General features: G+C 52.8%; 108 protein-coding genes and 1 pseudogene (2 of these 109 cut by a window edge). 53 read left to right on the plus strand and 56 right to left on the minus strand.

The features are described from left to right. A protein-coding gene (locus tag R6H26_RS21245; protein WP_404785330.1) for a hypothetical protein crosses the window boundary here: on the minus strand, positions 1-126 show its 5' portion. Its footprint begins 357 nt before the window's first position; the window shows 126 of its 483 coding nt (coding positions 1-126); its start codon is at positions 124-126; its stop codon lies beyond the left edge, outside the window. Between the two features lie 218 nt (positions 127-344). Here R6H26_RS21245 and R6H26_RS21250 point away from each other — a divergent pair, with 218 nt between their 5' ends. Beyond that, entirely contained in the window at positions 345-1838 is a 1494-nt protein-coding gene (locus R6H26_RS21250) for a Rieske 2Fe-2S domain-containing protein (RefSeq protein ID WP_404785331.1), read from the plus strand. Between the two features lie 72 nt (positions 1839-1910). Here the strand turns inward: R6H26_RS21250 and R6H26_RS21255 are convergent, their stop codons facing one another. The 4 genes from R6H26_RS21255 to R6H26_RS21270 all read right to left on the minus strand — a co-directional run bounded on the left by R6H26_RS21255 (position 1911) and on the right by R6H26_RS21270 (position 4940). Beyond that, positions 1911-2420, minus strand: coding sequence for a DUF3574 domain-containing protein (locus R6H26_RS21255; RefSeq protein ID WP_404785333.1), 510 nt, complete (start codon positions 2418-2420; stop codon positions 1911-1913). 26 nt (positions 2421-2446) lie between these two features. Then, positions 2447-3037, minus strand: a complete 591-nt coding sequence (locus R6H26_RS21260) for a hypothetical protein (protein WP_404785335.1) — start codon at positions 3035-3037, stop codon at positions 2447-2449. Positions 3038-3210: 173 nt separating this feature from the next. Then, on the minus strand, positions 3211-3693 hold the full coding sequence (locus tag R6H26_RS21265) for a hypothetical protein (protein WP_404785337.1): 483 nt from the start codon (positions 3691-3693) through the stop codon (positions 3211-3213). Between the two features lie 536 nt (positions 3694-4229). After that, positions 4230-4940 (minus strand): Crp/Fnr family transcriptional regulator, encoded by a 711-nt coding sequence (locus R6H26_RS21270; protein WP_404785338.1) that lies wholly within the window; start codon positions 4938-4940, stop codon positions 4230-4232. A 679-nt stretch (positions 4941-5619) separates the two neighbouring features. On the opposite strand from R6H26_RS21270, the gene R6H26_RS21275 reads away from it, so the two are divergent. Both R6H26_RS21275 and R6H26_RS21280 read left to right on the plus strand, forming a co-directional pair. Continuing rightward, positions 5620-9231 (plus strand): NB-ARC domain-containing protein, encoded by a 3612-nt coding sequence (locus R6H26_RS21275; RefSeq protein ID WP_404785339.1) that lies wholly within the window; start codon positions 5620-5622, stop codon positions 9229-9231. A gap of 145 nt (positions 9232-9376) precedes the next feature. After that, positions 9377-10501, plus strand: a complete 1125-nt coding sequence (locus R6H26_RS21280) for a site-2 protease family protein (RefSeq protein ID WP_404785340.1) — start codon at positions 9377-9379, stop codon at positions 10499-10501. A gap of 141 nt (positions 10502-10642) precedes the next feature. Here R6H26_RS21280 and R6H26_RS21285 read toward each other — a convergent pair whose 3' ends face one another. Together R6H26_RS21285 and R6H26_RS21290 are read right to left on the minus strand one after the other, a co-directional pair. Then, positions 10643-11062, minus strand: a complete 420-nt coding sequence (locus R6H26_RS21285) for a type II toxin-antitoxin system VapC family toxin (protein ID WP_404785342.1) — start codon at positions 11060-11062, stop codon at positions 10643-10645. Then, positions 11059-11292, minus strand: coding sequence for a type II toxin-antitoxin system Phd/YefM family antitoxin (locus R6H26_RS21290; protein ID WP_404785343.1), 234 nt, complete (start codon positions 11290-11292; stop codon positions 11059-11061). Before R6H26_RS21290 ends, R6H26_RS21285 begins: the two co-directional genes overlap by 4 nt. Before the next feature lie 321 nt (positions 11293-11613). Between R6H26_RS21290 and recQ the strand changes: the two genes are divergently transcribed. After that, positions 11614-13845: a DNA helicase RecQ gene (recQ, locus tag R6H26_RS21295; protein ID WP_404785344.1), complete on the plus strand. Its 2232-nt coding sequence runs from the start codon at positions 11614-11616 to the stop codon at positions 13843-13845. A gap of 30 nt (positions 13846-13875) precedes the next feature. Here recQ and R6H26_RS21300 read toward each other — a convergent pair whose 3' ends face one another. Beyond that, positions 13876-14496 (minus strand): Uma2 family endonuclease, encoded by a 621-nt coding sequence (locus R6H26_RS21300; protein ID WP_404785346.1) that lies wholly within the window; start codon positions 14494-14496, stop codon positions 13876-13878. A 294-nt stretch (positions 14497-14790) separates the two neighbouring features. On the opposite strand from R6H26_RS21300, the gene R6H26_RS21305 reads away from it, so the two are divergent. Beyond that, a complete protein-coding gene (locus R6H26_RS21305) occupies positions 14791-16146 on the plus strand; it encodes an NAD(P)/FAD-dependent oxidoreductase (RefSeq protein WP_404785348.1) in 1356 nt (451 codons plus the stop codon). 11 nt (positions 16147-16157) lie between these two features. Here R6H26_RS21305 and R6H26_RS21310 read toward each other — a convergent pair whose 3' ends face one another. From R6H26_RS21310 to R6H26_RS21325, 4 genes are all read right to left on the minus strand, one after another. After that, entirely contained in the window at positions 16158-17528 is a 1371-nt protein-coding gene (locus R6H26_RS21310) for an AmpG family muropeptide MFS transporter (RefSeq protein WP_404785349.1), read from the minus strand. A gap of 597 nt (positions 17529-18125) precedes the next feature. Next, positions 18126-19088 carry a cysteine synthase A gene (cysK, locus tag R6H26_RS21315; RefSeq protein WP_404785351.1) on the minus strand — a complete coding sequence of 321 codons (963 nt, stop codon included), beginning with the start codon at positions 19086-19088 and terminating at the stop codon, positions 18126-18128. A 97-nt stretch (positions 19089-19185) separates the two neighbouring features. Then, positions 19186-19623 carry an RrF2 family transcriptional regulator gene (locus R6H26_RS21320; RefSeq protein ID WP_404785352.1) on the minus strand — a complete coding sequence of 146 codons (438 nt, stop codon included), beginning with the start codon at positions 19621-19623 and terminating at the stop codon, positions 19186-19188. A gap of 103 nt (positions 19624-19726) precedes the next feature. Further along, positions 19727-23617, minus strand: coding sequence for an EAL domain-containing protein (locus tag R6H26_RS21325; RefSeq protein WP_404785354.1), 3891 nt, complete (start codon positions 23615-23617; stop codon positions 19727-19729). A gap of 184 nt (positions 23618-23801) precedes the next feature. Here R6H26_RS21325 and purU point away from each other — a divergent pair, with 184 nt between their 5' ends. Next, positions 23802-24656, plus strand: coding sequence for a formyltetrahydrofolate deformylase (gene purU, locus R6H26_RS21330; RefSeq protein ID WP_404785356.1), 855 nt, complete (start codon positions 23802-23804; stop codon positions 24654-24656). On the opposite strand, the gene R6H26_RS21335 is transcribed toward purU, so the two are convergent. Then, a complete protein-coding gene (locus R6H26_RS21335; protein WP_404785357.1) occupies positions 24653-25426 on the minus strand; it encodes a biotin--[acetyl-CoA-carboxylase] ligase in 774 nt (257 codons plus the stop codon). The genes purU and R6H26_RS21335 overlap by 4 nt on opposite strands. A 332-nt stretch (positions 25427-25758) precedes the next feature. Here R6H26_RS21335 and R6H26_RS21340 point away from each other — a divergent pair, with 332 nt between their 5' ends. The 4 genes from R6H26_RS21340 (at position 25759) to R6H26_RS21355 (ending at position 29593) form a co-directional block, all read left to right on the plus strand. Beyond that, entirely contained in the window at positions 25759-26949 is a 1191-nt protein-coding gene (locus tag R6H26_RS21340) for an agmatinase family protein (RefSeq protein WP_404785359.1), read from the plus strand. Between the two features lie 131 nt (positions 26950-27080). Next, the gene (locus tag R6H26_RS21345; RefSeq protein ID WP_404785361.1) at positions 27081-27947 is read left to right on the plus strand and encodes a GNAT family N-acetyltransferase; all 867 of its coding nucleotides are present in this window, start codon (positions 27081-27083) and stop codon (positions 27945-27947) included. A 77-nt stretch (positions 27948-28024) separates the two neighbouring features. Next, complete coding sequence (locus R6H26_RS21350) at positions 28025-29098, plus strand: SprT-like domain-containing protein (protein ID WP_404785363.1); 1074 nt, start codon at positions 28025-28027, stop codon at positions 29096-29098. Positions 29099-29128: 30 nt separating this feature from the next. Then, positions 29129-29593, plus strand: a complete 465-nt coding sequence (locus R6H26_RS21355) for a YaiI/YqxD family protein (RefSeq protein ID WP_404785364.1) — start codon at positions 29129-29131, stop codon at positions 29591-29593. Positions 29594-29763: 170 nt separating this feature from the next. Here the strand turns inward: R6H26_RS21355 and R6H26_RS21360 are convergent, their stop codons facing one another. The 13 genes from R6H26_RS21360 to R6H26_RS21420 all read right to left on the minus strand — a co-directional run bounded on the left by R6H26_RS21360 (position 29764) and on the right by R6H26_RS21420 (position 40310). Beyond that, positions 29764-30423 (minus strand): Na(+)/H(+) antiporter subunit B, encoded by a 660-nt coding sequence (locus R6H26_RS21360; RefSeq protein ID WP_404785366.1) that lies wholly within the window; start codon positions 30421-30423, stop codon positions 29764-29766. After that, positions 30420-31016 (minus strand): DUF4040 domain-containing protein, encoded by a 597-nt coding sequence (locus tag R6H26_RS21365; protein WP_404785368.1) that lies wholly within the window; start codon positions 31014-31016, stop codon positions 30420-30422. Before R6H26_RS21365 ends, R6H26_RS21360 begins: the two co-directional genes overlap by 4 nt. Further along, on the minus strand, positions 31009-31299 hold the full coding sequence (locus R6H26_RS21370) for a monovalent cation/H(+) antiporter subunit G (protein ID WP_404785370.1): 291 nt from the start codon (positions 31297-31299) through the stop codon (positions 31009-31011). The genes R6H26_RS21365 and R6H26_RS21370 overlap by 8 nt, the downstream gene beginning before the upstream one ends. After that, the gene (locus R6H26_RS21375; RefSeq protein WP_404785371.1) at positions 31296-31568 is read right to left on the minus strand and encodes a hypothetical protein; all 273 of its coding nucleotides are present in this window, start codon (positions 31566-31568) and stop codon (positions 31296-31298) included. Before R6H26_RS21375 ends, R6H26_RS21370 begins: the two co-directional genes overlap by 4 nt. After that, the gene (locus R6H26_RS21380) at positions 31565-31948 is read right to left on the minus strand and encodes a Na+/H+ antiporter subunit E (protein ID WP_404785373.1); all 384 of its coding nucleotides are present in this window, start codon (positions 31946-31948) and stop codon (positions 31565-31567) included. The genes R6H26_RS21375 and R6H26_RS21380 overlap by 4 nt, the downstream gene beginning before the upstream one ends. Continuing rightward, positions 31945-33387, minus strand: a complete 1443-nt coding sequence (locus R6H26_RS21385) for a cation:proton antiporter (protein ID WP_404785375.1) — start codon at positions 33385-33387, stop codon at positions 31945-31947. Before R6H26_RS21385 ends, R6H26_RS21380 begins: the two co-directional genes overlap by 4 nt. After that, positions 33384-33719, minus strand: coding sequence for a cation:proton antiporter subunit C (locus tag R6H26_RS21390; RefSeq protein WP_404785377.1), 336 nt, complete (start codon positions 33717-33719; stop codon positions 33384-33386). Before R6H26_RS21390 ends, R6H26_RS21385 begins: the two co-directional genes overlap by 4 nt. Before the next feature lie 20 nt (positions 33720-33739). Next, positions 33740-33883: a hypothetical protein gene (locus R6H26_RS21395; protein ID WP_404785379.1), complete on the minus strand. Its 144-nt coding sequence runs from the start codon at positions 33881-33883 to the stop codon at positions 33740-33742. Positions 33884-34205: 322 nt separating this feature from the next. Next, on the minus strand, positions 34206-34499 hold the full coding sequence (locus R6H26_RS21400; RefSeq protein WP_404785380.1) for a hypothetical protein: 294 nt from the start codon (positions 34497-34499) through the stop codon (positions 34206-34208). A gap of 56 nt (positions 34500-34555) precedes the next feature. Further along, complete coding sequence (locus R6H26_RS21405; protein ID WP_404785382.1) at positions 34556-36835, minus strand: heavy metal translocating P-type ATPase; 2280 nt, start codon at positions 36833-36835, stop codon at positions 34556-34558. 9 nt (positions 36836-36844) lie between these two features. Continuing rightward, entirely contained in the window at positions 36845-37039 is a 195-nt protein-coding gene (locus R6H26_RS21410) for a heavy-metal-associated domain-containing protein (protein WP_404785383.1), read from the minus strand. 152 nt (positions 37040-37191) lie between these two features. Next, a complete protein-coding gene (locus R6H26_RS21415; RefSeq protein WP_404785385.1) occupies positions 37192-38631 on the minus strand; it encodes a hypothetical protein in 1440 nt (479 codons plus the stop codon). Positions 38632-38645: 14 nt separating this feature from the next. Then, positions 38646-40310: a polysaccharide deacetylase family protein gene (locus tag R6H26_RS21420; RefSeq protein ID WP_404785387.1), complete on the minus strand. Its 1665-nt coding sequence runs from the start codon at positions 40308-40310 to the stop codon at positions 38646-38648. 13 nt (positions 40311-40323) lie between these two features. On the opposite strand from R6H26_RS21420, the gene R6H26_RS21425 reads away from it, so the two are divergent. Next, entirely contained in the window at positions 40324-40521 is a 198-nt protein-coding gene (locus tag R6H26_RS21425; protein ID WP_404785388.1) for a hypothetical protein, read from the plus strand. A gap of 123 nt (positions 40522-40644) precedes the next feature. Here R6H26_RS21425 and R6H26_RS21430 read toward each other — a convergent pair whose 3' ends face one another. Continuing rightward, entirely contained in the window at positions 40645-41415 is a 771-nt protein-coding gene (locus R6H26_RS21430; protein WP_404785390.1) for a tetratricopeptide repeat protein, read from the minus strand. On the opposite strand from R6H26_RS21430, the gene R6H26_RS21435 reads away from it, so the two are divergent. Then, the gene (locus tag R6H26_RS21435) at positions 41414-42067 is read left to right on the plus strand and encodes a cofactor assembly of complex C subunit B (RefSeq protein ID WP_404785391.1); all 654 of its coding nucleotides are present in this window, start codon (positions 41414-41416) and stop codon (positions 42065-42067) included. The genes R6H26_RS21430 and R6H26_RS21435 overlap by 2 nt on opposite strands. On the opposite strand, the gene R6H26_RS21440 is transcribed toward R6H26_RS21435, so the two are convergent. Next, positions 42064-42339, minus strand: a complete 276-nt coding sequence (locus tag R6H26_RS21440; protein WP_404785393.1) for a hypothetical protein — start codon at positions 42337-42339, stop codon at positions 42064-42066. The genes R6H26_RS21435 and R6H26_RS21440 overlap by 4 nt on opposite strands. Before the next feature lie 342 nt (positions 42340-42681). Between R6H26_RS21440 and rpaB the strand changes: the two genes are divergently transcribed. The 3 genes from rpaB to R6H26_RS21455 all read left to right on the plus strand — a co-directional run bounded on the left by rpaB (position 42682) and on the right by R6H26_RS21455 (position 48592). Continuing rightward, positions 42682-43467, plus strand: coding sequence for a response regulator transcription factor RpaB (gene rpaB / locus R6H26_RS21445; protein ID WP_404791400.1), 786 nt, complete (start codon positions 42682-42684; stop codon positions 43465-43467). A gap of 614 nt (positions 43468-44081) precedes the next feature. Further along, positions 44082-46586 (plus strand): DUF3656 domain-containing protein, encoded by a 2505-nt coding sequence (locus R6H26_RS21450; protein ID WP_404785394.1) that lies wholly within the window; start codon positions 44082-44084, stop codon positions 46584-46586. 2 nt (positions 46587-46588) lie between these two features. Continuing rightward, on the plus strand, positions 46589-48592 hold the full coding sequence (locus R6H26_RS21455; RefSeq protein ID WP_404785396.1) for a potassium channel family protein: 2004 nt from the start codon (positions 46589-46591) through the stop codon (positions 48590-48592). Positions 48593-48651: 59 nt separating this feature from the next. On the opposite strand, the gene R6H26_RS21460 is transcribed toward R6H26_RS21455, so the two are convergent. Further along, positions 48652-49014, minus strand: coding sequence for an ArsR/SmtB family transcription factor (locus R6H26_RS21460; RefSeq protein ID WP_404785397.1), 363 nt, complete (start codon positions 49012-49014; stop codon positions 48652-48654). Between the two features lie 87 nt (positions 49015-49101). On the opposite strand from R6H26_RS21460, the gene R6H26_RS21465 reads away from it, so the two are divergent. From R6H26_RS21465 to R6H26_RS21485, 5 genes are all read left to right on the plus strand, one after another. Then, entirely contained in the window at positions 49102-49527 is a 426-nt protein-coding gene (locus R6H26_RS21465; RefSeq protein WP_404785399.1) for an ArsI/CadI family heavy metal resistance metalloenzyme, read from the plus strand. Positions 49528-49627: 100 nt separating this feature from the next. Next, positions 49628-50683 (plus strand): PstS family phosphate ABC transporter substrate-binding protein, encoded by a 1056-nt coding sequence (locus R6H26_RS21470; RefSeq protein ID WP_404785401.1) that lies wholly within the window; start codon positions 49628-49630, stop codon positions 50681-50683. 88 nt (positions 50684-50771) lie between these two features. Further along, positions 50772-51443, plus strand: a complete 672-nt coding sequence (gene arsH / locus R6H26_RS21475) for an arsenical resistance protein ArsH (protein WP_404785402.1) — start codon at positions 50772-50774, stop codon at positions 51441-51443. Positions 51444-51463: 20 nt separating this feature from the next. Further along, complete coding sequence (arsC, locus tag R6H26_RS21480) at positions 51464-51880, plus strand: arsenate reductase, glutathione/glutaredoxin type (protein ID WP_404785403.1); 417 nt, start codon at positions 51464-51466, stop codon at positions 51878-51880. Further along, the gene (locus R6H26_RS21485) at positions 51855-52592 is read left to right on the plus strand and encodes an MIP/aquaporin family protein (RefSeq protein WP_404785405.1); all 738 of its coding nucleotides are present in this window, start codon (positions 51855-51857) and stop codon (positions 52590-52592) included. Before arsC ends, R6H26_RS21485 begins: the two co-directional genes overlap by 26 nt. Positions 52593-52634: 42 nt before the next feature. Here R6H26_RS21485 and R6H26_RS21490 read toward each other — a convergent pair whose 3' ends face one another. After that, complete coding sequence (locus tag R6H26_RS21490) at positions 52635-52868, minus strand: hypothetical protein (RefSeq protein ID WP_404785407.1); 234 nt, start codon at positions 52866-52868, stop codon at positions 52635-52637. A 27-nt stretch (positions 52869-52895) separates the two neighbouring features. On the opposite strand from R6H26_RS21490, the gene R6H26_RS21495 reads away from it, so the two are divergent. After that, positions 52896-53306, plus strand: coding sequence for a hypothetical protein (locus tag R6H26_RS21495; protein WP_404785409.1), 411 nt, complete (start codon positions 52896-52898; stop codon positions 53304-53306). 56 nt (positions 53307-53362) lie between these two features. Here the strand turns inward: R6H26_RS21495 and R6H26_RS21500 are convergent, their stop codons facing one another. After that, on the minus strand, positions 53363-53674 hold the full coding sequence (locus R6H26_RS21500; protein ID WP_404785411.1) for a DUF952 domain-containing protein: 312 nt from the start codon (positions 53672-53674) through the stop codon (positions 53363-53365). A 6-nt stretch (positions 53675-53680) separates the two neighbouring features. On the opposite strand from R6H26_RS21500, the gene R6H26_RS21505 reads away from it, so the two are divergent. The 5 genes from R6H26_RS21505 (at position 53681) to R6H26_RS21525 (ending at position 56133) form a co-directional block, all read left to right on the plus strand. Next, positions 53681-53869 (plus strand): hypothetical protein, encoded by a 189-nt coding sequence (locus R6H26_RS21505; protein ID WP_404785413.1) that lies wholly within the window; start codon positions 53681-53683, stop codon positions 53867-53869. Positions 53870-54257: 388 nt separating this feature from the next. After that, positions 54258-54506: a type II toxin-antitoxin system Phd/YefM family antitoxin gene (locus R6H26_RS21510; RefSeq protein WP_404785414.1), complete on the plus strand. Its 249-nt coding sequence runs from the start codon at positions 54258-54260 to the stop codon at positions 54504-54506. A gap of 18 nt (positions 54507-54524) precedes the next feature. Continuing rightward, positions 54525-54887, plus strand: coding sequence for a type II toxin-antitoxin system VapC family toxin (locus tag R6H26_RS21515; RefSeq protein WP_404785416.1), 363 nt, complete (start codon positions 54525-54527; stop codon positions 54885-54887). A gap of 488 nt (positions 54888-55375) precedes the next feature. Beyond that, entirely contained in the window at positions 55376-55780 is a 405-nt protein-coding gene (locus R6H26_RS21520; RefSeq protein ID WP_404785418.1) for a type II toxin-antitoxin system RelE/ParE family toxin, read from the plus strand. Beyond that, on the plus strand, positions 55777-56133 hold the full coding sequence (locus R6H26_RS21525; protein ID WP_404785420.1) for a helix-turn-helix domain-containing protein: 357 nt from the start codon (positions 55777-55779) through the stop codon (positions 56131-56133). The genes R6H26_RS21520 and R6H26_RS21525 overlap by 4 nt, the downstream gene beginning before the upstream one ends. Before the next feature lie 473 nt (positions 56134-56606). Here the strand turns inward: R6H26_RS21525 and R6H26_RS21530 are convergent, their stop codons facing one another. Both R6H26_RS21530 and R6H26_RS21535 read right to left on the minus strand, forming a co-directional pair. Beyond that, a complete protein-coding gene (locus tag R6H26_RS21530) occupies positions 56607-57395 on the minus strand; it encodes a CHAT domain-containing protein (RefSeq protein ID WP_404785422.1) in 789 nt (262 codons plus the stop codon). Next, positions 57326-58858 (minus strand): hypothetical protein, encoded by a 1533-nt coding sequence (locus tag R6H26_RS21535; RefSeq protein WP_404785424.1) that lies wholly within the window; start codon positions 58856-58858, stop codon positions 57326-57328. The genes R6H26_RS21530 and R6H26_RS21535 overlap by 70 nt, the downstream gene beginning before the upstream one ends. A gap of 459 nt (positions 58859-59317) precedes the next feature. Here R6H26_RS21535 and R6H26_RS21540 point away from each other — a divergent pair, with 459 nt between their 5' ends. From R6H26_RS21540 to R6H26_RS21560, 5 genes are all read left to right on the plus strand, one after another. Beyond that, on the plus strand, positions 59318-60418 hold the full coding sequence (locus R6H26_RS21540) for a helix-turn-helix domain-containing protein (RefSeq protein WP_404785426.1): 1101 nt from the start codon (positions 59318-59320) through the stop codon (positions 60416-60418). 109 nt (positions 60419-60527) lie between these two features. Then, on the plus strand, positions 60528-60773 hold the full coding sequence (locus R6H26_RS21545) for a hypothetical protein (RefSeq protein ID WP_404785428.1): 246 nt from the start codon (positions 60528-60530) through the stop codon (positions 60771-60773). Continuing rightward, positions 60770-61117, plus strand: coding sequence for a type II toxin-antitoxin system PemK/MazF family toxin (locus R6H26_RS21550; protein ID WP_404785430.1), 348 nt, complete (start codon positions 60770-60772; stop codon positions 61115-61117). The genes R6H26_RS21545 and R6H26_RS21550 overlap by 4 nt, the downstream gene beginning before the upstream one ends. 6 nt (positions 61118-61123) lie before the next feature. Further along, positions 61124-61480, plus strand: coding sequence for a helix-turn-helix domain-containing protein (locus R6H26_RS21555; RefSeq protein WP_404785431.1), 357 nt, complete (start codon positions 61124-61126; stop codon positions 61478-61480). A 255-nt stretch (positions 61481-61735) separates the two neighbouring features. Further along, positions 61736-62341, plus strand: coding sequence for a Uma2 family endonuclease (locus tag R6H26_RS21560; protein ID WP_404785433.1), 606 nt, complete (start codon positions 61736-61738; stop codon positions 62339-62341). A 147-nt stretch (positions 62342-62488) separates the two neighbouring features. Here the strand turns inward: R6H26_RS21560 and pstB are convergent, their stop codons facing one another. The 4 genes from pstB to pstS all read right to left on the minus strand — a co-directional run bounded on the left by pstB (position 62489) and on the right by pstS (position 66551). Continuing rightward, positions 62489-63334, minus strand: a complete 846-nt coding sequence (gene pstB, locus R6H26_RS21565) for a phosphate ABC transporter ATP-binding protein PstB (RefSeq protein ID WP_404791402.1) — start codon at positions 63332-63334, stop codon at positions 62489-62491. 8 nt (positions 63335-63342) lie between these two features. Continuing rightward, the gene (gene pstA / locus R6H26_RS21570; RefSeq protein WP_404785434.1) at positions 63343-64209 is read right to left on the minus strand and encodes a phosphate ABC transporter permease PstA; all 867 of its coding nucleotides are present in this window, start codon (positions 64207-64209) and stop codon (positions 63343-63345) included. A 153-nt stretch (positions 64210-64362) separates the two neighbouring features. Beyond that, on the minus strand, positions 64363-65364 hold the full coding sequence (gene pstC / locus R6H26_RS21575) for a phosphate ABC transporter permease subunit PstC (RefSeq protein ID WP_404785436.1): 1002 nt from the start codon (positions 65362-65364) through the stop codon (positions 64363-64365). Positions 65365-65507: 143 nt separating this feature from the next. Beyond that, positions 65508-66551, minus strand: a complete 1044-nt coding sequence (gene pstS, locus R6H26_RS21580; protein WP_404785438.1) for a phosphate ABC transporter substrate-binding protein PstS — start codon at positions 66549-66551, stop codon at positions 65508-65510. Positions 66552-66971: 420 nt separating this feature from the next. Between pstS and R6H26_RS21585 the strand changes: the two genes are divergently transcribed. Both R6H26_RS21585 and R6H26_RS21590 read left to right on the plus strand, forming a co-directional pair. Next, complete coding sequence (locus tag R6H26_RS21585) at positions 66972-68000, plus strand: hypothetical protein (RefSeq protein ID WP_404785440.1); 1029 nt, start codon at positions 66972-66974, stop codon at positions 67998-68000. A gap of 57 nt (positions 68001-68057) precedes the next feature. After that, complete coding sequence (locus tag R6H26_RS21590; RefSeq protein ID WP_404785441.1) at positions 68058-69305, plus strand: class I SAM-dependent methyltransferase; 1248 nt, start codon at positions 68058-68060, stop codon at positions 69303-69305. A gap of 10 nt (positions 69306-69315) precedes the next feature. Here R6H26_RS21590 and R6H26_RS21595 read toward each other — a convergent pair whose 3' ends face one another. Next, complete coding sequence (locus R6H26_RS21595; protein WP_404785443.1) at positions 69316-69564, minus strand: hypothetical protein; 249 nt, start codon at positions 69562-69564, stop codon at positions 69316-69318. A gap of 97 nt (positions 69565-69661) precedes the next feature. Between R6H26_RS21595 and R6H26_RS21600 the strand changes: the two genes are divergently transcribed. Beyond that, entirely contained in the window at positions 69662-71710 is a 2049-nt protein-coding gene (locus R6H26_RS21600; RefSeq protein ID WP_404785445.1) for an NAD(P)/FAD-dependent oxidoreductase, read from the plus strand. Between the two features lie 260 nt (positions 71711-71970). Beyond that, positions 71971-73122, plus strand: coding sequence for a transposase (locus tag R6H26_RS21605; RefSeq protein ID WP_404783408.1), 1152 nt, complete (start codon positions 71971-71973; stop codon positions 73120-73122). A 90-nt stretch (positions 73123-73212) separates the two neighbouring features. Here R6H26_RS21605 and R6H26_RS21610 read toward each other — a convergent pair whose 3' ends face one another. The 6 genes from R6H26_RS21610 to R6H26_RS21635 form a co-directional block, all read right to left on the minus strand. Further along, positions 73213-74460: a DUF1501 domain-containing protein gene (locus R6H26_RS21610; RefSeq protein ID WP_404785447.1), complete on the minus strand. Its 1248-nt coding sequence runs from the start codon at positions 74458-74460 to the stop codon at positions 73213-73215. A gap of 37 nt (positions 74461-74497) precedes the next feature. After that, entirely contained in the window at positions 74498-76090 is a 1593-nt protein-coding gene (locus tag R6H26_RS21615; protein WP_404785448.1) for a DUF1800 domain-containing protein, read from the minus strand. A gap of 449 nt (positions 76091-76539) precedes the next feature. Next, positions 76540-76863 (minus strand): hypothetical protein, encoded by a 324-nt coding sequence (locus tag R6H26_RS21620; protein WP_404785449.1) that lies wholly within the window; start codon positions 76861-76863, stop codon positions 76540-76542. Between the two features lie 147 nt (positions 76864-77010). After that, positions 77011-77556, minus strand: a complete 546-nt coding sequence (locus R6H26_RS21625; RefSeq protein ID WP_404785451.1) for a Spy/CpxP family protein refolding chaperone — start codon at positions 77554-77556, stop codon at positions 77011-77013. 4 nt (positions 77557-77560) lie between these two features. After that, positions 77561-78049, minus strand: coding sequence for a hypothetical protein (locus tag R6H26_RS21630; RefSeq protein WP_404785453.1), 489 nt, complete (start codon positions 78047-78049; stop codon positions 77561-77563). Continuing rightward, the gene (locus R6H26_RS21635; protein ID WP_404785455.1) at positions 78046-78612 is read right to left on the minus strand and encodes a sigma-70 family RNA polymerase sigma factor; all 567 of its coding nucleotides are present in this window, start codon (positions 78610-78612) and stop codon (positions 78046-78048) included. Before R6H26_RS21635 ends, R6H26_RS21630 begins: the two co-directional genes overlap by 4 nt. A 257-nt stretch (positions 78613-78869) precedes the next feature. On the opposite strand from R6H26_RS21635, the pseudogene R6H26_RS21640 reads away from it, so the two are divergent. After that, positions 78870-79121 (plus strand): annotated as a pseudogene (locus R6H26_RS21640) (Mo-dependent nitrogenase C-terminal domain-containing protein); the annotation flags it as partial. Here the strand turns inward: R6H26_RS21640 and R6H26_RS21645 are convergent. Continuing rightward, positions 79105-79260, minus strand: a complete 156-nt coding sequence (locus R6H26_RS21645) for a hypothetical protein (protein WP_404785456.1) — start codon at positions 79258-79260, stop codon at positions 79105-79107. The pseudogene R6H26_RS21640 and the gene R6H26_RS21645 overlap by 17 nt on opposite strands. A gap of 177 nt (positions 79261-79437) precedes the next feature. On the opposite strand from R6H26_RS21645, the gene R6H26_RS21650 reads away from it, so the two are divergent. Continuing rightward, positions 79438-80604, plus strand: coding sequence for an N-acetylmuramoyl-L-alanine amidase (locus R6H26_RS21650; RefSeq protein WP_404785458.1), 1167 nt, complete (start codon positions 79438-79440; stop codon positions 80602-80604). Between the two features lie 21 nt (positions 80605-80625). Here the strand turns inward: R6H26_RS21650 and R6H26_RS21655 are convergent, their stop codons facing one another. The 4 genes from R6H26_RS21655 to R6H26_RS21670 all read right to left on the minus strand — a co-directional run bounded on the left by R6H26_RS21655 (position 80626) and on the right by R6H26_RS21670 (position 86925). Next, positions 80626-83004 carry a hypothetical protein gene (locus R6H26_RS21655; RefSeq protein WP_404785460.1) on the minus strand — a complete coding sequence of 793 codons (2379 nt, stop codon included), beginning with the start codon at positions 83002-83004 and terminating at the stop codon, positions 80626-80628. After that, a complete protein-coding gene (locus R6H26_RS21660; protein WP_404785462.1) occupies positions 83001-83792 on the minus strand; it encodes a PP2C family serine/threonine-protein phosphatase in 792 nt (263 codons plus the stop codon). The genes R6H26_RS21655 and R6H26_RS21660 overlap by 4 nt, the downstream gene beginning before the upstream one ends. Before the next feature lie 52 nt (positions 83793-83844). Then, on the minus strand, positions 83845-84510 hold the full coding sequence (locus R6H26_RS21665) for a VWA domain-containing protein (RefSeq protein ID WP_404785464.1): 666 nt from the start codon (positions 84508-84510) through the stop codon (positions 83845-83847). Positions 84511-84639: 129 nt separating this feature from the next. Continuing rightward, a complete protein-coding gene (locus R6H26_RS21670) occupies positions 84640-86925 on the minus strand; it encodes a RelA/SpoT family protein (protein ID WP_404785466.1) in 2286 nt (761 codons plus the stop codon). A gap of 183 nt (positions 86926-87108) precedes the next feature. On the opposite strand from R6H26_RS21670, the gene R6H26_RS21675 reads away from it, so the two are divergent. Then, positions 87109-87480: a hypothetical protein gene (locus tag R6H26_RS21675; RefSeq protein ID WP_404785468.1), complete on the plus strand. Its 372-nt coding sequence runs from the start codon at positions 87109-87111 to the stop codon at positions 87478-87480. Here R6H26_RS21675 and R6H26_RS21680 read toward each other — a convergent pair. Then, on the minus strand, positions 87477-88463 hold the full coding sequence (locus R6H26_RS21680; RefSeq protein ID WP_404785469.1) for a serine/threonine phosphatase: 987 nt from the start codon (positions 88461-88463) through the stop codon (positions 87477-87479). The two genes, R6H26_RS21675 and R6H26_RS21680, sit on opposite strands and share 4 nt — an antisense overlap. A 249-nt stretch (positions 88464-88712) precedes the next feature. Continuing rightward, positions 88713-89309 (minus strand): pseudouridine synthase, encoded by a 597-nt coding sequence (locus R6H26_RS21685; protein ID WP_404785471.1) that lies wholly within the window; start codon positions 89307-89309, stop codon positions 88713-88715. A gap of 192 nt (positions 89310-89501) precedes the next feature. Between R6H26_RS21685 and R6H26_RS21690 the strand changes: the two genes are divergently transcribed. The 6 genes from R6H26_RS21690 to proC all read left to right on the plus strand — a co-directional run bounded on the left by R6H26_RS21690 (position 89502) and on the right by proC (position 94921). Next, positions 89502-90497 carry an energy-coupling factor transporter transmembrane component T family protein gene (locus R6H26_RS21690; RefSeq protein WP_404785473.1) on the plus strand — a complete coding sequence of 332 codons (996 nt, stop codon included), beginning with the start codon at positions 89502-89504 and terminating at the stop codon, positions 90495-90497. 22 nt (positions 90498-90519) lie between these two features. Further along, positions 90520-91956, plus strand: a complete 1437-nt coding sequence (locus tag R6H26_RS21695; RefSeq protein WP_404785474.1) for an anthranilate synthase component I — start codon at positions 90520-90522, stop codon at positions 91954-91956. A 75-nt stretch (positions 91957-92031) separates the two neighbouring features. After that, entirely contained in the window at positions 92032-92298 is a 267-nt protein-coding gene (pipX, locus tag R6H26_RS21700; protein ID WP_404785475.1) for a transcriptional coactivator PipX, read from the plus strand. Further along, a complete protein-coding gene (locus tag R6H26_RS21705; protein WP_404785477.1) occupies positions 92298-93029 on the plus strand; it encodes a YggS family pyridoxal phosphate-dependent enzyme in 732 nt (243 codons plus the stop codon). Before pipX ends, R6H26_RS21705 begins: the two co-directional genes overlap by 1 nt. A 350-nt stretch (positions 93030-93379) precedes the next feature. Next, the gene (locus tag R6H26_RS21710) at positions 93380-93979 is read left to right on the plus strand and encodes a cell division protein SepF (protein ID WP_404785478.1); all 600 of its coding nucleotides are present in this window, start codon (positions 93380-93382) and stop codon (positions 93977-93979) included. A gap of 99 nt (positions 93980-94078) precedes the next feature. After that, positions 94079-94921 carry a pyrroline-5-carboxylate reductase gene (gene proC, locus R6H26_RS21715; RefSeq protein ID WP_404785480.1) on the plus strand — a complete coding sequence of 281 codons (843 nt, stop codon included), beginning with the start codon at positions 94079-94081 and terminating at the stop codon, positions 94919-94921. Positions 94922-94932: 11 nt separating this feature from the next. Here the strand turns inward: proC and R6H26_RS21720 are convergent, their stop codons facing one another. Further along, positions 94933-96618, minus strand: coding sequence for a GH3 auxin-responsive promoter family protein (locus R6H26_RS21720; protein WP_404785482.1), 1686 nt, complete (start codon positions 96616-96618; stop codon positions 94933-94935). Positions 96619-96745: 127 nt separating this feature from the next. Here R6H26_RS21720 and R6H26_RS21725 point away from each other — a divergent pair, with 127 nt between their 5' ends. The 3 genes from R6H26_RS21725 to R6H26_RS21735 all read left to right on the plus strand — a co-directional run bounded on the left by R6H26_RS21725 (position 96746) and on the right by R6H26_RS21735 (position 108069). Further along, the gene (locus R6H26_RS21725) at positions 96746-98890 is read left to right on the plus strand and encodes an AMP-binding protein (protein WP_404785483.1); all 2145 of its coding nucleotides are present in this window, start codon (positions 96746-96748) and stop codon (positions 98888-98890) included. A gap of 369 nt (positions 98891-99259) precedes the next feature. Then, on the plus strand, positions 99260-107221 hold the full coding sequence (locus R6H26_RS21730) for an aminotransferase class I/II-fold pyridoxal phosphate-dependent enzyme (protein ID WP_404785485.1): 7962 nt from the start codon (positions 99260-99262) through the stop codon (positions 107219-107221). 26 nt (positions 107222-107247) lie between these two features. Continuing rightward, positions 107248-108069, plus strand: coding sequence for an SDR family oxidoreductase (locus R6H26_RS21735; protein WP_404785486.1), 822 nt, complete (start codon positions 107248-107250; stop codon positions 108067-108069). Between the two features lie 140 nt (positions 108070-108209). Here the strand turns inward: R6H26_RS21735 and R6H26_RS21740 are convergent, their stop codons facing one another. Beyond that, on the minus strand, positions 108210-108467 hold the full coding sequence (locus R6H26_RS21740) for a hypothetical protein (protein WP_404785488.1): 258 nt from the start codon (positions 108465-108467) through the stop codon (positions 108210-108212). A gap of 191 nt (positions 108468-108658) precedes the next feature. On the opposite strand from R6H26_RS21740, the gene R6H26_RS21745 reads away from it, so the two are divergent. Beyond that, complete coding sequence (locus R6H26_RS21745) at positions 108659-109912, plus strand: IS256 family transposase (RefSeq protein WP_404785490.1); 1254 nt, start codon at positions 108659-108661, stop codon at positions 109910-109912. A 197-nt stretch (positions 109913-110109) separates the two neighbouring features. Here the strand turns inward: R6H26_RS21745 and R6H26_RS21750 are convergent, their stop codons facing one another. Then, entirely contained in the window at positions 110110-110655 is a 546-nt protein-coding gene (locus tag R6H26_RS21750) for an SRPBCC family protein (protein ID WP_404785492.1), read from the minus strand. A gap of 152 nt (positions 110656-110807) precedes the next feature. On the opposite strand from R6H26_RS21750, the gene R6H26_RS21755 reads away from it, so the two are divergent. The 3 genes from R6H26_RS21755 to R6H26_RS21765 all read left to right on the plus strand — a co-directional run bounded on the left by R6H26_RS21755 (position 110808) and on the right by R6H26_RS21765 (position 113148). Beyond that, a complete protein-coding gene (locus R6H26_RS21755; RefSeq protein WP_404785494.1) occupies positions 110808-112589 on the plus strand; it encodes an ABC transporter ATP-binding protein in 1782 nt (593 codons plus the stop codon). A gap of 81 nt (positions 112590-112670) precedes the next feature. Beyond that, positions 112671-112898 (plus strand): DUF4926 domain-containing protein, encoded by a 228-nt coding sequence (locus tag R6H26_RS21760; RefSeq protein ID WP_404785496.1) that lies wholly within the window; start codon positions 112671-112673, stop codon positions 112896-112898. A gap of 55 nt (positions 112899-112953) precedes the next feature. Continuing rightward, entirely contained in the window at positions 112954-113148 is a 195-nt protein-coding gene (locus R6H26_RS21765; protein ID WP_404785498.1) for a hypothetical protein, read from the plus strand. Between the two features lie 115 nt (positions 113149-113263). Here R6H26_RS21765 and R6H26_RS21770 read toward each other — a convergent pair whose 3' ends face one another. Continuing rightward, positions 113264-113461, minus strand: coding sequence for a hypothetical protein (locus R6H26_RS21770; protein WP_404785499.1), 198 nt, complete (start codon positions 113459-113461; stop codon positions 113264-113266). 301 nt (positions 113462-113762) lie between these two features. On the opposite strand from R6H26_RS21770, the gene R6H26_RS21775 reads away from it, so the two are divergent. Next, positions 113763-114251, plus strand: coding sequence for a GNAT family N-acetyltransferase (locus R6H26_RS21775; protein ID WP_404785501.1), 489 nt, complete (start codon positions 113763-113765; stop codon positions 114249-114251). 25 nt (positions 114252-114276) lie between these two features. Here the strand turns inward: R6H26_RS21775 and R6H26_RS21780 are convergent, their stop codons facing one another. After that, entirely contained in the window at positions 114277-114843 is a 567-nt protein-coding gene (locus R6H26_RS21780) for a hypothetical protein (RefSeq protein WP_404785503.1), read from the minus strand. A gap of 339 nt (positions 114844-115182) precedes the next feature. On the opposite strand from R6H26_RS21780, the gene R6H26_RS21785 reads away from it, so the two are divergent. Beyond that, positions 115183-115343 carry the 5' portion of a hypothetical protein gene (locus tag R6H26_RS21785; RefSeq protein ID WP_404785504.1) on the plus strand. The gene runs 100 nt beyond the window's last position, so the window shows 161 of its 261 coding nt (coding positions 1-161); it begins with the start codon at positions 115183-115185; the stop codon falls past the right edge of the window.

Genomic DNA, 115343 nt, shown 5'->3' on the forward strand with positions numbered 1-115343 from the left:
CACTGCCACAGCCATATAGCTGCCTGGATTGTGCGGAAAGGGTACGGCTTTGCCTTGGAATAGTTCTGCCAGGACTCCAGCAACATGTTGGGGGTTTTGAGCCGCGATTGAAATGTGATGAATCACAGCTGTTTTCTCCACATAGAAATTTCAGTCCTAAGACAAGCATAGAAAACGTAGCCCCATTACGCAGTCCGAAAAAGTCAGAAAAAGTGTGCAATCCAAAATTGGAGCAATGACGATGCCTGTAGAACATTTTTTCTGAAGTGCCTATACTGTAAGAATCTCAGAAAAGACCGGATCGCAGCGACAACAACTTCAACCCGCTGAGAACAAGGGGAAATATGACTGCAGAAGCAATCGATCGAGAAAGTGAAATCATCGCCCCATCCGTTGAGGAAGAAACATTTCAATGGACGAAGCAGTGGTATCCAGTGGCGGTAATAGAATTCCTCGATCCCGCTCAACCTCACGGGCTGCAATTGTTGGGCAAAGAGATCGCGATCTGGAGAGATGGAACAGGCAAGTGGCAATGCTTTGAAGATGCGTGCCCCCACCGTCTGGCACCGCTTTCAGAAGGACGGGTAGAAAAAGACGGGACGTTGCTCTGTGCCTATCACGCTTGGCGATTTGACGGCAGGGGAAACTGCAAGCACATTCCTCAATCGAAAGATAATGCCACTGAAGCCAAAAATTGCACCAATCCTAAAGCAAATGCGATCGCGTTTCCCACACAAGAACGTCAAGGTCTTTTGTGGGTCTGGGCGGAATCTGGCGAACGCGCGCGCGCGGAAAGTCAGTCCCGATCGCCGCGCCTCATTCCCGAACTAGAAGAGAATGCTTCTCCAAGCGCAGTGAAGAAGTTTTGGAACATTCGCGATTTACCTTATGGGTGGGATTTCTTCATTGAAAACGTGTCCGATCCCGCCCACGTTCCAGTGTCCCATCACGGCTTGGTCGGCAATCGATACAAAGATGCTCAGTACTACGACATGCCCCGGCTGCGGGACGTCTCCACGCAGGAGGGATTTGCATTTGGCGTCACCAGCGTCGAACCGAGTATAGTGCAAACCAAGCACGATTTTCAGCCCCCTTGCTTGATGAAAATCACGACGATTTTCAAAGATGAGGGCCAGCTAATTCTAGTGCTCTATGCCACTCCTACCCGACCGGGTTGGTGCCGTCATATCGGCTGTCAGGTGATGGTTAAAAATTCGTCGGGCGAGCTACCGAAGGGGCTGGCATTTTTTGCATTGCCAATGCCCACGTGGTTGGGACACGTCCTTGCGTCTTTATTTCTGCACCAGGATTTAGTCTTTCTCCACTATCAGGAGAAAGCGTTTGCAAAAAAGGGTGGCGATCGCTGGTCCGACTCCGTTTTTACCCCCAACCCTCAGGACAAAATGGTCATCACCTTTAGGCAATGGCTCCATACCAGAGCGGGAGGAGGTGTCCCTTGGGACGAAGGCTGCAACCCTTCCCTCCCGGCCCCGGAGCGAGACAAGGCGCGCCTATTTGACGTGTGGAATACTCATACAAAGGAGTGCTCCTATTGCCAAAACGCTCTGAGGACGGTAAGGCGGATTGAATTTTTAGCCTATGGTATTGCCATTTTCTGTTTCGGAATCGGTATCTTTTTTGACGCGCGATCGGTCGCGGCAAAGGCGCTAATCCTCGATCCCGCAATCAGAGCGATCGCGTTGCAGTCCGCAATTCCGAGCGGCGCGCTCTTAGGGGCCATGCTTGGGAGTGCCTTGTTCGGGACGGTTGGGTACGCGTTAAAAAAATTCGGTCGGTTGTTCTACGCGTATGAATTCAACCATGCTAAAAACGACTAGAAACGATCGCCGTTTCGGGTCCTTGAAGGCGATAGAAGGACGAGATTTCAGCCATCGCGCGGCGGGTGCCGATTAGAATGAGATACAGGATTGTCCGTCCGTTCGCAGTACGGATTCTTGCTGAAATACCGTTTTGTATGCCTGACGGATTTGCTCGACGCTCTGACTGCTGCGAGCGAATTTCTCAATGGGATAGAGCAAAATCAAGAGCTTGAAAGGTTCCCGATCGATGCTCCCACCCGAATCTTTGAACTGCCCTCGACCGGAAAGCAAGGTGAGTCCATCCGGGAAGCGAGGGGTTACTTCGCGACTCAGAAAGCTTTGAAATTCTGCTTCCGTGACTTCAGAACCGTTAGACTTTCCCAAGCCAAAAAACAGCTCCGTTCTGGCAAACACGCTATGAGACGGTACGGTTTTGCAAACCTGGCGATCGCCAGACTCAATAACCTGAGTTGTTTCTGCAGAGTGCGGTCGTTCGATGGCGGGAGACCCTCGGGTTGCAAAGCCGCCAAAATTTGCAGCATGGATTAAGGCTAATCCTGCAAGAATGAGGCTCTGGGTAAAAACATTCGTAATTTCCACGGTCTTTTTCCAGGGAGATGCGTTCGTTAGCTTGCTAGGCCGTACGACTTGGAAACTGGATGCGCTTGGGCGTAACGAAGGAGTTCGTGGGTCCAGGTTTCAAATAAGGCAAAAACTTCATCGACGACGTAGAGACAATGGGCTTGCGCAATTTCATTGAGCGGGATGTTGGCAATCTCGCTGCGATCGCTCCCAGCAGAATGGCCAGATTCTCGGTCGAAGTGAAACGCACCGCAGTAGCGCAGCTCGATCCCGCGACGGCGCTCGATTGCTTTTGCCAAGTCCAGCATGGTACTGAAAAGGACGTTTCCAGTCTCTTCAATCGCCTCGATGATGGCAATGCGTTCGACTGGATTCGCCCTTGAAATCAGGGCAGCGAGTCGATAAGTCAAAATGCGATTGTGGCGGGTTTCATCGCTCCAGAGAAAGCGCATCCACGCAGTTGGGGTGCAGAGTCGGTCGAAACCGAGCTTTGTAAAGTCTTCGAGATACCAAGGCCAGTGATGGTCGTCTTCGTAGGTATGAAGGTTGACTCGCTGTTGGTAAGGATCGGTTGTGGGTTCCTCTCGGAGCAGGTATTGGTTGATATCGCCAAAGCTCAGAATGAAGTGCGCCATGCACGGGTAAAATGCGAGTCGTTGCTCTTCAAGGAACCTCGAGTCGCGCATGTATTTGAATAGCGGCAAATTGGCATAGATTCGCTTGTTTTTCGAAATTCTTTTAAGTACGGTTTTCATAGGAAGTTTCTCCGAAAAAGATGGCAACGTCTGGTATTGCCTCTAGATTTTCCTCAAACGGCTACAGGCTCGATGGACTGGCCGAGAATTTGCGCGATCGCCTCTGGTTGCATTACCTGCATGTATTGCGGGACAAATTCCGGGACGAACAGCTCCAACAAAATGCGATTCTCGACCCAAAACTCAATGGCACTGAAGGGGGCACCCTCTTCCTGCTTGCGAGTCAAGACGCGCCATCCCTCGCGTCGCGCGATCTGTTCGATCTCTTGCTGGGTGAGAGAAACTGAAATCGCAGCGTGAATCACTGCAAAGTGGGTGGGTTTGGCCGGGCGGATCTGAGCGGATTCGGTATCGGTCCCCGGAACCCAGACATCGCCTTCTTTTAACACCACAATATGAGTGCCACAGTCATCGAAAGGGATCAGGAGGTAACTTCCAGGAATTAGAAATTTATAAACCTTACCGCTCAAAATCTCGGCTAGGACGCTAGCAACGCGTAACGGATTGCAAGCATCGATAGAAATATGGCGAATCATGAGAGTAACTCCATCAAGTTAAGATCCATCGGTAAACACCTAAACAATCGACACGGGTAAATAACGAAGCCGAGCAGCATATCATTCTGCGGTCTCTATCCTGCAAGCTGGCGATCAAAAGCTAGCCCGAGCTGATAAAATGCCCTTGGTTAACGCGCAAAGAGTACTAGAGAGTTTTAAGGTGTTGCTAGAAACTCTGACGCGTTTTAGTCGCAAAAATACTTGGCGCGCGGCTCTGATCTTCCTCATATACAAAGCATAGAGAACGTCGCGCGATCGCGCAGTCTGGAAAAGTCAGAAAAAGTGTGGCATTCAATTTCAGAGAAGTTCAGGTTTACAGTGACTTTCGCTCGATGATTTGTCGATCTTCCTTTTGGGGTCAGCAATTAAAAGGCGATCGGAAGCAATTGCTTCCGATCGCCTTCGAGACAATCGTTGCTGTCGTACTCGATCTAAATGCGGCCAAATCATACTAAGGCCAAACTAGAGCTTGCAATAATGGCAGCAGGTTCGGTCGATATTTTTTAGATATTAAATTAAACGGCTTTTCGAGCAGACTGCTGGCGATTTAACAGTTGAGGCGCGATCGACTGCAGGCTAACCTCGTTAAAATCTTGCAAGAGGACGATCCGACATCGACGCTGAATTAAGGTGCCTTGTTTTTTGAACTCGCCTAAATAGTGCGTGACTGTCTCGCGAGTTGCGCCGACCATTTCACCAATAGCATAATGGGGTAAGGGAATATCGATTAACAGTCCTTCAGGAACTTGTCGCCCAAATCGATGGCCCAGCCACTCTAGAAGACAAACCAGACGCTGGTAGACTTGCTTGTGACTCAGGACGTTCATCAGTTGAGCCTTCTGCTGAGCGTTATAAAAGATCGCTTCCAGGTACTGAGGCCACTCGTTACGGGACAGAATTCTGGCCTCTACAGGAGTAGCGCATTCGATTTGATAGACCGCAAGGTTAGCCAGGGGCAATCCCACCACATCGCCCTTTTTCCAATAACCCAATCCAGTGGTACTGCCACTCTCGGTGAAGGTAAACGTCCTTGCAATTCCTTTTTCGATGAGCCATAGTTTATCTTCAAGCGGCGGGATAGATTCTCCTTTTGCAAAAGTTTGACAGGTAAACGGGGTAATGCTACCGAGCGAATGTGGAGATACCTGAAAACCTTGAGTGCAAATCTCTTGAGATCCTAAAGGGAGCGCTTGACCATCTACTGCCCTTTGGGGGGTTGGGTTCAAAAAATGTGTGAATGGACGCTTTTCAGCTGTATATACAGTTGAGTTTGTTGCAGGCATATTTTGTAGATTAGACATAACGATCTTCTTTCAGTCATAAATTGGTTCTGTTTAGGAATCCGCACTGTAAATTCTGATTTCAGTTATGAGTAAATATTTCGCAAGATCGCGATTGGTGCAAGCTCTAAAATGCGGCATCGAGCAAAGCGATCGAGGGGTTCTCATCCAGAAGAACTCGGCCTCCTGAGAGCGCGTATTGCTCGTTACGGTTCGGCTGCGCGCGCAATCGAGAAATGCAGTCTCGAGCGTTCGGACAAGTTGCTTGACGGACGCGCGCGAGCGCGAGGCGACAGACGCTGAATCACTGTTACATTCCCCCCGACCAGTCTGTTAGAGCAATGTTTCCGCAATTGAAGACTTACTTATAGGATCGAAAACTGAAGCATTGGTTTGCTTCAGCATTTTTATGATAGATGATGTATGAATAAATGATTTTAGCTGCGATCGCCCGAGCGAGGTGTCGATTCTGACAGTATTGGTTTAAATAGATTTGATTTATAGTTCTAAACTGTTATAGCTTAAGCTTGATGGACTTATAAAGAACTGTCGATAAAGGAAAGTTACGGTAAAATTACGTTTTTGTTAAGGTAAGCGTATAGATAGACCCACTGTGCCGAACGCCATGACCTTTGAAGAAGCACTCGACGTTGTAGATGAAGCTGTTCTCCTCAAGGTTGGCAGACGGCTCAGCGAAGTTGAAGTTTTGGTTCTGAAGGGATCCTGGCAAAAACAAACTTACAATGAAATTGCCATAGAAACCCATTACGCCGTCAATTACATCAAAATTCACGTAGGTCCTGCCCTTTGGAAAATGTTGAGCGCCGCACTCGGCGAAGCCGTTACCAAAAGCAACGTCAGATCGGTTTTAGAACGTCGTTGGAGAGTTTTAGGGCAAGAAAATGGGGAATCTATAACTGAAACGCCGGAAAAAATTCTTTCATTATCTTCGCCTTGCCGAGAAGATTGGGGAGGAGCCCTTGATGGTTCTACGTTTTACGGACGCGCGGACGAACGCTCGATCCTCAAAGAATGGATCGTCCGAGATCGCTGTCGGTTGGTCGGTATTTTGGGCATGGGCGGGATGGGAAAAACAGCGCTTTCTATCAAACTCGCTCGAGAAATGCAGGATCGTTTTGAGTGCATTGTCTGGCGATCGCTTCAAAATGCACCTCCCCTTGACTTGCTCTTGGCCGATCTCTGTCAGAGTCTCTCCCCTGAATCGGAAAACCTCTCAGATCTGAGCGAGTCAGATCGCCTCCGACAATTCCTCAACTCATTCCAGCAATGCCGTTGTTTGTTGATCTTGGACAATGTAGAAACGATCTTACAAGGGACGCAACCGCCGCACGATTCAGAAAATCGCGCTGGATTATTTCGCGAGGGGTATGAGGGGTATGGAGCATTGCTGACCCAAGTGAGCGATCGCCAACATCAAAGCTGCCTCGTGCTCACCAGTCGCGAAAAGCCCCGCGAGATCGAACGGCGAGAAGGTCCGAACGCTCCCGTACGCACCCTTCTCTTGAGCGGGCTTAACAGCGCGATGGCTCGGGAATTCCTGTCTCAGCGCGGATTGTTCTCTGCCTCGGAGGCACACTGGGAAACCCTCGTCCAATATTATGCGGGCAACCCGCTCGCCTTAAAAATCGTAGCTCCTGTCATTCTGGATTTGTTCGGTGGCGATGTTTCGAGCTTTCTACGTACCCTCCAGCGCCGCACGCTCCTGTTTGACGATATCCGCATTTTGCTCGCGCAGCAATTCGAGCGCCTCTCGGCGCTGGAGCAAGAAGCCATGTATTGGCTAGCGATCGCGCGGGAATGGGTCGATCTAACCGAACTCCAAGCCGATCTGATTTCTCATCGCTCCAAACATCGCCTCCCCGAAACCCTCCAAGCATTGGGACGGCGATCGCTCCTAGAGCAGCGAAACAGACAATTTACATTACAACCCGTAGTGATGGAATACGTCGCAGAACGCTCGATCGACCAAATGCTTGAGGAGATTCAAACCCAAACTCTAAAGCTATTCAACAGCCACGCGCTGACTAAAGCGCAGGCCAAAGATTATATCCGCGCCAGCCAAATTCGCGTTCTCTTGAGCCGTCTTGCCGAACAATTAACCGATCGATTTGGGACTAGAAAAGAGTTAGAGTCGCAACTTCAAAACATTCTCCTCGTCTTGCACGCTCAATTTTCCGCCACACCGGGCTATGCCGCCGGAAACCTGATCGACTTAATGCGCTACCTCAAGTTTGACCTTGCGGGCTATGACTTCTCTCATCTCAATATACGGCAAGCCTATCTCTCGGGTATGACCTTGCATCGGGTCAACTTTACCCATGCTAATTTTACAAATTCCGCGTTCTCTCAAGCCTTAGGTAATATCTTGGCGATCGCCTTTAGCCCGGATGGGCAGCTGGTTGCGACGGGAGATGCGAACAACCAAGTGTGCGTTTGGCGGGTTGCCGACTGTCAGTTACTCCTAACCTGCCGGGGGCACTCGGATTGGATCCGCGCGGTTCTGTTTTGCGCGGACAGTCAAACCCTGATGAGCGGAAGCGACGACCAAAGCATTCGGTTGTGGGATATCAAAACGGGAGGCTGCCTCGCCATTTTGTCAGGTCCCTCAAGTCGGATGGCATCCCTCGCCCTGAATCCCAACGGCTATCTGCTTGCCAGCGGAGGAGAAGACGGATCCGTTCATCTGTGGAATATTTCGCAAGGTTCCTATCTGAGAGCGCTTCGAGGACACGCGCAGCAAACGTGGTCTGTCGCGTTCAGTCCTAACGGCAACCAGATCGCAAGCGGTAGCGAAGACCATACGGTACGGCTGTGGGACGTTCGAACCGGGCAATGCTCGAACATTTTAGAAGGACATGACAATTGGGTGCAGTCGGTGGCTTTCAGCCCTGACGGTCGCAGCCTCGTCAGCGGCAGCTACGATCGCACTGCCAAACTGTGGGATCTCGAAACGGGAGAGTGTTTGAGAATTTTTGCCGGACACGCGAATTGGGTTTGGTGCGTGGCGATTTCTCCGGAAGGCAACCTCCTCGCAACCGCCAGCGAGGACCAAACCATTCGATTATGGGATATCGCAACCGGTCAACTCCTCAAAATACTGAGAGGGCACACCAATCGGATTTGGTCGCTTGCCTTTAGCCCGGACGGCTGCCTGCTCGCCAGCGGGAGCGACGATCAAACCCTCCGGCTGTGGGATGTTGGGACAAAACAGTGCCTCCACATTTTCCAGGGACATACCCGTAAAATATTTCCGGTGGTTTACAGCCCAGACGGACAGGTCCTCGCCAGCAGCGGCGACGAATCTGCAATTCGATTTTGGGACGCGAACACCGGGGAATGCGTTCAAATGACAGAAAGCTACGGGAGTCGCATTGAGTCGCTGGCCTTCAGCCCTGACGGTCGCAGGCTGATCGGCGGAGGCGAAGATAAAATTCTGCGGATCTGGGACGTACAGACCCTTCAATGCCTCAAAATGCTCCAGGGAGAGACCAAGCAGATTTGGACCGTTGGCTTTAGTCCCAACGGTCGCACGATCGCCAGCAGCGGCGAAGATGGCAAGGTGCGGCTGTGGGATAGCAGCACGGGACAATCGCTGCAGGTATTGGAAGGCCACAGCAATTGGGTGTTCACCATAGCCATCAGTCCCGACGGTCGCTATCTTGCCAGTGCCAGCTTCGACCAAACGCTCAAACTTTGGGATATCAATACGGGAAGGCTCTTAAAAACCTTGGAAGGCCACAGAAATTCTGTGACGGGAGTTGCTTTTAACCCAGAGAGCTGCCTCCTTGCGAGCAGCAGCCTCGACCAAACCGTAAAACTTTGGGACGTTGCGACGGGAAACTGTCTCAAAACCTTGGAAGGCCACAGCGACGGCATCTTTCCGGTTGCCTTTAGCCCTCGGGATTCTATTGTGGCCAGCGCATCTCTCGATCGCGCGATCAAACTATGGGACATCGGCACGGGTCAGTGCTTGAAGACCTTGGAGGAACATGCCGAACTCGTCTACTCCCTTAGTTTCAGACCCGATGGAAGAACCCTTGCCAGCGGCAGTTGGGATGAAACGATCAAGATCTGGGATGTAGAAACAGGTCGATGTACGCGGACTTTAAGGAGCGATCGCCCCTACGAGGGGATGGATATCACGGGGGTTTCTGGCATTACCGAGGCCCAGAAATTGACCTTAAAGTTGCTGGGTGCGATCGAACGAGAGCCTTAAGGAACTGAAGAGCAATGGCGGCGCAACCCGTACCGCATCGGACGGTATCCACACCCTTAAAAGGTAAAAGCGGCTTTTAATACTTCGTTACAATTGAACTTAACGAAACAAAAACTCCTTCTACAGTTCGTCAAAGGTCGCTGCTATGAACGGCAACATCCGCGTCGGGAATCTCTTTGGCATTCCTTTTTACGTCAATCCTTCTTGGTTTTTGGTACTGGGTTTAGTAACGCTGTCCTACGGGAATGGATTGGCGGCTCAGTTCCCCTCTTTAGCTGGGGGCATTCCTTTGCTATTGGGCTTCGCGACGGCTTTGCTATTATTTGCTTCGGTTGTGGCCCACGAGTTAGGCCATAGCTTTGTGGCGCTGCGTCAAGGCATTGGAGTGCAGTCGATTACGCTATTTCTGTTTGGCGGTCTGGCCAGTCTCGAAAAAGAATCCGAGACGCCAGCGGGTGCATTTTGGGTGGCGATCGCCGGGCCGCTGGTCAGTTTTTTACTTTTTGGAATTGCCACGCTCGCGGGCGCTAGCCTTCAGTTAGCCGGTCCAGTTGGCGCTATTGTGAGTCTTTTGGCTTACGTCAACCTAACTTTAGGGGTATTCAATTTGATTCCAGGGCTGCCTTTAGACGGTGGCAATATTTTGAAGGCGGCTGTGTGGAAGATGACGGGCAATCCCTACAAGGGCGTTAAGTTTGCCAGTCGCGTGGGTCAAGGGCTGGGCTGGGTGGCGATCGCCACGGGTCTTTTGCCTCTGGCGATTTCCGGCAGTTTTGGCGGCATTTGGAATGTCCTGATCGGTTTTTTCCTGCTCCAAAATGCGGGGCGTTCTGCCCAATACGCGCGGGTTCAAGAACAATTTGCGGGGTTGACGGCTGCCGATGCGGTCACGCCCAACGGTCCGATCGTATCGGGTCAAATCGCGCTGCGAGAGTTTGCAGACAAGCTCATTCTCAGCCGAGACAACTGGCGTCAGTTTTTAGTGGTGGATGGTGAGGGGAAATTGCTGGGGGCGATCGCTGTTGATGCGCTGCAATCTATTCCGACAGAGCGCTGGTCTAGTCTCCGAGTCAGCGAACTGGCACAACCCGTCGAGGCGTCCAAGACCATCGACTCCGATCTGCCTCTCATGGAGGTGGTGAAGCAGCTCGAAGAGAATAAGCTCTCGACGCTAACGGTGATTCGCGAGAATGGTATTTTGGTAGGACTTTTAGAAAAGGCTTCTATCCTAAATCTCGTTCAGCGACGCGTGCAGGCCAGTCCTGCATAAACCAATCTCCTCACCCCATTCAAGCTCGCTGACGAGCTAGGCGACGACAAAGTGACTGCCTTCTAATGCTTTCAGCCTCATCAGAGTTTTCTGCACTACTAAGCTACTCTTATACTTGACCTCAATGCACAAAAATCAAATCTAGCTTTTTTTATAGATTGCAACGCCACATTTCAGGGCTATACGCTCAAGCTTTCGATCGAGAGTAGCGATCGCCGCACCCTCTCTCAGTGCTAACTCCAGATATGCTGCATCATACGCAGACAATTGATGCTCCCTAGCTAAAGCAGAAACAGTCGCTAACATCCTTTTAGGAACTAAAGGATCCACCACTATCGGCAACGCACTGAGTAGCGACAAAGCATGGGTAGTTTGAGCCTGAGTGATACGACCTCGACGTTCTGCAACGATCAACACATTTGAAACCTCAAGCTCCCATAGAGACGGAACAATCGCCCTATTTTCAGCTAGTGAATCCAGAACGGCTTCCGTATAGTCAGTTTTCTCATCCTCTAAAACCCATCCCATCGTGACAGAGCAATCTAAAACGAAATACTTCAACGTCGGCCTTCCTCGCGTAACGCTTGAACCGACAATCCATCTAACCGCATAGACTCTCGTAACGTTTTCAGTTGAGCGATCGTATTTTCAACAGGTTGAACCTCAAAGATAGGAGCTATCTTGGCAATGGGATGACCATGCTTAGTAACAGTCACTGTCTCACCTGATTGAACTTCACGAATAAGTTCAGTAAAGTTCGTTTTAGCTTCATAGACACCCACAACTTTCACGATGCACCTCTGATTCTGGTCTGTATCTAGTCTAGTTTGTCCAATCCAGATTTTGGAGATTTAAAAAATCCTTCATAAACCACCCACAATTCATCCGATCTCTTCCCCTGTGAAATCCTTAAAGATAAGAGAACCCCTGCCTCCGAACTTTCTGTTAAGTGTCCATCTTCCCTCAGGCGTCAATTTTGTGGATACACGATTGCTTAATGTTTTCTTTGATGGTTTGAGCAGCCAAGAGCCGTTATCTCATCTCATTGCCTTAAACCCCATCCCTTGCCATGATGGATAGAGTGCAAACGTTCTCTGACTCACCACACTGGGATGACCGTCGAGCCTGGAATCGCCACAACCCAAACCCCCACCCTTGAAACCTACCTCAAGCACTACTTCGGCTACGATACCTTTCGCCCCGGCCAACGCGACATCATCGACGCAGCCTTAGCGGGGCAAGATCTCCTCGTCATCATGCCCACCGGAGGCGGAAAATCCCTGTGTTTTCAGCTCCCCGCCCTCCTCAGACCCGGCGTCACCATCGTGGTCTCCCCCCTGATCGCCCTCATGCAGGATCAGGTCACGGCATTACAGGTCAACCAAATCCCCTCCACCTACCTCAACAGTAGTCTGGGCATCGCCGAAACCCGCGATCGCGAGGCCCAACTCCTGCGCGGCGACATCAAGCTGCTCTACGTCGCTCCAGAACGGCTCTTTAACCCCTCCTTTCTTGGATTCCTAGTCCAACTGCAATCCCGCGTCGGTATTTCCTGCTTCACCGTCGACGAAGCCCACTGCGTCTCAGAATGGGGGCACGATTTTAGGCCAGAGTATCGCCGCTTGGCCGAACTGCGCGATCGCTATCCCAACGTCCCCGTCATGGGCTTGACCGCCACCGCCACCGATCGCGTCCGCCAAGATATCCTGCACCAGCTCCGACTGCGCGATCCTTTCGTTCACCTGGCCAGCTTCAACCGCCCCAACCTTTACTACGAAGTTCGCCCCAAACATCGCAACCTCTACGACGAAATTTTGCAGTATATCCGCAAAACCGAAGGCTCCGGCATCATCTACTGCGCCAGCCGCCGCCAAGTGGACGAGCTGACTGCAAAACTCCAACGGGATGGCGTGAGTACCTTGCCCTACCATGCCGGACTCAACGATCGCCTCCGGTCCGAAAACCAAACCCGCTTTCTGCGAGACGACGTGCAGGTGATGGTCGCAACCGTCGCCTTTGGCATGGGCATCAACAAACCCGACGTGCGGTTTGTGATCCACCACGACCTGCCGCGCAATATCGAAAGCTACTACCAAGAAGGAGGCCGCGCCGGACGGGACGGGGAACCCGCCGTCTGCATCTTGTACTTTGCCCCCAAGGACATCCGTACCATCGATTGGATGATCGACCAAAAGGTCAATCCCGCTACGGGCGAACCGTTAGAGCAAGAACAGCGCATCGCCCGCCAGCAGCTCCGCCAGGTCATCGACTACGCCGAGGGCACCGTCTGCCGCCGCACTATCCAGCTCAGCTACTTTGGCGAACAGTTTCCGGGCAATTGCAACAACTGCGATAACTGCCGCAACCCCAAGCCCGTTGAGGATTGGACGGTCGATGCTCAAAAGTTCCTCTCCTGTATCGCCCGCTGTCAGGAGCGCTTTGGCATGAACCACATTATTGATGTCCTGCGCGGTTCCAAAGGGCAGCGCATCACCCAAAAAGGACACGACAAGCTTTCAACCTACGGCATCGGCAAAGATAGAACCGCAGACCAATGGCGGTTGCTGGGGCGTACGTTGCTTCAGCAGGGCCTGCTCGATGAGACCACCGATGGCTATCCGGTCCTCAAGCTCAACGCTCGCAGTTGGGAGGTCATGCGGAAGCAGCAATCTGTCTGCGTTGCAGTTTCACCCCAAACGGCGGATTCTGACAGCGATCGCCGCTCTCAAACGGCTGTTTCCGTAGATGCCGAGGCATTATTCCAGCGCCTGCGAGCATTGCGGAAAAAATTGGCAGACGAACGGGCGATCGCCCCCTACATGGTGTTTGCGGATTCCACGCTCAAATCGATGGCGCAGCAGCAGCCCCAGACCTTGGCAGAATTTGCCGCAATTTCTGGCGTCGGCAGCCGAAAGCTGCTTCAGTACGGCGACAAATTTTTGAGCGAAATTCACGGATTCAGGTCAGAACAGGGATTACCCGTCGCCCTTGAGCCTGAGGTCCCATCTCCCCCCTCCGCTCCCGAAAGCGATGACTTTACCTTAGCCGAAACGCTATCGACCACGCTGGCCCTCCTCCAGCAGGGATGCAGCGTCGCAGAAATTGCCAAACGCCGGCATTTAAAGTCAACCACCATCCTAAGTCACATCGTAGAGCTGATCGAGCAGGGGCATCCGATCGAGCTGGATGCGTTAGTGGCAGCAGATCGTCAGGAGAAGATTAGAGCAGCGATCGCCCAGGTGGGAGCCATCTCACTCACCCTCATCCGCAATCACCTGGGCGAAGAATATTCCTACGATGAGATCAAGCTCGTGCGAGCGGACTGGCATCGATCGCAGGAATAAGGATAGCTACCTTTGACTGAACTCAAGTTTTCAGAGATCCGCACCAGCCGCTATCACAATTCGATCGACCGTCAACGCAAGTTCAGGCAATAAGAGCGACTCGATTTTTTCAGTCCCTTTAAACTGTCGCAACTCATATTCGCCAGTCTGATTCAGGGCATACACTGAAACGATTGGCACCTTCGGCAAGCCAATATATCGCACTGCGCCGAGCGCCCTATAATCTACAATCCAATACTCAGAAATACCTAAATCTTCGTAATCGGCAAGCTTCCGTAAGTAGTCGTTTTTCCAGTTCGTACTGACCACCTCAACGGCAAGCTTAATCGAACTGCCCATCGTAATAATGGATTGTTTGGGCCACAATGGCTCCGCATCTAACGCCTGCGGGTCTACAACCAACAGATCGGGCTGGTATCCAGACTCCCGATCCGGCGATCGCACCAAGTACGTCTTAGGCATAGAGTACAGCAGGCTGCTACGCCGAATTTCGTAGCCAACCTCCACGGCCAGAAATCCCACAACGTTTTCGTGAGGGCCAGTCGGAAACATCTCAACTATCGTCCCGTTGATTAACTCATATCGCCCCGTTTCTGGATACCATTCCACAAAGGCGTCAAACGTCACGGTCTGAGCAGTAGATTGAACCATTGCCCTGCCATCCTAAAGGCTCAGTCGGATATACCTAAACCATAGCGAACCATAGCGCTATCTGCGTTGACAATATGGTCCGTTCAGAAAATACCCGACAATGCAGATCTTGCATTCTGGACAAAAGTTGACGGACTTTTGTCAAGGTTTGCCAGCGAAGGTGTAGCATATCGTAATGATCGCTACTTATAGGTTAGGGAATAAATCCTTAAGGTAGTGGGGATAGGGTATCCCTCTCAGTTTCATGTCCCTGCTAAACCAACTCAAATTCTGTTGCAGCTATAGGAGTTCATCATGATCGAACAACCCTCGCGTCATCGGGTTGTCATAGTGGGGGGTGGCTTTGGCGGGCTGTATGCAGCTAAGGTTTTGGGCCGCGCTCCTGTAGACGTCACGTTAGTAGACAAGCGAAATTTCCACTTATTCCAGCCGCTGCTGTACCAGATCGCCACAGGTACCCTTTCTCCGGCCCAAATTTCTTCGCCGTTGCGCAGCATCCTCAGTCGCTACCGCAATACTCAGGTTTTGATGGAGCACGCCATCGACTTAGATGCGACGGCGCAGCATGTGGTGACGCCCAATCGATGCATTCCCTACGATACGTTGATTGTCGCGACGGGCGTGCACCATCATTATTTTGGCAATGAAGAATGGCAGCAGACTGCACCAGGACTCAAAACCGTCGAAGACGCCTTAGAAATGCGCCGCCGCATTTTTATGGCCTTTGAGATGGCAGAAAAGGAACCCGACCCGGAAAAACGCAAGGCGATGCTGACGTTCGTGGTGGTCGGCGGCGGGCCGACGGGGGTGGAGCTGGCTGGGGCGATCGCTGAGCTAGCCTTCAAGACCCTCAAGGACGACTTCCGCAACATCGATATTCAGCAGACCCAGGTGCTGCTCCTGGAAGGGTTGGATCGGGTGCTGCCCCCCTACGCCGCCGATTTGTCGGAAAAAACAGCGCGATCGCTCCAGCGTCTGGGCGTTACCATTCGCACCCAAACCCGCGTCATCCACGTGGACGAATCCGGGGTGACGGTTCAGCAGGGCGATCGCACCGAGCCGATCCCGTCCCGCACCGTCCTCTGGGCCGCTGGTGTCAAAGCGTCGCGCATGGGCAAGGTTTTGGCGGAACGAACTGGAGCGGCGTTAGATCGCGTCGGACGGGTAATGGTGGACTCGGACCTGAGCGTGCCAGGACATCCCAATATCTTTGTGGTCGGCGATTTGGCCCATTTTGCCCATCAAGGCGAAAATCCTTTACCGGGCGTCGCGCCCGTGGCCACCCAGGAGGGCAAATACGTGGCCCAAAAGATTACCGCTCAGTTGGCCGGAAAGACGGTTGCGCCCTTCCGGTACAGAGAGGTGGGCAGTCTGGCCGTGATCGGCCAAAATGCGGCAGTCGTAGACCTGGGTTTTGTGAAATTCTCTGGGCCGCTCGCCTGGTTTATTTGGATTTTTGCCCACATTTACTACCTCATCGAGTTCGACAACAAGATGGTGGTTTTATTGCAGTGGGGCTGGAATTACTTCACCCGGCAGCGCGGCGCGCGGCTGATTACCGGGTCCGAAACGATCGTCTCCGAACCTCCAATCGCTGAGGTAGAGCAGCCCGAGGTTGCGAGAGATCGGGTCTCTGTCAACGCGAGCTGAACGGGTCGCGCTCAGAGGCCGGGTCGCGGCATGGAGAGGGGAGGTTTCTCGTTCCAGGGGGCAAACCAGGGCAGCAGCAGCAGTCCTGGGACAGCCGCCAACAGCGTGATCAGAAAAAACAACGCCCATCCCTGGCCCGTGGAACCTGCCAGAAACGGGTTGCTTTTGATTCCTGGGGTGACGGCAATCCACTGCTGGATGCCTTGAGCAATAATGCCGCTCGAAGGGCCTGCAATGAGGTCCCGTCCCACGGCCATGAGGCTGGAGAGGAGCGCGAACTGGGTGGCAGAAAAGCGAGAGTTGCATCGGCTCATCAAAAAGCCGACAAAGCCTGCGGTGCCCAATCCGCTGCAAAAGTTTTCGACGTTAATGGCCAGCACCATGGTGAGGTAGTCTTTGCCGACGACGGCCAGGATGTAGTACCCGATGTTGCTGACCGCCTGGAGACTCCCAAACAGCCAGAGCGATCGATTGACGCCCAGTTTGCTGAGGGCAGCACCGCCCATGAGCGTCCCCACAATGGTGGCAATGAGGCCCATGCCCTGGCGGATGTTGCCGATATCTCCGTCGCTGAAGCCAATGCCCTTGGCCCCCAAAAACGGGACCGCTAGCTTGGCAACCATGGCATCGCCCAAGCGAAACAGCACGATAAAAAGCAGGGTATAGACCGCAGGTTTCCAGCCCAACCGTCGAAAGAAGTCTAGGAAGGGCTGTACGACGGCATCGGCAAAGGTCGCGGGCGGCGTTTCGTCGCGGGTTGGCTCCGGTGCCCAGAAGGAGGTGATGGCTCCGACGGCAATCAGTCCTGCCATTAAGACGTAGACCCAGTGCCAACCCAATCGATCCGCGAGATTGAAGGCAATCCATCCCGTCAGCAATAGCGCGATGCGGTAGCCCAAAATATACAAAGAGGCCCCGGCACCCGTCTCGCGCTCTTCTAGGACGTCGGTGCGATAGGCATCAATGGCAATATCTTGGGTGGCGCTCAAAAAGGCAATGAGGAGAGCGGTTGCGGCCAATGCCTGAAGCCAAAGCGTCCGCGAGGGGCCATCCAGACCGGGAATGACAGACATTTGAAAGGCGATCGCCAGGACTGCCGCCACTAGCCCCATCTGCGCCACCAGCATCCATCCTCGCCGCCGTCCCAGAAAGGGAGGGACGTAGCGGTCTAGCACGGGCGACCAGAGGAATTTGAGGGAGTAGGGCAACCCAACTAAGCTAAACCAGCCAATCGTAGAGAGATTGAGGTCTGCCTTTGCCATCCAAGCACGGAATGCATCGTCGGTCAGGGCGAAGGGGAGACCGGACAGCAAGCCCAGCGTCAGAATGGCTGCCATTTTGCGGCTGCCAAAAACTTGAAGAACGGACGGGGCTTTTTTCACGGCACTGCTCGCTTGTGGCTAAGGACTGAGGCTTGAAAACGTTCGTTTTGCCCGATATCCCCTCCATTGGGATAAGGCTAAAATCAACCTCTCATCATGCCACAGTCTTGCTCTAGGAAGCCCTTCGATTGACATCCTCCCGCCACCAACCTAACGGTGTGGTGGGGGATTCCCAAACCTCACGATTTGAGTTTCTGCTTCATCGCAACTGCCTCTACCCTCTAGGAGTTTTGGTCTTATGTTCGCTCCACAGACTAGCCCCGCAAGCCCTGCGGTTTTATTGAGTCACAAACAAATGTTTATGGGTTTTGCGTCAATCGGGGATGTATTACCATTGCCCGTCAATCTTTTCCCGGTCTACCAACTTTTCCTCGCCGTTTTCTGCGGGTGCAGAAAAACTTTGGTGTTAGGCTTTATGTCTCCGTTGTCGCGGGTGGGTCAACGACCAAAGTTATTATACAGCAAGAGTTTGGCAATTCCGCTTCGCTACATTGCCGCTCCTTGTTACTGAGCCTGTCGAAGTATCCCTCTCCCGCCAAGCGCTACCGCGCTGTGGTCGGGAGTCTCTCGGAGGTCAAGATGAAGATCCCCTGCAGGCTAATGGGTGGAAATCGCAAAGGCGGGTTCTAGATCTTGAAATAGCGCCGTGCTGAGGTAACGCTCGCCAAAGCTGGGCTGAATCGCGACGATTAGCTTGCCTTCGTTCTCGGGACGTTTGGCCACCTGAATGGCCGCACACAGGGCCGCACCGGACGAAATCCCCGACAGCAACCCTTCCTCGCGGGCCATGCGGCGACCGTAAGCGATCGCATCTTCATCGCTCACGCCGATGACTTCATCGATGAGATCGGTTCGCAGCACCGGGGGCACGAACCCAGCTCCAATGCCTTGAATTTTGTGCGGCCCAGGCTTGCCGCCCGACAAGACAGGGCTGTTGGTCGGCTCTACGGCGATCGCCTGAAACCCCGGCTTGCGATCCTTAATGACCTCGGCAACGCCCGTAATGGTGCCACCCGTCCCCACGCCAGCAATCAAAATATCAACTTGGCCGTCGGTATCGCGCCAGATTTCTTCAGCCGTGGTATCGCGATGGATTTGGGGATTGGCCGCATTTTGGAACTGCTGAAGCATGTAGGCATTGGGAATGCGATCGACCAGATCTTGCGCGCGCTGAATGGCCCCCTTCATCCCTTCGCTTCCCGGCGTTAGCTCTAGCTGCGCGCCATAGGCCCTCAGCATCGCGCGGCGCTCGCTACTCATGGTCTCCGGCATGGTCAAAATGAGGCGATACCCCTTGGCAGCGGCCACCATCGCCAAAGCAATGCCAGTATTGCCAGAGGTCGGTTCTACCAAGACTGTTTTACCGGGATAAATAAACCCGTTCTTCTCCGCAACCTCAATCATGTTGATACCAATCCGGTCCTTGACAGAAGCGGAGGGATTCATGCTTTCTAGCTTGAGCAAAATCTGGGCCACACAACCTTCACTCTGGGGAATGCGGTTGAGCTGCACCAACGGCGTGCGCCCGATGAGTTCAGTGATGTCGCGAGCAACGTGCATGGCCGAATTCCTATCTCTCTAAAAACTTTGCGGTATGACTGACAGCAGCCTATGACTCATTAGATCGTTAGACTACGATTGAGCAAACCCTGCTGTCCTAAATGTAATACATTAGCTCCGCCTGTTTCTGGGCATCGCGGCGATCGCAGAGATCTTGAAGCGTATGCTTTTGGAGGATTCCTCGCATGGCTTCGCAGGATCCTTTCCAAAGATCTTTGAGAACCTTTTTCTCGGCTGTTTCAGCAGACTTGCTCCCACCAATCGCATCTGCATCCTGCCCTTCAATCGAATTCATGACCTCTAACACCGTAATCTGCCAAGGCTCCCGTGCCAGAATGTAACCGCCCCTAGCCCCCCGCTGCGATCGCACCAAACCAGACCGCCGCAGGATGGCAAGGAGCTGCTCTAAGTAGCGGTCTGGGATCTCTTGTCGAGCTGAAATTTGACGAATTTGGAGCGGCTCGTTGTCTTTAAAGGAATCTGCTAAAGCCATTAAGGCCAAGAGCGCATATTCGCTTTTACAAGAAAGTTCCACGATTTGCGTTGTCCAGGGCAGTAAATCATCTCATATCGATTATACCCCGGTTTATTACCGTAGTTTTAGTATTTTATAAAAACCGTCTGAGGGTTTGAAATTTCTAAGTTAGAGGGCGCGGTGCTGCAATACCATAGCCCTGGGCGTAATCGATGCCTAAGACCTTAATGCGCTCTAGAATAGCGTCGTTTTCTACAAACTCCGCAATCAGCTTCATTCCCATCACATGACCGATCCGCACCATAGCTTCTACCATGGCTTCATCCACGGGATCTTTAACAATATTGCGGATAAAGCTGCCGTCGATTTTGAGGTAGTTTACGGGCAGGTTTTTAAGATAGCCAAAGGAGGACATGCCGCTACCAAAGTCATCAAGGGCAAAATGACACCCCAAACGCTGGAGCTCATGAATAAACTGGCGGGCTTTGGTTAAATTGGCGATCGCCAAAGTTTCGGTAATTTCAAAGCAGATCAGCGGAGCCGGAATCTGATGCAGGGCAAACTGTTCCTGTACAAAATCCATGAATTGGTCGTCATTGATGCTTGCCCCTGAGAGATTGATGGCATACAGCGCATCGCAGCTTACTCCCTCCAACTGGCACTGCTGCCAGATCTCACGGTAATGGGAGCCTTGGGTTTTAAATAAAGTTTTGATAACCCAGCGGTCAATCAGATGCATCAGGTTATAGCGCTCAGCGGCTGGAATAAACGCCATGGGAGCTACCAAGTTGCCCTGCTCATCAATCAACCGCACTAAAACTTCGTAATGCTCGGACTGAGCGGGTGTCGTAACAGCAGCAATAGGCTGGTAATAGAGACAAAAGCGATCCTCCTCTAAGGCGCGCGATAGCCGTGAAGCCCACTGAATCTCACCGCGCTGCTGCAATAAATCCCGATCGTTGGGTTGAAACACGTGAACCCGATTTCGCCCTTTATTTTTGGCGGTATAACAGGCTGCATCGGCAACACTTAAAAGGCTAGACAGACTTTCGCTCTCTGCATCGATAGCCGTCAGACCAATACTCGCACCAATGGCAAAGGTTTGATCTTGCCAAATAAACCGGAAGGACTGAACGCATTCCCGCATCTGATTGGCAATGCGTAACGCTTGGTCTAAAGGACATTCATTCAGCAAGATGCCAAATTCGTCGCCGCCGAGCCGTGCCAAGGTGTCACTTTTACGCACTTGGGTTTGCAAAAGCACGGTAATTTGACGGAGAAGTTCATCCCCAGCGGCGTGACCGCAGTTGTCATTCACGATCTTGAAGCGATCTAGGTCTAAATAGCAGAGGGCATGAACCTGGTTTTGGGACTGGGCACTGGCGAGGGCTTGCTCCACCCGCTGCTCAAACTCCCGCCGATTGATCAGATGGGTTAGGGCATCGTGGCTGGCTTCCCAAGTGAGCTGCTGGGATAGACGCCGTGCTTGGGTGACATCGTGGAACACCATCACCGCACCCATCATTCGACCCTCGCGATCGCGAATGGGCGCTGCTGAGTCCTCAATGTGAATCTCGCGACCATCCAATGACATTAAGATGGTCTGATGGGGCAATCCCACTCTGTGTCCCTCCTGAAGCGCTCTTTCGAGCGGATTTTCGACGGGTTCACCTGTAACTTCGTTGAAAATCTTGAAGACTTCCCCAAAGGGGAGACCTGCTGTCTCTTGTGGATTCCAGCCCGTCAAGCTGGCGGCGACTGGGTTGAAGTACTTAATGCGGCCCTCTGCATCCGTTGTAATCACAGCATCGCCAATGGAGTGCAGCGTCACTTGGGCCAGTTCTTTTTCTTCAAATAGGTCTTGCTCGAGCTGCTTCTGAGCGCTGATATCCCGCACAACTAAGACAACTGCATCGGCGGACATGGGCGAAAAGTTGGTTGAGAAATGATGCTGTCTTCCCTCCATCTCCAGGCTGTACTCCCCTTGTACGGTTTGCTGTGTTTCTAGGGCCTGTTGAATATAGTTCAGCATGGCATCGGCTTGGGGGAGGGGAAAGGTTTCGTGGAGCGTCTTACCCACCATCGCTTCAATGGGCTGATAGAGTCCCTGCGCGTGGGTCGTAGCCACTTTTAAACAGAGACCCTGGGCATCCCGCACGAGCACAATATCTGTCATGGCAGCAAAGAGCGCCTGGAGTTCGGCTTCGCTCTGCTTTAGCGCATCTTTAGCCTGTTTCTGCTCGGTAATGTCTGAGAATGAGGCCACAACGGCGTAGGGCAGCAATTCATCGGGATGGAATAACGGTTGAGAATTAACCGAAATCCAGGTGAGGCGATCGTCTGGTTTGCGAATACCCATGATGACGTTGCGACAGGATTTGCCCGTACGAAGTGTCATTATGGTCGGGTGCTGTTCCCCAGGAAAGGGTGAACCGTCTTCATGAATGGCCTGCCATCGCGGATCGAGGGAAGACCGTCCCTTCATCTGCGCTAAGGACAAGCCCAAAATAGCTTCAGCACTGGCATTGCTGGCAAGAATGGTAGAAGCTGAATCCTGTAGGATGATACCCTCTGCTAGGGCTTCTATGACGGAACGATATCGTTCTTCGCTGTCTTGTAATGCAAGCAGCAGCGCATTTTTGGCCTCAAATTCTGATGCAAGCTGGAGGGAGCTTGCCAGAAACGCGGCAAGGAGCTGGAGCACCTGAACATCTTGGTCAGTGAAGGCATGAGGGTTTGAAGCCGATACCTTAAGGACGCCCTGATACCCTTCGGTGGTCTGAAACGGCACCACAATCATGGACTGAATGCCAATGCGGCGGCAGGCTTCAAGATCTACGTGCGGATCGGTAGCGACATCCTGACAGTGCAGAATTTCACCCGTTGTGAGGCAGTATCCAGACAGGCTGGCATTAACCTTCAGCCGCAGCCCAACATAGGGGGCAACCTGACCGCTAGCGGCTCGATAGACCAGCTCGTTGCCTTCAACCATTTCAATAATCGATCCGCTGGCGTGGGTAAGTTGTTGGGCGCGTTCGACAATGAGAGTCATGGCCTCATCTAAGCTAAACCCTCTTAGAGCAACCTCTTGCTGAAGTTGAACGATCTCTGAAAGACGTTGGGTTTCATAGCGCAGGATATCGGTTCGCTCTGTTGCCTTGAGATGCTGTTCGTTGGCCTGCTGTAGGTCTGTCTCGATTTGGATGCGCTGGGTTTCCATCTGATTCAGCAGTCTGGCATTCCACCACACCAAGCTGGAGAAGGCGATCGTCATAGCCATTACCACAAGGACATCATCCGTGGCATTGTCGTAGTGTCCAAGTGCTGTGCCCTGACGGACTAGCCAACTGAGACCCATCGGAAGGGCGATCGCCCAAGGAATTACCCGTCGGGCAATAATTCCACCGACTAGAGGACTGGTGATGTGCTGCATCAGCCCCTGACGAGGATAAGTCACCAAAATTCCAACGCATAGCGCCATAAAGGCCACACTGGTATTGGGCGCCAGCGTGAAGATGTGTGCGACCACCTTGAACTGTACGTCAACGCCAAATAAATGTCCGCAAAAGGCCATCCATGCAAGGAGAGCAACGATGCAGGCTAGAAGCTGAGCGAGGACAATCCGCCGCCGAGTTTTGGAGGTGAGCAACAGCAGCCCAACACCTAAAAGGACAAAATTGACGGCGGTGTTTATCCCCATACGCCCTGGATATAGCGTTGTTGCTGAGGGTTCGAGATCTCGAAACAGCCATCGATCGATACCCAAATCCCAACCCCAAAAATACTGCATCAGGGTAAGGGCACCAAGGGCGATCGCGCCCACCGCCATTGCCTGCGCGATGCGGCACCTTAGACGAGAGAGCCGCTTTCCTTGCAACAGCCCTAACGATAAACTCGATAACATCAGTCCCAGGGCTGTATTAGCCTTCATGGTCGAGATGTTGCCAGCCCATAAATTTTTTAAAAAGAAAATATGAAATTGCCAACCCGCTAAAGCTAGGCCAGAAATTAGGACTACGATCGCGATCGCCCCTTGAATAATTCGTCGATTCACCGTAGCCCCCCATTAGAATCGCTCTGGCTTCCCACTATACTAATGACGCTTAAAATTAGCTATTTCTCAACTAAGTATAGGCAAGAGCCAAGCCATACACCTCTTGCTCCCAGGATAAACTTGATGGGTAAATGCTTTGGCGACTAAGGTTCAGTAACTCACGCAGGATTGAATCGTTTTGTTTATGTCAGGTGCAACCGCAACACTTCTCGTAACCTGTCCCGATCGGCAAGGGCTAGTTGCTAAGATCTCTAATTTTATTTACGCTAACGGGGGCAATATTGTTCATGCCGATCATCACACTGATTTTTCGGCAGGTCTGTTTCTAACTCGAATTGAATGGCAGCTTGAGGGGTTTAAGCTCCCACGAGATCTGGTAGGGCCAGCTTTTGCGGCGATCGCCCAGCCCTTAGAAGCATCCTGGAAGCTGCAATTTTCAGATGTATGCCCCCGTCTTGCCCTTTGGGTGAGCCGTCAAGATCACTGCCTCTTCGATTTGCTGTGGCGACAGAAAGCCAAGGAATTTAATGCAGAGATTGCGCTCATCGTCAGCAACCACGAAAACCTCCGGCCCGTGGCCGAGCAGTTTGGCATTCCCTATCATTACCTTTCCGTTGCTCCAGAAACCAAACTGGAACAGGAAGCCAAAGCCTTAGATCTGTTGCAAACGCACCACATCGATCTCGTCGTATTAGCCAAATACATGCAGGTCCTGAGTGCGAGTTTTGTGGATCGGTTCCCCAATATCATTAATATTCACCACTCGTTTTTGCCAGCTTTTGCGGGCGCAAACCCCTACCAAAGGGCCTACGAGCGCGGCGTAAAAATTATCGGGGCTACGGCCCACTACGTGACGGCGGATCTGGATGAAGGCCCCATTATCGAGCAGGATGTGGTGCGGGTCAGCCATCGGGACGAGGCGGCGGATCTGGTACGCAAGGGGAAGGATTTAGAGCGCATTGTGTTGGCACGGGCCGTGCGATCGCATCTCCAAAATCGCGTTTTGGTCTACGGCAATCGCACGGTTGTGTTTGCTTAGGTCAAAGTAATATGCCCGCTCGCAAATGCTTTCACTTCGCCATTGCTCAAGCGCAGGAGGAATTGACCGCGATCGCCAATGCCAGCGCCCTCACCTGTAAATTTCTCGCTTCCCACGTCTACCGTAATGCTTTGACCCAACAGCGCATCGCGAGCGCGCAACGCGGGCAAGAGGTCATTTAACCCGCTACCGGATCGATTTTCTTTGAATTGAAGCAACCCTGCCGTCTGACGCAAATAATGGCGCAGGCGTTTCAGCAGATCTAACTCGCTCGGGACTATAGAAGAAAGCAGATCGAGACTGACGCTCTGAGGGGCGATCGCGGCCAGTGCTCCTTGTTGCCCTCCACAGCGATTAAGTCCAATCCCAACGACAACTCGCCCCGTAGCTTCCATAGAACTGGCTTCGCACAAAATACCAGCCAACTTGCGCCCTTGGGCCAGCACGTCATTCGGCCACTTTAAGTGCAGGTGGCCCTGACAGTCTGCGGCCAGATCTTCGATGGCATAGATCGCGGCTAGCCCTGCCGCCAGACTTAGGGCCGGAAGCTGCGCCGCAGGAATGCGGTCTAACACGAAGCTCGCGGTCAAGACGCCGGGAGGAGAATGCCAAATTCGGCCCTGCTGGCCCCTTCCGGCGGTTTGGTACTGGGTGAAGACCACGTCGCCATGATGGAGTTGGGGGGCGTTGGCGATCGCCCAAGTGTTGGTACTCGGACAAGTCTCCAGCCAATGGAGCCACTCTGGTACGGGGTTTTCAGATAAATCCATTCCCTGATATTAATCTGCTGCTAGCGCCCAGCAAAGGCGTTAATGGGGGACGCACGAGAATCTTGAGCTTGGACGCGAAGCAGGTCCCTATGTAAGATAGAGGATGTAAAAACTTCAAGGCTTCTAGGGTTCCGGTTGATGCGCGATGGCTCCGATGAGCAGGTAGCTGCCAAAACGTCTGGTCCGAGAGAAGCGAGCTAGTGGGTGGGTGTAGTTCTCTGCACAAACGCTAGTGACACGGCGGGAGAAAAGCCCGGGAGAGCAGTCCAAAAGGCTGGGGTTTCCTGGGCTTTTTGGCTAGATGGGAATGCACTTGATTAGGATAGGCAGCAATGACATCAAATTCAGAAAATCCGCTTTTTCAAAGTCCCGACGGTCAGTCCGAAGCCCAACGCGCCTTGGCTCGCGAAGCTCAATTGCCCCTCACCGGATGGCAGCAAGAAGTCTCTAAAGGGCTGGAGTTCGGCCTAGAGGGAGCTGCAAGCATCCGCGATCGCAGCATCCCTACGTTCTCTCGCGGCGAATTGCCCCACTATGCGGGCATTAACACCTTTATGAAGGCCCCCTACCTCGAAGACGTGCGCAAAGTGGGCGAATACGACGTGGCGATCGTCGGAGTCCCCCACGACTCCGGGACCACTTACCGTCCCGGCACTCGCTTCGGACCTCAGGGCATTCGTCGGATTTCGGCCCTGTATACTCCCTACAACTTCGAGCTGGGTATCGATCTGCGGGAGCAAATCACCCTCTGCGACGTGGGGGATATTTTCACCATTCCCGCCAATAACGAAAAATCCTTCGACCAGATTTCCAAGGGCGTGGCCCACGTCTTTGCCTCTGGCGCATTTCCCATTCTGCTCGGGGGCGATCACTCGATCGGCTTCCCGACGGTGCGGGGGATCTGTCGGCACTTGGGCGACAAAAAAGTTGGCATTATCCACTTCGATCGCCACGTCGATACCCAGGAAACCGACCTGGACGAGCGGATGCACACCTGTCCCTGGTTTCATGCCACCAACATGGCCAATGCCCCTGCCAAAAATCTAGTGCAGCTCGGCATTGGCGGCTGGCAGGTACCGCGTCAAGGAGTGAAGGTCTGTCGCGAACGCGCCACCAATATTTTGACGGTGACGGATATTACCGAAATGGGTCTGGACGCCGCCGCAGACTACGCCCTAGAGCGCGCTATGGACGGCACCGACTGCGTGTGGATTAGCTTTGATATCGACTGCATCGATGCAGGTTTTGTCCCTGGGACAGGCTGGCCGGAACCCGGCGGACTCTTGCCCAGGGAAGCCTTGGGGCTATTGGCACGCATTGTGCGCCGCGCGCCTATCTGCGGGATGGAGATTGTGGAAGTATCGCCCCCTTACGACATCAGCGATATGACTTCTCTGATGGCAACCCGCGTGATTTGCGACGCTATGGCGAATTTGGTGCTGTCAGGTCAGCTTCCGCGTAAGGGGAAGCCCAGCTACATTCATGCTGAAGCTAATATGAATGTGGATATGCCCTGGGAGTAGGCTCTATACAACGGGTTTCGGCTTCGCTCAACCCTCCAATACTGGATTGACGTGGGTTGAGGCTTCGACGGTGAGCTCAGCCGAACCGCGAAGTCAAAAACCGATCCCTTTTGGCACGGAACGGGAGGCGTATGGCAGATCGCAAACAGCTGCAAGTTCGATTGATGCAACCGCTAGAAGTACAGCTCGCGCTCGATTGGGCGGGTCGCGAAGGCTGGAATCCTGGCTTGAACGATGCGATCGCCTTTTACGCAGCCGATCCGAACGGGTTCCTCGTTGCAGAAATTGACGGGGAACCTATCGGCTGTATTTCTGCGGTTCGGTACGGCGATCGGTTTGGATTTATCGGACTGTACATTGTCAGTCCCCAATGGCGCGGTCGCGGGTACGGCATGCAACTGTGGGAAAGTGCTTGGAGTCGATTGTTGCATCGCCTAGATCCCGAACGAGCCAGTATCGGATTGGATGGCGTGGTCGAGCGCGAATCGACGTATCGTAAAGCAGGCTTTCAGTCCGCCTATCGTCACGTCCGTCATGTTTGCGATCCCGTCCCATCCGAACGGGTACCGGACGAAGCCATCCCGCTGACGAATCTGCCCTTAGACCTCATTGCTAGCTACGAAACCAACCTATTTCCGGCATCTCGCCCGCAGTTTCTGAAGCCTTGGATTCAAGCTGCTGAAGCGGCGTATGGAATTGTGGAATGCGATCGCTTATGGGGGTATGGCGTCATTCGCCGTTGCGTTCGAGGGTTCAAAATTGGGCCTTTATTCGCCGATACGTTTGAGATTGCGGAGATGCTGTTTCGATCGTTAATCCATCATGCTGAAGGACAGGCGGTGTTTATCGATATTCCAGATATTAATTCATCTGCATCTTTGTTAATCGAGCGTTATAACTTACAGCCAGTCTTTACGTGCGTGCGGATGTATTGGGGTAGCCAACCAAACCTAGACGTCGATCGAATCTTTGGTGTGACAACATTGGAGTTAGGCTAGCGAGGAATCGACAACTGAGACCCGACTTCAGGGATGAACTGGAATATTGTCAAATGGGAAAGAACGAGAAATAGACCATGCTGACCTCAGACAACCTTTATAGCCTGTATCGAGACTACAATCGTAGATTTTTTGATTCCGCCCTGCCAGCAGTAGAAATCGAATACTCAGAAAAGCTTGCGAGCGCCGCTGGCCTATTCAATGCAGAAAAACAGCAAATCAGATTGTCCGCACCGCTGCTGTCAGATCGAGAGCAAGAGACCAAAGACACCCTGCTCCACGAGATGATTCACGTCGCCCAGTCCGCGTTTAACATTGGAGAGCGCGCCCACGGACCCTACTTCAGCGCCCAGATGGAGCGCATCAATCAAGCAGCCCGAGGAGAAGCGAGCGTTACCGTCACGCATCACATTCAGGAAATCGCAGCATTTGAAGAAAACACAATGTTGGGGAAAATCAAAAAGCTACTAGCATTAAGCGAAAGCCCCAACGAAAACGAAGCGTACGCAGCGGCCCAGAAAGTTCAGGCATTGATGAGCGCCCACGGCGTAGAACAAGCAGACCTTCAGACCGTAGAAGTCGGCAGCGAGCTAGACGAACCGCTGGTCAACGAAATCATCGAAGCCACGGGCCAGCGAGTCATAGGATGGAAATTTTCATTGCTCGGCGCAATTTGCCGCGCCAATTATTGTAAATGCTTGGGGGGAGGACAATATGGAATCCGAGCCTTAGGGCGAAAGACCCATGTTGAGATCTGCCGCAGCTACTACGACTACTTCGTCCAAGTGGTCGAAAGAGAAGCATCAAAGCATCGCGGCAAGGGAAAAATTTATCTGAACCGATTCCGGGAAGCAATGGTCCGCACCATAGCGGAACGCTTACAGCAGCAATTCGAGCAAAGTACCCAGGCTGCAAACGCATCCGCCTCCCCATCCCCCACTTCAACAGCAGCGCTGAGTTTAGCCAGTCAATACAACACAGAGTTAGAAACCTACGTGAGATTGGTCTACCCGCGCATCAACCACGGACGGCGGAGCAGTTGCTGGGCAGACCCAAAAGCGACCGCTGCGGGAAAGAAAGCAGGTTCGAAGGCCTCTATTGCAAAACAGATCGTGCCCGCGAATCGAAGGTTGAAAGGAGACGGCGGGTGAAGCGATCCTATGGAGTCTAGAGAGTCAAAAATGGCAGAGCCGTCCAATATCCAAATCTGGGTTGACGCCGATGCTTGCCCGCATCCAATTAAGGAAATTCTATTTCGAGCCGCCAAACGGGTAGAGATTCTCACCACGTTCGTGGCAAACCAGGAACTTCAAATTTCGGCATCGCCCTATATAAAGGCGGTTCAGGTCCGTGCGGGGCTAGATATTGCCGACAATTATATTGTGGAACAATTACACTCTGGAGACCTCGTCATCACAGCAGACATTCCTCTAGCTGCTGCTGCGATCGCCAAAGGAGCCGTCGCTCTAAATCCTCGCGGAGAGTTTTACAGCGCGGGCAATATTCGAGAGCGCCTGTCCTTGAGAAATTTCATGGATGAGTTACGCAGCAGCGGCGTAGATACAGGCGGTCCCCCCGCATTCAGTCAGCGAGACCGACAGAACTTTGCCAATCAGCTCGATCGATTTTTGAGAAGTCTACCGTGAGGCGCTAGACGCTAGCCGAACGGCAATCCACTAAGGAGCGCGGATTTAATAACATCCAGATTTTGCTGGCGGTTGGGACGCGAAGCGGCTTCTCGAAGAAAACCGCGCCTACAAGAACGATAACGAGATCGCCAACCGCATCGTCGCCCCTTCGCCGACCGCTGCATCGTTCACAACAAACCCCGATACCGAATAAAAATCAAAACCACAGCCCACGAACCTAGCGCAACTTTAATAGCAACCAGAATATTGAGGATAGGCAGAATCCCACCGCTAAACAGCGCGCCCAGTTCGCCGTGGGGAAGTTCCAAGCCTGCTAGCGTAATTATCGACAGCACGATGAAAATAAGGACAGAAACCTTCTCCCAAGTCGCAGCGTGCCAACGTTGATAGACAGCTTGCATCCACTCTGGCGAAGACGTCATCGCAATCAAACCGATCGCCGTTCCACCTGCCACTCCCGCAGCAAATCCGCCTCCTGGGCTGAGGTGCCCGCGAATTGCCAGCTCGATGCCTACCAGTGCAGAAATCGTCGCGCCCAGACGGGCCAAGAGAATGGAAGAAGAATCGGTAAACTGATGAACGCGATCGAGGGGACGTTCGTTTGAGAGGAGAAAGTTAGCACCCATAATCGCGATCGTAAATACGATCACCTCAAAGATCGTGTCGTATAGCCGATTGCGAAGGATAATACCCGAAACGACATTGGGCACGCCACTATCTTGCAACACCGCATCGACGATCGAAAACGATAAGCTCGGCGCTGCATTGGGGATGAGGAGCATTTTGATATAGAACGCAACGCCCGCTGCAAGATAAACCCATCTCATAGACGCACCTCTTTGGATTCTGACGGATCGATATCGAGCGAGACTGCGGGCGACATCCATTCCGTTTGCAAGATCTCGTGGACGCGGCGCAGTCGGGTCGTCATGGGATAGGGAGGGGACAGGCGATCGCCAGCGAGGTCCGGTGCTTCTGATTCCGTGCGAGCGCAAGTGACGTGGATCTCCTCGTTCGCCAGCGCCTGTTTCAAATCGGCTTGACTCAAATAAGGCACCAGTTCAACCCGCAGGTGATATCGATCGAACAGCTTGCGGAGAGCGGCCACGTGTTGGTTGAAGGGACTGGACTGGATCGAGTCTGTCTCGCACTCCGCAGCAATGAGATCGTCCTTGAGTACGCCCAAACGCAAGATGAGGGACGATCGCACCGCTACGGCATAAAGCGAGATCGCCAGTAACGTGCCGACTAGAGCTTCCGTCAGCGCAACGTCCGCCGCTCCCAAAACTGCGTATATCATGGCAGCGACCGCACCTAGGATTCCCCGGAGAACCAAGGCATGATAGGGATTTTTCTGAAAAACCACCATGGCAGCAGCTAGCGGCAGCAGCGCTGTCAGTCCGTAGATGTAGCTATCCATTGTTGTCCTCGCGACTGGGACTGCTGCTGGAGCAATAGGCCAGGACATAACCTAGCATCGTGTTCCAGAGCGCTAAGGAAAGGATGGCCAGTAGCAATAGGGGCCATTCCCTGGGTCGCCTCAAGAGAAGCCCAAAAATAATCGCGATCGAGCCGAGGGTGTCCGATACGGAAAGATTGTGGAGTTTGAATAGCACCGATCGCCGGGTGAGGAGAACGGGCGTTCCCCAGAACCAGAAGACCAGTCCGAGCCCAATACAGCCATAACTCAGCAGATCGATCATGCTTCCTCCAACCGTTTCAAAATATGTGCCAGCAGCATAAACCCCGCATTGCCCACGCTCAAAACGATCGCGCCAAATACGCCCAGCATCCAATCATCCCGCAGCACGGAAATCGACAGTACGATGACGGACGACTTCGTGGAGACACTGGAAAGTGCCAGCATGGTCTGCCAGATATTGTTATCTCTGCTGGCCTGATAGAGCGGGATGAGCAGCGCTAGAATCATGGCAACGAGTGCCAGGTTCAAAATCGAGAGATTTGGAATCATGGCGTTTGCTTCCGTCGTACATGATGGACTTCGTACCAACCTTCGTCGCGGTATTTCAGTACGGTTGTTTTGGGGGTAAAGGTAATCAGAAAGATATCTAAAAAGACCAGTCCGGGCGATCGCCGAGACTTTACCCGCTCCATTACGATTTCTTCGTGTAAATGAGGTCGCAGGATCAGTTCGATCGCTTCTATATAGGCTTGAGGAATAGCAATCAGGATTTTACCAATGCCCCAGAGTAAATCCTTCAAACGTTCTGGCGAAGTAGAATTGCGCGGCAATAGGAATGCAATACCGATACCGATGATCGTATTGAGCGGGCTGAAATTAGCCGTGAGCAAAAACCAGAGACTGAGCCGGAGGATGAGATGTCCGATCATGCGAGTACCATCCAGAAGAGTAGGATTAAACTCAAGCTCATCACCCCTATTAAGTGCTCGAATTGCTCGAATAACCGAGGTAATTTAATAACGAGCTGGCGGAAAACCAACCAATAGGCGACCCAACCCAAGGCGATCGTTGCGAGGGGTTTTACAATATTGGCAAGACTGTACGCTTCGTAGTACGCAACATTGGCGACAACCAGCGCACCCAGCAACAGAAAGATAGCCGCCCAGAATCCTATCGATAAAGATGGTCGCTCTGCTTCGGGCTGAATCTTGTGGGGCAGAAAAATGAATTTAGCAAACGTGATTGCCGTTCCTAGCGCGGCAACGTTCATGCCGATGACCTGCCAGGGCAGCAAATTTTTCAGGGTCAATACTTTTGCCCCAAAGCCAGATAGTAAAGGAAATCCTGAAATCGAAAAACTGGCAATGGCAAGCGCGATCCAAATGGGCGCGTGCAGTGGCTGCTGCTGAAGTTCTTTGAGATTGCGACGGGGAAAAGTCCCCACAATTAAAAATAGGGAAGATTTTACCAATCCATGGGTGAGCGCGTAAAACCCGCCCACTTCTGGCGCAGCTAGGATAAATCCCAACTGGGAAACGGTACTAAAAGCCAGTATGCGCTTAGTATCTTTCTCGAAAACGGCGTAAAATATGCCAAATAACGCCGTCCCAACGCCAAATATTCGCACGATCGGCTCTATTTCTTCCAATAGCAGCGCGCAGCGAACCAGCGGCAAAACCCCCGCTTTCACGACAACGCCGGACAACAAAGCCGAAACAGGAGATTCTGACTCGGAGTGGGTCAAGGGCAACCACAGCCCTGAGACAAAAATTCCACCCTTGACCAGCAGTCCTAAAAAAATCAGCGCGACGGCCTCTGGGGGCGCTCCGCGCAATCCCACAAAATCGAAGGAATGATGGGCTTTATAAACCAGCACCACCCCCACCAAATAAAACAACATGGCAACGTTGCTGACAAATAAATAGCGCAGCCCGACCCAGATCGCGCGATCGCTACGGGGATAAACAATTAAGAGAAATGATGCAATACTCAGAACTTCTAAAGCCACATACAGGCTGATAAAGTCAGTACAAGCCAGTGCGGCATTGACGCTGCCGTGGAGAATTAAAGTCTGGGCGTAGAAGAAAGTCGTTCTATGGCTGCGCCAGCAGTAGAGAATGACTGCTGCTGTCACCAACCCATTGGTCAAGATAAAAAAACCTGCTAAGGGATCGAGCATTAAGCTGACCCCAAACCGATCGAGCAATCTCAGGTTGAGGGGCGATCGCGCGATGAATAACTGGGCGGCATAGGCAACAGAGACCAACGCTCCACAGAGTGCGAGAGATCGATCCAGCCGGGGAAGTAAGTAAATGACAAATCCGACTAAAAACGGGAAGGCAATCCAAATCAGCGTCAGAATTGTCATGGCATATTACTTTTCTCGATCTCGTTGCTTTCCAAAGTGGGGTTGTTCTGAGCTAGCTTCATGACCCCAACCAGCATGAGTGCTTGAATGGAAAAGCCAATGACGATCGCCGTTAAGATTACAGCCTGAGGCACCGGATCGGCGTAAGGGCCTTTGGAAACATCGCCCACAATTGGGGTAAACAATCCCTCGCGCGCGGCAAAGACGACGTAATAGGCAATTACCCCCGTGCTCATAACATCCATTGAGATAATCTTCATTACCAAGTTTTTCTTAAGGATGATGCCAAAGAAACCTAGCAATATTGTTAAAAATACAAGCGCTTCTAACATTAATAATTCGCTCGTTGACTTTACTGGAGGAGCGAAAGCTGTGGATTGTCTAGAGCCAAACCGAAGCTGGGTTCGTATCGGCTTGAAACCAGGAATAAATGGGCGATCGCGCGCTTAAATAGTTCCAAAATAGACCATCCAGTCCATCGCTCAATGGACGGCAAACTTCGAAAAACAAAAAACAACGGACATCATAACTGTACGCGACTCTCGATAGCATTGCGCGCATTTCACCTTAGAAGAAAGCTAATCTTTCCATAGAATTTATCTATATAGCGCGACGAGAAGCCGAACTCGATATCTTCGAGCGATGTATCTCTTTGTGCTTCCGTCGGACTGAAAATCAGCACAGAACTATCCAAAGAAATTGCAATTGCAACTTGAATTCCTGCCAATGGTATTTTGCACTCATACTGAAGGTCGAATCTGTCGCCCGTCGGCGCAGTGCGCGATTTGAGGCACGAGCGCGATCGTGCTTGCGACTTCTCACTCTCCAGGCTCCACCTCTACCCCTTCCCGAACACCCCCTCGAGTTGCAGCCTTATGCGATTTGGGTGCGCTCAAAAGAAACCACCATACCTCCAGTCCGATGAGTCCCAAGCCACCTGCGGTAACAGCTCCCTTGACCCACAAGGGCTGGTCGATGCGTTGGAATTCTTCGGTTTGTCCTGGGGGCTGCATGTTTTCGTGGGACACTTGGGCGATCGCCCTGCTAGACGTCTCGCCCAGCAACACGCTCAGGGTTGCAATGCCACTCAAAATTGCCGATCGATTCATCATCCAAATACCTCCTGCAATGCCGCCTGCAATAACGCCCAGTCAAAATCCAAAGCCTGCTACCGACTTCCAACTGGCTTGAAGTTCCGCAACCGCAATGCGTTCGTCACCACCGAAACAGAACTAAAGGCCATTGCCGCACCCGCGATCGTCGGGCTGAGCAGCCAACCGAAGAGGGGGAAAAGAATACCCGCAGCGATCGGGATTCCGGCCACGTTGTAGATAAAAGCAAAGAATAAGTTCTGCTTGATGTTGCGGATCGTGGCGCGGCTGAGCTGGATCGCGGTGACGATGCCTTGCAAATCCCCAGAAATTAAGGTGATGTCGCTCGCGGCGATCGCCACATCAGTTCCCGTTCCAATGGCAATGCCTACATCGGCTTGAGCCAAGGCAGGCGCGTCGTTAATCCCATCGCCCACCATTGCAACCAGTCTGCCTTCCGCCTGAATTGCTTTGACAGTTGCCGCTTTTTGGTCCGGGCGAACTTCAGCAAAGACGCGCTGAATGCCGACTTCGCGGGCAATGACGTTTGCGGTGCGTGGGTTGTCTCCCGTCAGCATCGCCACTTCTAAACCCATCTTTTGCAAGGCGCGAATTGCTTTGGCAGAAGAGGGTTTGACGGCATCGGCAATTCCCATAATGCCTGCAACGCGTCCGTCCACAGCAATCCAGACGACCGTTTTGCCTGAGTCCTCCAAGCGCTCCCACGCTTGCTGGAGAGCGCTGGTTTCAATGCCCAATTCATTCATCCAGCGATGCGTGCCGATTTGCACCCATCGACCGGAAACGCAGCCTCTAACCCCGCTCCCGGCGATCGCTTCAAACCCTTGGACACTGTCGGATAGAGGGATATCGCCGTACACTCCTACCAGTTGGGATTGGGCGTATTGCACCACGGCTTCTGCCAAGGGATGTTCTGAATTGCGTTCGACAGAGGCGACCCATCGCAATAAATCCAGTTCGTTTGAGTCGGCTGAGCCATGGACCGTAATGTAATCCGCGACCGTGGGTTTGCCCTGGGTAATCGTGCCTGTTTTGTCGAGGACGATGGTTTGCAGGTTGTGGGCGAGTTCTAGGCTGTCCGCTCCTTTAATCAAAATACCGTTCTCGGCTCCTTTCCCCGTACCCACCATGATGGAGGTGGGCGTGGCCAAACCCAAGGCGCAAGGGCAGGCAATAATCAACACGCCCACGGTGTTAACCAACGCCATCGTCACGTTACCCATTGCGTTAAACCAAAGGACGAAGGTGAGAATGGCGATCGCGATGACCGCAGGCACAAACCATCCGGTCACCCGGTCGGCGAGCCGCTGAATGGGAGCTTTCGAGCCTTGCGCTTGCTGCACGAGCTTGACGATCTGAGCGAGGAACGTATCTTTTCCAACTCGCGTGGCTCGAAACTGAAAGCTGCCAGTTTTGTTGAGGGTAGCCCCCACGACCTCATCCCCCGGCTGCTTTTTAACGGGCATGCTTTCACCCGTCACCACGGCCTCGTCGATGGTAGAGAAGCCTTCCACAATTTCGCCATCTACTGGAATTTTTTCGCCGGGGCGAACGAGAACGATATCGCCCACAACTACCTCGGCAATTGGAATATCCACTGCTCGACCCGCGCGAACGACCCGCGCTGACCTTGCCTGCAACCCCATCAGCTTGCGAATTGCTTCCGAGGTTTGCCCTTTGGCTCGGTTTTCTAGCAATCGCCCGAGCAGCAGCAAAGCAATGATGACCGCAGCCGCTTCAAAGTACACATCGGGTCTCAGCCCCCGAGCGATAAACCACTGGGGAAAGAGGGTGGGGAAAAGGGAATACACATAGGCGGTCCCCGTTCCGATGGCGACTAGGGTATCCATCGTGGCAGTATGCCGCTTCACTGCTTTCCAGGCATTGATGAAAAACCCACTCCCCGCCCACACCAAAACTGGAGCGGTCAAAACGAGCTGGAACCAAGGATCGTGGAGCCACATGGGTATCCAGGAAATCGTCAAACCTGCCATTGCCGGCAGCGAACCGACAACCAAAACCGCGCCGATCGCACCGCTCACCCACGCCCTGCGGGTTAACGTTCGGTTCTCGGCTTGGCGTTCTCGCCGTTCGGCATCGTCTTCGGGCGCCAACCCATCCTCTTGCTGGAGCAGCGCTGAATAACCCGCCCCGTCTACGGCATTCTGAATGGCCGCAACATCCGTCTGATCCGGGTCGTAGGTAACAGTTGCTCGTTCCACCCCGAAATTCACGCTGCATGCCTCGACACCAGGCACCGATCGAATCGCGCGTTCGATGTTATTGGCACAGGAAGCACAGCTCATGCCCCGCAGCTTCAAGGTTGCGGTTTCCATCCGAACCTCCTATCCAACCGTGTAGCCAGCATTGACAATCGCTTGCTTGATAGCTGCCTCTGTTGCTTGCGTTTCAACATCGACCTGCTTGGTGTTAGGGTCAGTCCGAACCGTAGCGGTAGGATCGATTGCCTCGATCGCTTTGGCAATCGCGTCTCCACAAGCAGAGCAAGCCATATTGGGAACAGTCAGTTGGAGAGTCATGCATCCAAACCTCTAAATTTCTAACTGCTCCCATTTTCGAGTCTCTAGTTTGCTGGAGAGTCAAGGGTGCAATTGAAGCGTCATGGTAAAGACTGCTAAAACGTTTGACCGTTCTCAATTCGTATCAAAAGATTGCTAGAAGCCCGCGCGGGCTAGCGCATCGCGGCTTCAATGGTTTCTACAGCGAGAGCGTCTTTGTCAGCCTGTGGAACCTCTACAACTGTCAGGTAGCCTGAGAAGTTTTTCCCACCTGCGGCGGTCAAGGCATTCAAAATTTTAGGCATATCGGCTTGCTGCAATCGGCCCGTTTTATCGTAAACTTCCAAAGCAGAAAGACAGCCAATGGTGGGATTCCACAGAGTAGCTGCCCCATCGCGCGGGAGCTTGCTAAAAAAACTGGGATCTTCGCCACTGCCGTGAATGCGAAACAGACCGCGCCCCAAGTATCCCGCCCAGTAGGTTTGCTGAATGGGCGCATAGTTGCGCCAAGAGGGCGGTAGCATAGACTCGTAATCCTTCAGATTGCCTGCAAAAGTCCCAGCACGTCCGGGTAGAAAAGATTTAGCTCCAGGCTCAAAGGGCACGTATAGGTTCACCAGAGGAAATCGCCCGAAGGCACGGAAGAATTCACTATCTGGCTGCGGTACAACACCTTCAATGCGGTAAATGCCTTGAGGAGTATCGCCCCGCGTAAAGTTCCAACCGAGTCCGTGCAGAGAACGCAGCAACAGTGGCGTAGACCACAACCGATCGCCTTCTTTGACAAACTGACCCTGACGATCTTTGAGAATAGCGGTGCAGAGGGCAGTACGATCGCGTCCGCAGATCGCAAACATCTGGAGTTGCCCTGGCGCAACGGCCCAGTTCAGCAAATCGCGCAGCGGCGGAACTGGCACGGGCGCAATTTTCTCATTAACATCCGCGAGCGTCGTGCGGAGCGTCACATTTTGCGACCATTGCGGAAAGCGCTGACGAGTCAGAGCGATCGACGTTTGGAGCCGAGCATGCGGTGGCGAACTCCTAGCCAAGCCTGAAAGCGCCATTGCGACAAACCCAGGACTGGAACTGGCCTCCACCGTTTCGACAAATTTTTGACCCAAATTACCGTATGCATTGGGATGATTGAGGTAAAGCTGCGTCCCAACCTGAAACGCCATATTGACGGTGCGGCGCTGCGACGCAGAAAGACCGGGGTTGCGGGCATAGAGAAGAATATTGCCAAGGGCCTGGGCCACAAACGGTTCTTGGGGTTCGACAATTGCTGTCGTCCAAAGAATATTGCGCCAGTGCTTCTCTTTAGCATCGGTAATAGGATGTTGGCGCAGGTCGTAATTTTCTATTCGAATTTGGCGAAGCTGAGCCTGTTTTTGGGCAATCCGTGCCGCTTGGGTGGCCTGAGGCTCTATCGGGGTCGTTTGGCTCAAGCGCATGGGGGGCTTAGTTGCCAAGGCAGGCGCAACTCGGAGAACCATACAGAGACTTGCCAGACTAGCAAGCCAAACAATTACCGCGCTCTTAGCCTTGGCCTGAAGTTTTAATGTTTGGGGATAGATCGAAGCATCCATACTGACTGCTACTTTATGGTCTTGCATGCTGCTGAGTCTTTTTAAGGGGCGCTAGCGACTTGGAGCGGGCGTGCGGGGGAACAAATTTCAGATAGCGGCGGGACAAGCGCGACCACATGGGGGACTGGCCGTGGCGTATAGCCTACTAAAGATTCTCCCTTATAAGCCAGCGAGGTACTGGCCCCAGAATCTAACATAACCGCATCCCGAAACCCCAATTTTGCTAGGGCTTTGCCTAAGTCTACCGAACCGATGGGCTCGTTGGAAACCCCGATTTGAGGCTGTCCTGCCTGATTGATGCCCCAAAATGCGCGGTGACGGGCGGCATCGAAGTCAAACAGCGAACCAAAGGTTTTGAAGGGCTGAGCTTCTCCATTTTTAACAAGCCACGCTGCCGCTACAAAAGCATCTGTAACTAGGGGCATCTCAGACTGAACTCCAACTAAAGTATTGTGCTTGTCCAAGCGAAACGGTATAAATTTCACCCTGAAAGGATTGATGAGTACGAGCGGACGACCGACGAGCTTTGAAATTTCGCCTGGATTGCCTGGAATAAATCGTCCGGTGTACTGACTGAAGACTGGGCCGATCATTTTGTTAGAGTCTAGCGACTCTAGGGAAAAGAATCCGCCGTCTACCCCTGCGATCGCCCCTGTCCCCGCCAATATTTCTGGCACTTGGTAGCGGGTTTTGGCGTGAATGGTCGTGGGGCGTCCCCCTAAAATCATCGTGAAGGGAATTGCGCCAATCGCGGTGTCAATTTGACGCACGGGAGCGGAAAAATCGAATCCCAGCCGCCATTTGGGTACTTCAGCTCCACCCCAAGCTTGAGAGATCGCTGAAGGGAGGCTCGACTGCCCAAAACGCTTTATGGCGAGCAAGCTTTCAGACTGACCCGCAAATCCCTCATTGTTGTCATCCATCGTGAAAGCTCCCCAATAGCCCGCCGCCTCGATCTCTTTGGTGACGCGGGCATCGTAGTTTCCCTCTGGATAGGTAAAGACGTGAATTTTAACCCCGAGACGCCCCTCTAACACTCGTTTGGATTGCCGAACTTCATACTGGAGCTTGTCGTCAGGAAGCTGACTCAGGTCTTTGGGATGCGTGACGCTGTGGGCCGATATAGTAACGAGCGGATCTGCAGCCATTTCCTTAAGCTGCGCCCAGGTTACCCCCGGTCGCCCGAGTTGCTTATCGATCTTATCCGTATAGATGGAAAACATTCCGGGGTACTGATACTTTTTTAGCAGCGGATAGACAAAGCTGTAGTGACCCGCATAACCATCGTCAAAGGTCAGCAAGATCGGTTTTTCCGGTAGAGGTAAGCCTGTCCGAAGATGGGTCAAAAGCTGTTCTACGCTGATGGGGGTTAAACCCTTCTTCTGAATGCTTTTTAGAGCCGCTTCAAAATCCTGAGGAGTGACATCGAAAAACACCTTTTTTTTGTCAGTGATATCGTGGTACATGATTGCGGGGACCCTTGCCTGCCTTGCCTGTCCGTTCAAATTCGGCCAGACGGATGGGGTGAAGTAAGCTCGGAAATTTCCTGCAAAATGACTGATGAATTCATCTAGCCCTAGGGAGGGTTGTTCGATCCAAGCAGCTACTTTGCCCAGGTTGTAATTGAGAAGGGAAGGAGGGAGCGGTTGAGTGGCTTGGGTGAGCGGTTGAGAACCCTCTAGGGAAGGTTTGGGCGTGTTCTGCAAAGGAGCTAAAGGATTGGCGCTCGGAGACGGGGAGGTCAAGGCTGACGTCAACGGGTTGGGAACGGGAGCCAATGGAGCAACGCTTGAGACCGGAGAGGCAGTGACAGGAGCCAATGGCTTAGTGTTTGAAGCCATCGGTTCGGCGGTTAGAGGAAAGGGTTCGGAAGGGGAGCAATCACTTTCTTTTAAGGGTTTCGCGATCGCCAGTTGAGGAAGAAATAGGCTTGCTAGTAGAAGCAAAGACAGCACGTTCCGACGATTGAGAAACATTGGCCCATTGCGCAAACTACGCAGCAATCTTATCCGTAGTTAAATTGTTTCCAAATATAGAAAACTACATCCTGCGAAGGAGGACTTGTTCGGCCACGCGAATTTGATCGATATGGAACCCTGCTTCGTTGAGGTAGCCCAAAAAAGAGCGATCGCGATAACGACTGTCGATCTGAAGGGCTTGTCGGTAAGCTTGGGTCGCTGAGGAGCGATCGCCCTTGCTCCAATGCGCGATGGCCAATGCTACAAAGGGATGGGGGTTGCTGGGTTCCAGTCGGGCTGCTTTTTTGGCAGTGGCGATCGCCCAGTCATACTGCTGAAGACGATGGTAAGCCAAGCTCAGATTATAGTAAGCAATTTCGTTGTCGGAGTTAAGGCCCAAGGCCCAAGAATGAACCCACACGGCATCGTCCAGCTTGCCCCGCGTCAGAAGCACAATGCCGAGGGCGTTAAAAGTAGAGACGTTGGATAAGTCTTGATAGGCAGCATTTAAAAGGGTTTGGGTGGCAGCGTCTTCTTGCCCTGCTAAATGCTGCGTCCAGCCCAGCAGCACCGAATTAGAAGGATTGGTGGGATCTAACTCAGCTGCTTTTTGGAATGCGGCAATCGCCTCTGGGTAGCGTAACTGCTCGCGATAACTCAATCCACTGGCACGATAGGTTCCGGCACTGACTGGATTTATGGCTGCGTCGGGATTGCCCGTCCAGCAGTCCATCGCCAAAATCAGAGTTGCGAGTTTGCAGAGAATCATGGCAAGGTTAAGTTCAAATCGCATTAAAAAGACAATAACGCGATCGCCAGAGAGATAGACCCGATCGGCAATCTGTGCCTGCATGACCCAGCCTGACCCCAATCGAATTTTGCGCCTCCTGCCTTTAGCCGTCGGCAGCTTTGGCGGGTTGTTGCTTTTGCTCAATCGACTGATGACGGCAGAACTCACCAATTCCCAGGCTCGATCTGACGCGCTGGGGGTAATTTTAAGCGCGCTGTTGATTTTGACCGGGTTGTTGTGGCAGCGCGTGCAGCCGCGAATGCCTGAATCTGTCGAACTGATTGGAGCGCAGGGTTTTGAACTAGATCCGACCCTCCCGGACGCCATTAAGGTGGAACTGGCTTGGGCTTCCCATAGTTTGCTGACCAATACTGTCACTAAGTCTGTCGTGGTTTGGTACGAGGGCAAAACGCTGCTGCGGCGCGGCGTGCTGGGGACCGAGGCGGAGCTAACGCCCGGCCCTATCGTCAAACGCGCGCTAGACACGGAAAAACCGATCTACTTGGTCGCCCTCAAACTGTATCCCGGTCGCGTTGAATTTCCCTATCTGCCGGAAAATACGCAAGGTGTCATCTGCCAGCCCCTGGGCAAACAGGGCGTGTTGATTTTGGGCGCAAATGCGCCGCGCAGCTATACCCAACAGGATGAAGCTTGGGTGGCGGCGATCGCCGATAAGCTGGCGGCAACCCTCGATCGGAACGTAACGGTTGCTTAATGACCGGAATGCTCTGTCGAGTGAGAGGGTGTCGTTGCCGAGCGATCGGGAGCGCGCGAGACGGGCCTCTCGAGACTTTCGGCAAAGACCTCCAGGGCTGCGAGGCGTTGCTCGATCGCCGTTAACCGTTCTGCGAGCGGCGGAATGCCCAGATAGGACTTTAGCGCTGCGATGACGACATCCGACTTGGATTGACCGGTTTCCCGCATTCGCGCGGCGATCGCCGCATCCAGTTCAGGGGTAATTCTCACCGCAATGAAGGGATTTGCCATAGTCTCAAACCGATTCCCCATCCTGATTGCGTCGGCAAAACGCAGGTCAACTTACCTTCAACCTAAATCTATTGAAGGCTGCACTCGTACGCTCATCGCTTGGGCAATTGGATGATACCAGCTTGCTTCAACCCCTCTGTCAAGGACGAAACTGAAGTTAATAGAACTGCCACAAGCCTTAACAATTGATAGCATCGAACATCGATCTAGGAACGGGATGAAATCCTTGCAGGAAGTCTGTTATCATTTGTTATCAGGACGCTTTAATAATTTTTCTGCCCGATGGGGGTGTGTTTTCACCCAATTGCCTGCGGGCAGCCAACAAAAATAAATTTGAAACTCATTTTAGAAAAGTGGGGCCATCCGGTGAGTCGCAAAAAGAAAATTTTAATTGTCGATGATGAAGCCATGATTCGGCGCATCTTATCTACGCGCTTGACCATGGTGGGGTATGACGTTGCTGTGGCCTGCGATGGCGCTGAGGCCCTTGAGGTATTCGCCCAGGAAAAACCCGACCTCGTCGTGTTAGATGTGATGATGCCCAAGCTGAACGGCCTGGAAGTGTGCGAGGAGCTGCGGAAATCGACTGGGGTGCCTATCATTATGCTGACGGCCCTTGGGGATGTGGCGGATCGGATTACAGGGCTTCAGATGGGCGCGGATGACTATTTGCCCAAGCCGTTTTCGCCGAAGGAGTTGGAAGAACGCATTAACGTGATTCTGCGGCGCGTCCACGGCAGCAGCATGACTGTGGCGACGGATAATCCGACGGCTGGGGTGTTGTTGGCAGGGCCGCTGCGGATTGAAGTCTACAAGCGCCAAGTATTTCTCAATGGCGAACGGATCCAACTGACGGGGATGGAGTTCGATCTATTGGAGTTACTGGCTGGAAATGCCGGCAAGACCGTCTCCCGCGCCGATATTTTGCAGAAGGTGTGGGGCTACAGCCCTCGCCACTATGCCGATATGCGCGTGGTGGACGTACACGTCTCGCGGTTGCGCTCTAAGATTGGCGACAATCCTAAAAATCCAGAGTTTATCCACACGGATTGGGGAACGGGCTATTTCTTCCAAGGCGTGACGGCAGCACCTTCCAACGCGCCCTCTACCCAGGTGGCGATCGCTTAGTCCTTCAATACAAGAGTTTTGGCTCCTCTGGCTGTGAAAGCGTGCTCCTTCACAGCCTTTTTTTGTTTAACTGTTCGGCGGGAAGTCCCGCGCTCTAATCGCTTCGATTGAGCGACGGGATGAAAGCCAGGGCGATGAGGAGTTCAACCCCCGAACAATTTTGACCAGCGCTCAAACAGCGAGCGGGGTTGGCGACGACTTGTGCTGAGCCTGTCGAAGTAATCGCCAAAAGTGTAAGATTGAGGAACACCAACTAATTACAAGGTTTTTCCACCCCTCCTTTTGTGTGTCGAGAAAAATATCACCCTCGAAAACGTAATGGTGACGCGCCAACGCAAGGAAGAAAGGAAAGCTCAAATCAATATTCATAAAGTCGGCGGGAGGTCTATCTCGTGGACTATAAACAAATTGCCTGCGGACGGGGCTCTGAACGGGGATTGTAAGTCTCTCGCGATCCAGGAAAGACCGGAAGATGTAGGAACTTCTCAAAGTGCGGTACTCCTTCAGTGGTGGTACATGAGCCGAGAAGCCCGCGCTGTATGTGTAGCATCAGCGTCGGGAGTATGTCACGATTGCAGTGAAGATTGCAATGCCCTACCTCTGCAACAACTGCTATGACTTTCGACCTCAGCCAGACTCGTGCTTTCCCTGCCGCTTTACCGCTGAGGCGACCGGAGCTATTGGCTCCCGCAGGGCACTGGGACTGCGCTAAGGCTGCGGTTGAGAACGGGGCCGATGCCATTTACTTTGGGCTGGAGCGCTTTAACGCGCGGATGCGATCGCAGAATTTCATCGAAGCCGACCTTCCCGAGCTGATGGACTTTCTCCATCGACGGGGCGTGAAGGGGTATATCGCATTTAATACGCTCATTTTCCCCAGCGAATTGCGAGAGGCAGAGCAATACTTGCGGACGATCGTGGCCGCTGGGGTGGACGCGGCGATCGTTCAGGATGTGGGGATTTGTCGGCTGATCCGCCACCTATCCCCAGACTTCCCCATTCATGCCTCTACTCAGATGACCGCGACCAGTGCGGCAGGGGTTCGGTTTGCCCAAACCCTCGGCTGTCAGTTGGTGGTGCTGGCGCGGGAATGTTCGCTCCAGGAAATTCATAAAATCCAGACACAGCTCGGGGCGCAAAACCTTTCGCTACCGCTAGAGGTATTCGTGCACGGGGCGCTCTGCGTCGCCTATTCCGGTCAGTGCCTCACCAGCGAATCCCTAGGCGGTCGCTCTGCGAATCGGGGCGAGTGCGCCCAGGCCTGTCGGATGCCCTACGAATTGATTGTAGATGGCGAGCGGTTGGACTTGGGCGATCGCAGTTATCTCCTCAGTCCCCAGGATTTAGCCGGACTGGACGTATTGCCGCAGTTAATTCAAGCGGGGGTCAGTTGCCTCAAGATTGAGGGACGGCTCAAAACCCCAGAGTACGTGGCAAACGTGACGCGGGTCTACCGTCAGGCCATCGATCGCGTTCTCGCCCAAGGCCCTGCCGCGACCGATTCCGATCGCTACGACCTTGAAATGGCGTTTTCGCGCGGGCTGCATACGGGTTGGTTCCAAGGCATCGACAACCAAGCGCTGATTCACGCCAGGTTTGGCAAAAAACGCGGCGTTTATCTAGGGGAGGTCGCCCGGATCGATGGGGAGAAGGTGAGGATTCGACTCGAAGCGCCGCTCAAACCTGGAGATGGCGTCGTGTTCGATTGCGGCCATCCCGAAGCGCCAGAGGAAGGCGGGCGGATCTATGCGATCGATCCGGTTGGACCGGAGGTGCTGCTGACCTTTGGCCGCGATCGCCTCAATTTCCGGCGCATCCACGTCGGCGACAAACTCTGGAAAACCAGCGACCCAGAACTCGATCGCCGCCTGCGTCAAAGCTACGAGGGCGATACCCCTAAATTTCAGCAGCCGATTTCCATGGAAATCCACGGCAGCGAAGGGCAAGTGCTGACGGCGATCGCCCGCGACCCGCAGGGCCACATCGTCCGAGTCGAGTCGGATGCGGTGCTAGCGGCAGCCCATACCCAACCCCTCACCACGGAAAAACTAGAGGCGCAGTTGGGACGGCTGGGCAATACGCCCTTTAAGCTGGGGACGCTGACCAATGCCCTAGAAGGGGACGCGATGATTCCGGTGAGCGCGCTGAACCGGATGCGGCGGGAGATTGTGGCGCAGATGGAAGAACGGCGATCGCGTCCCCAACCCTGGACGCTTAATGCCAACGCGACGGTTCGAGATTTACTGCCGGAATCGTCAAAGCCCTCTTCTGAAAATGCCGAGCTCATCGTACTGGTGCGGAAACTGGAGCAGATCCAGGCGGCGCTCAATACAGGCATTAATACCCTCTACTGCGAATTTGAAGATCCGCGCGCCTATCGCGAGGCCGTCGAGATATTCCGCAAGCACCAAACTACTGACGGGCAAACCATTTGGGTGGCTCCCCCTCGCATTATCAAGCCTGGCGAACAATGGATTCTAGAACAGGTGCGTCGCGCCAATGCCGACGGGTACCTGGTGCGCAACTACGACCACCTCGACTTCTTTGCCGACGATCGCCGCATTGGGGATTTTTCCCTGAACGTGGCCAATGCGATCGCCGCAGATTATTTTCGCCAGTTCGGCCTCGAACGCCTCACCGCCTCCTACGACCTCAATATCCAGCAGCTCGGCGACCTCTTGCAGAGCTGCCCCCCAGACTGGTTCGAAATTACGATCCACCAGCACATGCCCATGTTTCACATGGAGCACTGCGTCTTCTGCGCCTTTCTGTCCGACGGCAAAGACTTCCGCGACTGCGGCAGACCCTGCGAAACCCATGAAGTCAAACTGAAAGACCGCATGGGGGCAGAGCACGTCCTCCAGGCCGATGCGGGCTGTCGCAATACCGTCTTTAACGGCAGCGCCCAAACTGGCGCAGAATTTGTGCCGCACCTCATGAATGCCGGGGCGCGCCATTTTCGCGTCGAGTTTTTGCAAGAACCCCCGGCCCGAGTGGAAGAAACGCTCCGGCGATATCGACAACTGCTCCAGGGAACCCTCACGGGCACCCAGCTCTGGAAACAGCTCCAGCTCCAAAATCAGCTTGGCGTAACGCGCGGGACGTTAGGAAAGGTCTAGTGATGGGAACCAACCTCCCCAAAGCCGATGCCTTTTTAGTCTGTGGGTTGGGGAGTTTGGGACAGTCTTGCATTGCGGCGCTCAAAAGCTTTGGCGCGACGGTCTATGCCATCGATCTCGCGGTAGTCCAGTATTGGGAAATCCCTGCCTTGGCAACCCAGATCGATGGAGTTTGGCTTGGAGACTGCCGCCAAGCCTCGGTGCTAGAGCAAGCCCACATTTACAACTGTCGTGCCATTCTGTTGGTCACGAGCGACGATCGGGTGAATCTGAGTGCTGCCTTTGCCGCACGGGCATTGAACCCAAATATTCGTCTGATCGTGCGATCGCAGCAGCAGAACCTGAACCGCCTTTTGGGCCATCGCCTCGGAAACTTCATTGCCTTTGAACCTACCCAGCTCATTGCTTCCGCGATCTCCCTCGCAGGCTTGCAAGACGAAACCCTCGGATTTTTTCAACTCGACCATCGTCTGTTTCGCGTCGCGCAACAGACGATAACGCCCAGCCATCCTTGGTGCAACCAACGCCAGCTCTACGAACTCAATACCTCCACGCGCCGCGTTTTGAGTTGTACCCATACTGAGAATGATTTCCCGCCCCAATTTTATCGCTGGGAGCCTCAGTCCTCAGTTCGGGCAGGCGATCGCATTGCTTACCTAGAAATTGCAGATCGGTTGATATCTATGGAGGATGCTGGTTTTCAATCTTTGCCCGTGCGCCGCTTTCGACTGGATTTGCGTTGGGGAGAGCAAGCGCTGAGACAGGCCCTGAGACTGCGATGGCGATCGCGCACTCAAACAGAACGAGTGGCGATCGTCGGCATTCTGAGCATGCTGACGCTCGTCGTGCTTGGCACCCTCCTGTACAAACTTCACTATCCAGAGGCGACGTTGCAAGATGCCATCAACGTTGCATTGGTCCTGATCTTGGGCGGCTACGACAACCTGTTCGGGCAACTCAAGCTCCCATTTCCCATTCCAGTTTGGCTCCATTTCTTTAGCTTGGGATTGACCGTTGCAGGCACGCTATTTATTGGAATCATCTACGCGTTTCTAACTGAAAGGGTGTTCTCGGCCAGGATAAATTTTTTGCAATCCCGTCCGCCCCTGCCAATCGCCAACCATGTGGTTTTAATTGGTTTAGAGCGCGTCGGTCAAGAAGTCGCAAAGCTCCTGCACGAACTAAAGCAGCCCTGTGTCGGCATCAGCGCTGAAAATTTGGATGCAAACACCTTGCCTCATTTGCCGCTTGCCGTCGGCACGATTCGAGACGCACTGCTAAAGGTCAATCTCGCAACGGCGCGCAGCGTTATGATTTTGACCGACGATGAGATGGCGAATCTAGAAATTGGGCTGACGGTGCAGACCATCAATCCCGACTGCCCGCTCGTGTTACGCACTGCCGATTCGCAATTTGGCGATCGCATTGCCCAGCTTTTGCCCCACGCCCAAGCTTTTAGCGTGGATGCTCTAGCTGCCGAGGTATTTGCTGCCGCCGCCTTCGGCGAAAATATTTTAAGCCTGCTGCACCTCCATCGCCAGACGGTTTTGGTGACGGAATATCGCATCGAAGAGAAAGACACCCTCCAAGGACGCCTCATTGCGGAGGTGGCCTATGGGTTTGGCGTAGTACCTATCCTCCACGAACGGTCGTCGAAAGAATCTGCCAAGCTCATGCCCTCTGAGGATATTCGCCTAGAGGCGGGCGATCGCCTTGTGGTCCTTGCCACCCTAGAAAGTTTGCAAAACATTGAAAAGGGCATCATCTCGCCCCCCACTTGGCAAGTGCGCATCGAGAAAGCGCTGGCACCCAATTCGATATTTGAAGGAACGTCGATCCTCAGCAGAATCTCTGGGTGCGAGCTCGGTTTGGCCCATGCCGGAATGAACTGCCTGCCCGGAACGTTCGACGTGCCGCTCTACAAACCTCAAGCGCAGCGCCTTGTCCGCGCCCTGGGCAAGGTTCAAATTTTAGCCCGCATCGTTACTAGATCGACGGAAAACTGACACGGGCGATCGCAAGGTACGATCTGCCACATAGACCCTTGCAATTGCCAGTTCCGACTTCAGGAAATTCCGCTCCCGAGCAACGTTTTTACAGTTGGAGATGCCAGCGACTCGCGCAAAGCCTCTAGCGCCTGAGGCACGACGCGATAGTACATCCAGGTGCCTCGCCGCTCCTTGGTTAAAAACCCTGCATCGAAGAGCACCTTGAGGTGATGGCTTACCGTAGGTTGCGATAGCCCCAAAGGCTCGATCAGTTCGCAGACACAGGCAGCGCCAGCAGGTTGGGCTGCAATGAGACTCAGCAATTGCAGCCGAGAAGCATCGCCCAAGACCCGAAACATTGCCGCAAGTTGTTCTGCATCGCTGGACTTGAGATGGTCGAGCAGTAGCGGCGGGCAACAGTCTGAAAGAAATGGTTTCATACCTACTATATTGACAAACATCGATATGCTTGGCAACATATAGATATCGATAAATATTGATGTCTATCGATTTAAGGAGGAAATTAGATGTCGCGAGTTCAACTGGCTTTGAACGTCAGCAATATTGACACTGCTGTTGCCTTCTACAGCAAGTTGTTCGGGGCCGAGCCTGCAAAACTTCGCCCCGGCTATGCCAACTTTGCGATCGCAGAACCTGCCCTCAAGCTGGTGTTGATTGAAAATGCCGAAAAAGCCGGAACGCTGAATCATTTGGGAGTAGAAGTGGAAACCTCCGATGAGGTCGAGGTTGCCCTAACTCGGCTCGATCGGTCTGGTTTGGCTGCAACCCTTGAGAAAAATGTCGATTGTTGCTATGCACTCCAGGACAAGGGTTGGATTAAAGACCCAGATGGCGCACCGTGGGAAATTTATACGGTTTTAGAAGATTCCAGCATTCATCGTCCCAGTCCGCGTCTTAACCTGAAAACGGCCTGCGGTACTCAGTGTTGTTAATTGCAAACATGGGTGGCGATACAGGCGAGTGATGGATTGAAAGTCCGACAAACGCTCAAATAATATTAAAGGTGCAAAACCACATTTCGTAGGTTTTTCCATGAACATTAAATTTTCCAGCGCGATTCTTAGCGCAATAGGTTTCCTGCTAGCTGCCTGCGGTGGGCCAGAACGAGTTGCGGATTCTGCTCAGCTTCCGGTTCAGCTTACACCTCAGCTGCCGGATGCTAGCTTGACTGGCACGATCCAGATTGATGGTTCTAGTACCGTGTTTCCAATTACAGAAGCCATTGTAAAAGCGTTCAAAACCCACAATCAAAAAGTTCAAATTGACAGCAAATTTTCTGGTACGGGAGGTGGATTTAAAAGGTTTTGTAAAGGTGAAACCCATATTAGCGCTGCCTCCCGTCCAATTTTAGAACAAGAGATGGAAGTTTGTCGGCAGGCAGGCACCGCTTATATTGAGCTGCCGATTGGATTCGATGCGCTCACCATTGTCGTCAACCCTCAGAATAGCTGGGCGAAGGACATCACTGTGGCAGAACTAAAGCGGCTGTGGGAACCAGCCGCTCAAGGCAAAGTCAAAACGTGGCGGCAGGTGCGCTCTTCCTGGCCAGCAACACCCGTTAAGCTCTTCGGCCCCGGCAAAGATTCGGGGACCTACGATTACTTTACAGAGGTTGTAGTGGGCAAAGATGGCGCGAGTCGCAGCGACTACACTGCCAGTGAAAATGACAACGATCTGGTGGCAGGGGTCAGTAAAGATCCTGGCGCACTAGGCTACTTTGGGTTTGCCTATTTCGAAGCCAATCAAAGCAAGTTAAAGGTTTTGGGAATTGATAACGGTCAGGGAATCGTCGAACCGTCTCGCGAAACAGTGGAGAAAGCTCAGTATCAGCCTTTAGCGCGGCCCTTGTTTATCTACGTGAACTCTAAGGCGGCTCAAGACAAGCCCGAACTTCGTTCCTTTGTGAACTTTTACCTCTCTAGCGGTAAGAAATTAGTGAATGCTGCGGGCTACATTCCCCTCCCAGAAGAAGGGTATCGTCTCTCGCTGCTTCACTTTGAACGGGGTAAAGTTGGCACCGTGTTTGGAGGCACGCCACAACCTAACCTCACCATCGGTCAACTCCTTCGCAAACAGGCTGCGTTTTAGACGTCAAAGGTGGTGCAGAAACGGCAGCGTTCGCGTACATCAACTTGTTGCCAGCGTACTATAGCTACTCAAAACCCAATTAACCTTCATGATATCGTTCGACCATCCCCCCAGAATCTTGTTTTTGTATGGCTCCTTGCGGGAGCGTTCCTACAGTCGCTTGCTGGCAGAAGAAGCGGCCCGCATCATTGAGGACTTTGGCGCAGAAGTGCGATTTTTCGATCCGCGAGAGCTGCCCATTTACGGCAGCGTGCCCGATACCCATCCCAAGGTACAGGAGTTGAGAGAACTGAGCCAATGGTCTGAGGGTCAGGTTTGGTCTAGCCCGGAACTGCACGGGCAGGTTTCGGGCATTATGAAAAATCAAATCGACTGGATTCCATTGAGCATTGGGGCCGTGCGACCCACCCAGGGCCGCACGTTAGCGGTAATGCAGGTCAGCGGCGGGTCGCAATCATTCAACGCGGTGAATACGCTGCGGTTGTTGGGGCGCTGGATGCGGATGTTTACGATTCCGAATCAGTCTTCGGTGGCCAAAGCCTATCAAGAATTCAACGAAGACGGCACCATGAAGGATTCCGACTACCGCGATCGCGTCATCGACGTGATGGAAGAACTTTACAAGTTCACGCTACTACTGCGAGATAAGACAGATTACTTGTGCGATCGCCATAGCGAGCGTAAAGCGCGGGCAGCCAAACAGATTGCAGCAGTGGCCGACCGCGCCCTCGAAATTCCTGCCCGACAACCATCATCCTAACGATAGAGAGTATTGAATCCATGAAGCGCGTCATGTTTGTGTGCAAGAAGAATTCTGCCCGATCGCAAATGGCAGAAGGATTTGCCAAAGTCCTTGCTAATGGGAAGCTGGAAATCGTCAGTTCTGGACTGGAAGCCAGTCAAGTGAATCCGGGGGCGATCGCTGCGATGGATGCGGTCAGTATCGATATTCGCGACCAGACTTCTAAACCCCTCAGCGACTTTAAGGCGGAAGATTTTGATGCGGTTGTTTCCCTGTGCGGGTGTGGCGTGAATTTGCCAACGGATTGGGTGATGCGAGATATCTTTGAAGACTGGCAATTGGACGACCCTGCCGAACAACCCGAAATTTTTCCGAGGGTGCGCGACGAAGTAGAAGAGCGGGTCAAAACCTTAATCCAGCAATTAACCCATGAAGAATCTTCTGAGATTGCGTAGCCGAGTCAAGGCTGAAGCCGCTCGGCGCAGACCAAAGTATGGGTTGCGGTCAGCAGCGGCGATCGCCGAAGGAATTGGCACCTTCATTTTGGTCTTTGCAGGGACGGGCGCCGTGATGGTCGACCGCATGAGCGGCGGTGCTGTCACACACCTTGGAATTAGCTTTGTGTTTGGCGCTGTAGTTGCGGCTTTAATTTATAGCCTCGGCCATATCAGCGATGCCCACTTTAATCCGGCTGTGACGCTAGCATTCTGGGCCAGCGGATTTTTTCCGCGTCAGAAGGTAATGGCCTATGTTCTGGCTCAGGCTTTGGGCGCAATAGCAGCATCGGGACTGTTGCGATTCTCGCTCGGGAATGTGGCCCAACTGGGAGCGACGCTTCCCCTCCAAGGGAATTGGATGCAATCCTTTATCCTCGAAATCGTGCTGACATTTATTTTGATGTTCGTCATTTTGGGATCTGGTCTAGATCGCCGTTCTCCAGTGGGCTTTGCGGGCTTAGCCATTGGGTTGACCGTGGGACTAGAAGCAGCATTTATGGGTCCGATTACGGGGGCGAGTATGAATCCCGCGCGATCGTTGGGACCCGCGCTTGTGGGTGGGATTTGGCAGCATCATTGGTTGTACTGGGTGGCACCCATTTTAGGCGCGCAGTTAGCGGTACTGACCTATCGACATTTATCGAATAATTTTCAAGATATAGCGCCTTAAATGGACTGAGGCTCGATCTGAGTCGTTTCAGGATTTAAAGGGTTATTTTGAAAACGAAGCAGCATCTACAATAAGTACGAGAAAGCTGACAATCTCTCGAATCAAGGCTTTCATCGATCGCTCCTCCAACAAACCTCGATCGTTAATGCTGATTTTGAAGTAGCGTTTCAATAGCGATTGTGACAATAGGGTTAGATTGATGGCTGAAATGGCGATCGCGGTTGAGATACAGACGACTGCGATACCGATATTGTTACGCTCATCTTTAGAAATCACATCAGTAGACGGATAGAGCTTATTTGTATGGATAACGATTTCCTCAAGCGAATTATTTTAGAACGCGATTATAAAACTTCTCTCCTACGGGAGAATCTCGAGCTAGGTAATATCGATAAAGATATTTTATTCCAAAGTCTAAATGAGATAGCAACGCTTCAATATAGATACTTCGGGCACTTTGACATCATCAATATTCCGGCAGGTTCGACTATAGAGGAAAAGCTGAAATCTATGAAACAAAGCTTCTTTGTTCTCGAGAAATCAGTTGCGTTTGTTGATGGTATTGTTGCTGCACTATCCTCTGGCTCTATCAATAGGCATCTTTTGTCTCCTTACCATGCCAAAAATAACGAGATGTCTATTCGTAATAGAATCATCGTTAGCGGGCACAATGAAATTCTTGAGAGTTATGGCTTTCAACCATCGGATCTATAAAAATTTTACTTTTCGACTGCTTCGGCAACGACTTGTGGCGCGGTTGTGGCGCGGGGTCAATTCTCCTCTGGCTCAAACGACGAAACTCGCACGACTGCTTCTAGATTTAATGGCCCATACAGGTGGGGAAATGTACCGTGGCCGGGGACTTTGTCGTAACGGAGTTCTGATGTGAGGAGCGCGCGATCGATCTCTAGGAGCACCAATCCCGTCTGGCCTCGATAAAACTGATTTCCCACCCACGGGACTTGGTCTCGTTCTGAAAGGTGGATAAACCCTTCTGTCTGCAAGGATGCTGCCCGATAAATCCCTTCAGCTCGAGCGGCCTGCCAGCAAATGGCTTCTGTAATGTGAAAGAGGTTTGTCATGGGGCGATGTTGGGTACTGCGGGAATTTTACCCGAGAGTTCGCACCGACCCCAAACGGGACCCAGATGCTGTCGCTTTGCCCGTGAAGCTTTTACCCCTGCGATCGTCGCAATCGCAAAGGTTCAGACGTGTTTTTTTGGCTACGGCGATCGCCCCATCCCCCTAAAACCGATCGCCCCTCACAGCACAACATAGGATCTTAGAGGGATAACTCCATATACAGCCGCTCGCGCAATCCCAAACGGTCGTTCGGCTTTGGAAACAAACGCTAGACCAGGGGAAGGCTGAGACGATGGATTCTGCTGACTGGCTCTGAGAAGGAAACGCGATCGCCCCATACCCTATATTTGTCTACGATGGACATCAAGAGATCCGCAGAGAAAAAAGACTACGCACTGGGTAGCCAATCTTTATGTAGCCTAGAATTTAGATGGACTAAGCCATTTCAACCCGCCCTTGTCCCCCAGATGCCCAGCTCAATCTCAGTCTTTTCCGAACGCACCAATAAAACCTGATCTTAAACGCACGATCGTTTTATGAGATTGAAATTTTTGCAAGCCGAACGTTCCTCTAGGAAAAACCCATGACGATCAATATCAGCGTTACAGAGGCGGAGGCCAAAATCTCAGAGTTGTTTCAGCAGATCCGTAAGGGTGAAGAAGTCATCATTTTGGAGAATGGTCATGAGCTAGCGCGAGTGATTCCAAACAAGCAACTTAAGGCTCGTCGGATTCCTGGGATTGATGAGGGGAAAATTATTTTTGCGCCTGATTTTGAGGATCCGCTGCCTGAAGATATCTTGAAAGCGTTTGAGGGCCTAGACGTAGAATGAAGGCGTTGCTTGATACGAATGCTTTTTTATGGTCTGGGGAAAAAGGATAGGTTGACCGCTCAAGCCTACGAGATTATGCAAGATCCAGAGAATGAGATATTTTTGAGCGTTGCTTGTGTCTGGGAAATTATTATCAAGACGCGCTCAGGAAAGTTGACGCTTCCCGATTCGCCTGAGCTATACGTTCCTAGCCGGATTGCTCATTATGGGTTTCAGCTTTTGCCTATTGAGATCGGGCATGTTTTACAGTTATGGACTTTAGCGGAACATCACCGCGATCCGTTTGACCGAATATTGGTGGCTCAAAGCCAGGTCGAACAGCTTCCCATTATTACGTCTGACCAAACCATTCCAAAGTATCCTGTTCAAGTGATTTGGTGAGTTTAATGCTCTTCTGTCAGAAAGGATCGCCATGAATCCGCAGAGCTGGTTTAGGTTTGGCGATCGCAAAGCGTCTCTGAAAGAGAATCGCCCCCTACAAAAACCACCTCGCTGAACTGCGATCGCCCTCTACAACCAAAACATAGGATCGCAGAGGGATGCCCCAGATACAGTCGCCCACGCACCCCCAAACAGTCGTTCAGCTTTTGAAGCAAACGCTAGACCAAGGGGAGGCTAATGCAATGGATTCTGCTGACTGGCTCTGAACAAGAAATACGATCGCCCCAGCCCCTAAAAGCGATCACCCTTCACTAGCAAAGCTGACGATCGCAGAGGGACGGACAAAATCTACCGCGAAAGCAAAGGCTTCCCAAGAAAATGGGAAGCGAGGAGACCGACCTCTTAAGACAAAATCTTTGGTGTTGCGATGAGTGGGATGCTGGGGTAGACTATGATAACGTTCAAGTTATCAAAAGTTATGAAATTCTGTGAGTCAGTGGAAAGTTGAATTTTATAAGGTTCCCAGCGGCAACTCGCCCGTTCTTGAATGGTTTAAGGCTCAAGAGCCGAAGGTTAAGGCCAAATTTGGTCGGATTTTCGATCTTCTGCAAGAACAAGGTACCGCCGTTGGTAAGCCCTATGTTGCACCACTAGCAGACAAGCTGTATGAAATCCGCGTTGAGCAAGATACGAACATTTACCGAACCCTGTACTTTGCTTACACTGGCAAGCGTTTTATCCTGCTGCATGGATTTCAGAAGACAACCCAAAAAACTCCAAAGAAAGAACTGGATTTAGCTCAAGAGCGCATGAACGCATTTTTGGCTGAAGAGAAGTCTAAACAGGAAACTCCGACTAAAGATCCAAAACAGACAAAGGGTAAGAAACGATGACGACTACCAATACTATTTCCTGGGATTCTGTTCGTGCTGAGATCCTTGCCAAGCCAGCGGTAAAGGCTGAATACGATGCGCTAGAAACTGAGTTTGATGTTGCTCGTCACGTTATTGCACTAAGAAAAGCAACGGGTTTAAATCAGCGGGATTTTGCCGATCGCGTGGGGATTAAACAACCGCAATTGGCTCGAATCGAGTCTGGAAAGCAAATGCCAAAGCTAGAAACCCTAATGAAGTTGGCTGCGGGAGCAGGCTATGCAATTGAAGTTCACTTTGTCTCTGCTGACGAAAGCTCAGTCCCTAAAATTGACCCCTTACACATTCCATCTAAACCGCTAGCACACGCTTGAATTTAGACAGACCCCCAGAGTTTGCTTGGGGTTGGGCATCGCCCCCCACAAAAACCACCTCGATGAAACCCGATCGCCCTCCACAGCGAAAACATAGGATCGCAGAGGGATGACTCCAGATACAGCCGCCCACGCAATCCTAAACGGTCGTTCAGCTTTTGAAGCAAACGCTAGACTAAGGCGAGGCTGAGGCGATGGATTCTGCTGACTGGTTCTGAGAAGGAAAGGCGATCGCCCCAACCCTCCTAAATGCGATTAACCTCCACAACCAAGACATGTGATCGCAGAGGAACAAATTTCAGATACAGATGCTCACTCAATTCAAAGCAGATGCTCAACTTTTGAAACAATCCCTGGATTAAGGTGAGGCAGAGGTTATTGCATTACATTGTTAGGAGTAATTTTCTGCAACACGATACCTGATGCATATCTTGCCATTTTGCATCTTTATTATATTGAAATACCTAGTAAAACTAATTTATATGGAACCGGATTAGATCACCTCTTCCTAGATGTGTATAAATTAAAAACTCTGGCAAACATTGTTCCAAACGCAAAAAAATCTCAACATCCTGTTTAATATCTTGATTTATACATTGCAATACAAAACTGTTCACTTCTAAGTAAGCTCTACGTCTATTTTCTTTACTTAAACAAAGATATTGCCAGTGTGAACGGTTTGCCAAGTATCCATCTTCATTTAATACGTCCATCCCAAACTTATGAAAAATCTCGGATAATAAGTCATCAAAGTATGAAGTCCTAAGATTATGAGAAATAAAACTTGCCCAATTTTTGTGAACCGATGAATTTAATGCATAAGATAAATTATGTAAGATTCGCTTATAAAGCAGAAATCCTCTATCAATTGAAATTGGCAGAAAAGTAGAGAGAACTGAAAAACTTCCATTCTCAAAAAAAGCTTGAGCAATTGTATTGGAGTTTCCATAAATAGGCGATCCCCAACAACACGACATTATAACGAGAGGTATTTGAGGTAAATTTTTGATAATATCGGATCCAAATAATTTATCATTTCCAATCCAAATGTAACTTCCTTCTTCTTGAGTATCAAAATTTCCATGACTGTCTATTATCAATAGGTGTGGCTTAAATTCGTTTACAAGATTGAATAGTTCATTTTTTGAGCATACATGGACTGCAGTATACTCTAATTCTTCATGATTATCAGTTAAATGTATATTGAATTGAATTGAATTTTGAATTTTTCTAAGATTGGATCCCCATTCAATGCGCCACAAATAACTAGAGTTTTAGATAGTAAATTTTTATTTATTTTGAAGATTTTATTACTATTCAAATTATATTGCGCGAGAATACTTGTTGGGCCAGTTTCAGGGATACGACAATGATCACATAAAAATGATAATGGAACTCCATCGATTAACATCCATTCAAGAGGTAAGTCTGAAATTGAAAAAATACAGTGTATATCTGACCCTATAAAATCTAAATACTGTTTTGGGCAATTTATTGAAATGGCTTTTCCAATCTCATTAATATTCTTGCTTGTGGATAAATTTGAATTTGATTTTTTGTATTGCTCAGGCGACAGTCTGCTCAAGAAAGAATTTAATGTAGCACCTCTAGACGGAGTTCTAATATAAGATGATGAATTAAATGTTGAGTGCAAATATCCAACAAAATCTAAGTATCTAAGATATGCTTGTTTTATAGATAAGGTATGACCTACGGTGTCATCTAGTGTAGTAGATTCTGCTTTGTAAGTATAGTTATCAATTTCTTGCTCCAAAAATCTAAAGCTTTTAAACTTTTGAAGCTTCTTTTTTTCATCACATTTAAAATCTTGAATATATGTTTCTACTATTTTTTTATATTTTGGATTGAAATATGGATAAATAAAAATAAGTGTGTTTTCAGGCAAATTCACTAGCGTTTTTTCTAAATCCAGGAATTCATGTGTTTTAATCCACTCCGAAAGTTTATTCAATGCTAGTGAAGTTTTGATCAGAGAATCGACTCTACCACTAAATGGAATCTCTATATGTTCAATTAAATCTGCACAATCAATTCCGATAAACTGTTTAATATTAGCTATATTTGATCTGCATGGCAAAAATCCCGGTTCTCCTACTAGATCTAAATCTTTCAGTATTTCTTTGACTTTTTCTTTCCTGTCTTTTTGGTGTGACATAAATTTAGTATGGGAAACATTTAATTCTTTCAAGCTAAAGTTAGTGATTTTTCCATAGAAAGTATTTAGATCACCAAAGTATTTGTTACTTAAGTTCTCGGATTTCTTGATCTTGGATTGTATTTCTTTATTGTCACTATATATAAGGAATGACCTAGTTAATGAATTAATTTTATCAAAAATTAAATTGCTTTTGCTGAATAAAAATATTACAATTATTTTCCATTTCTGATTGAATATATTTTCATATTCTTTGCTTGCATAATCATCAAAAATAAGATTAAACTCAATGTTAGAGTATTCACCAGCTTTTATGCTCATAAGATTCCATAAAAGTGGATCGTAAACTTGAATAATACTTTTTGGAAGATCATATATAATGTCAATATATCCTAGAGTTAGATTTTTAGGAATTTCATAGTCGATTGAATCTGGTCTTTCCACTATTACGTAGTAACTAATCTTATGTATCTCTCTCTGCTTTAGAAATGCATTTATAGGTTTTCCATAGCTGGGATCCAACTTTTTTCGCCGTTTTGATTCGCCCATCTTAATAAAGAAGAAGTGATTAATAGATTTTTCCTGAATTTATTATAGTTCAGAAAAATTATATAGTTCAGAAAAATTATAATTTATTTTTATTTTTGCAGAATGATTGCCAATATTTTGATGCTGTCAGATTTTTTCGCGCTGCTACTTACTTATATTGTAAAAATGAATCGCAATAATAACGTAGTTTTCCAATTGATATGAGATATCCCCACAGTGCTTCAATTGCGATGCTTAACACAATACTTTGTTAATCTCCCTTATGATTTCATTCGCTTCATAATCTGCTCTCTCACCTGCTGATTAATCAAATAACCAAACCCGACCTTTTTTAGTCGCTTCACACTCATCCCGCATATTTTTCAACGTAACCGCCATCTCCACGAGATTCTTGTTATCTTTATTCAGTTCTATGGTTTACAGTAAAGATTAAAATTTCTCTTTGTAAATCTAGCAGCCATGATCGGAGCCCGTATTAAACTGGCGCGCAAAAAGGCGGGCCTCTCATTGCGGGGGCTTGCCGAAGCAATAGACAGCAAAGTATCAGCCCAAGCCATCGGTAAATACGAACGCGGCGAAATGACCCCTAGCTCAGAAGTTCTCATCGCCCTGAGCAAAGCACTGGAAGTCTCCATCCCTTACCTCATGGATACCCAAGGCATCAGCCTTACCGCCGTAGACTTTCGCAAAACCGCCAACACCACCGCCAAAGATTGCGCTCGTGTCGAAACCTCCCTGCTGGAATGGGTAGAGCGCTATCTGCAAATCGAAAAATTGCTCGACCTAGATAGCGCCGCCTGGGAGAAACCCATCGATCCGCCTGAGCAGGTTAAAACCGTCGAAGCAGCCGAAAATCTAGCAGAAGCCGTCCGTCAAAAATGGAACTTAGGATTAGACCCAATTCCCAACATGACCGAACTGCTCGAAGAGAAAGGGCTAAAAGTCCTAATTGACGACCTACCCGATCGCGTTTCAGGATTTACCTGCCTAGTCCAGCAAACCAATGAACTCCCAGAACTGCCCGTCGTCGTGATCAATCGGCATAAAACCCTAGAACGGCGGCGGTTAACCCTTGCCCATGAATTAGCCCATCGCGTCATCGATCCTCAACTCCTGTCAGAAAAAGAAGAAGAACGCTTCTCCAATCGTTTTGCAGGTGCCTTTCTAATGCCGCGCGCCCACCTCCAGCGCGAAGTCGGTCAACGCCGAAACGCACTGGGTTATCGAGAACTCATGGATCTCAAACGAATTTACCGAGTGAGCGGTGCCGCCCTACTGGTGCGCCTACGCGACATCGATATCATCTCCGACAGCACCTTAACCTACGCATTCCAGACCTTCGCCTGCGGTTGGCGCACCCAAGAACCCGAAGAAATCGAACCGCCAAACCATCGAGGCGAATACGAAAAAGAACGTCGATTCGAGCGGTTATGCTACCGCGCCCTCGCCGAAAAACTGATTGCAGTCCCCAAAGCAGCAGAATTGCTCAGACAACCCTTCGACATCGTAGAAGCCGGACTCAAAGGGCCTGCCCAAAGCAATGCGGATCGTTGTCAGTAATACCTCATGCAAGCCAGAGGCTGAACATGCTCAGAACCCTGACTCGAAATCAAACAGAGATACAATAGGCAAAGGGATTCATGCCACTTAGACCCTAGCGGCTCTCACCATGCAATCAGCACTCCACATCACAACCAAAGTATTACCTGGCAACCGAGTTGAACTTCAGCTTCCATCCGGTTCAGAAGGCCAAGAAGTGAACGTTTTTATTGTTTTGCCCACCTTGCCGCTTACCCCATCCAATCTTGCCGCTCAACTTGCTCAAATGGCTGCCGACCCAGATATTCAGTCAGAACTGTCCGCCATCGACTCAGAATTTGCGATCGCCCAAATGGATGGATTAGCCCCAGAATGAGTATTCAGCGCGGACAAATCTATTTTGTCAACCTCAATCCAGTCCAAGGACGAGAACAAGCCGGACAAAGACCCGTTTTAGTCTTCTCGATCGATGAAATCAATACCTTGCCGCTGGTTGTTACCGTTATCGTGGGCACCAAAGGAACCAATATTCGCCAAAATTATGCAACTAACGTGCGCGTTTCTCCAGAAGACAGCGGGTTACCACTAGAAACAGTGTTCCTCTGCTTCCAGATTCGTTCTCTAGATCCAAAGCGATTTACTAACGAACCCGTTGGGGTATTGACCGAAGCAAAAATGACAGAAGTTGAAACTGCCGTTCGATACTGTCTGGGATTGTAATCTTTCATGAAAATAACACAAGCAAAAATCTACGCAGGCGAAACCGTTAAAACAGGGAGCGGTAACGTTTTTGCCGATCTTGGGCTTCCCAACCCTGAAGAACGTCTTGCTAAATCTCAGCTTGTGCAACGAATCTCTGAAATCATCAAAGAACGAAAACTAACTCAGGCAAAAGCTGGCGAGATTCTTGGCATCGATCGGGCAAAAGTCTCAAAGCTCATTCGGGGACGACTCTCTGAATTCTCAACTTCAACCCTGATGGAATATTTGACTCGCCTCGATCAGGACGTTGAGATTGTGGTCAGACCAAAGCCCAGCTCCAAAGAAGCGGCCTCTCTACTCGTAATCATTCCCAACGCTTGAGTGTAGCCCTACCAAGTTCAACATAATGTCACCACCTACACTATTCCTTGAGCGTGCGCTGGGCGATCGCCCAAACAAACGCTACATGGGCCTATGATTCTGATGATTCCAGGGAGGTATGGTTCTTAGAGGGCGATCGCCTCTGAGGTTCAATCGATTGGCGAGATTTCTGCACGGCTCAAACTGCGATCGCCCATATAATCGTAAAAGCCCCATCCCGCAGTATTCGGGCTTTTTCAGCTTGAGAGGCTTCCGATGACTTACACCTCCGCCAAAACCCTCACCTTTGAAGAATTTTTAGCTCAATACGGCAACACCCCCCGTTACGAACTCATCGACGGAGAACTGCGAGACAGGTCACACACCGGGCCGCACGAAAGCGTCGCAGGTAACCTCGCTGGCCGGATTTTTATGGAAATTCTCCAAAATCGTCACCCGTGGATCGTTCCCAAAAATTGTTTGATCGAACCGCCCGCAGCAGAAGCGACCGCCCTACGCCCTGATGTAATTGTGCTCGACGAAGAAAAACTGAGCCAAGAACCTTTGTGGCAACAAGAACCGATTATTTGCAACGGCTCCACTGTAAAACTCGTAGTTGAAGTCATCAGCACCAACTGGCAAGACGACTACGCCCGTAAAGTCGAAGAATACGCATTCCTCGGTATCCCGGAATATTGGATTGTAGATTATCGAGCCTTAGGAGGCATCGCATTTATCGGCAAGCCTAAACAACCTACTTTCACCATTTGCCATCTGGATGGCGATGAGTACAGTCGGCACCAATACAACTTAGGCCAGCCCATTTATTCCCCTACCTTTCCGAACCTGCATCTTCGACTAGACGACGTTCTACCGCGATAAATTCCCCGACTGTCAAGCGGTTGAAGTGAAATAGTCTGCAAAGCTCGGGCTGCAAACTCTTGGTGCGTAGCGATCGCCCTTCTAAAGGATTGCCGGAGTAGGCGATCGCGCTAAGCTCGAGCCGATCGCGTTTCAGCCGTGGGAGTGTCAACCAAACCGTCCTGCAACGTAGTCGCGAGTGCTGGGCTGTTCTGCTTCTAAAAAGATTTGCGAGGTAGGACCAAACTCGACCAACTGACCTACGCGGCGCTCATCGACGCTAAAAAATGCGGTGTGCTCGGAAACCCGCGAGGCCTGCTGCATGTTATGAGTCACGATCGCAATCGTCAGCTTGCCTTTGAGGGCGTGGATGAGTTCCTCAATCTTCATCGTGGCGATCGGATCCAGAGCAGAACAAGGTTCGTCCATCAGCAATACTTTGGGATTGACTGCCAGAGCGCGGGCAATGCAAAGTCGCTGCTGCTGACCGCCAGAAAGTTCCAGCCCAGACCGATTCAGACTATCCTTTACCTCATCCCACAATGCCGCGCTGCGCAAAGCAGACTCAACTGCATCGTTCAGGACGGAACGGCTGGGACGGCCGATCGTTCTGATGCCGTAGGCTACGTTGTCGTAGATGCTCATGGCAAAAGGGTTGGGCTGCTGAAAAATCATCCCGACCTGACGGCGAAGCTGGTTTAGATTGGTACCCCGCGCGTAGATATTCTTGCCCTGCAACTCTACTTTGCCCTGAATGCGGAGATTGCTCTCCATCTCGCCGATGCGGTTGAGGGTTTTCAGAAAGGTAGACTTGCCGCACCCAGAAGGACCGATAATAGCCGTCACTTGACCTTGATAGATGTCCATATAGACACCTTCAACCGCCTTATGATGCCCATAAAAACAGCTCAAATTCTGGACATGAATGACTGGCACGAGCGGACGCTCTGCTGCTGCAGGTCCACTGGCGACAGAAACTCGTGCATCAGACGGGAGAGGATTTGGAGAAGACATCATACAATTTACAGAGTTTTCCAACGCTTACGAGTTGCCCACCGAGACAGTAAATTGGTGAGCAAGACAAGGCCCAACAGAATCAACGCTGCCGCCCAAGCTAAGTCTTTTTGCTCGGTGAAGGGAGACGTGGCGTAGTTAAAAATCATCACGGAAAGAGAGGCACTCGGTCCAGACAGGCTCTCTAGCCAGTTTTGGCTGAACAGTGCCGTAAAAATCAGCGGGGCAGTTTCTCCAGAGGCACGGGCGATCGCTAACAAACTGCTCGTCAGAATTCCCGGCAAAGCGCGCGCCAGCACGATCCGCAGTGTCGTGCGGGCAAACCCAGCCCCCAGGGCAGCGGAAGCTAACCGCTGAGCGTTGGGCACCAACTTCAGCGACTCTTCCGTCGCAAGGGCCACCACGGGTAGCATGATAATCGACAAGGCAAAGCCTCCCGCGATGGCCGAAAATCCCTTAAATGGAATCACGATGACTGCATAGGCAAACACCCCCACCACAATCGAAGGAGCGGCACTCAAAATCGTCACGAAAAACCGAACCCCATTGGCAAAAGCAGAGTTTTTGCCGAATTCCGAAAGGTAGATGGCCGTCAAAATCCCCAACGGGATGCTGATGGCAGAGGCGATCGCCACCATCACCCCCGTACCTACGATGGCATTGGCAAATCCATTGGGAACGTCTTTCATCCCAACGGGCGCGGGGAGCTGGGTCAAGACATCCCAGGACAAATGAGGAGTCCCCTTGCTGAGAATGGCCCAGACCATTGCCAGCAGGGGAATCAACGCCAAGATGCTGAGGGCAAACGCAAGGAAGCCCATCCCGAGGTTAAAGAGTTTCTTGGACAATGGCTGGGGAGAGAACAGTTGAGACACAGGCGGGCCTAGAAAGTGAAGGTTTGCAACTTAGGGTTGTGGCGTCAATCAAGTCGAGCGGGCGGAGCGGGTTTAGCGGATAGTGTATGGGATAATCCCGAAGCGCTTCAGCAAAACTTGCCCTCACAAAATTTTGGGTTTAATGCTGGGTTCTTAAGCATTTCGGTTCATGAATCGAACCATAAACACCGCCAGAGAATTGACCGCAAACGTGACCAAAAAAAGTACGAGCGCCAAATACATCAGCGCGCCAATGTGAAGCGTTTCCGTCGCTTCGGAAAACTGATTGGCCAGCAGAGACGGGATGGTGGTACCGGGGCTGAGCAAAGAAATATCGATGGCGCTCACGTTCCCAATCACCATTGCTACGGCCATGGTTTCGCCTAAAGCTCGACCTAGGGCAAGACTGGCTCCGCCAAAAATGCCAGGGGCTGCAGATGGCAGGACAATATAGATAATACTTTCCCATTGGGAAGCGCCGAGGGCAAAGGCTCCGTTGCGCAGATCGGAAGAAAGGGCCAGAAACACTTCCCGACCGATCGCGGCAATCGTCGGCAAAATCATGATGGCCAGGACAACGCCTGCAATTAACAAGCTAGGCCCAAAGGGTTCGGTGCCGAATACCGGAAGCCACTTAAAATTACTGTATAAAAACGCTTGCACTGGCAACAGCACCGGAATCAACACCGTTACGCCCCACAGTCCCACAATGACGCTGGGAATTGCGGCGATGAGTTCTACCAAAAAGGCAATGGGAGCCTGCACCCATTTGGGCAAGACTGCTTCGCTGGTGACGATCGCCACGGCTACCCCAACGGGCAGGGCCAAAAAAAGGGCGATCGCCGAGCTGACGAGGGTGCCGTACAGGTAGGGCAACGCCCCAAAAATAGATTCGTTAACGTCCCAATCCTGCTGCCAGAGGAAGGGTAAACCAAACTTTGCGATGGCAGGAGACGCATCGCGGAACAGCAGGATAACCACGCAAAACGGAACGGCAGCCGCGATCGATGCGGCCACGAACGCGATCGCCTGAAACCCGCGATCGCCGATCTCGCCCATTAAAGCCTGAAAAGGACTGAGCGGTACGACGGGGAATTCGCTCAAGGACTGAAGAGGGGGGTCGGTTAGAGAAGACGAGCCTGATGCATTTGCCATTGGTACGGGAATTGCAAAACTAATTCAATTAGGGAGTCTTAAAGTCATAGGTTGGGCTCGCCGTTTAGCGAACCCAACCTATAGAGAAACGATGGCGATCGCGAAAGCGGGCAAAAATGCACCGAGTTCGAGAGCGCAAGCAACTACTGCGCCTTAACGTTCGCTTCTAATTGCTGCAATACCCGAGTTCTGACGCTTGGGGGAATTGGAACGTAGTCGAGGGTTGGATTGATCTTTTGTCCGTCGTTGAGAACCCATCGCACCCAATCCTTAATGGCGGGTAGCTTCTCGGCATCGTATTTTTTGTAGACCAGCATCCAGGTCAATCCTGCAATGGGGTAGCCTGCAGCGGGATTCCCTTCAAATACGCGGAAGTTAGCGGGAAATTTAATATTGCTAAGGGCTTCTTGGGTGGTTTCCAAGGAGGGCATTACAAACTCCCCTTTCTTATTTTGGATCGCCGCCATTTGCATGTTGTTCTGCTTGGCAAACGCATACTCAACATAGCCGATGGAGTTAGGCGTTTGCTTGACGCTTTCCGCAACGCCAGGATTACCTTTGCCTTGGATAGGTTTTCCGCCCCACTTCGGAGCGCTACTGACGCCTACTTTCCCCTTAAAGAAGGGACTCATGGCGCTCAGTGCATTGGTGGTAATAAAGGTGGTACCGCTGGAATCGGCACGAACCACAAGGCGGATAGTTCGATCCGGCAAGCTCATGCCAGGGTTTGTCTTGGCGATCGCCGGGTCGTTCCACTGGGTGATTTTGCCGCCAAAGATTTCGCCTAGTGCGGACTGAGAAAGCTTGAGGCCCGGTGCGATTCCGTTATAGACAATCGCAACAGCGCCACCTGCCGTGGGCACCATCAATACGCCGCGATTTTGATGCAGTTTATCGATTTGCTCGTCAGTGATGGCAGAATCGCTACCGGCAAAGTCAACGGAACCAGCCTGCATCTGCTTGATGCCGCCACCGCTGCCAATCCCTTGGTAGTTGACGGTCACGCCTGGATTTTTGCTCTTGAACTCGCGAATGTAGCGCTCGTAGAGGGGAGCCGGAAAGGTTGCACCAGCACCGTTGAGGGTGACGGCTTGGGCGATCGCCGCAAACAAAGGAGTAACCGAAACTGCAAATGTTACAACAGAAGCAGTAAAAGCACGACGAACAACTGTGGAGTTAAGACCCATCACACTCTCCCAATTAAATGATAGTCAAAAATGTTGGTTTGGATACCCCACAATCATTCATATAGAAAAATAGTTAACCTTAGATAAAGAAACAAATAAGCTCGGTTTAAGGTCAGCTTAACTTACAGTATTTTTAACCTTTAGATTTTAGAGTGAAGGTACGATCTGCTAGGCGCTCTGAAGTAGTAAAAGCTTGGTATAGTGATTTTCAATAAAACTTCAAAATTTCCGATGTGAGATTTTTGTTAAATCATTGAATTTGAATGAAGTTAAAATGTCAAGGAATATCCAGACAGCGGTTTAGGTCAAGTTAGTTTCTTTCTTGTTGTCTTGTTTGAATGAATTATGGCTCGCACGCTGTCTCTTCCAAAATTTCTAAATTTCAAAAGAATCGAGCTCCCACCGTCCCTGCGTCCTTTTATGAAGCCTATGGTGCTGGCTTCTTTAGGACTCCATGCTGCAGTTTTGCTGATGCCAATCCCTGCACCGCCTGAAAAGGTAGCTTCTCCTCAGCCCAAAACCGTTAAATTAAGCGCGCTACCCCCTCTTAAAACGCCTAAGAAGCTCATTAGACCTCGTCCGATTCGAAAGCGGTCCGTGGCAGTTATTCCTCAAAAAGGTCTAGTTGTACCTAACTTACTCAAAAAAACGGCAGCGGCAGCACCGAATGGAAAAACATCTAAGAATTTACAACCCGAGAAACCCTCCGCCAGACCTGAAAAACCTGCACCAGATGTAGATAACAGCGATCCAATTCAAGACTTTCCTCACTACCCCAATGCCGTCTCAGGCTGTCTGAATGTTGAGTCCTGCTTCGATACGCAGCAGACCTTAGCTGCGGTGACTCAATTTTTTGAGAAACAGCTTCCTCTCAAGAAATATTCCATTAAACCTGCCGTCTCTGAAGAAAGTCGAAAGGTCTATCAAGTCGAGAAAAAAGGAGCTACTCAGTTTCTCAATATTTTTTGGACCGGAGATAGTGCAATTTACGCGCTCGCGCCGACGGCAATCACGTTGGCAGACCTGCAAAATGCCGTGCAAATTCCGTCTGACTTTACTCAAACGATCTTGGGTCAACTTCCGGGCGGGGGCGAAGCAAATGAAGCAACCATTTCGCCAGAGCAGTTGGCCAGTCCTGAGGCTTTTTACACTGAATTAGGCGGTCAGGATGCTCAAGGATTCGATATCTCGCCGACGCCAAATCCAGAAATCGAATCGCTAAAGCTAGTGCCAGGCCAGACCCCTGACCAGCTTTTTTCGGGGTATTTCAGTACAAGCTTACAAACCTCTGATTACCAACCTAGTCCGATTGCAGAAGGTTACGGGGGCGGGTTGCTTTATGAAATCAAGAAGGCATCGCTGAAGCCCTTTTACCTGAGTTTGGTACCGACCAAATCTGGTAGCGGCACGATCGTAGCCGTATGGCGGAGCAATCCAGCCGGAAATTGAAGCCGTTCTCTGTTCCAGCTTTCGTGCAGAATGGAAATGCACTCTTGAGCCGTCGGCATGACTCAACCTCCGCCAATGTCCGAGTCCTCGACCCAATCCGCTGCGATCGCTGAGGACCGACCCTTGCGCCGCCGCATTGCATCTCGCATCGCTGAATCGCCCCAACAGCGAGTCACCTTTGCAGCGTTTATGGACTGGGCGCTCTACGAGCCAGCGCTCGGTTACTACGCCGCTCAACGCCAAAAAATAGGCGCGGGGGGAGATTTTGTCACGTCCCCTCATCTGGGTGCAGATTTTGGAGAGTTGCTGGCAGAACAATTTCTAGATTTGTGGCTTTCTTTGGGACGACCCATTCCGTTTCACGTTGTGGAAATGGGTGCGGGACAAGGGCTCATTGCCGCCGACGTGCTGAACTATTTGCGCGAAAGCTCCCGCCAGTCGCCCGCATCAGACTGCGCCGCTTTCTGGGAAGCATTGCAGTACGTCATCATTGAAAAAGCAACCGCCTTTATTGCCGAACAGCGGTACAGCCTCAAGTCCTTTGAAGCAGACCGAAAACTCACCTGGAAAACCTGGCCAGAAATTCCCGACCGGAGCATTACGGGCTGCTTTTTTTCTAACGAGCTAGTGGATGCTTTTCCGGTCCATCGGATCGAGATTCAGGCAGGGCAAGTGCGGGAGATTTATGTCGCGATTGCCGATCCCGCTTCAGACTCCATTCGATTTGCCGAAGTCGTCGCTCCACCTTCGACACCAGCACTTCAAAAGTACCTAGAAATGCTCGATCTCGATCTCGCGTCTTACCCCAACGGCTACCGCAGCGAAATCAACCTAGCCGCCTTGGACTGGCTCAAAACCGTTGCGCAGAAGCTCGCCTGCGGATACATCCTCACCATCGACTACGGCTATACCGCCGCCCAATATTACAGTCCCCAGCGCAGCCAAGGGACGCTCCAGTGCTACTACCAACAGGCGCACCACGAAGATCCCTATTGGGCCGTCGGACAGCAAGACATCACCGCCCACGTCAACTTCACTGCCCTAGAACGGCAGGGCGAAAACCTGGGACTTCAAAACATTGCTCGCGTGCAGCAGGGTTTATTTTTGATGGCCTTGGGCCTGGGCGATCGCCTCGATCGCAACGCTGCTTCAGCCGTCAACTTCATGGAAATTCTGCGCCGGCGGGAAGCCCTCCACGCCCTCGCAAATCCACTGGGGCTGGGCGGTTTTGGCGTCTTGCTCCAGGGGACTGCCAAAACGCCTTGCCTCGATCGATACGCCTTCAAAGGTTTTAAGAAATTTTAAGCACTTGCGCTCAGGCAGCTTCCAGGCATTCCGAACCGGATAGATCTTTCCAAGCCTCGGCCACAATTTCGCTGAGCCATTGACGCGTCATCTGGTCCAACTCGGGATCTTCTTCTAAGACAAGGTCGGTCAAATCTTCCAAAGATTGACCTCGGGCGTAGGCGCTGCTGACGAGTCCGGCGATCGTCGCGGCAATCAACTCTTCAGTAATAGAGCCCTGGCTACCGTTCGAGGGCTCCAAAGCGCTAGGATGATCCATAACCCCCCTAGGTGTGTAAACTTTGCGTCAAGTTCTTTTTAGAACTGCACCCGGCAGTTTAACCTATTTTTAACGCTTTCTCCTCACTGCGGCCAAAATGCAAGAAATTTTTTACACTGAAGTCCCCACACCCGATACGAACAGCGTTAAAGTTTGGCTCCAACGAGATTTCCAACCCGCGTTTGGGGCAAAAGCGATCGCGTCAGAAGGTTGCCGCGTGAGGCTTTCGCCGGAAGTGGAATGGTCGATCTTTGTTTGGTCTGTCCAGCGTACCACTTACCTCAAAATTTTTCGATGGAGCAAGTCATCGCCTCTTAACGAGCAAAAGTTTCTCAAACAGCTTCGCAAAGATCTCGAACGAGCTTTTCCCGTCCGGTATCCGACCCCGCCCCCCATCGATCTCACCCAAACCTCTATCTTTGAAGGTTTAGAACAGCAATACCCGCTCACCGTTCGATATTTTCGGCAAATGCCCAAGGGCGAAGCCGACCTCGCGCGGGTTTATTGGTGGGAACAGCGTTGGCGCAATAGCGTGAAAGCCCCCCAGCAGGCTCCTCAAGTCATTTTTCAGGGAGATGCAGCAAACGCAGACGATCTGCCAACTTACGATCTGATTTATCTCGGCGGTGCTCTCGGCGTCATTCACGCTGCGGTTATGGCGCAGTTGGGCTATCGCGTACTGCTGATCGAGAGACTTCCCTTTGGACGCATGCACCGAGAATGGAATATCTCCCGCGGGGAATTCCAGAATTTAATCGACCTGGGACTGTTTACTGCCGCTGAGTTTGAGGGCTTGATTGCCCGCGAGTATGCGGACGGATTCCATAAGTTTTTTGATGCCAATAACCCGCCTCAGGCTAAGGCTGCGGTTTTACATACGCCCACGGTCCTCAACATTGCCGTCAATTCAGCCAAACTCCTGCAAGTCTGCGGCGAAAAACTCCGTAAAGCTGGAGGCGAAATTTGGGACTATACAGAGTTCTCCCGCGCGGACGTACAGCCACACCAAGTGAAGGTCCAAGGCACCCATTTACCCTCTCAAACCCTCAAAGAGGCGGCAGGAAAAATCTTAATTGACGCCATGGGGACTGCTTCGCCCATTGCCTGGCAGTTAAATGGCGAACGGGCCTTTGATAGCGTTTGCCCGACGGTAGGAGCGGTCCTGTCCGGCATCGATCCGGCGGTATGGGATTCCTCCTATGGGGATGTCCTCAACAGCCACGGTGATATCTCGCGAGGACGGCAATTGATTTGGGAATTGTTTCCCGGCCCTGGTAGCGAACTGACGTTTTACCTGTTTCACTACCACCAGGTGCATCCTGAAAATCCAGGGTCGCTCTTGGAAATGTACGAGGACTTCTTTACCATTCTGCCGGAGTATCGTCGCTGCGATCTCGATAAACTGACTTGGATTAAACCCACCTTTGGCTATATCCCCGGTCACTTCAGCGCCAACGATCGCGATCGCACCGTGGCTTTCGATCGCCTAGTCGCGATCGGGGATGCGGCCTCCATGCAGTCGCCGCTAGTATTTACGGGCTTCGGGTCGATGGTCCGCAATCTGCCGCGCCTCACCGATCTCCTGGACACCGCCCTGCGCAATAACCTTTTCAAGGCCCAAGACCTCAATCAAATCCGCGCTTACCAGAGCAACATTGCCGTCACCTGGCTGTTTTCGCGGGGGATGATGGTGCCCACGGGACGGCAGATTCCGCCCCAGCGCGTAAATTCTATGCTGAATACGTTTTTTGGCATCTTGGCCGGAGAAACCCCAGAAATCGCAGATGGGTTTGTCAAAGATCGCTTTGGCTGGCTGCCGTTTAACCGCATGGCCATCAAGGCCGCCTTTACGAATCCGGCCCTGCTGTACTGGATCTGGGATTTGGTCGGCCCGGCGGATATGCTGCGGTGGCTCCAAAGCTACTGGAGCTTCACCGTAGCAGCGTTTGTCAATGCCTTCCTCAAAAGCTGGTTTCCCGCCTTTGTTCGGCGGCTTCAACCCTATCTGGAACCGCGTTATCCCAGGCTGTGGCTATGGCTGCTGGCCCTGAGCTACAGCGTCACCTATTCCATGGGGAAAGCGCGAATCGAGCGATCGCTTCCCCATCTCCCCAAACCCTCGCCTGTGCCAGCCAAAGCCTTATGACACAGTAGAATCCATCTCAATCTAAGGATCGTGGATTAAATTAACCTAGCGATTGAAATCGCGGCTACAAGAACAAAACCCGCCTGCGCGGGTTGAAATCTTCTCCTAGTCCGCGTAGGCGGACATCGTTCTTGTAGGCGCGGCTTGATGGTGCAGAAAAGTCATGAAGACCTTACCAGCAGGCAATATTCAAATCTGTCAAAGGTGACAGAGAGGGGCATTCAATGTGATGCTTAAGTTCCCAAACTCAGAGCAATCCTATGTCAACCCCTCAACTCTATCGTCAACTGCAAACTCAACTGAGTCAATGGGTCACACCCAAAGATAAACGTCACCTTACTGTGTTTGCTGAAAACATCGCTGCAATCCTCCAAGCCCAAAGTGGCAGCTTAAGCCATTGGCTGACTTATTTGAGTCATCGTCGTTGTAAAGCCCGCTCTCACATGGAACGACTGAGCTACTTCGTTCATAATCCCAAGATCACCTCAGAAACATTCTATGTTCCATTACTGCTTCAATTTCTTCAAGCGTGGGCGGGCATGGCGACGACATTGACCCTGGATACAAGCATGCTGTGGGATGAGTATTGCCTGATAGAGGTCTGTCTGACCTGGGGAGGGCGCTCTTTTCCTTTGGCTCAAAAGGTGCTCAAGCATGGCAGTGCTACGGTCGCTTTTGCGGACTATTGCTCAGTGCTGGATGTGGCTGAGACGGTCTTACCCGCTGATTGTCAAATCACACTATTGGCTGACCGAGGCTTTGAGCATGGTGAGTTAATTCGTTGGCTACGGAGCCATCAATGGTCTTGGGCAATTCGCGCTAAATCCGATTTGAGGGTCACGTTGTCTAATGCTCAAACCGAGTCGGTTGCTGACCTGCTGCCAGAGCCTGAACAAGCTTTTCTATTTTCTGATGTCACGATTCTTGAAGATATCCACTGTCATTTGGCGACCGCTCGATTATCCATCGCCCAGGAGGCTTGGGCTGTGATTACAGATAAATCGCCTTCTGTGCAAACCTTCGCGCTATATGGTCAACGTTTTGGTGGCATTGAACCCCATTTCAAGGATTACAAGTCTGCCGCCTTTGAACTGCCTCGTTCTAAACTCAGAGATGCCCATGCTTTAAGCCGACTGCTGATGTTACTGGCGGCTGCGACCATTATTGCCATTTGCGTTGCCATTGAAACGATCGCTCAAGGCGCACTAAAGTCCATTGATTGGCATGCTCACAGGGGATTGAGTTTTCTGCAAATCGGGCTAAGACGGATTAATCAGTTGTGCTATCAAAGATTACCGCTGCCACCCTTGAGATATTTGCCACGATGTAATCCACCACCTGCTTATGCCTCTCTCAAGAAGCGAGATGCGATGAACACTCGCATTGAGTTTGCCAAGGTGACTGTCTTCTAAAGCTTTCAGCTCCTTTGAGTTTTCTGCACCACTAAGGTAGGCGCGGTTTCAACCGCCAGCCTAATTCTGGATCTTATTTAACCCACGATCCTAAGCGTAAAGCTGTAGATTCTTCTGAAGCGGTTTATAGTTGGGCAACACTCGATCGAGCTGAACGTCAGATAGCTTCAGGTGACGCTCTAACACAACAGCGATCGTATCCCGAAAATCCGTCGTAATCGCCAGATCTCGTTTCTCGTGCAGTCGATCTGGGGAGAGTCCCGGCCAGGCTCCGTAGACTTTACCGCCGCGCAAGCCGCCACCCATCACTCCCATAACATTGCCGTGCCCGTGGTCGGTGCCCCCATCCCCATTTTCGCGGGCAGTACGGCCAAATTCTGACATGACCAAGATCGTAGTGTCTCTATAGGCCGAGCCAAGGGCAGTTTGCAGCGCGGCTAATCCTTTCCCCAGTTGCTCTAAATTACGCGCCAGTTGTCCCTGGCTTGCGCCTTGATTGACGTGAGTATCCCATCCCCCTAATGCCATAAACCCCAGCTTTACCCTAGAATCCTTGACCATAATCTGAGCCAATCGGCGGGCATCGCTGGCAAACCCGTTGGGCAACGGTGCTCCATTGTTCGCCATTTTTGTCTCGGCATCCAGATTTGCCAATAGGGCTTTGCGGGCTAAGCGACCTTCTCGATACGCCTGACTGAGGGAATCATCGCTGCCGTACAGACTGTCGAAGGCAGCAGCAACCTTAGGCTTATCCAACGGTAACGGATTCGCTGCCTTGCGACCCGCAGCCAAGGTGGCGACAGGTACTCGACCCGCCAGAATCCGGGGCGTCGTACTGCCAACGTTAACGGCTTGAATGGGGTTGCGGCCAGCCATTACGCCCAGCAAGCGATTCATCCAGCCATCTTGTATCGTTGAAGTGCCTGGGATACCCCGTTCCATATTGTCCTGGGCCTCAAAGTGCGATCGCGTGGGGTCTGGCGAACCCGAGGCATGGACGAAGGCCAACCCCTTCTGCTGCCACAGCGGCATCAAGGTTGCAAGGGCAGGGTGGAGACCAAATTGACCGTCTAGATCCAGGGCACCGCCTGCTTTCCCCGGTTGAGGGATGGCAATTCGCGGTCGATTTTGGTAGTAGGCTGTTTCGCGGTAAGGAACGACCACATTCAATCCATCTACAGCACCCCGCAGGAAGATTACGATGAGGCGTTTGGGGTCCGAGCTGCGGGTTGAGGAAGTTTGGGCCAAAGAGCGGGCAACCCAGCCGTGGGTTCCAACAGCGGCAAAGATGGAAGCAGCGGCAAATCCAGTTTGTTGCAAAAATTGGCGTCTGTTCATAGCAGTTTTGGATGGAGATCGAGGGACTGGACTAGCGCTATCGCCGCATGAATTCTGGACTGCCGAGTACGAGCGCGGCGCGGAGTTGGGGAGGGCTGGCGGCGATCGCCTGTTGCGTTTTTGCAGAAAACGGATTGCCCAGTGTAAGTCCGAGCTGCGTCGCATCCAGAGGAGCCATCAGCGCAGAAGAAGGCTTTAGCGACTTCCGAAGCATCGGTCCCGCGAGGGTTAAGCGTTCCCTTCGGTTTGATGGGGGACGCTCCGAGGACGCCGCGCTCATAGCGGTTGTCAGCGGCAGCCGTCCGCTGGCAAGGGCAGTAGCAAAGCTAATTCTTCGAGTCATGGCATCGGGATTCAGCCAAGCCGCTTCGGTATTTTTATACCCATCGGGCGTCAGGCAGCCGTAGAGAGGCATGCCAGCCTGCTGTAAAAAGCCAACAACCGGACGAAAATTCGTCACCTCAGTCCCCGTCGCGCGAACTGCCGACAGGGCATATTGATAGGGCGTCTTGAATTTTGCCTTGTAATAGCGGCTATCCCAAAACTCCGGGCTGCGAAACAGCGCGCTCAAAACGGCCTGAATATTGCCGTCGGTAGACAGAAAGGTTTGAGAGAGGCGATCGACCAAGGGGTTGGGAGGTCGATCCGCGACAAAATACTGCGCCAGCTTATAGCTGATGCGACGAGCCGTGACAGGACTCCTCGCCAACATATCGAGGGCTTGTTCCCCTTCTGCCATACCGCTGCCCTGAATGGTACGCCCCATAAAAACCTTGTCGCTATAATCATGGCGCTGGGCATCGAAGTAGAATCCATATTCCCCCACGCCAGGCCGCGCAGATCGCCGAAACGTCCATCCCGTAAGAATTTTGGCCAGCGCAACAACATCCTGTTGGGTATATCCGCCATCTACCCCCAGGGTGTGCAGCTCCATTAATTCGCGGGCGTAATTTTCGTTCAAGCCCCGCGCCTTCCCGCGAGCGTTCGGTCCTGTCGCAACGGTATTCTGCCAGTTATCCAGGTAAAACAGCATGGCCGGATGGCGCGCGGTTGCTCCGACAAGGTCGCGGAAGCGACCGAAGGTATGGGGACGAATCGCCTCTCGCTCGTAGGCTCCCACTAAAAAGCGAGTGACACCTTTGCGATCGAAGACGTTGAAATGGTTGTACCAAAAGTCCACCATCACTTCTTGCAGTTGACGCGGGCTTTCGGTCGCTCGCAGCAAGCGCGCTTGCTCGGCTTGCTCTCTGACGTAGCGCATTTCTTGTTGATAGGCGCGCCTTTGCTCTGGGGTGGGTTTCTGTCCTTTGACCGATCTCGGCAACTCGATCTGCTCTAAAAGCTGCAATGAGTTCAGCTCTAAGGTTTCAAGTTGGGCGAGCCGTGCGTTCAGACGCTGCGATTCTGGGATGGCGTTCGGGTTGAGCTGCTGCTGGATGTAGCGTTCTATCCCCAGGTTTGCGGCACGCTCGATATCCCCCGGTTGAGGGCCAAAGCTCAGGCGGTCGAGCGCGTGCAATACTTTTGGATCTGGCGGTACGGCGGCGCGACTCGGACTTAAAAATCCAAATCCTACGGTTAGCGCCAGAATGTAAAAAGACTGTATGGAGATGTTTTTTTTCGCGTTCATAGCTTCTGTTTAAGAGGCAGTTTGAAAAGTTTCTCAGACATTACACTCGCCCCCCTAACCCCCCAATTCTGGGGGGAAATAAGCCTAGTTTTTGGAAATGACCCTAGTTTTCGGTGTTCTCCCCCCAGAATTGGGGGGCGGGAGGGCTAATGCAGGGACGAATGAGGCTTTTAAAACAGCCTCTAAGCAGTTTGCGTTCTGTCAGGTCTAAAGTTTCTCGTGCTAAGACGGAACTCCATTTCAATGAAATCTTTGGTGGCGAGTATTTATCGCCATTTGGCCTGCAAAGTTCTGTTGATTTAGACATTAATTTAGACAGCTAAGCGCTCCGAATATTTCACCATTACCTGCAAACTTTAAATGCGATTTTCGACGCGATCGCCATCCTACAATTCTGTAGGACAATTCTGTAGGGGCGCGAGGTTTTGCGCCCCGATTAAACCCAGACTTTAGTCGTGGCGATCGCGATAAATCGAGTTGGAGACGCGGTTTAAACGTCGATTGAGATGATAGCGTTCCTGCGCCGTGAAAGAACCGCCATCTCGCCTATCCCTTTTTTGCTGCAATTCGATAGAAAGCGATCGTCGTTGCAAATTGCGATACTCTTTAGGACCGATACTATCGTCTTGAACTCCATTGAAAATACGACGTTGTTGATTGGCTTGCCGCTGGTTGACGGTAGATGGAACCTGTTGGCTGGCCTGAGCTTCGAGCGGAGCAAACAGCGTTGCAACGCAAATGACTGGCATGGCAAAACGAAAGATAGAAATCATGATTGGAACTCCAAATAATGATAGAAATTGAGTGAGGGGGTTCGCTTCGATTGGAATCAATTCATTTTGTTGACTTCCAATCGTTAGACTGGAATAACAGGAGAAAGGTTCAAATTGTTTTGTATTTACTTAGACGTCTGAATGAAACTACTGCTGAGGTCTATTTAACAAACTTTTTCGTTGCGATTTTCCTTTGCGGTTTCCCATGCGATCGGCCAGTTGCTGCCGTTGAGCTGGGGTTAGCACCTCTCGCATTTCTAAAAGACTCTTAAAACGCAGTTGATTGAGCGATTGCTGTTTTTGCTGCACGTCCTGAAACTTAGAAAGCACTGTAGATGAAGGCGTGTCGCTGCCAAACATCTGTTGCATTGCTTGACGCGCTTCTCGAACGCCGCGCTGTCGATCGCGAATTCGATCTTTGTACTCCCGTCGAATAGACTTCAGTTTTTGGATCTGGTCTGGGGTTAGGTTGAGTCGTTGAAACATCTGACTCATCCTTTGAGACCGTGCATTTTGGGGCGGGTTGGCTGTATCGGTTTGCAGGGCAGCCGTTTCCTCAGGGAGACGCTCGCCAGAGGCGGATTGGGCGCTGACGGGGAGTTTATCGTTCGTAAAATGAGGGATGCTCAGGGCTACCGCAGCGCCGAGCGCAAAGCCCAAAAAAGTAAAGGCCGTGGGCCGGGTCAGTTGCATGAGCTTATTCCTGTCTTGAAGGTGAGCGGTAAAAAAGACTTGGACTTGAGGCAGATGGGGATGGTCCGGTTGTCGAATCCAGGTCGGAATCTCGTTCTGCTAGCCAAAGGGGAACATCCTCCGCATTTGCCACTTCGTCCCAATTTTGAAACCAAAAGTTCTCGATTTCGGCAAGGTCTCCAACGGGGCGATGGGGTGCGATCTCGACTCGGTACAGTTGCCACAGCGCGCACAACACGACCGAAAAGCCAGCCGCAACCGCCAGCCGTCTCGGCCAGCCGCTGCGGGTGGCACGAGCCGCAGGTGCAGGTGCAGCAGCGTTACCCGCAGCAGCCGCTTGGCGCACGGCGATTGCAGCCATCAACCGATCTTCAGCCCCCGCCACCACTTCAGGCACCGGAGGAGCGTGCTGCCGTAAAAACGCCACCAGATTTGCATCTCTGTCGTTCGGCTCGTCAGCGCGATCGGGGCTTGGAGGATTGACCTTAGTCATAGGGAAATGCCTTCTTGATGAAAGAATTGACGAAGCATTTGGCGAGCGTGAAATACTCTGGACTTCACCGTTCCGATCGGGATCTGCAAAATGTCGGCAATTTCAGCCTGGGGAATATCCTGGAGATCGTGGAGAACGATCGCAATGGCGTGGTCCGAGCTAATGTGCTGCAGCCCTCGACGGACCAAATCGCGATGGTGAATGTGCTGTAGGGAATTTGTAGCACTGTCCGTCGTTGCGTGCGCGATCTCTTGCTGCTGCATGCGTTTTCTTTTCTGGGCCATACTGCGTCGGTAGTCTGCACCCACATTCCACGCGATGCGGTACAGCCAAGTCGAAAACTGAGCGGACCCGCGCATTTTGGGTAACCCGTTCCAGGCTTTGATAAACACTTCCTGGACCAGATCCTCTAGCATGTCGGGGTCGCAGAGGTGCCCGAGCATCGCGCGGACCGACTTTTGGTGTCGTCGATACAGCTCTCGAAAGGCATCGGTCCTGCCACACTGACATGCCCCGACCAACTCCGCATCGGAAGGGGGAGTGGAGGAAGTATTAGCGGTCATTTCTCGCATGCTTTCCGGGCCAAGGATGACAGAACCTCAGGGACCATATTGCCAGACCTCTCGTTTCAATATTTGACCTTCCTATTGACTTAGACTCTCGCAATGCGAAAACGGTTCAATAGCGAACGCTTGCCTTTACAATGTCACTTCTTTATATTTTCTTTATAATCAATATGAAGATGCTTTAAGCACGTTGAGATTTTTCCATGGAACCGCTCCTGCAAGACCGCTCTCCTCGGTACAATGCTCTTTCTTTCATCCTCGATCCCATTCGTCACTGGCTGAACCAATGGTCCGTTGAAGACTTTAAGCTCGCTCACCGAATTTGTAAGCTCATCCCGCCGCAATGTCCCTTCGAGCGGGACATCAAACTCTTCGGTCGTACAGTTGCCCATATTCCACCCCTTTGCAAGCTGAATCCTCTCTTTGAAGAGGTGGTCGGCCTGAGATTTCGCGCGCTGTGTTATCTGGCCGATGAATGCGGCGAAGACGTCAGCCAATATTGTTGACCGTCGATCCCGATTCGCGTTGTTCCATGACATCCACCTCTTGCGGGTTGTGACGCAGTTTTGCGTCGGGGGCAAGAATTCTGTGGAGTAGATTGGCGCTCGATCGGGTCAAGATCGGCTTTAAAAGTAGAAATTGCACCTATTCCATATTCTAGATGGGCAGATCCTATGGGTCTGCCCTTGCGTTTTGGCTGACAATGCGGCATGATACCGAGCGGAAAAGCTGATGACTGGGGCCGGAGGAAACTAAGTCGCCCCCAAGACAGTCTTGAATGATGCCGCAACGTCTAGAGGATATTTATCAGGTGCGATCGCTGTGAAACTAAGCTGGCTCTTTCCCCTAACTGCGATCTCCCTTCTGGGTCTCATGCAGCCCGCTTGGGCGGGTAAGCTGATCTATTGGAAATTTAATAAACCGCTTAACCGCATCGAGTTTATTACCAACGAAGGCGTGCAGCCCCAAGCCAAATTCGTCGCGAATCCAGCGCGGCTGATTATTGACATCCCCGGCACCAGGGTCGAGAAATCCAAGCAAAAAAAACGCAAAAATGTCACCCGATTTATTAGAGAGGTGCGGGTGGGCCAATTCGATCGCGAAACCGCTCGCGTCGTCGTAGAATTGGGACCTCAGTACACCTTAAGGCCAGACGATATCCGAATTCGCAGTCTTTCCCCCAGCCGCTGGTTCGTGCAGATTCCAACTCCCGTCCTGAGCGAAGGGGCGATCGCCCAAAATGCAAGGCCCATCGACATCGATATCGACTCCGACGCCGATCTGCCTGAAGAGGACCCCTCCCCACCCGTCGATTCCGTTCCGCCCGGAAAGCGCATTCCCTTCCCGGACCTTCCTCCCGTCGAGATGCCTGCTTCGGCTGAACCGCCGAGTAGCGCCCCCATCAGAATTCCTACCAGAACTCCCGTTCGGACGCCAGTCAGAGCAGGCGCGCCAGTGGTCGTCATCGATCCGGGGCACGGTGGGCGAGATCCTGGCGCAATCGGCATTAGAGGACTTCAAGAGAAGGTCGTGGTACTGTCAATCGGCACCCAAGTTGCCGAGCAGCTCCGTCGCAGAGGAATAAACGCAGTTTTAACCCGTACGGACGATCGCGAAATCGATCTGCCCCCTCGCGTGGCTAAAGCTGCCCGCCTCAACGCCGATGTTTTCGTGAGCATTCACGCCAATTCCATTAGTCTCAGCCGCCCAGACATCAGCGGCTTGGAAACGTATTACTATTCCAGCGCGGAGGGCTATCGGCTGGCGCGGGCGATCCACAGCCGCATTCTCAGGGATACCGTCGTTCAAGATCGCCGCGTTCGTCAGGCTCGCTTTTACGTGCTCCGTCGCACCAAAATGCCCGCTGTGTTGGTGGAAACTGGTTTTGTGACGGGAGCGCAGGATGCCGCGCGCCTTTCGTCTCCAGTTCAGCGCGCCAAGCTTGCCGAAGCCATCGCTCAAGGCATTTTAGATTACTTGCAAAAGTGAGGGTGTCGCGATCCACCGAATTTACTGTAGGAGCGTCCTAACAACGCGGCGGGCGGTCAGGTCCCAAATCTTAATGGAGGGTTCGTCGCTCCCGCTGACGAGCATTTTCCCGTCGTGGCTGAATTTTAGAGTCGTAATCGTTCCGCCATGACCGACCAAGCTCCCTTCCAACGTTCCGGTGCGCGCGTTCCAGACTTTAATTGAAGGTTCGTTGGTGGCAGAGGTTGCAATGCGATCGCCAGTGTCGCTCACGGCAATCACTGAAATGGCCGAAGGTTGCTTTTGCATCCGCTTGCGCAGGGTTCCTTTGGATAGATCCCAAAGTAAAACTGAGCCGTCCCAGCCGCCGCTGGCCATCACTCGTCCGTCAAAACTCAGCGCAATGACGCTGATCGGCTCGAAGGGCGCCCCGCTAATTGCGCTTGCAAATGTTTTTGTCAGTTGTCCCGTCGCAGCATTCCAAAGCTGAAATTTACCGTCGCTGCTGCTGCTAATGACCGTTTTGCCGTTAGGAAAAACGGCCAAGGCCTGTTCTGAGCCGAGAGAATTGGAAGAGATCCGGATCGTTCTTCCGGTCTGAAGATCCTGAAGCAACAGAACCCCACCCCAGCCGCTGCTGGCAATGAGCTGTCCTTGGCGATCGGTTGCTGCCGTGCGAATCGTTCCTTCAATTCCCCAGGCGCTATTGGTTAACAAGCTGCGAAGGAGTTCCTGCGTTTTTAAGTTCCAAACTAAGATTTTGCCGCTGACGCTGCTGGTGACCAAGGTTTCTTTGTTCGTGCTGACGCCAACGGAAACGATCGGCTCGTAGTGGTCTGAAAACGTTTGCCGCAATTGTCCCGACGGAAAATCCCAGATTTTGATGGTCATATCTTTGCTGCCGCTAATCAGCAATTGATTGTCCAAACTGAGATCGAGGGCTGTAATAGAATCCCAGTGTCCGCCATGCTGTAATTCGGAGCTTTGCTGCGCGCCCGTTGCAGGTACAAACTTACCTAATTTTGATTTGACCTTCTGAGCGGGGGCCCCGAACCCTTGTGTCAGAGCTGCTTTGAGGGTCGCTCCACCTTGCTGGAGAATTTCTACATTAAAGTCGGGCAACAGTAAGATGGTCAGCCCGACCAACCCGATGGCGATGCAGCCCGCACCCCAAAGCACTGGGTTGGATCGGCCGATCCAGGAAAGGGCGGTCTGCGATGGAGGCTGTCTCATCTGCGTTAAAAGCGTCGCGCCCCTCTGTAGGGGGAACCTTCCCTGCCCCCCAGCCCCCATTAAGGTCGATAGGCCCGGAGACGTAGCATAGTTGGGGTGAGGGCGATAGCGCTTGGGAGAGACGGCAATCTTGCGAGGGGTGGGTTGAACCCGAGGGGGGGTAAGGGTGGGACTGAAAACGTCTAGGCCGACGGTCGAACGGCGATCGCACCAGTAGCACCGACCGTAGATGCGACTGTAGTAGTGGTTGTTTTCAAGGTGACATATTTTCAGGTCGGCGATCGCCAACTTAAGCGCTTCGCCCCACTCTTGGGCGGAGGGACGGGCTTGGGGGTTGCGATGGCCCTCGGTGAAGCAGCGCTGAAAGCACACCTGAAGCTGAGGATGAACGATCGAAAGGGGAATCGTATTCGGTCCCGGCTGCACCATGCTTTTGGAGGCATAGGGCCAGTAGCCTTGGCGGATGAGTTCGGCAGGCTGAGGAGACTCGCCCCGCCCAATCCACTTTCCCTTAAAGGGTTGGTCGCCAAACAGCAGCATAAAAACCATGACGCCCAAGCGAAAGCGATCGTGAATTTCGGTTTGATCTTGGGCAGAGAGTTCTTTTCCCAAAAGCTCGGCGGGCGTAAACCCTTCAGAACCCACCGGGCATCGATATAGCGTTTGCGTTTTCGGATCCCGTACCTGAAACGAATCCGTATCGATGACCGAGATCAAGGCCCGGCTGTTCACTAACAAATTTTGAGGCTTAATATCTCCTACCACATAGCCCTCCTCGTGGAGCGACTTCAGGGCAAGAGAAAAATTGAGGGCAGCGGTGTGAAGGTAATACCAATTAAAGCGGGGTGCTTTACGATTTCGCAGTTTGGCGTTGTAGACTAAGGAAAGTTTGACGCCATCCACAATTTCAGGCATCAAGAAGCCCAAACATTGTCCCTGCGCGTTTTGGAGCAAATCTTGCGGCCAAGCAAAGGTCACGTGGTGGTGGTGCCGCATCGGATTTTGAGGCGGATGGGCAATCATCACTTTGAGCTTGTCGATGCGATCGGGCGTGGGTGTATGGTACAGTTTCGCCAAAAAACCAGGAAAATCGGTCGTCCAAACCGTACCTTCCCCACTGCTTGCCAATTTTTTGATTAAAACAATCGAACGGCCAGAAATAAGAGAGGTTAAGACTGACCCACTCATGGCTCCTCCGGCAACTCTGAGCAGTGAAGACAAACCAGCAGGGTTTTATCGTCGTCGGTTTTAGCGTTGAGGCGTTCTGACTCTAGAAAGGTTTTGAGGTATTCGTACCGTTCTGCTTGAGTGGGCAGTTGACGCAAGCACGCTTCAAAGGGTTTGAAGAACGGCGCGTAGGGCTTCCAGTCTTGCAGGCGAATTGCAACCCGCTCCAGACCGTCGGTTGCCGCGCATAAAAATGGTGACAGAACCGACTTCACGCAGGTTCCCATATAGTCTGAAGCCTGGGGAGTCGTCACAAAGACGGTTTCGTTGATAAACTCGCCCTTGTCGGGTTCGAACAAGAGTTGGTACGGCGCGCTCTCATGGCCGCGCAAAATCATAAAGCCATCGCCGATCTGCATCGCTGCGACCCAATCTGGAGAAGCGACAAAGGCCAACAGCGTGCAACCCAGATCGCGAAGTTCGCAGTCGCTGGCGATCGTTTCCTGTTTCAACGCGTCTAAAACGTCGTCAAAGACCTTCATGAAAAAGTGAGGTGCGGCCTCTCTCATTTCGTCCAAGGACGGCATCTTGGCAAATTGATGCGCCAACAACTGAGAAAAGGATGTTAATGCCGATTCAACCGCGATTTGGGCGCCGACTTCAGCATGTTTGGCGCTGCCCGCGCCATCGGACACTGCCCCCAACAAGTAAGGGCCCTCCATGCGATAGCCGCCGTAGTCTTGACAGGGTTGACTGCGCTGTTCGTGACGAGTTCCCATGGCTGAATGAACAATCGCTTTCCAGGTCACACATTGTCCTCAATCGGGAAAAGGGAAATTGCGGTAAATTTCAAAAACGGTATTAAGTTGTAATTTGGCCCCAACCCACTGGCGGTAGTGCCACCATATCTCCCCCGACCGTACTGGTGGATACCCGCACCATTGAATCGCTGAGCCACAAAAACATCGATCGAAAATCCAGACCGTTTAGCATCAGCGGCGGACGCATCGGCGGTGCGATCTGGCTGAGGGTGTTCATGTCTGCACCCTGAACGCCTACAGCAAAAAAGGAAAGCTTTCGTTGATTCTCGGCATCCTGAAGTCGCTGGGCGGCTTGAAGCCAAGGCGACCCTGGATTGGGTGCGCCATCTGTAATTAAAAAGACCCAAGGGCGGTAATACTGAATGCCGTTGTTCCGATAGGTTACTTTGCGCGTTTCGAGCAGATCGAGGGCGAAGCTAATCGCTTCTCCGATCGGCGATAGGCCGTTGGCTACTAAGTTTGGCGGAATCATCTGATCGATGGTTACGAAGTCTTGCACCAACTCCACCGGTCCAAAGCTCACCACTGCTACGTCCACTCGCAGAGCGGCCTGCTCGTCTTGGAGAACGGCTTCCCGAAACGTTTTCAACCCTTCATTGAGGGCATCAATCGGCGCTCCGGCCATGGAGCCTGAAGTATCAACCAGCAAGATCACTGGGCAGCGATTTTCTGGATTTTCGACAAATTCTGGTTGTCCGACAATCATTTACGATCCCGATGATGGAGGCAATAAAGGCGCTGAAACGAAGCAAGTTGACTCAACGTTGCTCCCGCATTTAGTATGCTCTCTATTTTGGCAGCGGTGAGCCAAAAGTGCAAAGGATCGGATCGGATTTCAGTCCTGGGGCTGGTTGAGACGACGCAGGTTGAGGACGTCGCTCATCTTGCGCACTTGAGCGAAAACGAGTTCTAGCTGATCGTAGTGCTCGATATCTAAACCCAGTTGGATCAGCGCGGGGCGGCCTGGAAAGGTTTTGACCTGAGCGTTGTGAACGTTGACTTTACTGTCGGTGAGGCGCGTCAAAATATCTTTGAGCACGCCAACTCGATCCAAAACCTCAATTTGAATTTCGACGGGATAGGTGGGCCTGCGTCCGTTCGTTTGGACAGCGGTATTCCACCGCACCGGAATCAGGCGATCGCCTGGGATGACATCGACATTGGAACAGCCTTGGCGGTGGATCGAGATGCCGCGACTGCTGAGGGTGACCACACCTATAATCGGTTCGCCCGGAACCGGATGGCAGCAGCCGGCAATGTGGTGCATTAGTCCTTCGATGCCCAAAATTGGCGCATCGCTGGGGGCGCTCGGGGGAGAAACGTTCCGGTTGACGGCAGTAGACTGGGGCAAAAGAAGGTTGCTGTCTGCCGCAATACCTTCGCCTTTGAGCTCTGGCGGCTGTTGTTTGCGAATCGTTTCTCGGAGGCGATTGACCACTAGGTTGAGGGTCACTTCGCCATAGCCCAAGCCCGCAAGCAGATCCTCCGGGGATTGGTAGTTACATCGCTCGGCAACGGACTGCATGGGTTCCGACTTGAGCAGCGCGTCAAAGCCGCTCTTACCCATTTCCTTTTCCAACATTTCTCGCCCGCGCAGGACGTTTTCTTCCCGACGCGATCGCTTGTACCACTGGCGGATTCGATTGCGGGCTGAGGTCGTCCTGACAAAATTAAGCCAGTCCAAACTCGGATGGGCGTTTTTTTGCGTCAGGACTTCGACAATATCACCATTCCTGAGGGGGGTATCCAGGGTAACTATCCGACCGCTGACCCTCGCGCCGCAGCAGTGATTGCCCACCTCCGTATGGATGCGATAGGCAAAGTCTACCGGCGTAGCGCCCTGGGCCAGAGAGATCAGATCTCCCTTGGGCGTAAAGACGTAGACCTCGCTATCGAATAAATTGGCTTTAATATCGTCTAAATATTCCTGGGCATCTGCCTCTTTGAGGTCGCTTTGCCATTCCAAGAGCTGCCGCAGCCAAGTAAACTTATCGTCCTTGGCGTTCCATTGGCTGGGGAGCGAGTTGCCGGACTCTTTATATTTCCAGTGGGCGGCAATCCCGTACTCGGAAACGTGGTGCATCTCTAAGGTGCGAATTTGCACCTCTAAAGGACGACCGTTGGATCCGATGACCGAGGTATGGAGCGACTGATAGCGGTTTGGTTTCGGCAACCCGATATAGTCTTTAAAGCGACCGGGAATCGGACGAAAGCAGTCGTGCACCACGGCCAAGGCCCGATAGCACTCGTCATTGGACTGGACGATCGCGCGCACTGCCGCAACGTCAAAGATCTCGTGAAATTCCTTTTGTTGGCGCGCCATCTTCTGGTAGATGCCGTAGAGGTGCTTGGGACGCCCGTTTAGCTCTAAATATCCCAACCCTAAAGGCTCCAGTCGCTGTCTCAAGATTTGAATGACGTCCGCCAAACTGTCCTCGCGCGAGGTTCGCTTTTCGGAGACGAGCTGCTGAATGTGGCGATAGGAGTCCGGCTCTAAATATTTAAACGAGAGATCCTCTAACTCCCACTTAAACCGCCAAATCCCGAGGCGATTGGCTAAAGGTGCGAATACATCTCTGGTTTCTAAGGCAATGCGCCGTCGTTTTTCCTCGGGCAGATGCTCCAAGGTGCGCATGTTGTGCAAGCGATCGGCCAGCTTCACGACAATGACGCGAATGTCCTTCGCCATTGCCATAAACATGCGGCGAAAATTCTCGGCCTGACGTTCGGTTTTGGTCGAAAAGTTAAAGGTGGAAAGTTTGGTGACGCCCTCTACGAGTTCGCGCACCTCTTGTCCGAAGGCAGCCTCTATCTCGTCAGGCGTAATATCCGTATCTTCGACGACGTCGTGCAGAAAGCCGGCGGCAATCATCTCGGCACTGCCGCCCAAATCGTGCAGCAATCCTGCTACGGCTACTGGATGGGCGATGTACGGTTCGCCGGAAGCGCGGCGCTGTCCTTGGTGGAGCTGGTAGCCAAAATTGAACGCTTTGCAAATCAACGCTCGATCTCGATCCTCGGCAAGCGCCAAGTCGGATGAGCCGGGCAGCAGGCAGCGCTGGAGCCAGTCCGGGAGTTCAACGTCTGAAGGAGCAGAGTTAGCAGCAGCCGTCACATTCATGGCAGAGCGCGGGTTTTAAGGGGGTTGGCAAGCGATCGAAACAAGCAAATGGAGGCGGGTAATAAAATTAAATCTGAAAGGTCGATGCTAATCTGCGGATTCAGCAAAACGCTTTACATTTTTTATTCTATTAAAACACGGTTAACTCTTGCTGCTCGCTGCTGTATCGCCAACAGACCCAATATGACCGATCGCACCGCATTCGCAAGCTGGCAAGCCTTTAATGCCAAAATCGAGCAGGTACAGTGCCTCTGTCAAAATGATACTGGAAAATTAGCGCTCCCCCCCGAACTCTTCTCTTTGCTCGACGAGCTGTACGACGAGTTTCAAGCCCAGATAGCCGCTGGGTCGGAACCCTTCAGCCGCCTCGGAGCGGGGGCGCGACACGTCACAGAACTTCACCGCCTGCTGCGCCTCTCGCTGACAGACGCGGCCCTATGCCGGGCGGCGCGGTCCGAAGGACTCCAAAGACAGCGCCGCGAGCGCCTGCGCGAGCGCCTGTCTCAACTGCACCCCCATGCAACGGCGATCGCAGCAGCGCTTTCAGACCTTTAAACGAACGGACGAGGCACCGGCTGCGGCGATACTTTTGCTCTTATACCAATTGCCGTTGCGTTATCGTGGCCGTTTTCAGTATTGGCTAGCTCGATCAGTTGTCTGAGACCTTCCTCTAGTGGGTTTTTGAAATCGAGCAGCGGCATGAGGTATTGCTCTTGAAACCGCTCTAGAAGCTGGTTATCCGTGATCCCGTCCGAGCACAGCAAAAACACGCAATCCTCGGCGAGCGTCAGGCTGCGGACGTCGGGACGAAGCGCGTGATCGGGCCGCGGACCTAGAGCTTGGGTCAGTTGGTAAGCATCCGGGCGAGCGTAGGCAATTTCAGGTGCGACGCCGCGCTGAATCTCCCGCTGGCCGACTTCGTGATCCACGGTCAGCTGTTCCAATCCGTTGCGATGGGTGAGGCGGTAGAGGCGACTGTCTCCCACGTGGGCAAACCTAAACTGAGTATCCTGCAACATCGCCAGCACCAGGGTCGTGCCCATCCGGCCAGCCCCAAAGCGGGTTTGAGATTCATTGAGGGTATGGAGCGTTTGATTGGCCCAGTAAATCGCGTCTTTGACGGCTGCCTCGCTCGGCATCTCTTCTTTCCAATGCTCGGCAAAAAACAACGATAGGGTTTCAGCGGCCATCCGACTAGCCACTTCCCCTTGAGCGTGGCCGCCCATGCCGTCGCACAAAATATAAACTCCTCGGCTATAAACCTGAGTCGTTTCAGCATCCATAAGCTGAGTGAATCGGTTATCGATCGTAAAAAAGTCTTCATTGTGGTGGCGACTATTCCCGACATCTGTAATGCCAAAGGATTCCAACCCCATCACTCGATTGGGCAAAATGACCGTTGGGAAGTCTTCGAGCGGATCGTCCGAATCGTCGTCTGATGCAAAATCTATGTCGAACTCGTAACTCTCGCGCGCTTTTAAGTGGAACGTTTCAGGGTCAATTGACTGGCTTTCGAGCGCGTCTAGGGGTTGAGTCATAGTGTTCAAAGCCAATATTTAACCTCAGATCGAATCGAGCGGTTGTAACGGAGCTAAAGAGCTTCATTCCCGACCTAGCCCTGACGTAGCCCATCATTGCATAGCTCGTCAGAAATCGTATCCATGTCTGTACCCATGTCTGCGATATCGAGTGTTGCCGCTGACTAGCCCCACGCGTCGCCCAACATCATCCTAATCAGCGCTTGCGTTAAATCCATCCGATAAAATACGGAACTTTCCCTTCCCGTTCTATTGCGGCTTCAGCCCGATCGTCCGACAAAGCGTTTCGATTTCTGCTTGGGTGAGGGTGCGCCACTGTCCCGGCGCTAGCCCCTCCAGGCTGAGGTGGGCGATCGCCACCCGAATCAGCCGCAGGGTCGGCAATCCTACCGCTGCCGTCATGCGGCGCACCTGTCGATTGCGCCCCTCAGTCAACGTCATCTCTAGCCAAGCGGTGGGAACCGTCTGGCGCGCGCGAATGGGCGGGTCGCGGGGCGGGATGTCCGGGCGATCGCCCAGGCAACGGACCTGTCCGGGACGGGTGCGATATCCTCGGATCGTGACGCCCTGGCGCAGCGCCTCAAGGGCCGATTCCTCGGGCACGCCTTCCACCTGTACCCAATAGGTGCGCGGATGTCCGAACTGCGGGTTGCTGAGGCGATGTTGCAGGGCACCGCGATCGGTCAGCAGCAACAATCCTTCGCTATCTCGATCCAAACGACCCACCGGATAAACCCCAGGTACTGGAACGTAATCTTTGAGCGTGGGCCGAGGATTGTCAGAGGCGTCGCTAAACTGAGTCAGAACGCCATAGGGCTTATTGAGCAGTAAATACGTCCACTTCATCGAACGGTCAGTTTTCTTCCCATGGACTTCTCTCTCGATCGCTAGCGGATTGGCAATGCATTGCGAACTGTCGAGCGATAAACTGTAGAATTGGGGCGAAGGCTGAGATAGCGAGGGCAGACTCGACTCAGTCGCTCTTTTTGCCACCGATCGCTTTCGAGATCGTCTCCCGTTCAATCGTACCAATTAGGGATGGATTTATTACGCTCGTTGCCCTTGGGGTTTTATCTCGAACAGCCAATTACTTGGCTGCATCGGCTCGATCCAAGGGTAAAGCTGGCTTGGTTGATGGCATTTTTAGTCACGCCGTTGTTGGCCACTCTCCCCTGGCGCATTGGCATTGTAGTGGCCCTTTTGCTGCTGACGGTGTTGGCCCGCATTCCGTGGCGCGCGTTAAAGCAACAGATGGGCTGGATCCTGATCTTTTGCTTCCTGATTTTAGGTATCACTGCTGTCATGCCCGATGGCTTGGCCGTGCGATCCCAACCCCGGCTGCCTGCCGATGAATTCCAGATTCCCCGTGCTATCCCGCCCTCAACCGCTGCCGCAAACCGCCGGCAGTGGTACGACCCCTTCGGCTGGTTTCAACCCTCACCGCCTTTGACACAGAAGAAGGTGGCGCTTCCCCAGCCTCCAGAGAAGCCCTATCGATACGTGTTGCTCCAGCAAGGACCCGTTACGATTACGCGTCAGTCCCTGCGGTTGGGGATACAACTGGGAACCGGATATTTTACCCTCATTTACAGCACTACACTATTCCTGCTCGCAACCGCACCTGAAGAGATTACAGCAGCCCTCGATCGCCTCGTGCAACCCCTCAAGCGCTGGAAAATTCCGATCGTCGAAATTAGCTTGACCTTGACGCTCTCGCTGCGGTTTATTCCCCTCGTACTGGAAGAGGTGCAAAACTTAGTCCGTTCGGTGCAGACGCGGGCCATTAACTGGAAGAAGCTCGGCTTTCGAGGTGCGGCGCAGCTCTGGCTGACGGTGGCAGATCGGCTGCTGGAAAACCTGTTTTTGCGGGCCGAACAGATTGCCAGCGCCATGGCTTCGCGAGGGTTTACGAGTCCCAACCGCCACCAGGTGAAATGGCAGCAGCTTCGAATGAGATCGCGCGATTGGGTGGCGTTAGGGCTTTTATCTGCAGTTCTGGGCCTGCGGATCCTCATCGCCTTCGAGCCGTTCTAGTCGCCCATCTATCTATATATTTATGCAAGCTTTGCAGCCTTGGACCTGGCGATCGCTTCCCTTAAACGGCAAAAGCGGAACCGAAGTTTTTGCGGCCCTGTTTCAACATCAGCCCGTCGCAACGCTCCTCGAAAGCCCATCTAACACAGTCGATCCCCCACTGCCCAACAGCCGATTTTCAATCTGCGCGGGTTCGCCGCGCCATCGAGCGGGGAGGCAGTGCCTCTGGACGCCTGCCATCGGACGCGTGCTAGACTGCCTCGCTCGAAGGCTACAGGATGGACGAAGGCTTCCCGCCCCCGATCCGGCGATCGAGCATCTTCCCTTTATCGGTGGCTGGCTGGGCTGGCTGGGTTACGACCTCGCCTGGGAGATCGAAACCCTACCCTGGCTGCGTTCGGACGCGCTGCCCTTTCCCGTCGCCTTTTGGTACGAACCCGAAGCCTTTGCCGTTTTAGACCACCACCACCAGCAGCTGTGGCTGGCTGCTGGCGCGCCTTCAGATTTGGATCGGCTCGAAACCCACCTCGCTCGATCGCCCGCGCCCTGCGAGACCGATCGGGTCGTACAGCAATACAGCAACCCGTCCGTCGATCTCTCCCGAGCGGCCTTCGAACGAATGGTGCAAACCGCCAAACAGCACATCCAGGCCGGAGACGTGTTCCAAACTAACCTTTCCCTGCGGTTTCGCGCCGACGCATACCTGCACCCGTGGCACCTTTATCGAGCCCTTCAGCAGGTTAACCCTTCACCATTTGCCAGCTACTGGCAAACGCCTTGGGGCTGCGTGGTCAGCGGGACGCCAGAGCGCCTTGTCGAGTACCGCCAGGGCAAAGCGCAAACGCGTCCCATTGCAGGGACCAGACCCAGAGGCCAGACCCCAGAAACCGACCGAGCTTACGAGCGAGAACTTCTCAACAGCCCGAAAGAGCGCGCAGAACACATCATGCTAGTGGACTTAGAGCGCAACGACCTGGGCCGGGTTTGCCAGTGGGGCAGCGTCCGCGTCGACGAGCTGCTGACCGTCGAGTTCTACAGCCACGTCATGCACCTGGTCAGCAACGTCAGCGGCCAACTCCATCCCAATGCCACGCCGATAGACCTCATTCGAGCCGCGTTTCCAGGCGGGACGATTACGGGCTGTCCTAAAGTGCGCTGCATGGAAATCATCGAGACCCTCGAACCCGTTCGCCGCAGCTTGTTTTACGGTTCTTGCGGCTATCTAGACGTTCGCGGCCATTTAGATCTCAATATTCTGATCCGAACCTTGTTGGTGGCCGCCTCAGACCTCAAGCCCGTCCCGTGGCATCAACCTGCCTTAAAGCACGCGCAGCTTTGGGGGCAGGTCGGCGCGGGCATCGTTGCCGACAGCGATCCCACCCAAGAATGGTTGGAATCCCTTCAAAAAGCAAAAGCCCAGTGGACGGCCCTCAAAAAAATCGCTGAGTATTCCTGCTAATCTCTATTAAAGGCTGCTAAAGACTTTACAACAATCATCGCAATCCGCCACGCTCGGGCGAACCTACCCCCATCAATGATCACTGAAACGTATCTCAACCATCCAACCTTTGGACTTTTGTATAGCATCTGTTCGCTAGATAAAGATCGGGCGCTCTACACTACGCTTTATGCCCAGCGCCTTTTTTTCCTCGTCACCCAAAACAACGAAGGCATCAAATTTGAGCCGATCACCCGCAACGAAGCCCGTATCTTTGCCGAAAGCTCCTTAAGAACCCTTCGCCGAGAGGGGTCTCAGGCAGATTACGATAGATTGCAAGCCATTCATCGTCACACGTTTTAATGTCTGACTGGTCCGTTTTGTCTTCAGTCGCCGAGCGCGTTGCCCATCTGCGAAACCTCGTACCGCCGTCGGTTCGGACAATCGCCGTCAGCAAGACCGTCCCGAGCAGTTTGATGCGGGAGGCATATGCAGCAGGCATTCGGGATTTTGGGGAGAGTCGCCTTCAGGAGGCGATTTTGAAGCAGCAAGAGCTTGCAGACCTCAGCGACATCGCGTGGCACTTCATCGGGCACCTTCAGAGCAACAAGGCCAAACAGGCGCTTCAGCACTTTCAGTGGATTCATTCCGTGGATAGTCTGGCGATCGCCCAACGGCTCGACCTGCTAGCCGCAGAACTCCAGGTATCGCCCCAAATTTGCCTTCAGGTCAAACTCAAACCCGACCCCAATAAATTTGGGTGGACCGCTCCAGAATTGCTGGAGCAACTGCCGCTCCTTCAACCCCTCCAGCACCTTCGCATTCAGGGATTGATGACCATTCTTCCCCTCGGACTTTCCCCTGCCGAACAGCTCGAAACCTTTCAATCCGTCAGAGATCTCGCCCAAACCATTCGCCAACATCCCGACACCCCCTTACCCTTGACCGAACTTTCCATGGGCATGTCCTCCGACTATGCTCTTGCCGTTCGAGCTGGAACCACCATGATTCGACCGGGAAGAATTTTATTTGGCGAAAGAAAAGAAATAGCCCTCTCACAACCCGCCCAACCATCGGACTCCGACCCAGCTTAGCCCTTTGCTAGTTGTCGCTTGGATTGTTCAGAGCGTTTTTCCTCAGAAAAGTTGCTTTATAAAATTTTTATGTAATCTTTTCAGTATCGGCTTACGCATATCAAATTCTTGATGTACAATCTGGTTTTGAATTTGTCCTATAAGTGCAAACCATAAGCGTTGCTCTTTAATTCAACTTTGTATCGACCTATACCATCAGGGGCTAGCGCATTCGCGACGGTAAATAGTCTTTCTCCAAAATCCGATCGATTGGGAGATTTGTGGGTCGTTTTTTGATTTAATACATGGGTGCTAATAAGCCTAATCAAAAGGTTATGTGACCTCGAGCTGTTTACGATGGAGCCTGAGCTGTGAGTAATTTCTTTGGAAAATTGAAAGAGTTTGTCGGCATCCCTGGCGCAGATGAATTTGACGATTACGACGACGATTTAGATATGACCGGAGATGAATATGCCAGTGCCTACGAGCCGCCGGACGATCGGCCCATCGGCGAAGAGAGAGTTCAAACTCAGATGCCGTCGGATGCAGATCGGATGAGATCCGTGTCTGGCGCGGCGGGAAGCGGCATGAGCAATGTTGTCGGCATGCCGGGTGCGGGCCGCTATTGGGGCAGCAATGCGGCAGAGGTTCTCGTATTAGAACCTCGCGCTTTTGAGGAAATGCCTCAAGTGATTCAGGCTCTGCGGGAGCGCAAGTCGGTCGTCCTCAATCTGTCTTTGATGGAACCCGCCCAAGCTCAGCGCTCCGTTGACTTTGTAGCAGGTGCGACCTTTACGATCGACGGCCATCAAGAACGGGTTGGGGAGAACATCTTTTTGTTTACGCCCAGCTGTGTTGAGGTTCGAACCCAGGCTGGCGTGATTCACGAGGCACCTCAGACAACGGCAACTCCCTCGCGCATGTCTGCAAACCCTTGGACCGATCCCGTTTTAAGTGCGATTGCCCAGTAAGGAACGCTCTGCAGGACGCTCAGTCGGTTGAAATAGATTTTGCGGTCTGACACTCATCCTACAGCGAGATCTATTTCAACGCAGTTTCCCTCCCCAACTATGATATTGCCTCAGTTTCCCCATCACACAGCTCAGGGCACATCCAAGCAGCTCGGCATCATTGGAGGAGGGGTTATGGCTGAGGCAATTTTGTCTCGTCTCATCGCCCAAGAGATCTACCCTGCCGCCGAGACGATCGCGAGTGACGTTTCCAGCGATCGCCTTGCGGTTCTCCGACAGACTTACGGCATCGAAACGACGCCGAGCAACCTTGAGGTGGCTCGGGTTGCGTCGACTGTTTTACTGGCCGTCAAACCTCAGACGCTGGCTAGTATTGCGGCTGAGTTTGAAGGAGCAGAGGTTGCTTGCGACCTTTGGCTCTCTATTTTGGCGGGCGTTCCGCTCTCAAAGTTAGAGGGTGCTCTGGGGAATCGTGCCATCATCCGAGTCATGCCCAATACGCCAGCCCTTGTGGGTGCGGGCATTACGGCCCTCGCGCCGGGAAAATTCGCGTTGCCCGGCCATCTGGCCACTGCAGAAAAGATTTTTGCTGCCGTGGGAGAAGTCCTGACGGTCTCTGAGGCGTGGATGGATGCGATCACCGGACTTTCTGGCTCTGGACCTGCCTTTGTCGCGATCGCCATTGAGGCGCTGACGGACGGCGGCGTCGCAGCAGGTCTTCCCCGGCCCATTGCCGCGAAACTGGCGGTACAGACCGTGCGGGGCACCGCCGAGCTCATGATTCAAGACGATCTGCATCCGGCACTCTTGAAGGATCGGGTGACGAGTCCGGGCGGAACGACCATTGCTGGGGTTGCCAGTCTGGAAGCCTCTGGATTTCGCGCTGCCCTGATTCAGGCGGTGCAGGCGGCTTATCGGCGATCGCAGGAATTGGGCAGGTAGCGGGAGTTTCCCTAAGCTTGGGGCCACGAAACTTCACGAGCTATTTTTAAATTGGCAAGGAGCGCGCGGTCTTCGCTAATGTGGGGAATTTTGAGCTGATTTTCTCCCCTTCCTTGTTTGAGAAGGCGATGGCGCACGGTCTCGAAGCTGCCCCGCTCCAGAATGCGGAGTCCGGGAGAGGGCACCTGATCGCGGCGCATGATTTGATAGTGGCCGTTTTCTTCTTGTAGGACTTCGTCAAAGCGTTGCAGCAGCGCCTCGGGGCGATCCAGACTGGAGTCTGCGCTCAACTCGAGATTGACCCAATAATGGGCGGGAATCTCTCGCTCTGAGAGGGTGACGCAAAAATCTTCGAGGCCGATCCTAAATTCTTGCTGGAGGCGCTGCATGACTTGAATGACGTGAAACTCAGTCGTTTTTTCGCTCGTGGAGTTGAGCAAGCCCCCTAACCGATACCGGAATGCAATCAGTGGGGTTTTTTCGTAGAATCCAACCACTTCTACGACATCGCGAATATCGTACCGATAGAATCCGGCATCGTTGGTGACGAGAATTCGGTAGCGACTGCCAATTTTGACATCCGTCGCCATCAGCGTTTTGGGATGTTCGGCTTCCCATTCGGATTCGGGAATGAATTCGTAGAAGCCGCTCTCAAGGGCCAGGATGCAGCCATCTTCGTTGAGGGCGTGGGCGATGCCAAAGGTGGCCTCAGAGCAGCCATAAACGCCTCCAAATACGGGCGTTTGGCCAAAGTACTCGCCAAAGCGCTGAAAGTAAAAGTCCGACGTTCCGCCCCGTGCGGTGGAGACAAAGGCAAGGTGCGGCCAAGCCCATTGGGGGGTCAACCGCCCGTGGCGGTTGAGAAGCTGCTCTAGCTCCATTGCCCGTTGGGGGTGGGCCGTCCAATGCCGCGTCAATTCGGCCCGGCAGGCGGGGGTTAAATCTAAGGTTTGAGAGAGGGTGCCTGCTTTGAGGTCCTGAATGAGGGCCGCTGCATTCTCTTCTAGGTAGCGGCAGGTGCGCAGCAGCAGCATCGGAAAGTTGGAGGCCATGCTTTGCAGGTTGCGGTTGCGGAGTCCGTAGAGCAGGCAAAGATAGTGGCGGGTGCGGCTATCGGAAATTTGGAGCAAGTCGTAGGGTTGGGCGAATAAGGGCGCTGCCAATTGTTTGCTCATGCGGATGCTTCCGGTGCTGGCCAACCCCAGCTCGATTCCCCCCTCAGTTTTGCCCGCAACGTTTGCCGAATTAGTCACCAGCGCTTTTCCGAGGGAAAGCCCCCGCGCCTTGAGGGCTTCTACCAAAAAGCCGATGCTGACAATATTCGATTTCTGGAGGGCAGTTTGAAAGCGCGGCGAAACTGGAATCCATTTGCGCTGCCCCGTGGTGCCGCTGGTGAGGGTGATAAATCGAATCGGGTCTGGGGTGAGGACGTTGCGCTCTCCGGCACCAGTGCGCTGAATGTCTGATTCGTAGTCTCGGTATTGGGTGACGGGAAGGCGATCGCAAAATTCTTCTGCCGAGCGAATTTCGCCAATGCGGTAGCGTTTGCCGCGCTCGGTGCGACGGTAATGCCGCAGCATACCTTTGAGAAAACGTTCTTGGGTCGCGAACGGATCCCGAGTTCGATCGACAAATCGCGCCGCGCGCTGAGCCGCATAGCGCGTCAAAAGAGGGACATACCAATCAGTCATTCGCATGAAGTATTTAGAGCAAAGTGCCAGGACATTGAAGAGACCTACAGAATTAAACCTATTTTGTCCCTCGGAAGCAACTCAGTCTCTCCTTCGCGCTTCTCACAATTAGGGAATATAGTCTTAAAATTTAGTGAAATTTGCAAATCTCATCATAGAGCCAGTGAATGCATTGCTAGCCAATACTTTGTCAAAAACAACGGTTGTAGATGTACTCAGGCAAAGGGCAGACCGTCAGCCCGAGCAGGTGGGATATACCTATTTGGTGGATGGTGAAACCCAAACGGCAAGCCTGACGTATCGGGCGCTCGACCTTCGGGCTCGGGCGATCGCGGCCCACTTGCAATCCCTCAATGCCCGAGGTTCGAGAGCGCTGCTGCTGTACCCATCCGGATTAGCGTTCGTCGCTGCATTTTTTGGATGCCTCTATGCCGGGGTCACTGCGGTTCCGGCTTACCCGCCCCAACAAAATCAGACGAAACGCAGGCTTCAGTCTATTGCCGCAGACGCCCAAGCGACGTTTGCACTCACGACGTCTGCGTTGCTGGCGGAGAGCCAGACGCAATTTGCTGGCGCGCGAGGGCTTCCGCAACTTCACTGGATTGCGACGGATGACCTGACAGATTCGGCGGCTTCAGATTGGCAAAGGCCAACTTTGGATGACGGCGCGATCGCCTTATTGCAATACACGTCGGGTTCTACGGGAGTGCCGAAAGGGGTAATGATTTCCCACGAAAATTTGCTCCACAACGCCGCGACGATCCAGCATTGTTTCCAGGACGGAGAAGACAGCATCGGCGTCTCCTGGCTGCCCCCCTATCACGACATGGGATTGATTGGCGGAATTTTGCAGCCGCTCTCCATCGGGCGACCGATGGTTTTGATGTCGCCGATGGCCTTTTTGCGGAAGCCCGTGCGGTGGCTTCAGGCTATTTCTCGCTATCGCGCCACCACCAGTGGGGGACCCAATTTTGCCTACGAACTTTGCGTCAAAAAGATCTCCCCTGCCGAGCTTGAAACATTGGATCTCAGCAGTTGGCAAGTGGCCTTTAACGGGGCCGAGCCGATTCGCCCTCAAACCCTAGAATCTTTTGCCAAAACGTTTCAACCTTGCGGATTCCACAGCGCTGCCTTTTATCCCTGTTACGGGATGGCCGAAGCAACGCTCATGATTGCGGGCGGGACTAGAATGAAGCCGCCTGAGATTTGCACAGTCGATCCGGTCGCCCTTAAGGACAAGCGAGTCATTCCCGTTGCGGAAACGCTTCAAAAAGTACGCAAGGTGGTGGGTTGTGGCCGAGCCAGGCTCGAACACAGGGTGGCGATCGTCGATCCAGTCTCTACCGTACCGTGCGGGGCATCTGAAGTGGGCGAGATTTGGGTGTCGAGTGCGAGCGTAGCTCGGGGCTACTGGAACCAACCCCAAGAGACCGAGCGAGTTTTCAAGGCTTATTTGAGCGACACTGGCGAAGGTCCTTTTTTGCGGACTGGGGACTTGGGGTTTATGCGGGCAGGCGAGCTGTTTGTCACCGGTCGCCTGAAGGAACTGATTATCATTCGGGGTCGCAACCACTATCCCCAGGATATTGAATGGACCGTTCAATCCAGCCATTGCGCGCTGCGCGCGGGCGGCGGCGCTGCCTTTTCGATCGAAGCAAACGGCGCGGAACGCCTCGCGATCGTTCAAGAGGTGGAGCGCGGCTTTTTGCGGCAGCTCCCCGTCGCAGAAATCTGCGCTGCCATCCGACGGTCTGTATCGGAGCAGCACCAACTTCAGATTTCTGCGATCGCCCTCTTGAAACCGGGCAGCATTCCCAAAACATCGAGCGGCAAGATTCAGCGCGCGGAATGTCGCGCTCAGTTTCTGGCTGGTGGTCTAGACCCTCTGGCATCCTGGAGCGAGAGTACCGTTGACGTTCGACAGGTTCAAGCAGCGGCGGAAGCGATGCTCAAAACCTTGAGCGCGCGGAGTGGGCGATCGCCCGAATCGAGCGCGATCGAACTGCCGAGCCAGGCAAACCAGGCTGCGCTGGGCGTTCCCCCCATGCCAGAAGCCATTGAAACTTGGATTACAGCAAACCTCGCCCTCTATCTCAAAATCTCGCCGGAGGAGATAGACCTTTCGGAACCGTTCTCCCACTACGGGTTAGATTCATCGATTGCCGCGAGCCTGGCGACCGAGCTATCCAACTGGTTGGGTCGGGAACTAGACCCGACTTTATTCTGGGAATATCCCAGCATTGAGGCTCTAGCCCAGCACTTAGGCACCAGCACTTAGCAAAAGTCACGCTCCTCAAGCCTGACGAAACCGCCAGCGCCGCTCAGCGGATCGCGAACGGACGATCTCGAAGCTGCATCGCGAGATTTGCCACGCCTTAAGCTCCAAAATTCTCTCTGCAGGTGCTCCATAGCTTAATTTCAAGATCTAGTCGTTATAATGACGTAAAAACTTTGCCGGACAGAATCGCAATGCAACCTTCGGGCTTATCCTGCGTCATTGCGGTTCAGTTGCGGTGGAGGGGATGTGTCGTGTTTGACCAGCAGTATATTCTTATGAGAACAGTTCAAGTTATGAGACTGAAGAGATAGAGACCCCCTCAGTTGCTAATTTTTAAGTCTTAAATTTTTAAGGTCTGGTCGGAACAAGATGCATAAAGAACCTATTGCTGTAATTGGGATTGGATGTCGTTTGCCGGGGGCCAATAATCCGCAGGAATTTTGGAAATTGCTCCACGATAACGTGGATGCCATTTCTGAAGTCCCTCCATCCCGATGGGATCTCAATGCTTTTTACGATCCAGACCCAACCCAGCCTCACAAAATGAATACGCGGTGGGGCGGCTTTTTAGAAAATGTCGATCGGTTCGATCCGACGTTTTTTGGCATTACCCCTCGCGAAGCCAACACGATCGATCCCCAACAGCGACTAATTTTAGAAGTTGCGTGGGAAGCTCTAGAAGATGCCGGACAGGTCCCGCAGCAGTTGTCGGGGTCGAAAACAGGTGTTTTTATCGGCATTTCGAGTCACGACTATTCTTCTCTCGTCACCAGCGACGATCCCTACGCGCTTACGGGCAATGTAAATTGCATTGCAGCCAATCGGATCTCCTATGTCTTTAACTTCAGAGGTCCCAGCCTAGCAGTCGATACCGCCTGCTCTTCCTCCTTGGTTGCCGTCCACCTTGCCTGTCAGAGCATTTGGAATCAGGAAAGTACGCTGGCCTTGGCCGGGGGGGTGCAGGTCATTTTATCGGCGGATTTATCCGTGAGCTTTAGCAAGGCGGGTTTGATGGCACCGGACGGTCGGTGTAAGCCCTTTGATGCCAAAGCCAATGGCTACGTCCGCAGCGAAGGGGCGGGGACGGTGCTGCTGAAACCGCTCTCTCAAGCCCAAAAGGACGGGGATCGGATTTATGCAGTGATTCTCGGCACGGCGATGAACCAAGACGGACGCAGTAACGGTTTGTCGGCACCCAATCCAGAGGCCCAGGAAGCGGTAGTGCGAGAGGCTTACGCTCGCGCTGGGGTTTCGCCAGGGCAGGTGCAGTACGTAGAAGCCCACGGCACGGGGACGAAATTGGGCGACCCGATGGAGTTGAAGGCGCTTGGCGCGGTACTGGCCGAGGGGCGCGCTGCGGGCGATCGCTGTGTCGTAGGCTCGGTCAAGGCCAATCTGGGCCACTCGGAAACTGCGGCAGGCATTACGGGATTGATCAAGGTTGCCCTGGCACTCGAGCACCAGCAGATCCCGGCTAGCCTGCATTTTCAAGACCCGAATCCTTACATTGATTTCGACGCGCTCCAACTGCGAGTGCAGCAGACCTTAGAGCCTTGGCCCTATCGAGAGGGGGCGGCGATCGCCGGGATCAATTCCTTCGGGTTTGGCGGGACCAACGCCCATGCGGTCCTTCAGGAAGCGCCGAGCCAGACACCTGCGTTTAAGTACGCTAGCGTCAATAGACCCTGGCACCTGCTGGCGCTGACGGCCAAAAGCGAGCCAGCCTTGCGCGAGCTGAGTTCGCGATATCAAACCCTATTGGCTCAAAATCCGATGCTGTCCTTGGCGGACGTGTGCCATTGCGCCAATTTGCGGCGATCGCAGTTCAAACATCGACTCGTTGCGGTCGGCGCTTCCAGTGCTGACGTCCAGGCCCAGCTCGCGGCGTTTGCTGCTGGCGAAACCGAGATCGCGGGCCTCTCCGAAGGGCAGATCGTGGGGAAAAAAGCGCCTCGGATCGCCTTTTTGTTCTCGGGACAGGGATCGCAGTACGTGGGGATGGGGAAAGCGCTTTACGAATCTCAGCCGACGTTTAGGCGCATTTTGGACCGCTGCGACGAGATTTTGCGGTCCGAACTCAAGCTATCGCTGCTGTCCGTGCTGTACCCCGAAGCAGAGGGGCAAAGCCCGATTGACGATACCGCCTATACCCAACCCGCGCTGTTTGCGCTGGAGTATGCCCTGACCCAGCTTTGGCTTTCCTGGGGGATCGCACCTGCGGTAGTGATGGGTCACAGCGTGGGAGAATACGTGGCGGCCTGCATTGCGGGCGTGTTCAGCCTTGAAGATGGCTTAAAGCTCATTGCAGCGCGGGGCCGTCTGATGCAGGCACTGCCCCAGAACGGCGCGATGGTCTCCGTGCTGGCAGAGGAGGCTCGGGTTGCAGCAGCGGTGCGGCAGTATGAAGGGTCGGTGGCGGACTCTGGGTGCGTAGCTATCGCCGCCATCAACGGCCCCCAGAGTATCGTCATTTCCGGCGAGCAGACGGCCATTGCAGCCATCGTCGCGGCGCTAGAGGCCGAGGGCATCAAGACGAAGCCGCTTCAAGTATCCCACGCGTTTCACTCGCCCTTGATGGAGCCGATGCTGGCCGAATTTGCCCGCGTGGCTTCGGAGGTGGCCTACGCCCGCCCCCGCACGAGCTTGATTTCAAACCTGACTGGCGACCTCATCGGGCCAGAAATTGCGACGCCTGAATATTGGTGTTTGCACGTGCGCCAGCCAGTGCGGTTTGCGGCCAGCATGGAGACCCTCCAGCGCCAAGAGTATAAAATTTTCCTGGAAATCGGGCCGAAGCCCGTGCTGTTGGGGATGGGACGGACCTGCCTCCCCGAGGGCGATCGCCTGTGGCTTCCCAGCCTGCGACCGGGCCAACTGGACTGGCAGCAGATGCTTCAGAGCTTGGGCGCGCTCTACCTGCACAATGCAGGCGTAGATTGGGCCGGGTTCGATCGCGACTACGTTCGCCAGTGGGTGAATTTGCCCACCTATCCCTTCCAGCGCCAGCGCTACTGGTGGGCGGATGAAGATTTAAGGGCCGTCAGTTCCAACCGCTCGCCCGCACTCGCGCCTGCCGGGCAGCAACCGCTGCACCCGCTGCTCGGGGTTCGACTTCCCTTGGCCGGAACGTCAGAGCTGCGGTATCAATCGCAGTTGAGCGGGCGATCGCCTGCCTACCTCCAAGATCACTGCGTCTTGCAGCAGCCCGTTTTGCCAGCTTCGGCCTATATCGAAATGGCGGCAGCAGCGGCACTTCAAGTTTTTCAAGACAGTCCTTGGCAGATCGAAGACGTTACCATCGAGCAACCGTTGCTGCTCCATGACAAGGATCCGGTCGCGCTCCAACTCCAGCTCGTCCCAGAGGGGCCGTCCGGCTATGGATTTCAAATTTTTAGCCTGCCTCGCGAGCTCGATTCCGCCCAACCTGCCTCCATCCGCCATGCCGCAGGTAAGATCGCATTCAGCCCTTCGTCGGCTCAGGTTGAGGCTCCAGCACTAGACCAAGTCCGAGCGGACTGTCCTGAAGAGATCGCCATTGCAGGCTATTACCGCCATCTCCAGGACCGGGGACTCCATTACGGCCCCAGTTTTCAGGGCGTGCGGCAGCTTTGGAAGGGCAATCGGCAAGCGCTAGGCTGGATTCAGCTTCCTCAGGAACGAGGAGCAGAGGCCGAGGGGTACACCCTTCACCCCGCACTGCTCGATGCCTGCTTTCAGGTTTTGGGAGCGGCAGATCTAGACAGTCAGGAAACCTTCTTGCCCGTCAGTCTGGGGCGATTGCAGGTCTACAGTCGGGATGCCCGCGACGTGCTGTGGTGTCACGTCCGGTTGCGGTCTTTTGAGGCAAAACAGGTCCGGGCGGATTTGGACTTATTCGATGCGGCGGGGGTTAGGGTGGCTGCCCTAGAAGGTTTTACCCTTCGCTCCGTCAATCGCCGGATGCTGCAGCGGTTGCTGCAACAGGATGTCGATCTCAAACAGTGGCTGTATGAAATCGTCTGGCAGCCCAGTCCTCGCATCGAACCGCCTGCGGAAGCGTCCTTGGAAGGGCGATCGCCCAAAACCTGGCTTATTTTTGCAGACGATCGCGGCGTTGGCGCTCAGTTGAGCCATCAATTGCAAGCCCAAGGAGAGTCTTGCGTTTTGGCCTTTGCTGGCGATCGCTTCGAGCGGATCGACCCGCACGCCTATCGCATCGATCCGGCAAACCCCGAAGATTTCCGATCGCTGCTTCAGGACTTTCAGACTTCCGATCGCATGCTGTCTGGGGTCGTGCATCTGTGGAGCTTGACGGAGCCGACCGAACATCCTCGCTCTGCGGCAGATCTCGACGCAGCCCAGCTTCGAAGCTGCGGTAGCGCGCTGCATTTGGTGCAAGCGTTGGGTCAATCCAGCTTTGCAGAATTTCCCCGCTTGTGGCTGGTGACTCAGGACGCTCAAGCCATTGGTGCTGCGAGCGCGCCGCCTCAGGTGCAGCAATCTTCCCTGTGGGGCTTGGGACGCACCATCGCCTTGGAGTATCCCAATCTCCACTGCACGTGCCTGGATTTGGATTCGGATTTGGATCGCCTATCTGCCGTCGTCGCGGATCTTCGGTTCCCGGATGGGGAGGATCGGATTGCCTATCGCCAGGGCGAACGTCATGTCGCGCGCCTCGTTCGCCACGAGACCGATCGAAACGGCCCGCTTCAACGTCCTGACGGTAGCGCTGCCTTTCAACTCAAAATTTCGAGCTACGGCATTCTCGAAAACCTAATGCTGGCTCCCTCCAGCCGTCGCGCGCCTGGACGCGGGGAAGTAGAGATTCAGGTGGAAGCCGCCGGTCTTAACTTCCGCGATGTTTTGAATGCTTTGGGAATGCTTCAGGCTTATTTGGAGCAAATGGGCCTGTCCGATGCCGCAGATGTCCCCTTTGGCGGGGAATGTGCGGGGCGCATTGCAGCCATCGGAGAAGGGGTTGAAGGATTCGAGATCGGAGATTCGGTCATTGCCGCCAACGCGATCGGCAGTATGGCGAACTTCGTCACCGTTCCCGCCCAATGCGCGATCCGCACGCCGGAACATCTCAGCGCAGCAGAAGCGGCGACGATTTCGACGGCATTTTTAACCGCTTACTACGGTCTGCATCATTTAGCAAAAATTCAAGCGGGCGATCGCGTCCTCATTCACGCCGCAGCGGGCGGCGTCGGACAGGCAGCGGTCCAACTCGCGCAACGGGCAGGCGCTCGGGTTTTTGCGACGGCTAGCCCTGGCAAGTGGGACTTCTTGCAAAGCATGGGGGTCGAGCATACCTTCAACTCGCGCACCTTAGATTTTGCAGCGGAAATTTTGGAGCTGACCGAGGGGCAGGGGATCGATATCGTCCTCAACAGCCTCAACGGCGACTTTATTCCCAAGAATCTAGAGGTATTGGCCCCCCAGGGTCGATTCGTCGAAATTGGCAAGCTGGGCATTTGGGAGGCGTCCGAAGTTCGCGCTCAGCGGCCAGATGTATCTTATTTTCCCTTCGACCTGTTAGAAGTCTCGCTGCGCGATCCGGCTTTGTTTGCCTCCATGCTGCGGGATGTGATGGAGGCATTCGAGCGGCGGCAGCTTCAGCCCTTGCCCCATCAGGTTTTCCCCATTGAGGAAGCCGTCAGCGCCTTCCGGCACATGGCCCAAGCCAAACACCGGGGTAAGGTGGTGCTGTCCGTGGCCGAGCATCCCCCCACTAGGGCGATCGCGCGGGAGGACGGGACCTACTTGGTAACGGGCGGCCTGGGTGCGTTGGGGTTGCAACTGACCCGTTGGTTGGTGGAGCGAGGCGCAAAAACACTGGTATTGGTGGGGCGCAGCGCCCCTTCGGAAGCGGCACGGCAAGCCATCGCCCGCCTCGAGCAAACGGGCGCGCGCGTGCGAGTGTTCCAGGCGGATATCGCCCAACCGACCGCCGTGGCAGAAATGTTTGCAATCCTCCAGCAGTCACTGCCGCCCCTGCGAGGCATTATCCACGCAGCTGGCCTTCTAGATGATGGCATCCTTCAAGGTCAAACCTGGGAGCGCTTCGAACGCGTCATGGGTCCCAAGGTCGCTGGAGCGTGGAACCTCCACGCCCAAAGTCTGGATCTTTCCCTCGACTTTTTTGTCTGTTTTTCTTCCGTTGCAGCGCTGCTGGGTTCGCCGGGGCAAGGCAACTACGCAGCGGCCAATGCCTTTATGGACGGGCTCGCTCACTATCGCCGCAAACTAGGGCTACCGGGGCTGAGCCTGAACTGGGGTCCCTGGGGTGGTGCGGGCATGGCTGCCGAACTGAGCGATCGCGATGCGGCGCGCTTGGCCCTCAGCGGCATTACGCCCCTCGATCCAGACCTCGCGTTGGAAGCATTGGAAGAACTGCTGGCCCAGGATGCCCCTCAAATCGGCGTGGTGCAGGTTGAGTGGGCTAAATTCCTAGATCAGATCTCCAATGGTGCCGTTCCTCCGTTCTTAGAAAACGTTGCGGTGGCAGTGGAAACTGGCGCACAGTCTTACTCGGCTTTCCGGCTTCAGCTAGACGCCGCACCCGCCGAGGAACGTCTGGCTTTACTGACCCAGCACGTCCAGTCTCAAATTGCGAAGGTCATTGGCCTGACCCCAGAAGAGGTGGAACTCGATCGCAGCTTTACAGACTTAGGCATGGATTCTCTCATGGGGATGGAAATGAAGAGTCGGCTCCAGTCCAGCCTCAATTTCTCGTTCCCGATTACCTTAGCGATGGACTACCCTACGGTTGGCGCGCTGATTGCTTACATCGATCGAGAGGTGCTTTCTGCTGGGGCGGTCAGTTCCTCCCCTGGGCAGACACAGCCCAAATCGACACCTCAAAGCCCAACCGCAACGCCTTTAGGGTCCAAGAACGGATCTGTTCCTCAGTCTCGACCTGCGGCTGAAGCTCCGCTCGAGGCATTGGGAAACGGCCATCAGCCGCCTGCAACCCAAGCCAATGGGTCGGTGGCCAATGGGTCGGCGGCCAATGGATCGGCGGCCAATGGATCGGCGCAAACCCAGCCAGCCATTCCGCCAGAATTTTATCAATTCGAACGATCGCCGGAGTATTTGAACTTAAAAGAGTATCTGGAGCAGGGAAAGGAAATTGGCAATCCTTTCTTCACAGTGCACGACGGCATTGCAAACGATACGACGTCTATCGAAGGGCAAGCGGTCGTTAATTACTCCAGCTATAACTACCTGGGCTTGTCCGGGGACGAGGCGGTGTCGGAAGCATCCAAGGCCGCAATCGATCGCTACGGTACGTCTGTTTCCGCCAGCCGGGTGGTGTCTGGAGAGCGCTCGATTCACCAGGATTTGGAGCGGGCGCTCGCCGATTTCTTGGGGACGGAGGACTGTATCGTCTACATTGGCGGACACACGACCAATGTCAGTACGATCGGCCATCTGTTCGGCAAAAACGACCTGATCGTTTGCGATGCCTTCAGCCATAACAGCATTCAAATCGGCTGCGCGCTTTCGGGGGCGACGACCGTTTCGTTCGCACACAATGACGTGCGATCGCTAGAGCAAATCCTTCAAACCCGTCGGCATGGGTTTGAAAAAGTGCTGATTGCGGTGGAAGGCGTCTACAGCACCGACGGCGATTTAGCCCCGCTGCCCGAGATCGTCGAGCTGAAGAAGAAGTATAAGACCTTTTTGCTGGTGGACGAAGCCCATTCTATTGGTGCGGTGGGCCGTCAGGGGCGCGGGGTAGGCGAGCACTTTGGGGTTGCCCGCGCGGATGTGGAGCTGTGGATGGGCACTTTGAGCAAGTCTTTTGCGAGCTGCGGAGGTTACATCGGGGCTTCTAAGGCCATGGTGGAGTACCTCAAATATACGTCGCCCGGATTTGTCTACAGCGTGGGCATGACGCCATCCAACGCCGCTTCTGCACTAGCGGCGCTGCAACGGCTCCAGGCCGAACCCGATCGCGTCACCCGGCTTCAGGCGCGCACGGCGCTCTTTCTATCTCTGGCGAAGGCGCAAGGGTTCGATACAGGACCCAGCCACGATTCTCCGGTGGTGCCGATTATCGTGGGCGACCCCTATAAGGCGGTGGCGCTTTCCCACGCGCTGCTGGATCGAGGGATTAACGCTCAGCCGATGATCTATCCTTCGGTGCCTTACGATGCTGCTCGGTTGCGGTTCTTTTTGAGCTGCGATCATACTGAAGCGCAAATTCGTCAAACCATTTCCGTCCTGGCAGAGGAAATTGCCAAGATGAAGGGAGGGTCGAAGCACGATTGGCTGCACTATTTAATCCGATCGCAGTTCGTCACGCACAGGGCCGCAAGGCAGACAGAGCCATCGGTGTCGAGCTGAGGTCGGGTTGTTGATGGAATGTCTCTATGTCCTTCGAGCGGCATCATGCCATTATCACGGGCGGTTCGAGCGGCATTGGCAAAGCTTTGGCTCTAAAGCTGGCGCGAGCGGGTGCCCATGTCACGCTGATCGCCCGCACGCCTTCAACGCTAGAAGCGGCTAGGGCTGAAATCGAACTGGCACGGAAAGGAGTGGAGCAGCGGGTTTTGGCGCTGACTGCGGATGTGGCTCGTGCCGATCGGGTGATGGCTGCAATTGAAACGGCGATCGCCCAACTCGGCCCCCCGGATATGCTCGTCACCTCAGCCGGAATCGCCCATCCGGGGCATTTTCGAGAGCTGCCGCTGTCGGTCTTCGAGCAAACGATGGCGACGAACTATTTTGGGTCGCTTTACAGCATTCGGGCAGCGTTGCCTGCCATGGAAGCGCGACGCAAGGGCAGCATCGTGCTGATCTCTTCCGGGGCCGGACTGGTGGGTCTTTACGGCTATACGCCCTACAGTCCATCTAAGTTTGCGCTGCGGGGGCTAGCAGAATCTCTGCGGGGCGAGTTAAAGCCCTACGGCATTCACTTGGCGATCGTCTATCCACCGGATACGGATACGCCCCAACTTCAGGCCGAAAATCTGACGAAGCCGCTCGCCACTCAAATGATTACGGCTACGGCGAAAACCTGGACTGCGGATGCTGTCGCGGATGCAATTCTCCGCGGGGTTCGGCAAAAGGCTTTTGCCATTACGCCCGGTTTGGAAATGAGTTTGCTCGCCAAACTCCACAGCGCGATCGCGCCCGGTTTTCAATGGTACTGCGATCGCATGGTTGCAAAGGCAACCAAACGGGAACAGTAATTCTCACGATGAATGAGTCATTCAAACATCGGAACTCGTTTTAGAGATGGAAAGGGACAGCGCGATCGCGCAAATATTCAGCCAGGCGATCTCGCTTCAGCATACCCACTTTTTAAAAAAGGAAGTGTCGAACAGAACCTTCATGTAGATAGGTGGCTCTGAATGCGCTCCTCGCGGAGGTCGTCGATGAGGGTGTCAAGGTTGCCTAAGGGCGGGGTTTCTACAACTAAGGCAGTGCCATGACGATGAACGGTAGGTTTACTGCCAACTGGCTGAAGAATAATGCAGCCATTAGTCACCTCAAGCGTGAGCGATTGGGCAGCAGTGAGTCCTAGCTGTTGGCGGACTTCTAAAGGGATTTCTAATTTTCCGGCGTTGTCGATAGAGATGGTGGCCATAGAATTTTTTCCTGAAGAGGCATTATTCTTAGGTTTCAAAATTGGCCTAGGCCAATAGTAGTCGCGTTGCAAGACTACATCCGATCCTTCCTATTGACAATCGTACCCCAAGCGTCTCATGAGTCTTTTTTAAGACTGTTCAGAATTTTGTGTAAGCGGTCTAAAATCCCTACAACACAGGAGACCGCATTATGCCAAGAACAAAGAAAGAACCCAACCGTACAGATGAGCTGCTAGACGAATTGCTGTTAGATTATCGAACCCCCGACGACATCCTAGGGGAGGGAGGCTTACTCAAGCAACTGAGCCAACGTCTGATTGAGCGTGCCCTATCAGGGGAACTGAACCATCATCTCAAGCCAAACCCTTCAGCCCCCGAAGGCGCCGACCCGGGCGAACCGTCTCGTCCCAATAGCCGAAACGGATACTCCAAAAAGACCGTGCAGTCGCAGCATGGCGAAATGGAACTCTCTATCCCCCGCGACCGCAACGGCGAATTTGAACCTGTCCTGGTACCCAAACATCAACGGCGCTTAGCGGGCCTTGATGAGAAAATCCTAGCGCTGTATTCCCGTGGCCTGAGTACGCGAGACATCAGCGCCCAACTGGAAGAACTCTATGGAGCTCAGATATCAGTAGCGCTCATTAGTGACGTCACCGATAGCGTGAGCGAAGAAGTCAACGCTTGGCAATGTCGTCCCTTGGATGAGGTGTACCCGATCCTGTATCTGGATGCGCTCTACGTCAACCTCAAGGTATCTGGGCGAGTTGCCAAACGAGCCGTCTATGTGGTCTTAGGCATCAATCGCGAGGGCAATAAGGACTTACTGGGGCTATGGACTGGAGAAGCAGAAAGTGAGGGGGCAAAGTTCTGCTTAAAAGTCCTCACAGACCTCAAAAATCGGGGACTTCAGGATATCCTAATTGCCTGTGTCGATGGGTTGAGCGGCTTTCCCCAGGCCATTGAAGCACTTTACCCCAACACTCAGGTTCAACTGTGCATTGTCCATTTAATCCGTAACTGTTTGCGCTATGTGCCTTGGAAAGATAGCAAAGCGGTTGTGGCTGACCTCAAACCCATTTACCAAGCCGCTACCCTCCAAGAGGCAGAAACAGCACTGGATGCCTTTGCGGCTAAGTGGGATGGCCTGTATCCTGCTATCAGCCAAATCTGGATTCGGCATTGGGAAAATGTTATTCCTATTTTTGATTATCCGATGGATATTCGTCGGGTCATCTACACCACCAATGCCATTGAGTCTCTTAATCGCTCTCTGCGTAAGGTCATCAAGACCAAGGCCGTTTTCCCAGATGAGGAGTCTGTGTTTAAGCCGATGTATTTAACGATGAATAATATTGCCAAAAGATGGAGCCGACCTATCAAAAATTGGAAGGCTGCTCTGTCTCATTTTGCTATCCTTTTTCCAGGACGCTTCAATCACTGACCTTTTTCGCCCTTACACAAAATTCCGATCGCTCTCCAGCTTACCATTACTCGACTCAGATGAAATGAAATTGCCATAGTCTCAACCTCCTAAGTATTCGCGAATCGCTGCCTCTAGTTTGGCACCATCCATCGTTACTCTACGTTATTGAGTCGGTTAGACCTTGGGTTTCATGCTTCAACCCAAGCTACCACTGACTAGAAATAGAGGGCCGAAAGGCGATCGCGGATGGCATACAAATTCTGAGGCAGATCTTTCTTCAGGCGTTGCTCAATAGCAATCACCGGAATAGTAGCCTTCGCCCAAACCTCTAAAATGTAGGTCAGTCGGGTTCCGCCCCCATCCGTTTCAGGAACAGACTGAAGCAGCCACTCGCCCGAAAATGACTTGAAATCTCCCTCTACCATCGCAAAGCGAATTGCCGAGGGATATTCCTCCACCATATCTAGGACGACCCGTGCTGAAAACGTCACCACTTTAAGATTTTGGGTGCCGACCTGCTCCACCCGAATGCCGCCGTCTGGATGCGGGACGCGGCAGCTTTTAGCGAGGTTCGGGATAAAGTCTGCTAACGCCTCATAGTCCGTCAAAACGCCCCAAACCTGCTCGATAGGGTGGGAAAGGTAAATTGTGGCCTCAATGCGGCGTTGGCGACCCGCTAGTTTAGAAAGCGTTAGCAGGACTTCACTGCTCAGCGCTTCAGCTTGTTCGGCAACGAGAGGAAGGGTGTCAAGTTCTATCATGGTGGAATCGACGCACAAAGAAAAAGTAAGTTCGCGCAAAAACAGTAGATATACCTATTAGATTAAGGCAAAGACGCATAACTTTACAGGTCTTAACCTTCTCTACAGCTACTCTCCTAGTGTTCCCTGTTTGAATCTAAACCGCAGTAACCATGGTCACATCTTCTCGCCAGCCGCCGCCCCTCAACCGCCTTCTGCGTTACAGTCGTCCCTTTTCCCGCGAAATATGGCTGGCGAGCATTTGCTCCGTCCTCAATAAAGTGTTCGATCTGGCTCCCCCTGCCTTGATTGGGATGGCGGTAGACGTGGTGGTGCAAAAAGACCAGTCGGCGATCGCCCGATGGGGTATCCCGGATGTGGGCTGGCAGTTGGCGCTGATCTGCGGTTTATCCATCGTCATTTGGGGGTTGGAGTCCCTGTTCGAGTATTTCTACGCGCGGCTCTGGCGCAATTTAGCCCAGACCGTCCAGCACTACCTGCGGCTAGATGCTTACGATCATCTCCAAAACCTGGAAATGGCATTTTTTGAGGAGCAAAGTACGGGCAGCCTGATGTCGATCCTCAGCGACGACATCAACCAACTGGAGCGCTTTTTAGATGGCGGTGCGAACGAAGTCATCCAGGTCATCACCACAGTCATTATCATCGGCGGTGCCTTTTTTGTGCTGGCACCGGGGGTGGCGTGGGTGGCAATCTTGCCCATGCCCTTTATTATTTGGGGGGCGATCGCCTTTCAAAAAGTATTGGCCCCCCGCTACGCTGCCGTGCGGGAGCGCGTCAGCTTCCTCAACAGCCGCCTCTCTAATAACCTGAGCGGCATTACCACTATCAAAAGCTTCACCACCGAAGCCTTCGAGGCCGAGCAAATCCGCCGAGACAGCGAAGCCTACCGCCAGAGCAACCGCCATGCGATCGCTCTGAGTGCCGCCTTTGTGCCGCTGATCCGAATTTTGATTCTGTTGGCCTTTTTAGCCACCCTGGGCGGCGGCGGACTTCAGGTAGTGGCGGGCAATCTCACCGTCGGCACCTACAGCGTTTTGATCTATTTGATTCAGCGATTGCTGTGGCCTCTCACTCGCCTGGGCGATACCCTCGATCAATACCAGCGGGCGATGGCCTCGACCCAGCGCGTGATGAACCTGCTGGATACGCCGCTAGAAATTCATTCCGGCGCAACGCCGCTGCCCATAGCGCAGGTAGAGGGCGAGATTTTGTTCGATCGCGTGACGTTTGGCTACCAAAACGGGCGCGCCATTATTCAGGATTTGACCCTAAAAGTCCCCGCCGGACAGACGATCGCCATTGTAGGCTCTACGGGTTCGGGTAAAAGCACGTTGGTAAAGCTGCTGCTGCGATTTTACGAGATCCAATCCGGTCAGATCTGGCTAGATGGCACGTCCATCGGCGATCTGCGCTTGCAGGATTTACGGGCCTGCATTGGTTTGGTCAGCCAGGACATTTTCCTCTTCCACGGCACGGTTCGCGAAAATATTGCCTACGGTTGCCCAGACGCGGCAGATGAAGATATTATCATCGCTGCCAAAAATGCCGAAGCCCACGAATTTATCCAGCAACTCCCCCAAGGCTACGACACCATCGTGGGCGAACGCGGCCAAAAACTATCCGGCGGTCAGCGGCAGCGATTGGCGATCGCCCGTGCCCTGCTCAAAGACCCACCCATCCTGATTTTGGATGAGGCCACTTCCGCGGTGGATAACGAAACGGAGGCGGCGATCCAGAAATCTCTGGAATACATCACTGCCAATCGGACGACCGTAGCGATCGCCCATCGACTCTCGACGATTCGCTATGCGGACTGTATTTACGTGATGGAGCAAGGCAAGATTGTGGAGCAGGGCAAACACGAAGATCTTCTTGCCCACAAGGGAGTTTATGCGCAGCTTTGGAACGTGCAAACTGGGCAACGAGAATAAGCGCGATAAACGGATTGTCCGAGATACTGAAAACTTTCCCCGCCTGATTACCTGTTTTGTTCTTTAATTCAGCAAGGCATTATGAAACTACTAGACACCATGAAACTACTAGACACCGTAGCACTCCTAGAAAATATTCCAGATCTCAGCCTGTACAGGGGACAAGTTGGGACTATCGTAGAAGTATGTGAACCTGATAGTTTCGAGGTTGAATTTGTGGATATTCAAGGTCACACCTACGCTTTAGAAACCCTAAATTCCCAGCAGCTTATACTCTTGCATCATCAGCCTTTGCTTGCCACAGCTTAAAAGAAACCGTCTTCGTACTCAATAATGGGAAAGCGATCTCCAATCCAAGCATCTCTTGCAAACCGTCTTTTATCAGCACATCCATGTGGAGCACTTTTCTAAGACCGGAATGAAGCAATGGTCTTTCTGCAAATACGATAAATTGGACGAGGCGATCGCCTTTACAAAAGTCCCGTTTCAGATTTCACTGACAGACCTGTATAACAAAGTTCAGTTGGAGGCTAAAGCGATAGAAGGCGATCGCGCCTAGGATACTTCTCTTCTGCTCCAGATTCTCATAAAATTCAATTACCAAGCCCGAACAAGAACGATCGCAGCATCGTTGAACGCTAGAACGGAGCGGGCTTTATCGGCGGCCAAACCCGTTAGGATTGCCGAGAAACATACTTTTCAAACGTTGCTTGGGTCTGGTGCAGCAATGCCTCGCGGCTATCGCCGCTGCCGCTTAAAGACGGAACCAGATTTCTCGCCTGTAGCGTCATGTGGAGCTGAAGATTAGCGACGTAATCGCTGAGATCTTCGCGAAAGGCGGGTGGGGTAGCTTGCGGTGTATCGAATTGCAAGGGGATCTCCTTTCTGAACGCTGCGTCACGGTTTGACATTACAGAACCTACCACTAGGGCTGGGACAACTTTTTATTTTGCAATGAAGGGTTACACTTCACCGGAATATTGTTGAGAAGCGTAAACCTGAAGGACTGGCTTATGCCATTCAGTTTACCCAATCTTCATCCAATCCTAACTCACCTTAACGTTGCTAGGGGTAGGCACTGGATGCCCGCACTTCTGCGCTAATCTAGCAATGGCGTCGCTCGTACGTCGTTCTTCACTGTAGGCTTTAGACTGCCCGAACAGCAGGTTTGATATGGATTGCAGCCAAATTCGGCTCTGCGAAGGCCTAACGCCTCACCCCCCGGCAGAAACTACCCCAGCCGATTTAACAGCGCTTCAGGCACTTTTTCAAGTGGCAGCTTTTTGGGCGCAGAATCGAACGGTCGAAGACTTGGGCATCGCGATTGCCCACAGCAACCCCATCATCAGCGTATGGGACGACGACGCCCTCATTGGCTTCGCCCGCGCGACCTCCGATGGGATTTACCGCGCCACTATCTGGGATGTTGTCGTGCATCCCGACTATCGCAGCTCGGGATTGGGACGGCGGTTGGTCCAAACGCTCTTAGCCCACCCTCACCTCAACCGCGTCGAACGCGTCTATCTAATGACGACGCACCAGCAGCGGTTTTACGAGCGCCTTGGCTTTGAGTCTAACCCAAGCGTCACGATGGTGCTCGATCGGGAAAATGGCGTGCCGTTCACGCCTCTGGCAGCAGAAGTCAGTCAGCCTGCTTTATAAAAATCTCGAAATCGAACTTCCCGTCCTACGCTCCAATGCCCACTGGCTGCTTGTGGCTTTCGTTCGCTGCCTTCACGCAATCGATCGCCGCTCGGCTCACTCGCTTCCAGTCCGTCTGATCGTCGTAGGGCGCAAAGACCTGGCGATCGCCTTCGTACACGTTGCAGAACAACACCTCGGCGTTTTCTGTCGAGGCTTGCGGACAGATCGTAATGGGTTTCCTTAGGGCTTCAGGAGAGAGAGAAGCCAGCGCGCTCAACAATCCCTTACTAAAGTGGGCCGTTGCGGAGCTTTCTAGAACGTAAAACTTATCGGCTTCGATGTAGCAATGAAGCTTGTGGGTTTTCTCGTTGCGGCGAACGGTTTCCTTAAACTCCAGCTTGCGAATGTACCCCGTTAACGCGGGATGTTCGATGTTGACGGGCTGGCTTTGGTCGTTGAGGGTATACCAAATCCCGCCGTGCTTGCGATTGCAAAAGACATAGACTTGGGTTTTCGGGGCTGGCCCAAACCCTAGCGGTTGTTTAGACGTCTTTGAATCTGCAATTTGGCGTAGGGCTTCGGCGATCGCATCCAGCGCTGGATGTTCCATGATTGATGGTCTCCAAAATTCTTGAATGGTTCGGTTTTGAGTGCTATTTCTATTCTAGAAACCGATCTAGCAACTGAGACAGGCACTAAAGTCTGGCTGATACGCCTAACCCCTTCGGTTATCCCTAAAGGACAGATTGAGCGATAAGGTTCCCTGTTGCTGTGGGGACTCAAAGCTATGATGTAATTAACCTATCCAGCGTTTGCGACAAGACAAATTATTACTATGCTGACAAGGTAAGTACGCAGTAGGGTCAAATTTCCTTGGCGAAGAAACCGATCTGCTTTGCCAGGCACTGGCAGATAACGCCATAAAGCTATAAGGTAAGCCGCTAAGCCCATGAGTAACGCAGAACAAAATCCTCTAGATATCTACCTGCGCTTTGCTGCCTTAGAGCGTCGAGTCACAAAACTGGAATCCAGCCTTCAGGAAATTGACCGCATCGTCGACCCCCAAGGCTGGATAGGCGAAGCTTTTAATGTTCTAGAATCCCACGTCGA

Origin of the sequence: Altericista sp. CCNU0014, assembly GCF_044923475.1 — a bacterium.
Classification (GTDB): Bacteria; Cyanobacteriota; Cyanobacteriia; order Thermosynechococcales; family Thermosynechococcaceae; genus JAAURS01.

Bases quoted from the DNA above. Each gene is read 5' to 3' on its own strand.
- R6H26_RS21250 (WP_404785331.1), top strand. From the start codon at position 345: ATGACTGCAGAAGCAATCGATCGAGAAAGTGAAATCATCGCCCCATCC.
- R6H26_RS21260 (WP_404785335.1), bottom strand. From the start codon at position 3,037: ATGGCGCACTTCATTCTGAGCTTTGGCGATATCAACCAATACCTGCTC.
- R6H26_RS21265 (WP_404785337.1), bottom strand. From the start codon at position 3,693: ATGATTCGCCATATTTCTATCGATGCTTGCAATCCGTTACGCGTTGCT.
- R6H26_RS21275 (WP_404785339.1), top strand. From the start codon at position 5,620: ATGACCTTTGAAGAAGCACTCGACGTTGTAGATGAAGCTGTTCTCCTC.
- R6H26_RS21280 (WP_404785340.1), top strand. From the start codon at position 9,377: ATGAACGGCAACATCCGCGTCGGGAATCTCTTTGGCATTCCTTTTTAC.
- recQ (WP_404785344.1), top strand. From the start codon at position 11,614: ATGACCGTCGAGCCTGGAATCGCCACAACCCAAACCCCCACCCTTGAA.
- R6H26_RS21300 (WP_404785346.1), bottom strand. From the start codon at position 14,496: ATGGTTCAATCTACTGCTCAGACCGTGACGTTTGACGCCTTTGTGGAA.
- R6H26_RS21305 (WP_404785348.1), top strand. From the start codon at position 14,791: ATGATCGAACAACCCTCGCGTCATCGGGTTGTCATAGTGGGGGGTGGC.
- cysK (WP_404785351.1), bottom strand. From the start codon at position 19,088: ATGCACGTTGCTCGCGACATCACTGAACTCATCGGGCGCACGCCGTTG.
- purU (WP_404785356.1), top strand. From the start codon at position 23,802: ATGTCAGGTGCAACCGCAACACTTCTCGTAACCTGTCCCGATCGGCAA.
- R6H26_RS21335 (WP_404785357.1), bottom strand. From the start codon at position 25,426: ATGGATTTATCTGAAAACCCCGTACCAGAGTGGCTCCATTGGCTGGAG.
- R6H26_RS21340 (WP_404785359.1), top strand. From the start codon at position 25,759: ATGACATCAAATTCAGAAAATCCGCTTTTTCAAAGTCCCGACGGTCAG.
- R6H26_RS21345 (WP_404785361.1), top strand. From the start codon at position 27,081: ATGGCAGATCGCAAACAGCTGCAAGTTCGATTGATGCAACCGCTAGAA.
- R6H26_RS21350 (WP_404785363.1), top strand. From the start codon at position 28,025: ATGCTGACCTCAGACAACCTTTATAGCCTGTATCGAGACTACAATCGT.
- R6H26_RS21355 (WP_404785364.1), top strand. From the start codon at position 29,129: ATGGCAGAGCCGTCCAATATCCAAATCTGGGTTGACGCCGATGCTTGC.
- R6H26_RS21360 (WP_404785366.1), bottom strand. From the start codon at position 30,423: ATGAGATGGGTTTATCTTGCAGCGGGCGTTGCGTTCTATATCAAAATG.
- R6H26_RS21365 (WP_404785368.1), bottom strand. From the start codon at position 31,016: ATGGATAGCTACATCTACGGACTGACAGCGCTGCTGCCGCTAGCTGCT.
- R6H26_RS21370 (WP_404785370.1), bottom strand. From the start codon at position 31,299: ATGATCGATCTGCTGAGTTATGGCTGTATTGGGCTCGGACTGGTCTTC.
- R6H26_RS21375 (WP_404785371.1), bottom strand. From the start codon at position 31,568: ATGATTCCAAATCTCTCGATTTTGAACCTGGCACTCGTTGCCATGATT.
- R6H26_RS21380 (WP_404785373.1), bottom strand. From the start codon at position 31,948: ATGATCGGACATCTCATCCTCCGGCTCAGTCTCTGGTTTTTGCTCACG.
- R6H26_RS21385 (WP_404785375.1), bottom strand. From the start codon at position 33,387: ATGACAATTCTGACGCTGATTTGGATTGCCTTCCCGTTTTTAGTCGGA.
- R6H26_RS21390 (WP_404785377.1), bottom strand. From the start codon at position 33,719: ATGTTAGAAGCGCTTGTATTTTTAACAATATTGCTAGGTTTCTTTGGC.
- R6H26_RS21400 (WP_404785380.1), bottom strand. From the start codon at position 34,499: ATGATGAATCGATCGGCAATTTTGAGTGGCATTGCAACCCTGAGCGTG.
- R6H26_RS21405 (WP_404785382.1), bottom strand. From the start codon at position 36,835: ATGGAAACCGCAACCTTGAAGCTGCGGGGCATGAGCTGTGCTTCCTGT.
- R6H26_RS21410 (WP_404785383.1), bottom strand. From the start codon at position 37,039: ATGACTCTCCAACTGACTGTTCCCAATATGGCTTGCTCTGCTTGTGGA.
- R6H26_RS21415 (WP_404785385.1), bottom strand. From the start codon at position 38,631: ATGCAAGACCATAAAGTAGCAGTCAGTATGGATGCTTCGATCTATCCC.
- R6H26_RS21435 (WP_404785391.1), top strand. From the start codon at position 41,414: ATGACCCAGCCTGACCCCAATCGAATTTTGCGCCTCCTGCCTTTAGCC.
- R6H26_RS21430 (WP_404785390.1), bottom strand. From the start codon at position 41,415: ATGCAGGCACAGATTGCCGATCGGGTCTATCTCTCTGGCGATCGCGTT.
- R6H26_RS21440 (WP_404785393.1), bottom strand. From the start codon at position 42,339: ATGGCAAATCCCTTCATTGCGGTGAGAATTACCCCTGAACTGGATGCG.
- R6H26_RS21450 (WP_404785394.1), top strand. From the start codon at position 44,082: ATGACTTTCGACCTCAGCCAGACTCGTGCTTTCCCTGCCGCTTTACCG.
- R6H26_RS21455 (WP_404785396.1), top strand. From the start codon at position 46,589: ATGGGAACCAACCTCCCCAAAGCCGATGCCTTTTTAGTCTGTGGGTTG.
- R6H26_RS21460 (WP_404785397.1), bottom strand. From the start codon at position 49,014: ATGAAACCATTTCTTTCAGACTGTTGCCCGCCGCTACTGCTCGACCAT.
- R6H26_RS21465 (WP_404785399.1), top strand. From the start codon at position 49,102: ATGTCGCGAGTTCAACTGGCTTTGAACGTCAGCAATATTGACACTGCT.
- R6H26_RS21470 (WP_404785401.1), top strand. From the start codon at position 49,628: ATGAACATTAAATTTTCCAGCGCGATTCTTAGCGCAATAGGTTTCCTG.
- arsH (WP_404785402.1), top strand. From the start codon at position 50,772: ATGATATCGTTCGACCATCCCCCCAGAATCTTGTTTTTGTATGGCTCC.
- arsC (WP_404785403.1), top strand. From the start codon at position 51,464: ATGAAGCGCGTCATGTTTGTGTGCAAGAAGAATTCTGCCCGATCGCAA.
- R6H26_RS21485 (WP_404785405.1), top strand. From the start codon at position 51,855: ATGAAGAATCTTCTGAGATTGCGTAGCCGAGTCAAGGCTGAAGCCGCT.
- R6H26_RS21495 (WP_404785409.1), top strand. From the start codon at position 52,896: ATGGATAACGATTTCCTCAAGCGAATTATTTTAGAACGCGATTATAAA.
- R6H26_RS21500 (WP_404785411.1), bottom strand. From the start codon at position 53,674: ATGACAAACCTCTTTCACATTACAGAAGCCATTTGCTGGCAGGCCGCT.
- R6H26_RS21505 (WP_404785413.1), top strand. From the start codon at position 53,681: ATGTTGGGTACTGCGGGAATTTTACCCGAGAGTTCGCACCGACCCCAA.
- R6H26_RS21510 (WP_404785414.1), top strand. From the start codon at position 54,258: ATGACGATCAATATCAGCGTTACAGAGGCGGAGGCCAAAATCTCAGAG.
- R6H26_RS21515 (WP_404785416.1), top strand. From the start codon at position 54,525: ATGCTTTTTTATGGTCTGGGGAAAAAGGATAGGTTGACCGCTCAAGCC.
- R6H26_RS21525 (WP_404785420.1), top strand. From the start codon at position 55,777: ATGACGACTACCAATACTATTTCCTGGGATTCTGTTCGTGCTGAGATC.
- R6H26_RS21535 (WP_404785424.1), bottom strand. From the start codon at position 58,858: ATGGGCGAATCAAAACGGCGAAAAAAGTTGGATCCCAGCTATGGAAAA.
- R6H26_RS21540 (WP_404785426.1), top strand. From the start codon at position 59,318: ATGATCGGAGCCCGTATTAAACTGGCGCGCAAAAAGGCGGGCCTCTCA.
- R6H26_RS21545 (WP_404785428.1), top strand. From the start codon at position 60,528: ATGCAATCAGCACTCCACATCACAACCAAAGTATTACCTGGCAACCGA.
- R6H26_RS21550 (WP_404785430.1), top strand. From the start codon at position 60,770: ATGAGTATTCAGCGCGGACAAATCTATTTTGTCAACCTCAATCCAGTC.
- R6H26_RS21555 (WP_404785431.1), top strand. From the start codon at position 61,124: ATGAAAATAACACAAGCAAAAATCTACGCAGGCGAAACCGTTAAAACA.
- R6H26_RS21560 (WP_404785433.1), top strand. From the start codon at position 61,736: ATGACTTACACCTCCGCCAAAACCCTCACCTTTGAAGAATTTTTAGCT.
- pstB (WP_404791402.1), bottom strand. From the start codon at position 63,334: ATGTCTTCTCCAAATCCTCTCCCGTCTGATGCACGAGTTTCTGTCGCC.
- pstC (WP_404785436.1), bottom strand. From the start codon at position 65,364: ATGGCAAATGCATCAGGCTCGTCTTCTCTAACCGACCCCCCTCTTCAG.
- pstS (WP_404785438.1), bottom strand. From the start codon at position 66,551: ATGGGTCTTAACTCCACAGTTGTTCGTCGTGCTTTTACTGCTTCTGTT.
- R6H26_RS21585 (WP_404785440.1), top strand. From the start codon at position 66,972: ATGAAGCCTATGGTGCTGGCTTCTTTAGGACTCCATGCTGCAGTTTTG.
- R6H26_RS21590 (WP_404785441.1), top strand. From the start codon at position 68,058: ATGACTCAACCTCCGCCAATGTCCGAGTCCTCGACCCAATCCGCTGCG.
- R6H26_RS21595 (WP_404785443.1), bottom strand. From the start codon at position 69,564: ATGGATCATCCTAGCGCTTTGGAGCCCTCGAACGGTAGCCAGGGCTCT.
- R6H26_RS21600 (WP_404785445.1), top strand. From the start codon at position 69,662: ATGCAAGAAATTTTTTACACTGAAGTCCCCACACCCGATACGAACAGC.
- R6H26_RS21605 (WP_404783408.1), top strand. From the start codon at position 71,971: ATGTCAACCCCTCAACTCTATCGTCAACTGCAAACTCAACTGAGTCAA.
- R6H26_RS21610 (WP_404785447.1), bottom strand. From the start codon at position 74,460: ATGAACAGACGCCAATTTTTGCAACAAACTGGATTTGCCGCTGCTTCC.
- R6H26_RS21615 (WP_404785448.1), bottom strand. From the start codon at position 76,090: ATGAACGCGAAAAAAAACATCTCCATACAGTCTTTTTACATTCTGGCG.
- R6H26_RS21620 (WP_404785449.1), bottom strand. From the start codon at position 76,863: ATGATTTCTATCTTTCGTTTTGCCATGCCAGTCATTTGCGTTGCAACG.
- R6H26_RS21625 (WP_404785451.1), bottom strand. From the start codon at position 77,556: ATGCAACTGACCCGGCCCACGGCCTTTACTTTTTTGGGCTTTGCGCTC.
- R6H26_RS21630 (WP_404785453.1), bottom strand. From the start codon at position 78,049: ATGACTAAGGTCAATCCTCCAAGCCCCGATCGCGCTGACGAGCCGAAC.
- R6H26_RS21635 (WP_404785455.1), bottom strand. From the start codon at position 78,612: ATGACCGCTAATACTTCCTCCACTCCCCCTTCCGATGCGGAGTTGGTC.
- R6H26_RS21655 (WP_404785460.1), bottom strand. From the start codon at position 83,004: ATGAGTGGGTCAGTCTTAACCTCTCTTATTTCTGGCCGTTCGATTGTT.
- R6H26_RS21665 (WP_404785464.1), bottom strand. From the start codon at position 84,510: ATGATTGTCGGACAACCAGAATTTGTCGAAAATCCAGAAAATCGCTGC.
- R6H26_RS21670 (WP_404785466.1), bottom strand. From the start codon at position 86,925: ATGAATGTGACGGCTGCTGCTAACTCTGCTCCTTCAGACGTTGAACTC.
- R6H26_RS21675 (WP_404785468.1), top strand. From the start codon at position 87,109: ATGACCGATCGCACCGCATTCGCAAGCTGGCAAGCCTTTAATGCCAAA.
- R6H26_RS21680 (WP_404785469.1), bottom strand. From the start codon at position 88,463: ATGACTCAACCCCTAGACGCGCTCGAAAGCCAGTCAATTGACCCTGAA.
- R6H26_RS21685 (WP_404785471.1), bottom strand. From the start codon at position 89,309: ATGAAGTGGACGTATTTACTGCTCAATAAGCCCTATGGCGTTCTGACT.
- R6H26_RS21690 (WP_404785473.1), top strand. From the start codon at position 89,502: ATGGATTTATTACGCTCGTTGCCCTTGGGGTTTTATCTCGAACAGCCA.
- R6H26_RS21695 (WP_404785474.1), top strand. From the start codon at position 90,520: ATGCAAGCTTTGCAGCCTTGGACCTGGCGATCGCTTCCCTTAAACGGC.
- pipX (WP_404785475.1), top strand. From the start codon at position 92,032: ATGATCACTGAAACGTATCTCAACCATCCAACCTTTGGACTTTTGTAT.
- R6H26_RS21705 (WP_404785477.1), top strand. From the start codon at position 92,298: ATGTCTGACTGGTCCGTTTTGTCTTCAGTCGCCGAGCGCGTTGCCCAT.
- proC (WP_404785480.1), top strand. From the start codon at position 94,079: ATGATATTGCCTCAGTTTCCCCATCACACAGCTCAGGGCACATCCAAG.
- R6H26_RS21720 (WP_404785482.1), bottom strand. From the start codon at position 96,618: ATGCGAATGACTGATTGGTATGTCCCTCTTTTGACGCGCTATGCGGCT.
- R6H26_RS21730 (WP_404785485.1), top strand. From the start codon at position 99,260: ATGCATAAAGAACCTATTGCTGTAATTGGGATTGGATGTCGTTTGCCG.
- R6H26_RS21735 (WP_404785486.1), top strand. From the start codon at position 107,248: ATGTCCTTCGAGCGGCATCATGCCATTATCACGGGCGGTTCGAGCGGC.
- R6H26_RS21740 (WP_404785488.1), bottom strand. From the start codon at position 108,467: ATGGCCACCATCTCTATCGACAACGCCGGAAAATTAGAAATCCCTTTA.
- R6H26_RS21745 (WP_404785490.1), top strand. From the start codon at position 108,659: ATGCCAAGAACAAAGAAAGAACCCAACCGTACAGATGAGCTGCTAGAC.
- R6H26_RS21750 (WP_404785492.1), bottom strand. From the start codon at position 110,655: ATGATAGAACTTGACACCCTTCCTCTCGTTGCCGAACAAGCTGAAGCG.
- R6H26_RS21755 (WP_404785494.1), top strand. From the start codon at position 110,808: ATGGTCACATCTTCTCGCCAGCCGCCGCCCCTCAACCGCCTTCTGCGT.
- R6H26_RS21760 (WP_404785496.1), top strand. From the start codon at position 112,671: ATGAAACTACTAGACACCATGAAACTACTAGACACCGTAGCACTCCTA.
- R6H26_RS21775 (WP_404785501.1), top strand. From the start codon at position 113,763: ATGGATTGCAGCCAAATTCGGCTCTGCGAAGGCCTAACGCCTCACCCC.
- R6H26_RS21780 (WP_404785503.1), bottom strand. From the start codon at position 114,843: ATGGAACATCCAGCGCTGGATGCGATCGCCGAAGCCCTACGCCAAATT.